Annotated in this window: 71 protein-coding genes (2 of these 71 cut by a window edge); 35 read left to right on the top strand and 36 right to left on the bottom strand. The window is 64.5% G+C overall.

Annotated elements, in window-relative coordinates; translation table 11 throughout:
- The 6 genes from GJ700_RS13030 to GJ700_RS13055 all read right to left on the bottom strand — a co-directional run.
- On the bottom strand, positions 1-820 hold the 5' portion of the coding sequence (locus GJ700_RS13030) for a CE1 family esterase (protein WP_229506971.1). It extends 44 nt beyond the left edge of the window; 820 of the gene's 864 nt are visible here — the first part of the coding sequence; it begins with the start codon at positions 818-820; its stop codon lies off the left edge, out of view.
- A gap of 136 nt (positions 821-956) precedes the next feature.
- Positions 957-1,538 (bottom strand): PEP-CTERM sorting domain-containing protein, encoded by a 582-nt coding sequence (locus GJ700_RS13035; protein ID WP_154374378.1) that lies wholly within the window; start codon positions 1,536-1,538, stop codon positions 957-959.
- A gap of 61 nt (positions 1,539-1,599) precedes the next feature.
- Positions 1,600-3,939 carry a sialidase family protein gene (locus GJ700_RS13040; protein WP_229506972.1) on the bottom strand — a complete coding sequence of 780 codons (2,340 nt, stop codon included), beginning with the start codon at positions 3,937-3,939 and terminating at the stop codon, positions 1,600-1,602.
- Between the two features lie 106 nt (positions 3,940-4,045).
- Entirely contained in the window at positions 4,046-6,427 is a 2,382-nt protein-coding gene (locus GJ700_RS13045; RefSeq protein WP_229506973.1) for a sialidase family protein, read from the bottom strand.
- A gap of 248 nt (positions 6,428-6,675) precedes the next feature.
- On the bottom strand, positions 6,676-9,009 hold the full coding sequence (locus tag GJ700_RS13050) for a WD40/YVTN/BNR-like repeat-containing protein (RefSeq protein WP_229506974.1): 2,334 nt from the start codon (positions 9,007-9,009) through the stop codon (positions 6,676-6,678).
- A gap of 444 nt (positions 9,010-9,453) precedes the next feature.
- Positions 9,454-11,817: a sialidase family protein gene (locus tag GJ700_RS13055; protein ID WP_229506975.1), complete on the bottom strand. Its 2,364-nt coding sequence runs from the start codon at positions 11,815-11,817 to the stop codon at positions 9,454-9,456.
- 629 nt (positions 11,818-12,446) lie between these two features.
- On the opposite strand from GJ700_RS13055, the gene GJ700_RS13060 reads away from it, so the two are divergent.
- Positions 12,447-14,366, top strand: a complete 1,920-nt coding sequence (locus GJ700_RS13060; RefSeq protein WP_154374380.1) for an NPCBM/NEW2 domain-containing protein — start codon at positions 12,447-12,449, stop codon at positions 14,364-14,366.
- A 63-nt stretch (positions 14,367-14,429) separates the two neighbouring features.
- On the opposite strand, the gene GJ700_RS13065 is transcribed toward GJ700_RS13060, so the two are convergent.
- The 4 genes from GJ700_RS13065 to GJ700_RS13080 form a co-directional block, all read right to left on the bottom strand.
- Entirely contained in the window at positions 14,430-15,230 is an 801-nt protein-coding gene (locus GJ700_RS13065) for a substrate-binding periplasmic protein (protein WP_195763886.1), read from the bottom strand.
- Between the two features lie 35 nt (positions 15,231-15,265).
- The gene (locus GJ700_RS13070; RefSeq protein WP_154374384.1) at positions 15,266-15,718 is read right to left on the bottom strand and encodes a cache domain-containing protein; all 453 of its coding nucleotides are present in this window, start codon (positions 15,716-15,718) and stop codon (positions 15,266-15,268) included.
- 95 nt (positions 15,719-15,813) lie between these two features.
- Positions 15,814-17,043 (bottom strand): glycoside hydrolase family 27 protein, encoded by a 1,230-nt coding sequence (locus GJ700_RS13075; RefSeq protein WP_154374386.1) that lies wholly within the window; start codon positions 17,041-17,043, stop codon positions 15,814-15,816.
- A 132-nt stretch (positions 17,044-17,175) separates the two neighbouring features.
- On the bottom strand, positions 17,176-18,408 hold the full coding sequence (locus GJ700_RS13080; protein ID WP_229506976.1) for an ABC transporter substrate-binding protein: 1,233 nt from the start codon (positions 18,406-18,408) through the stop codon (positions 17,176-17,178).
- A gap of 140 nt (positions 18,409-18,548) precedes the next feature.
- Between GJ700_RS13080 and GJ700_RS13085 the strand changes: the two genes are divergently transcribed.
- Together GJ700_RS13085 and GJ700_RS13090 are read left to right on the top strand one after the other, a co-directional pair.
- Positions 18,549-19,241, top strand: coding sequence for a response regulator transcription factor (locus GJ700_RS13085; RefSeq protein ID WP_154374390.1), 693 nt, complete (start codon positions 18,549-18,551; stop codon positions 19,239-19,241).
- Positions 19,225-20,706, top strand: a complete 1,482-nt coding sequence (locus GJ700_RS13090) for a sensor histidine kinase (RefSeq protein WP_154374392.1) — start codon at positions 19,225-19,227, stop codon at positions 20,704-20,706. Before GJ700_RS13085 ends, GJ700_RS13090 begins: the two co-directional genes overlap by 17 nt.
- A 25-nt stretch (positions 20,707-20,731) precedes the next feature.
- Here the strand turns inward: GJ700_RS13090 and GJ700_RS13095 are convergent, their stop codons facing one another.
- Complete coding sequence (locus tag GJ700_RS13095; protein WP_154374394.1) at positions 20,732-22,864, bottom strand: beta-galactosidase; 2,133 nt, start codon at positions 22,862-22,864, stop codon at positions 20,732-20,734.
- 373 nt (positions 22,865-23,237) lie between these two features.
- Here GJ700_RS13095 and GJ700_RS13100 point away from each other — a divergent pair, with 373 nt between their 5' ends.
- The 16 genes from GJ700_RS13100 (at position 23,238) to GJ700_RS13175 (ending at position 50,016) form a co-directional block, all read left to right on the top strand.
- Entirely contained in the window at positions 23,238-25,505 is a 2,268-nt protein-coding gene (locus GJ700_RS13100; RefSeq protein WP_154374396.1) for a glycoside hydrolase family 3 C-terminal domain-containing protein, read from the top strand.
- Between the two features lie 129 nt (positions 25,506-25,634).
- The gene (locus GJ700_RS13105) at positions 25,635-26,849 is read left to right on the top strand and encodes a helix-turn-helix domain-containing protein (RefSeq protein WP_154374398.1); all 1,215 of its coding nucleotides are present in this window, start codon (positions 25,635-25,637) and stop codon (positions 26,847-26,849) included.
- Positions 26,850-27,100: 251 nt separating this feature from the next.
- On the top strand, positions 27,101-30,133 hold the full coding sequence (locus GJ700_RS13110) for a TonB-dependent receptor (protein ID WP_154374400.1): 3,033 nt from the start codon (positions 27,101-27,103) through the stop codon (positions 30,131-30,133).
- Between the two features lie 526 nt (positions 30,134-30,659).
- A complete protein-coding gene (locus tag GJ700_RS13115) occupies positions 30,660-30,911 on the top strand; it encodes a hypothetical protein (protein WP_154374402.1) in 252 nt (83 codons plus the stop codon).
- A gap of 163 nt (positions 30,912-31,074) precedes the next feature.
- The gene (locus GJ700_RS13120; protein WP_154374404.1) at positions 31,075-32,271 is read left to right on the top strand and encodes a XylR family transcriptional regulator; all 1,197 of its coding nucleotides are present in this window, start codon (positions 31,075-31,077) and stop codon (positions 32,269-32,271) included.
- Positions 32,272-32,482: 211 nt separating this feature from the next.
- Positions 32,483-33,274, top strand: a complete 792-nt coding sequence (locus GJ700_RS13125) for an aldose epimerase family protein (RefSeq protein WP_229506977.1) — start codon at positions 32,483-32,485, stop codon at positions 33,272-33,274.
- Positions 33,275-33,366: 92 nt separating this feature from the next.
- Positions 33,367-34,863 (top strand): tryptophan halogenase family protein, encoded by a 1,497-nt coding sequence (locus GJ700_RS13130; protein WP_154374414.1) that lies wholly within the window; start codon positions 33,367-33,369, stop codon positions 34,861-34,863.
- A 9-nt stretch (positions 34,864-34,872) separates the two neighbouring features.
- The gene (locus GJ700_RS13135) at positions 34,873-36,528 is read left to right on the top strand and encodes an alpha-L-fucosidase (RefSeq protein WP_154374416.1); all 1,656 of its coding nucleotides are present in this window, start codon (positions 34,873-34,875) and stop codon (positions 36,526-36,528) included.
- A 225-nt stretch (positions 36,529-36,753) separates the two neighbouring features.
- Positions 36,754-37,767 carry a LacI family DNA-binding transcriptional regulator gene (locus GJ700_RS13140; protein ID WP_229506978.1) on the top strand — a complete coding sequence of 338 codons (1,014 nt, stop codon included), beginning with the start codon at positions 36,754-36,756 and terminating at the stop codon, positions 37,765-37,767.
- 132 nt (positions 37,768-37,899) lie between these two features.
- Positions 37,900-39,216 carry a GDSL-type esterase/lipase family protein gene (locus GJ700_RS13145; protein ID WP_154374418.1) on the top strand — a complete coding sequence of 439 codons (1,317 nt, stop codon included), beginning with the start codon at positions 37,900-37,902 and terminating at the stop codon, positions 39,214-39,216.
- A gap of 7 nt (positions 39,217-39,223) precedes the next feature.
- Entirely contained in the window at positions 39,224-39,985 is a 762-nt protein-coding gene (locus tag GJ700_RS13150; protein ID WP_195763887.1) for a GDSL-type esterase/lipase family protein, read from the top strand.
- Positions 39,986-40,041: 56 nt separating this feature from the next.
- Positions 40,042-42,291 (top strand): beta-glucosidase, encoded by a 2,250-nt coding sequence (locus GJ700_RS13155; protein WP_154374422.1) that lies wholly within the window; start codon positions 40,042-40,044, stop codon positions 42,289-42,291.
- Positions 42,292-42,603: 312 nt separating this feature from the next.
- The gene (locus GJ700_RS13160) at positions 42,604-45,102 is read left to right on the top strand and encodes a cellulose binding domain-containing protein (protein WP_195763888.1); all 2,499 of its coding nucleotides are present in this window, start codon (positions 42,604-42,606) and stop codon (positions 45,100-45,102) included.
- Positions 45,103-45,107: 5 nt separating this feature from the next.
- A complete protein-coding gene (locus tag GJ700_RS13165; protein ID WP_154374424.1) occupies positions 45,108-45,746 on the top strand; it encodes a PEP-CTERM sorting domain-containing protein in 639 nt (212 codons plus the stop codon).
- 36 nt (positions 45,747-45,782) lie between these two features.
- Positions 45,783-46,982 carry a XylR family transcriptional regulator gene (locus GJ700_RS13170; protein WP_154374426.1) on the top strand — a complete coding sequence of 400 codons (1,200 nt, stop codon included), beginning with the start codon at positions 45,783-45,785 and terminating at the stop codon, positions 46,980-46,982.
- A 31-nt stretch (positions 46,983-47,013) separates the two neighbouring features.
- Positions 47,014-50,016, top strand: coding sequence for a TonB-dependent receptor (locus GJ700_RS13175; RefSeq protein ID WP_154374429.1), 3,003 nt, complete (start codon positions 47,014-47,016; stop codon positions 50,014-50,016).
- An 89-nt stretch (positions 50,017-50,105) separates the two neighbouring features.
- On the opposite strand, the gene GJ700_RS13180 is transcribed toward GJ700_RS13175, so the two are convergent.
- Positions 50,106-51,299, bottom strand: coding sequence for a DUF418 domain-containing protein (locus tag GJ700_RS13180; RefSeq protein ID WP_154374431.1), 1,194 nt, complete (start codon positions 51,297-51,299; stop codon positions 50,106-50,108).
- A 95-nt stretch (positions 51,300-51,394) separates the two neighbouring features.
- Positions 51,395-53,071, bottom strand: coding sequence for a sodium:solute symporter family transporter (locus tag GJ700_RS13185; RefSeq protein WP_154374433.1), 1,677 nt, complete (start codon positions 53,069-53,071; stop codon positions 51,395-51,397).
- A gap of 227 nt (positions 53,072-53,298) precedes the next feature.
- On the opposite strand from GJ700_RS13185, the gene GJ700_RS13190 reads away from it, so the two are divergent.
- Positions 53,299-54,168 (top strand): aldose epimerase family protein, encoded by an 870-nt coding sequence (locus GJ700_RS13190; protein ID WP_229506979.1) that lies wholly within the window; start codon positions 53,299-53,301, stop codon positions 54,166-54,168.
- An 18-nt stretch (positions 54,169-54,186) separates the two neighbouring features.
- Here GJ700_RS13190 and GJ700_RS13195 read toward each other — a convergent pair whose 3' ends face one another.
- The 3 genes from GJ700_RS13195 to GJ700_RS13205 form a co-directional block, all read right to left on the bottom strand.
- On the bottom strand, positions 54,187-55,821 hold the full coding sequence (locus GJ700_RS13195; protein ID WP_154374435.1) for a family 43 glycosylhydrolase: 1,635 nt from the start codon (positions 55,819-55,821) through the stop codon (positions 54,187-54,189).
- A gap of 113 nt (positions 55,822-55,934) precedes the next feature.
- Positions 55,935-58,283: a glycoside hydrolase family 31 protein gene (locus tag GJ700_RS13200; RefSeq protein ID WP_154374437.1), complete on the bottom strand. Its 2,349-nt coding sequence runs from the start codon at positions 58,281-58,283 to the stop codon at positions 55,935-55,937.
- A 45-nt stretch (positions 58,284-58,328) separates the two neighbouring features.
- On the bottom strand, positions 58,329-59,228 hold the full coding sequence (locus tag GJ700_RS13205) for an alpha/beta hydrolase (RefSeq protein WP_154374439.1): 900 nt from the start codon (positions 59,226-59,228) through the stop codon (positions 58,329-58,331).
- Positions 59,229-59,420: 192 nt separating this feature from the next.
- On the opposite strand from GJ700_RS13205, the gene GJ700_RS13210 reads away from it, so the two are divergent.
- Positions 59,421-61,013, top strand: coding sequence for a GH39 family glycosyl hydrolase (locus GJ700_RS13210; RefSeq protein ID WP_371867937.1), 1,593 nt, complete (start codon positions 59,421-59,423; stop codon positions 61,011-61,013).
- On the opposite strand, the gene GJ700_RS13215 is transcribed toward GJ700_RS13210, so the two are convergent.
- On the bottom strand, positions 61,010-63,079 hold the full coding sequence (locus tag GJ700_RS13215; RefSeq protein WP_154374442.1) for a glycoside hydrolase family 2 protein: 2,070 nt from the start codon (positions 63,077-63,079) through the stop codon (positions 61,010-61,012). The two genes, GJ700_RS13210 and GJ700_RS13215, sit on opposite strands and share 4 nt — an antisense overlap.
- A gap of 198 nt (positions 63,080-63,277) precedes the next feature.
- Here GJ700_RS13215 and GJ700_RS13220 point away from each other — a divergent pair, with 198 nt between their 5' ends.
- Together GJ700_RS13220 and GJ700_RS13225 are read left to right on the top strand one after the other, a co-directional pair.
- A complete protein-coding gene (locus tag GJ700_RS13220) occupies positions 63,278-64,939 on the top strand; it encodes a DUF5597 domain-containing protein (RefSeq protein WP_154374444.1) in 1,662 nt (553 codons plus the stop codon).
- A gap of 25 nt (positions 64,940-64,964) precedes the next feature.
- Positions 64,965-67,841, top strand: coding sequence for a glycoside hydrolase family 31 protein (locus GJ700_RS13225; RefSeq protein ID WP_154374446.1), 2,877 nt, complete (start codon positions 64,965-64,967; stop codon positions 67,839-67,841).
- Between the two features lie 129 nt (positions 67,842-67,970).
- Here GJ700_RS13225 and GJ700_RS13230 read toward each other — a convergent pair whose 3' ends face one another.
- The 4 genes from GJ700_RS13230 to GJ700_RS13245 are packed head-to-tail and all read right to left on the bottom strand — an operon-like array spanning position 67,971 to position 73,372.
- Positions 67,971-69,695, bottom strand: coding sequence for a glycoside hydrolase family 9 protein (locus GJ700_RS13230; RefSeq protein WP_154374448.1), 1,725 nt, complete (start codon positions 69,693-69,695; stop codon positions 67,971-67,973).
- Positions 69,692-71,029, bottom strand: a complete 1,338-nt coding sequence (locus GJ700_RS13235; RefSeq protein ID WP_154374450.1) for an MFS transporter — start codon at positions 71,027-71,029, stop codon at positions 69,692-69,694. Before GJ700_RS13235 ends, GJ700_RS13230 begins: the two co-directional genes overlap by 4 nt.
- A gap of 25 nt (positions 71,030-71,054) precedes the next feature.
- A complete protein-coding gene (locus tag GJ700_RS13240; protein WP_154374452.1) occupies positions 71,055-72,050 on the bottom strand; it encodes a glucokinase in 996 nt (331 codons plus the stop codon).
- The gene (locus GJ700_RS13245; protein ID WP_154374454.1) at positions 72,047-73,372 is read right to left on the bottom strand and encodes a GH1 family beta-glucosidase; all 1,326 of its coding nucleotides are present in this window, start codon (positions 73,370-73,372) and stop codon (positions 72,047-72,049) included. Before GJ700_RS13245 ends, GJ700_RS13240 begins: the two co-directional genes overlap by 4 nt.
- Positions 73,373-73,568: 196 nt before the next feature.
- Here GJ700_RS13245 and GJ700_RS13250 point away from each other — a divergent pair, with 196 nt between their 5' ends.
- The 4 genes from GJ700_RS13250 to lnt all read left to right on the top strand — a co-directional run bounded on the left by GJ700_RS13250 (position 73,569) and on the right by lnt (position 78,950).
- The gene (locus GJ700_RS13250) at positions 73,569-74,582 is read left to right on the top strand and encodes a LacI family DNA-binding transcriptional regulator (RefSeq protein WP_154374455.1); all 1,014 of its coding nucleotides are present in this window, start codon (positions 73,569-73,571) and stop codon (positions 74,580-74,582) included.
- A 169-nt stretch (positions 74,583-74,751) separates the two neighbouring features.
- The gene (locus GJ700_RS13255) at positions 74,752-75,822 is read left to right on the top strand and encodes an SGNH/GDSL hydrolase family protein (RefSeq protein WP_154374456.1); all 1,071 of its coding nucleotides are present in this window, start codon (positions 74,752-74,754) and stop codon (positions 75,820-75,822) included.
- Positions 75,823-75,831: 9 nt separating this feature from the next.
- Positions 75,832-76,461 (top strand): hypothetical protein, encoded by a 630-nt coding sequence (locus GJ700_RS13260; RefSeq protein ID WP_154374457.1) that lies wholly within the window; start codon positions 75,832-75,834, stop codon positions 76,459-76,461.
- A gap of 5 nt (positions 76,462-76,466) precedes the next feature.
- Positions 76,467-78,950: an apolipoprotein N-acyltransferase gene (gene lnt, locus GJ700_RS13265; protein ID WP_154374459.1), complete on the top strand. Its 2,484-nt coding sequence runs from the start codon at positions 76,467-76,469 to the stop codon at positions 78,948-78,950.
- Here lnt and GJ700_RS13270 read toward each other — a convergent pair.
- The 5 genes from GJ700_RS13270 to GJ700_RS13290 all read right to left on the bottom strand — a co-directional run bounded on the left by GJ700_RS13270 (position 78,938) and on the right by GJ700_RS13290 (position 85,543).
- Complete coding sequence (locus GJ700_RS13270) at positions 78,938-79,822, bottom strand: hypothetical protein (protein WP_154374461.1); 885 nt, start codon at positions 79,820-79,822, stop codon at positions 78,938-78,940. The two genes, lnt and GJ700_RS13270, sit on opposite strands and share 13 nt — an antisense overlap.
- Complete coding sequence (locus GJ700_RS13275) at positions 79,819-80,655, bottom strand: SDR family oxidoreductase (RefSeq protein WP_154374463.1); 837 nt, start codon at positions 80,653-80,655, stop codon at positions 79,819-79,821. Before GJ700_RS13275 ends, GJ700_RS13270 begins: the two co-directional genes overlap by 4 nt.
- 92 nt (positions 80,656-80,747) lie before the next feature.
- Positions 80,748-81,620, bottom strand: coding sequence for an alpha/beta fold hydrolase (locus GJ700_RS13280; protein WP_154374464.1), 873 nt, complete (start codon positions 81,618-81,620; stop codon positions 80,748-80,750).
- A 17-nt stretch (positions 81,621-81,637) separates the two neighbouring features.
- Positions 81,638-83,836 carry a TonB-dependent receptor gene (locus GJ700_RS13285; protein WP_154374466.1) on the bottom strand — a complete coding sequence of 733 codons (2,199 nt, stop codon included), beginning with the start codon at positions 83,834-83,836 and terminating at the stop codon, positions 81,638-81,640.
- Positions 83,837-83,881: 45 nt separating this feature from the next.
- Positions 83,882-85,543 (bottom strand): 3-(methylthio)propionyl-CoA ligase, encoded by a 1,662-nt coding sequence (locus GJ700_RS13290; RefSeq protein ID WP_154374468.1) that lies wholly within the window; start codon positions 85,541-85,543, stop codon positions 83,882-83,884.
- Between the two features lie 193 nt (positions 85,544-85,736).
- Here GJ700_RS13290 and GJ700_RS13295 point away from each other — a divergent pair, with 193 nt between their 5' ends.
- A complete protein-coding gene (locus GJ700_RS13295) occupies positions 85,737-86,741 on the top strand; it encodes an AraC family transcriptional regulator (RefSeq protein ID WP_154374470.1) in 1,005 nt (334 codons plus the stop codon).
- Between the two features lie 120 nt (positions 86,742-86,861).
- Here GJ700_RS13295 and GJ700_RS13300 read toward each other — a convergent pair whose 3' ends face one another.
- The gene (locus tag GJ700_RS13300; RefSeq protein WP_154374472.1) at positions 86,862-88,463 is read right to left on the bottom strand and encodes a methyl-accepting chemotaxis protein; all 1,602 of its coding nucleotides are present in this window, start codon (positions 88,461-88,463) and stop codon (positions 86,862-86,864) included.
- Between the two features lie 473 nt (positions 88,464-88,936).
- Between GJ700_RS13300 and GJ700_RS13305 the strand changes: the two genes are divergently transcribed.
- Together GJ700_RS13305 and galB are read left to right on the top strand one after the other, a co-directional pair.
- On the top strand, positions 88,937-92,050 hold the full coding sequence (locus GJ700_RS13305) for a TonB-dependent receptor (RefSeq protein WP_154374474.1): 3,114 nt from the start codon (positions 88,937-88,939) through the stop codon (positions 92,048-92,050).
- A 67-nt stretch (positions 92,051-92,117) separates the two neighbouring features.
- The gene (gene galB / locus GJ700_RS13310; RefSeq protein ID WP_229506980.1) at positions 92,118-94,787 is read left to right on the top strand and encodes a beta-galactosidase GalB; all 2,670 of its coding nucleotides are present in this window, start codon (positions 92,118-92,120) and stop codon (positions 94,785-94,787) included.
- Positions 94,788-94,891: 104 nt separating this feature from the next.
- On the opposite strand, the gene GJ700_RS13315 is transcribed toward galB, so the two are convergent.
- Genes GJ700_RS13315 through GJ700_RS13325 form a run of 3 tightly spaced genes read right to left on the bottom strand, consistent with a single transcriptional unit; the run spans position 94,892 to position 99,369 of the window.
- Positions 94,892-95,785 (bottom strand): polysaccharide deacetylase family protein, encoded by an 894-nt coding sequence (locus tag GJ700_RS13315; protein WP_154374476.1) that lies wholly within the window; start codon positions 95,783-95,785, stop codon positions 94,892-94,894.
- Positions 95,782-97,779, bottom strand: coding sequence for a glycoside hydrolase family 43 protein (locus GJ700_RS13320; RefSeq protein ID WP_154374478.1), 1,998 nt, complete (start codon positions 97,777-97,779; stop codon positions 95,782-95,784). The genes GJ700_RS13315 and GJ700_RS13320 overlap by 4 nt, the downstream gene beginning before the upstream one ends.
- 3 nt (positions 97,780-97,782) lie before the next feature.
- On the bottom strand, positions 97,783-99,369 hold the full coding sequence (locus GJ700_RS13325; RefSeq protein WP_154374480.1) for a glycoside hydrolase family 43 protein: 1,587 nt from the start codon (positions 99,367-99,369) through the stop codon (positions 97,783-97,785).
- 186 nt (positions 99,370-99,555) lie between these two features.
- On the opposite strand from GJ700_RS13325, the gene GJ700_RS13330 reads away from it, so the two are divergent.
- Entirely contained in the window at positions 99,556-100,725 is a 1,170-nt protein-coding gene (locus tag GJ700_RS13330) for an endo-1,4-beta-xylanase (protein ID WP_229506981.1), read from the top strand.
- A gap of 157 nt (positions 100,726-100,882) precedes the next feature.
- Here GJ700_RS13330 and GJ700_RS13335 read toward each other — a convergent pair whose 3' ends face one another.
- Together GJ700_RS13335 and GJ700_RS13340 are read right to left on the bottom strand one after the other, a co-directional pair.
- Entirely contained in the window at positions 100,883-101,896 is a 1,014-nt protein-coding gene (locus GJ700_RS13335; RefSeq protein WP_154374482.1) for a glycoside hydrolase family 43 protein, read from the bottom strand.
- Positions 101,897-101,933: 37 nt separating this feature from the next.
- Positions 101,934-103,415 carry an MFS transporter gene (locus GJ700_RS13340; protein WP_154374484.1) on the bottom strand — a complete coding sequence of 494 codons (1,482 nt, stop codon included), beginning with the start codon at positions 103,413-103,415 and terminating at the stop codon, positions 101,934-101,936.
- A 153-nt stretch (positions 103,416-103,568) separates the two neighbouring features.
- Here GJ700_RS13340 and GJ700_RS13345 point away from each other — a divergent pair, with 153 nt between their 5' ends.
- Positions 103,569-104,654 carry a LacI family DNA-binding transcriptional regulator gene (locus GJ700_RS13345; RefSeq protein ID WP_154374486.1) on the top strand — a complete coding sequence of 362 codons (1,086 nt, stop codon included), beginning with the start codon at positions 103,569-103,571 and terminating at the stop codon, positions 104,652-104,654.
- Between the two features lies 1 nt (position 104,655).
- On the opposite strand, the gene GJ700_RS13350 is transcribed toward GJ700_RS13345, so the two are convergent.
- From GJ700_RS13350 to GJ700_RS13365, 4 genes are read right to left on the bottom strand one after another with little or no spacing between them, the layout of a single operon-like run.
- A complete protein-coding gene (locus GJ700_RS13350; protein WP_154374488.1) occupies positions 104,656-105,771 on the bottom strand; it encodes a LacI family DNA-binding transcriptional regulator in 1,116 nt (371 codons plus the stop codon).
- A gap of 53 nt (positions 105,772-105,824) precedes the next feature.
- Positions 105,825-108,053 (bottom strand): alpha-glucuronidase family glycosyl hydrolase, encoded by a 2,229-nt coding sequence (locus tag GJ700_RS13355; RefSeq protein ID WP_229506982.1) that lies wholly within the window; start codon positions 108,051-108,053, stop codon positions 105,825-105,827.
- A 26-nt stretch (positions 108,054-108,079) separates the two neighbouring features.
- Positions 108,080-110,971, bottom strand: a complete 2,892-nt coding sequence (locus GJ700_RS13360) for a glycosyl hydrolase 115 family protein (protein ID WP_154374490.1) — start codon at positions 110,969-110,971, stop codon at positions 108,080-108,082.
- The gene (locus tag GJ700_RS13365) at positions 110,968-112,233 is read right to left on the bottom strand and encodes an SGNH/GDSL hydrolase family protein (protein WP_154374492.1); all 1,266 of its coding nucleotides are present in this window, start codon (positions 112,231-112,233) and stop codon (positions 110,968-110,970) included. The genes GJ700_RS13360 and GJ700_RS13365 overlap by 4 nt, the downstream gene beginning before the upstream one ends.
- A gap of 95 nt (positions 112,234-112,328) precedes the next feature.
- Here GJ700_RS13365 and GJ700_RS13370 point away from each other — a divergent pair, with 95 nt between their 5' ends.
- The 3 genes in view from GJ700_RS13370 to xylB are tightly spaced (at most 29 nt apart) and all read left to right on the top strand, a layout consistent with a single transcriptional unit that may run on beyond the window.
- On the top strand, positions 112,329-113,726 hold the full coding sequence (locus GJ700_RS13370; protein ID WP_154374494.1) for an enolase C-terminal domain-like protein: 1,398 nt from the start codon (positions 112,329-112,331) through the stop codon (positions 113,724-113,726).
- A gap of 2 nt (positions 113,727-113,728) precedes the next feature.
- Positions 113,729-114,934, top strand: a complete 1,206-nt coding sequence (locus GJ700_RS13375; RefSeq protein ID WP_229506983.1) for a fumarylacetoacetate hydrolase family protein — start codon at positions 113,729-113,731, stop codon at positions 114,932-114,934.
- A gap of 29 nt (positions 114,935-114,963) precedes the next feature.
- Positions 114,964-115,343: the 5' end (the start) of a D-xylose 1-dehydrogenase gene (gene xylB / locus GJ700_RS13380; protein ID WP_154374650.1), read on the top strand. 406 nt of this gene lie beyond the right edge of the window; only the first 380 of its 786 coding nucleotides appear in the window; its start codon is at positions 114,964-114,966; its stop codon lies off the right edge, out of view.

Below are 115,343 nucleotides of genomic sequence, written 5' to 3' on the forward strand. Positions count from 1 at the left end.
AATTGGGGTACCAGTGGCCGCCAGTCTCCGTGCCGCACCAAATCACGGGCTTGCCGCCGTCGCAGCCTTGGTACTCCACGCAGCCGTTACTACCCACGGGCACTGTGGCGGTACTACAGCTATTGCGCTTGAGGAAAAGATCGCGCGCCTGCATCCCCGCTGAGTAAGGCACAGTGTTATCGTCTTTGGCGTGGATGAACAGGGCCGCCACCTTGTTGGAGGAATCGGCACAGCCGCTCCACAGTGAACCGGCCATAGGCACGATCGCCCGCACCACGTCGCCCATCTGGCATCCGATGGCGTTGGACATCATGCCGCCAAAACTGAAGCCGGTAGCGAAAACACGCCGGGTGTCGGTGCACGCGCCCTGCTGTACCTCACTGATCATGGCGCGCAGGAAGCGAATGTCGCGGTCGCCAGTGTTGGCCCAACCCGCATCCAGGCCCTGCGGGGCAACAAAGATGGCGTCGCCGCCGTACAAATTCTTCAGCCCGAAAAAGCCGCTCCAACCGTAGACATCGGCGGCGCTGCCATCACGCCAGTGCAGCCCGATGATCACAGGATAGGCCTTGTTGCGGTCATAGGCCGCAGGCATCTCGATCCAGTAGCTGCGCTGCGTACTGTCGCTGGTGAGCGTATGCAGGCCGGTGGCCAGTTTGGCGCCGCCGCCACAGCCTGCGGTGCCCGTTGCCGGCGCGGCGACGGCAGTGGAGGGGAGGGGGGGGGACGCTGGCGTTGCTGCGGAGGTGCTGGTGGCGCCTGTCCCCTCTCCGCAAGCAATGAGCGTGGTGAAAAGTAACGCGGCCCATACAAATCTCATATCTTCTCCTTATAATTGTGCAATCCGGCGAAAAAAAATGCATAAAAAAACGCCGGTTTTTGAAAGCCGGCGTTTGTCTGAGTCAGTTCCAGTTTTCAAAAGCTGACCCGGAAACTGGGAGCCATGCTGCCCGGACTTAACCGCGGCGGCGGCGCGTCAGCCCGGCGGCGCCGAGGCCTGCCAGCATCAGCGCCAGCGTGCCCGGCAGTGGAACGCTGCCCGTCGCCGCATCCACGTCGACGTTGTCGAGCTGGTTGAAGGCGCCCGAACTGATGCGCAGTTCCGTGATGCCGTTCAGTGCCGTGCTCCACAGGCCCGCGTCCTGGATGGAGCCCAGCAACGTGCCGTCGGCCGACACGGTACTCCAGTCCATGTAGTAGTCAAAACTGTTCAGGTTGAACGTGCCGCCGCCGACGCGGGTCAGCGTCACGTACGTGTCCGACCCGTTGTCGAGGCCATCGTGCCAGTTGAACGTCTGCGGTTCATAGGTGCCGGTGCCGATGTTTGCCGACTCGGCCGCCGCGTTGGGCGCGTTCAGGGTCAGCTGGAAGCCCGATTCCACATAGCTCAGGTTCGTGCCGTTATAGCTCATGCTGCCCGCCAGCGGGAAGCCGTCGCCGTACATCATCTCGGTCAGGCCGTCGAAGTTCAGGACGGTGGCGCTGGCGCTGCCTGCGGCCATCAGGGCGATGGCGGCGAGGATGGATTTAATTTTCATGGAAAACTCCAAAATAGTCGAAACTGCCGGCGCCACCGGGGAGGCGCCGGCATGGTCAAAATCAATAGCTGAAGATCACGCCACGGCCGTTGGCGGAAGCGAACACGCGTCCGGGCACGGACTGGTCGGCCGCCAGGTTGCCGATACCGCCATACTGGTGCTTGTCGTCGTTGATGCGGCGCCACGTCGCGGCGCCGTCATCGGAGCGGTAGACACCCCACTGGCCGTTGATGACGCCGACGATGTAGATGGACGCCGAGTACGTTGCGCCGGCCGGCGCCTTGCCCAGCGAGATCGACGTCGCGCTATACACTTCCGGGTACAGCCACGTCGGGTTCTTGCCCCAGATCGGCGCCGTCACGTTCAACTTGGTCCAGGTTGCGCCCGAGTCCGTCGAATGCAGGATGTTCTGCCCATCGACGACCCAGACATCGCCTTCCGCATTCGGGTTGACGGCGATCGACGTCGTGCCGAAGTCCGCCACCAGCGCGCCGGCGCTCTTGAACGAAGCGCTTTCCGTGAACGTATGGCCGCCGTCCGTCGAGTACCAGAAGTGCGACGTGTCCGACCACTGGTTCCACCAAGCGCCGCCCGAATTGAAGGCATACACTTTGTTCGGGTTCTTGCGGTCGGCCACGATGTGGTAGGCGCGGTTGATGCCCACCCCGGACAGTCCAGGCAGGTTGGTATAGGTCCAGGTGGCGCCGTTGTTGGTCGTGTAGGCCGGCACGGAGTTGCTCGGCGCCCACACCACATTGTTTGGCTTGGTCACGGCGACGCTGGCCCAGTCGCCCTCGTTCGTCGCGGCGTCCGGGTGTTCGCTGGCAAACCGCGTCCACGTCACGCCGGCGTCGTTGGAATAGACGCCGTGCACGCCGCCCTGGATATAGCCAGGGTTGCCGATAGCCGCGATGTAGGCGGAATTGGACCACGCCGTGTCGATGCCGACGCTGTTGGCGAAAACCCGGATTCCGCGCGTGGCGGATTTCAGCAATTCGGTCTGGACCACCGCGCCGATGTCGCCGGAACCGTTCAGCAGCGTGTAGGACGCGCCTTTCGGTGGCGTCATCAGCGACAGCGTGGCGGTTTCCTCGATGCCGGCGACGGAACCTTTCCAGGTTGGGCCGGCCGACGATGCGTTTTTGGTCTCGATGATGCCGCCGCCATGGACGTGCAGGATGTGGTCGCGGTTGAACGGGTCGATCTCGACGTCGTCGACCCAGCCCGAAGCGGTTTCGCCCGGCGTCATCGATTCGATTTCGCGCCAGGTCTTGCCGGCGTCGTCCGACAGCTGGACGATAGGCATGCCATTCCAGTTACCCCAGGAATTGGTCACGCCCAGTGCAATGCGGGTGGTCGGGCCGGAGCCGGAAACGGACAGGCCGCCCATGCCGAAGTTCACCCATTGTTCTGGATCGTAGCTCTTCAGCAGTGTCCAGTTGGTGCCGTCGAACTTGTACAGCCGGCTTGCGCCGCCTGCGCCTGGGCCCATGTCCTTGGTGAAGGCCACATAGATCATGCCATCCTTGGCGCGCACCATGTGCGGGATATGGAAGCCCGTCACCGGCGTCTCGATGCCGGTCCACGTCGCGCCGCCATCGGTTGATTTGTACAAGCTGTTGGACAGGCCGGCGGCGCTGCCATAGTCGGGCCCCACGGCCGCGTAAATGGTTTGCGTGGCCGTGCCGGCATTGGTGGTCGACGTGTCGAACAGGACACCTTCGATGCCGCCCGCGGTGCGGCCGGGCAGGGCGCCGATCTGGTCGCCCGGGTACTGGAACGACGACAGCGACGTTACCTGGTTCCAGGTCTGGCCATAATCCGCGCTTTTCCACAGGCCGGATGTGCGGGTGCCGTAGTACAGCACCGACGATTTATTAGGATCGACCATCAGGCGTTCGCCGATGGCGCGGCCCGGGTCGTTGGCGCCGGTACGGAACGGCAGTTCCACGTAGGTCCAGTTGTCGCCACGGTCGGTCGACGTATACAGGCGGCCGTTGCGGCCATCCCAGTCGTACAGGCCGGTGCTCATGTAGACGCGCTTGTCGTCATTCGGGTCCAGCGCCATGCTTTCGCTGCCCATATAGAAGCCATCGCGGTTGCTGAGGAAGTCCGTGATCGGCACCCAAGCCGAGGCAGCGGGATTCCAGCGGTAGGCGCCGCCGATGTCGGTGCGGGCATACAGCAGGTCCGGGGTGGTCGGGTGGTAAATCAGGCCGGCAACGTAGCCGCCGCCGCCGAATTTGACGTTCTGCCAGCGGGTGCCGATGGCGTCCGGGGCCGCGCCGCCTTGTTTGGCGGCATACGATGGCGACTGCGCGGACGGATCGCCGCTGCCGCCGCATGCCGCCAGCAAGGCGGCGGTGACCGCGGCCAGTGCAACTAAGTGCTTGTGCTTCATTATCGCTCCTCAAAATCATTTGAATTATGGTTGCCGGCATGCTGGCTCTCTGGCCACTTTGGTTCCCGCGATCCGACCGGCACGGCTGACGCGGGGTGTTCAGTGCTTAGTTGGTGTAGAGCATCCCCCGGCCGGTGCCGCTGAAGTAAATCCGGCCATAGATGTTCTGGTCCGCGGCCAGCGCGCCTATGCCGCCATACTGGTGGGCGTCGTCATTGAAGCGCGACCACGTGGCGCCGCCATCGTTGGAGCGGTACACGCCCCAGACATTGTTCATCACACCCACCACGTAGACGGCCGCCGAATACTTGGCGCCGTTCGCCGCCTTGCCCAGCGCAATCAGGCTGGCGCCCTGCGTGCCCGCGCCTGACGCGAAGTTGGTGAGCTTGGTCCAGGTCGCGCCCGAATCGAGCGAGTGGTACACGGCATTGCCGTCCGCCAGCCAGAGGTCGCCCTCGGCGTTCGGGTTGACCGCCATCGACGTGACCCAGGATGCGTTGGGGGCCAGGTTGGCCGATACCGAGCCGGCGCTCAAGGTGAAGGACTGGCCGCCATCGGTCGAGACGTAGACCTTGCCAGGCGTACCCCAGGTGGCGCCGCCCGAATCATAGGCGTAGACCTTGTTCGGGTTCTTGCGGTCGGCCGCCAGGCGGTAGCCACGGTTCCAGCCGTTGGCGACAGACGGCAGCGCCGGCAGGTTGGTCGTGCTCCAGCTTGCGCCATTGTTGGCGGTGTACGATGGCACGGCATTGGCCGGCGCCCACACTACCTTGTTGCGCGCGGTGACAGCGATGTCGCCGCCTTGGGTGGCGCCGGCCGGCAAGGTGGCGAATTTCGCCCACGTCTTGCCGCCGTCGCCCGACCAGAAACCAGTGTTGGTGTTGCTGGAATTGATGGTGCCGATGCCGGCGATGTACAGTGGATCGGCCCACGCCATGTCGGCGGCATAGGCATTGCTCCAGCCCGTGCCCGGATTCAAGGTCGGTGTGGCGCTCAAGTCCGTGTCGACCCACAGGCCGACGTCGCCCGAGCTGTTGAGCAGGATGTACGGCGCGCCAGGCGGCGGGGTGGTGATGGACAGCACGGCGGTTTCCTCGATGCCGGCGATATTTCCCTTCCAGGTCGGCGTGGCCGACGACGCGTTTTTCGTCTCGATGATGCCGCCGCCGTGCACGTGCAGGATGTGGTCGGGGTTGGACGGGTCGATCTCGACGTCGTCGACCCAGCCCGAAGCGGTTTCGCCCGGCGTGTCCGCCTCAATTTCGCGCCAGGTCTTGCCGGCGTCGTCCGACAGCTGGACGATCGGCAGCCCTTTGGAGCCCCAGGAGTTGCTCACGCCCAGCGCAATGCGGGTGGTCGCGCCGCTGCCGTAGACGGACAGGCCGCCCATGCCAAAGTTCACCCATTGCTGCGTATCGTAGCTCTTCAGCAGTGTCCAGTTCGTGCCGTCGAATTTGTAGAGACGGCCGGGGCCGCCGGCGCCCGGCCCGGAATCCTTGGTGAATGCGACGTAGAACATGCCGTCGGCGGCGCGCACCATGTGGGGAATGTGGTAGCCCGACACCGGCGTCGCGACGGCGGTCCACGTGGCGCCGCCGTCGGTGGATTTGTACATGCTCGCACTCAGGCCTGCCACCTTGGCATAGTCCGGCGCGATGGCGGTATAGATGGTCTGGGTGGCGGTGCCGGTCCCTTTGGTGCCGGTGTCATACACCACCAGTTCGACGCCCATGCCGCCGCCGGCGGCGCTGATCTGGTCGGACGTCATTTTGACCGGCGACAGCGACGTGACTTGTGACCACGTCAGGCCGGCATCCGCGCTCTTCCACAGGCCGGCCGTGCGCGAGCCGAAGAACAGCGTCGATGGCTTGTTGGGGTCGACCATCAGGCGTTCGCCTATGGCGCGGCCCGGATTATTGCCGCCCAGCGGGAAGGGCAGGTCGACGTGGGTCCAGGTGGTGCCGCGGTCTTTGGAGATGTACAGGCGACCGTTGCCCTCGAACGTGTACATGCCCGTGGCCATGTAGACCAGCTGGTCGTTGTTCGGATCGAGCGCGATGCTTTCGATGCCATGGAAACGGCTCTCGCTTGCGCCAAAGCCCAGGCCATCGGTGATGGGCGTCCATGTTGACGTGGCCTGGTTCCAGCGGTAGGCGCCGCCGATGTCGGTGCGGGCGTACAACAGGTTGGCGGTGCTCGGATGGTAAATCAGGCCCGTGACATAGCCGCCGCCGCCGAACTGCACACTTTTGAAAGTGGCCGGCCCGGATGCGGTGCCGCCGCTGTCAGGCGGCGTCGTTGGCGTGGTGGGCGTGGTGGTGCCGGTGTCGGGCGGGGTGGTCGGCGTGACGGGCGGCGTGACAGCGCTGCCCGGCTGGCTGGGAGCCGGTGCGGTAGGCGCTGAGCCGCCGCCGCCACCGCCGCAGCCCGCCAGCAGGGCGGTGAGCAGGGTAGGGATGGCGAGCGTGAGGCGGTGTTTCGGATTCAAGGTGTAGTTCTCCAGCAATAGGTGATGGGGTCGAGTTGTCCGGTACCGCATGCCGGGCGTGCCCACTGCCGGAACGATGTTCATACCGCGTGCACATTGATTAATGTGGCTTAACTCCATGCTGAATAATGCTTGCGGCCGCATTGCTCTGCAATTGCGAAAGTAAACAATGCGGCATATGAAATTGAATAAAAAAACGGAGGCGCGTGGCCTCCGTTACGCACGCCGCGGGACGGGCTGCAGCTTACTTAGTTGCTGTATTGCAGGCCACGGGCAGCACCATTGACGTAGATGCGGCCATAGGTGTTCCAGTCGCCCACCACCACGGTGTTGCCGCCGAACTGGTGCGCGTCATCGTTGAAGCGCGACCACGTTGCGCCGCCATCGTCGGAGCGGTAGATGCCCCATTGGCCGTTGACGGTGCCTTCCACGTAGACCGCGGCCGAGTATGACGAGCCGGCCAGTGCCTTGCCCAGGGTGACCTTGGAGGCGCCCTTCGTGCCGTTGGCGGTCGCGAAGACGGGGCTCTTGACCCAGGTCGCGCCGGAGTCCAGCGAGTGGTACACGGTATTGCCGTCGGTCACCCAGATGTCGCCCTCGGCGTTCGGGTTGACAAAGATCGAGGAATGGACCCAGTCTTCCCAGGCCATGTTCGCGTTCACCGAACCCTGGCTCAGCGTGAAGTTATGGCCGCCATCGGTCGAGACGTAGACCTTGCCTGGCAGCCAGCTCCAGTCCGCACCACCCGAATCGAAGGCATAGACCTTGTTCGGGTTCTTGCGGTCGGCGGCCAGGCGATAGGCGCGCGGCCAGCCCCCGCCGACGGCGGGCAGCCCCGGCAGGTTGGTCGAAGTCCAGCTCGCGCCATTGTTCGTGCTGTACGACGGCACCGAATCCGGCGGCGCCCAGATCACGTTGTTGCGCGATGGGGCCGCGATGCTCTGCACGTGGCTACCGTTTGCCGCGGCGCCGGCCGGCAGCGACGAGAATTGCGACCAGCTATTGCCGGAGTCGCCGGACCAGAAGCCCTTGACGGTGTGGTTGTTGGCATTGTCGACGCCGGAGACGGCGATATAGCTTGGATCGGACCACACCAGGTCGACCGCGTTGCCACTGCTCCACCCTGGCGTAGGGCTCTTGGTTGGGCGCGTCGCGAGGTCGGTGATGACCCACGGGCCGATGTCGCCCGCGGCGTTGATCAGCTTGTACTGCGCGCCGGCCGGGGGCGCGAGGGCGAACAGCGTGGCGGTTTCTTCCAGGTTGTTGACCTTGGGACTCCAGGTCGGCGTGGCCGAGGAGGCATTCGTGGTTTCGCAGATGCCGCCGCCGTGGACGTGCATGATGTGGTCACGGTTGGCCGGGTCGATCGTGACGCTTTCGATCCAGCCCTTGCAAGAGTCGGACGTATGCGGCATGTTGGCCTCGACTTCGCGCCATGTGGCGCCGGCATTGTCGGACATCTGGATTTGCTTGCTGCCGTCGAACCAGGCCGTCATGCCCACCGCGATGCGGGTGGTCGAGCCGGTGCCGTTAATCGACAGGCCACCAACGCCGAACAGACTGGAGTTCATCAGCTGGGTCCAGGTTCCACCATTGGCCCCGCCGCCGAATTTGTAGACATAGCCGGGACCGGCCTGGCCCTGGCCGCCGTTCTGATTGAACGCCATGTAGAAATAGCCGTCGCCGGCGCGCACCATGTGCGGGATGTGATAACCGGATACCGCGGACGGCACTGCCACCGGCGTCCACGTCGCGCCGCCATTGGTGGATTTGTACAGGGAGGAGGTCAGGCCCGCCGCCTGGACGTAGTCGGGGGAGACCGTGGCCCACAGGACCCAGGTCTGTTGTCCCGTCCCCCGGTTCGGGGTATCGAATAAGACTTGCACGGTACCGTATTTCTGGCCGCCGGTGGCAATCCGTGTGCTCGAGAAGCTGGTGACCTGGTTCCACGTATGGCCCGAGTCCGTGCTCTTCCACAAGCCATCCTTGCGGGTGGCATAGTACATGATCGACGGCAGTTGGGGGTCGATCGACAGGCGTTCGCCATAGGCCCGGCCGTCATCATTGCCACCCACCGCGAACGGCAGGTCATAGTAGGTCCAGTTGGTGCCGCGGTCGCTGGAGATATAGATGCGGCCATTGTGCACCTGGTCCGACGTTGCGGTATCGCCGGTGACCATGTAGACCAGCTGATCGTTGTTCGGGTCGAGCGCGATGCTTTCCACGCCGTGATATCGGCCTTCATTGGGGCCGAAGCCGATGCCGTCGGTGATCGGCGTCCAGGTCGAATTGGTGGCGTTCCAGCGGTAGGCACCACCGACGTCCGTGCGCGCGTACAGCAGGCTCGAATTGACCGGGTGGTAGATCGTGCCGGTGACATAGCCGCCTCCGCCCCACTTCACGGGGGTCCAGCTCGATGCCGCCGGGCCGGCGCCCTGCATGTGGCGTGGCGCGGCCGCGCTGGCGATCTCGCTGTCGGCGCCGCCGGCGCAGCCGGTGATCACGCCGGCCACGAGGGTCGCCAACAGGGCAGGGACGACTAGCTTGGCGTTGAATTTCTTGACGCGGTACTTCTGGGTCATGCTGTTCTCCTCCAGGATTGGATTCTTGGTTTGTTTTGCCGGCGCGGTACCACGGAAGCAGCGCTTGAGCCGGCGTTCAGCGCGCTTTATTGCAATCACACAGTTAAATTAATGCAGAGTTCACATTTGCTTAAGATACATTAACGTAATCTAAACATGAGTGATCCGCAATGTCAACGCGATTGCTCTGGCGCGGTTTGAGTAGTGTCAATAAGCGTGTGGCCGCATGGCGGCCGGGGGGGGCGAGGGAATGTGCGGAGTGCGCGCCTAGAGGGATGCGAAAAAAGGCGGGCCCAGCGGGATGCTGAGAGCGTGCCGGAATAGCACGCTAACCGTGTAGGAAGCGACTGGCGGCGGCGCCTCCGGAGAGCAGCTGGCGCTGCCGGGAGCGCAGTGCGAAGGGCGGCGCAGGAACCTGCGCCGCCTTGCCTGAAGGCTGGTTGCTTAGTTGGTGTAGATAATGCCGCGACCGGCGCCACTGAAGTAGATGCGGCCGTAGGTGCTCCAGTCCCCTGCGATCACGCCGATGCCGCCATACTGGTGCGCGTCATCGTTGAAGCGCGACCAGGTGGCGCCGCCGTCATCGGAACGCCACACGCCCCACACGCCGCTCCGCGTGCCCACCACGTACACCGCGGCCGAGTACGACGAGCCTGTCGCCGCCTTGCCCAGGGCGATCCTGGTCGCGCCTTGCAGCGCTCCCGTCGAACCATTGGCGGCGACCGTCGCGAAGCCGGACAGGTTGGTCCAGTTCGCGCCCCCATTGGTCGAGTGGTACACAGTGTTGCCGTCGGCCACCCACAGGTCGCCCGAGGCGTTGGGGTTGCCCACCATCGTCGTGAGCCCGAATTCATTTTTGGCGAAGTTCGCTGCCACCGAACCCTGGACCAGCGTGAACGAATGGCCGCTGTCGGTCGAGAGGTAGACCTTGCCCGTGGTGTTGTTCCACCACGCGCCGCCTCCGTCGAAGGCGTAGACCTTGTTCGGGCTCTGGCGGTCGACGACCAGGCGATAGGCGTTAGGCAGGCCGCCGTTCGGCGTGGGCAGGCCGCTGACCTGGGTCCAGCTGGCACCATTGTTGGTGGTGTAGGACGGGATCGAGTTGGCGGGCGCCCAGACGATGTTGTTGCGCGACGTCGTCACGATGCTGACCGAGTCGTTGAAATTGGTGGAGGCGCCGGCCGGGAGCGAGGCGAAGTTCGACCACGTGGCGCCGCTGTTGCCGGACCAGGAGCCGTAGGCGGTCACGGGCGCGTTGGAGGTGATGCCGACAGCGACGATGTAGGTCGGATCGGACCACAACACGTCGGCCGCGTCGCCATTGCCCCACGCGCTGTTGGGCGACCTGGTCGGCTTCGCCGCGAGGTCGGTCTGGACCCAGTTGCCGATATCGCCCGCGCTGTTGACGAGCTTGTACGACGCGCCGGCCGGCGGCGTGACGATCGCCAGGGTGGCGGTTTCCTCGAGGTTGTTGACCGGCTCATCCCAGCTCGGCGCGGCCGCCGACGCATTCCAGGTTTCCCAGACGCCGCCGCCGTGGACGTGCAGGATGTGATCCTTGTTGGTGGGATCGATCTCGACGTCGTCCACCCAGCCCCGGTACCCGCTGCTGCCCCAGTGCGTCATGCCGTCCGCGATTTCGCGCCAGGTGCCGGGGGCACCGGCGCTGTCGGACAGTTGGACCACCGGCTGGCCGGCGTTCCATGTGGTCACGGTCAGCGCGACGCGGGCCGTCGCGCCGCTGCCGTAGACGGACACGCCGCTGTAGCCGCCCTGCGTGGTGGTGGAGAGCTGGGTCCAGCTCTCGCCAAAGTTGATGCCGCCGAACTTGTAGAGGTAGCCGGGACCGCCGGCGCCCTCACCGGTGTTCTTGTTGAACACCACGTAGTAGTAGCCGTCGCTGGCGCGCACCACGTGCGGGACGTAGTAGCCGGACACGCTGGACGGCACCGTCACCGGCGTCCAGGTGGCGCCGCCGTTCTGGGACTTGTACATGGTCGAGGTCAGGCCGGCCTTCTGCACGTACTCCGGCGCGATGAAGGCATACATGTTCCATGTCGTCGCACCGCCGCCCGAGCCCGAATTGTCGAGCACGATCTGCTCGACGCCAATTGGAGCGGTACCCAGTCCCATGATCTCGCTGCCGGTCAGCACCTTGCTCGCCAACGAAGTCTGGGTCCAGGTCTGGCCTGAGTTCGTGCTCTTCCACAGGCCGGCTGTACGCGACGCGTAGAACATCGTCGACGGATTGGTCGGGTCGAGCTTCAGGCGTTCGCCGACGGCGCGGCCGCTCTCGTTGCCGCCCACCGGGAACGGCAGGTCGTAGTGCGTCCAGCTGGCGCCGCGGTCTTGCGACACATAGATGCGGCCGTTGATCAGGGCGGAGCCGTCCCAGTTGTGCGTAGTCAAGCCCGAGACCATGTAGACTTTATTGTCGTTGGTCGGATCCAGCGCCAGGCTTTCGACACCGTGGTAGGTGCCTTCGCCCGGGCCGAACCCGATGCCGTCGGTAATCGGCGTCCACGAGCCGCCGCCGTCCCAGCGGTAGACGCCGCCGACGTCGGTGCGGGCATACATCACGTTGTAGCTGGTCGGATGGTAAATCAGGCCGGTGACGTAGCCGCCGCCGCCCCACTTCACACTGGTATAACTGGCGGCCGCCGGGCCGGCCCCCTGGGAATGGCGCGGCGCCATGGTGCTGCCGATGGCGTCGTTGTCGGAACCACCGGCGCAGCCGGTGATCACGCCGGCCACAAGGGTCGCCAACAGGGCGGGGATGACGAATTTCGCGTTGTACTTCGCTTGCATACTGTTCTCCTCCAAACTGGATTTATATTTAATGACTGCGGTACTGCTTTACTTATTACAACAACGTAGTTATATTAACGAAAAGAAAGCGTTAATTAAGCTACATTAACATTATCCAGACATGAGTGCCGGGCAATGTCAATTCTGTCCGCATTGATGCGTGATACTCGGTTGCGGAAAATCAAACTCCGCGCTGAGGGGCAGAAGTAAAAAAAGGCCAGGAGAGCGGCGGGCAGGACCGGGACGGGGAGGCGGGCGGCGTAATTCGAATTCAAAACGAGGTTCTCCGGCAATGGGTTATGGACACGTTGTCCAGCCTGTAGCGAGGTTGATGTTCGAATGACTTTTAATGTCGCCACCAGGAAAAAGGTGAAGCGAGAGTTACGGGCACGAGGAACAGGCCCCTTGGGTAAAGTCCCGTCATGCCACATGATGCAAGTGGCCGCATTGCACGGCAATTGCGAAAGTAGCCAATGCGGCTCATGAAATTGATCAAACGCCAGGGTGGGCCGGGCAGCGTCGCGCGGGGCGCCGAATCAGCGCATTGACACGAGAAAAACACTCGGCTTACACTGTGTTAATGTTGAGTTAAGTTATCTGAATATACACCGCTGAAACTGGAGATTTTGATGCAGCAGAAACAAACCCCGCGCCGCTGGCCCCGCCTGGCACTGATTCCGCTTTGCCTGGCGGCGGCGCTGGCGCAGGCCGCGACCGACCCGCTGGCGCCGACCGCCCGCTGGAGCGCCTATACCGCCGGCCGCGCGACAACGCCGCCGATGGGGTGGAGTAGCTGGAACGCGTTCGGCACCGATATCGACGAGGCGAAGATCCTTGGCTCGGCACAGCGCATCGTCGACAGCGGCCTGGCCGCCAAGGGTTACCGCTACATCAATATCGATGACGGCTGGGCCACGCGCCGCGAAGAGAAGGATGGCCACCTGGTGATTCGCGCCGACCGCTTCCCGTCGTCCACGACGGGCGGTCGCAGCACGTTCCGCCCGTTCACCGACAAGGTGCACGCGATGGGCCTGAAGGCCGGCATCTATTCCGACCTCGGCCGCAATACCTGTGCCCAGGCTTTTTCCGGCGACAACACCGACTTGCCCAAGGGTAGTGTGCTGGAGCGCGAAATCGGCCTGTATGGCCATATCGACGATGATATCAAGCTGTTCTTTGCCGACTGGGGATTCGACTTCATCAAGGTGGACGGCTGCGGCCTGCGCGCCTATGGCGCCGACAGCGCGAAAGTGCGCTCCGGCGAATACCGCGCGCTGAAGCCGGTGCTGGACCTGGAATCGGTCAGCCGTTCCGACATCCCGGCCGTGCAGGCGGAATTTACGCAGATTAACGCGGCCCTGGCGCGCAACAATCCCGACGGCGATTACCTGCTGTCGCTGTGCGTGTGGGGCGCCGCCGACGTGCGCGCATGGGGCAAGAATTTCGGTAACCTGTCCCGCACCAGCGACGACATCACGCCCAACTGGGCACGCCTGCTGAGCAATTTCGACAGCGCGGCCAAGCGCGAGCTGTACGGCCATCCGGGCAGCTGGAACGATCCGGACATGTTGTACATCGGCAAGGGTGACTTCGACGCCGCCCACCTGGTGGAAGCCCGTTCGCATTTCTCGCTGTGGGCCATGCTGAATTCGCCGCTGATGCTGGGCGCCGACCTGCGCAGCACGCCTGCGGCGCTGATGGACATCGTCGGCAACGCCGACATCATTGCGCTCAACCAGGACCCGGCCGGCAACCAGGCCACGCTGGCCTACGACGCCGACGACCTGCAAATCCTGGTCAAGCAGCTGGCGTCGGGCCAGAAGGCGGTCGCCATCTTCAACCGGGGACTCGGGCCGATCGACGCCGACCTCAATGCGGCGCACCTGAAGCTGCGTAACGATGCGCCCATCACGCTGACGGACTTGTGGACCCGTGCCGATACCACGTTCACCAACGAGACCAGGATCCGCGTGGCGCCGCGCGAGACGCGGATCTTCCGCGTGCAGGGTACGCGCTTGCTGGCGCAGGGCGTGTATCTGTCGGAGCAGCCCGGCAGCGTCAACCCGGCCGTCGATGGCGTGACCAGTCCGCAGGCCGACCCCACGGTGTTCCGCTCATCGGCCGCCTGGTCCGGCACCAAGGGCGCGGGCGAGCGGCCGATGTATGCCGGCTGGGGTGGCGCGCGCGCCGACAGCACGCCGTACGGCCAGGTCTTGCAGGTGGCCGGCGCGCCGTTCCCGGCCGGCATCGGCATCCTGGCCAATTCGCGGCTGGAAGTGCGCAACCACGGCTATCGCCGCATCACGACCCAGGTTGGCGTCGACGATTCGGCGCGCGACCGCCAGCACGGTGTCACCTTCATGATTTATGGCGACGGCAAGTTGCTGGCGACGAGCAAGGCGTTGCGCTGGGGGCAACCGGCGCAAGCGTTGTCGGCTGATGTGGCCGGGGTCAAAGTGGTGGAGCTGGTCGCGCGCAGCACGGCAGTCAACAATGAACTGTTGCCGGTGACCTGGGGCGCCGCCGCGCTGTCTGGCAAGGCTGACTGATACACGCGGATGTGGCGGCCGGGGCTCCAGTAGCCTCGGCTGCTGCCGCTGCGCCAGCCCGCGTTACCGCGTATTTTCCGGCGAACTGTCCCACTGGCTCAGCAACCTGCCGATTTCGCCATTGGCATTGAGCCGGACGATCGCATAGCGTATTTTTTCGATCGTGGCCACCGGGAGATTTTTCGATACGACCATGTAGAAATTCTCGGTATGCATGACCGCTGGCAGCACGCGGACCTTGCCCTGCATGCCGGCTCTTGCAATTTCAGCCTGGATTCCGGGAGACCGATGGATGAAGAAACGTCCCCGGCCGGCCACCAGCTTGCCCAGATTGCTTTCCGCGTCGCGCCCGCCCGAATCAATCTTCAGGCCACCGACTTTTTCCAGTTGCCTGACGATGCCGAAGCCATGCGCCACCAGCACCGTGCCCTGGTCGCCAAGCTGACGCACGTCGTCCCAGTTATTGACCTGCACCGTGTCGTCAGCGCGCACGGCCAGAAAATAATTCATGGAATAGAGAGGCGGATCGATATAGGTGAACTTGGCCTCGCGCTCCCGCGTGCGTAGAAATCCGCAGGCGGCGTCGAGTTGGCCATGCGCTACACCGGCCTCGACGCGGACCAGCGGCTGCCACGTCTGGTCGCCGACAAAGACCAGGTCCGGGTCGATCCGCTCGATCGCGCGCATGATGTCGACGCACAGGCCGCCGATGGGCGTCTTCCGGTCAGGATGGAGCGAGGTGAATTTGGGCGTGGTGGCTTCCTGCGCGGCGGTGCGTATTTCCGCGGCGTGCAGCGGCGCGACGGCCAGCGAAGCCGCCAGCGAAGCCGCAAACGCGGCGCCGGCGAACCTCACGCGTTGCACGCGCAGGCATCTCCGAAATGAATCCCGGGGGACGTTCATTTACCCTTGTAGATGCCGGCTTCGAGTATCACATCGCCGCTGCGCACGTAATAGCTGGACTTCCTCTCAATTTCCTTGGTGGTCGGGTTGTTGTACCGGAAGTCCACCCATCCCTTGCCTTTCGTCTTGGCGCCTTCGATGATTTCTTTTCTAAAATATTTTCCATCGGCATCCGGCAACTCCAGCATGTTCTTGCCTATGAGCTTGGGGTTGATTGGATGGCCCAGCATGGGGCCATCGATCGAACGCACGACCAGGTAGCTGTCGCCCTTGATAAACTCCGGGTTCTTGGCGTTGATTTCCCTGATCAGGGCGTCTTTTCCGTTTTTCTGCATGTAGGCCAGGCCCTTGTCGACCAGCGCAATGGCATCCTCGGGTTTGTCAGCGGCCCATGCCAGGGTGACAAGGCCGGCGCACAGGACTGCTACCAGGGTTTTAAACAGTTTCATGATTGATTTCTCCAAAAAGCAGGCAAGGCAATACCATCATTCCGCATCTGTGTCCGAAAAGCAAGAGCGCCTGTGCGGACAGGCAACACGGCGTATTATTTCCTTGGCGAGAGCCTCAGCATCACGATATCGCGTCCCGCCACCGTCACGTTCAATGGCGTCGCGGTGGTTCCCGCCGCCTTGCCGCCCCACAGGTCGCGGATGTCGTAATCGGTCTTGTTGAAGTCGGCATTGCGCCCGCTGACATCGTCGCCGATGGCGTGCTTGCGCCAGTCGTGCGCGATCTTCTTCGGTTCGTCGGTGCGGTTAAGGATGGCAACGGCCCACTCGCCATTGACCAGCGGCTTGGCCCAGTATTCGACGCCGCGCTCCCGGATGAACGCGAAGCCCTGGATGCCCAGCCGGTCCTGGTCCACCGCGATGACGTCGCGGTTGGCCAGGATGTCCCTGGTATCCTGCCGCATCGATGGCACGTCGGCGCCGAAGATCAGCGGCGCGGCCAGCATGGCCCACATGCTGAAGTGCGCGCGGTTTTCACCGGCTGTCGGCAGCAGGCCGACTTCCAGCATGTCCGGGTCGTTCCACTGGCCCGGCTTGGCGTATTTGCGCAGCGCGGACTGCTTGTCGAGGATGTTCAGCACGCCCAGCGACGACCACGAGCCGTGTCCCTCTTCGCATTCCCAGCAATGCGTGATGTCGCCGGTGGTGCGCCACAGGTGGCCGACGTCGGCGGCCCATTCCCACGGCTTGTTGTCGCCCCATTCGCAGATCGACAGGATCATCGGACGCCCGGCCGCGCGGATCGCATCGCGCATGGTGGTGTAGGCTTCGACCGGATTGCGCTGGGCCTTGCCTTCGCCCGTGTGGCACCAGTCGTATTTCACGTAATCGATGCCCCAGCGCGCATATTGCTGCGCATCCTGGTATTCGTGCCCCTGGCTGCCGGGGCGCTTGCCGCAGGTGAGGGCGCCCGCGTCGGAATAAATGCCCACCTTCAGCCCCCTGGCGTGGATGTAATCGGCCAGCGCCTTGATGCCGGAAGGGAAGCGTACCGGATCGGCCTGGATGAAGCCGTTGGCGTCGCGTTCGCCGTGCCAGCAATCGTCCAGGTTGACGTAGACGTAGCCGGCGTCACGCAAGCCGTTTTTGACCATCGCATCGGCGGTTTCGCGGATCAGCTTTTCGCTGATGTCACAGCCGAACTTGTTCCAGCTGTTCCATCCCATCGGCGGCGTGTCGGCCAGGCCGGGAAATTTCTGCGCCCAAGCGGGCGACAACGCCAGCGTCAGGGCGGCCGTGGCGACGAAGCGGTGGTACTTGTTCATGTTTGTTTCTTTGACAGGTGATTGAGGCGCGCTGCGATGGGGGAAATGCAGTGCTAATATAAATTAACGTACATTAACAAAGTCTAGGTCCCATGGCGTGGCCATGTCAATGGAATTCAGCCGCAGCCGGCTTCAAGCGGGAGGAAGGCGGTTGTTCTGGCGCTGGCGGGCGGCGGCGGCCAGGCGCGCCATGGTGGATTGCGGGGTGATGCGGTCATCGCGCCAGAATGCGCTGATGGCTTCGCGCATGGCGTCTTCGATGGCGGGCGGCACCGACATGGAAATGGCTGGCACCAGGGTATTGGCGCGCGCCGCCGCCTGGAACGCCGTCCCCGAGAGCTTGGCGCAGCGGTCGAACCGGGCCAGGTTCATCCCCAGCCGGACCGGGATCGACCCTTTGTCGAGGTTGAATGCCTCCTGCACGGCCGGCGACAGCAGCGCGGAAGCGAAGTCGCGCTGCGCTTCCGCCTTGGCGGCGCTGTTAACCTTGAACAGGGCGAACGAGTCGACCACGAAGGCAAACGCCTTCATTGTGCCCGGCGCAGGGACGCAGGCAAACTCCAGCTCTGAACTGTCCTGCGCCGCCATGAATATCGGCTTGGCCCAATCCCCCATCAATTGCATGCCGGCTTCGCCCTTGGCCAGCTTTTGCGACGCCCATATCCAGTCGCGCGACGAGGCGGCGGGCGCGGTGTAGGCCTTGATGCGGCGGAACGTCTGCAAGACCCGTTCCATGACCGGACCGGCCAGGGCTTCAGTATCCAGCGCGACGAACGCCTTGCGGTAGAAGTCCGGGCCGCCGACGCCCAGCACAACGGTCTCGAACAGGAGGAAATCCTGCCACGGCTGGCCGCCGTGCGCCACCGCCGTGTAGCCCGCCCGTTTCATTGCCTCGGCGGCGGCGAAGAATTCATCCCAGGTGGTGGGGATGCGTGCGCCAGCCTGGTTCAGGATGCGCAGATTGACCCACAGCCAATTGAGGCGGTGCACGTTGACCGGCACCGCGACATAACGGCCCTGGAACTTCATGGCGTCGCTGACCGGCTTGGGAAGGACGTCGTCCCAATGCCCGGCGCGCGCCACGTCGTCCATGTTGGCCAGTGCGCCTTCCTGCGCCCACTGCTGGATCACCGGCCCTTTGATCTGGGCGGCGGAGGGCGGATTGCCCGACAGGACGCGGGAGCGCAGCAGCGAGATGGCCAGGCCGTTGCCGCCATCGGCCACCGCGAAGTCTTTCCACGTATGGCCCTGGCGCTGCAGCGTCGATTTCAGCAGCGCGGCCGCCCTGGCGTCGTAGCCGACTTCCCAATAGTGCAGCACTTCGATCTCGCCGCCGGGCGCCGGCGCGGCAAGGCATGCAGCCATCAGCGCGATTGCTGCGCGCCATCGGGCGCAATATCGGGTCGCATGTCGGGGGGAGAGGTTCATGTGAAAGCAGTCGAGGCGGAGCGCAAGCGTATCAACGCCAGATTGTAAGGCAGTCCCGTATCCGTTAATATAGCTAAATGCAACTTTTACTTGCCGAAGACGACGCGATTCTCGCCAACGGTTTGACTGCCCAGCTGAATGGCGCGGGGTTCACCGTGGAACGTGCTCCGAATGGACCGGTGGCAGAATTCCTGCTGGCCAGGCAGAATTTCGATATCGCCATCATCGACCTGGGCTTGCCCATGATAGACGGCTTGACCGTGCTGAAGACCTTGCGGGCGACCCGGCCCGACCTGCCGGTGGTGGTGCTGACCGCCCTCGACAAGCTCGACAGCCGCGTGGCGGGATTGAATGCCGGCGCGGACGATTACATGACCAAGCCGTTCGATTTCCCGGAACTGGAAGCGCGCCTGCGCGCGGTGCTGCGGCGCGCCAGGCCGGGGGCCATCCATCACGATGTGGTGGTGCAGGGCCTGCACTTTGACCGTGCCACGCGGCGCGCTGTCATCCATGGCGAACCGGTGGAACTCAGCCCGCGTGAAGCGACGCTGCTGGAACTGCTGCTGGCGCAGTCCGACAAGGTGGTGACCAAAGACCAGATTGCCGCCGCCTGGGCCGGCGACGGCGGCGAGGTGGGCGCCGGCAATACGGCCGAAGTCCACATCCACCGCCTGCGCCGCAAGCTGGAAGGTTCGGGGCTGGAAATCCGCACGGTGCGCGGCCTGGGATACCTGCTGACCGCCGAGCACGTCCATGGACGACCGGCCTGAACCGGGCATACTGCACCGCTTTGGCCCCCGCAACCGCTCGCTGCGGCGCCAGCTGCTGATCTGGGTCTTGCTGCCGCAACTGGTGTTGTGGGGCGCGGGTGGCGTCGCGACGTACCGCCTGGCGGTCAGCTACGTCAACCAGGCCGCGGACGCCACCTTGTCCCAGGCCAGCCGCGCGCTGGCGCGGCGCGTGAAACCGATCGGCAGCGGCCTGCTGATCGATTTTCCCCGCGCGGCGCAGGAAATCCTCGAGACCGATCCGAACGACCGCCTGTTCTACATGGTCAGCACACCGCCCGGCCAATTCGTCCTTGGCAACAATAATATTCCCATGCCACCCCGCGAAATGGCGCCGCGCCTGAACGATCCGTATTTCTACGACGGAGAGATCGCGTCCCCCGACGAAGCCGGGGAGGGCGGCCCCGGGTCCGTCGTCAAAGTGCGGATCGCGGCGTTGTACCTGACGTATGGCGAGCCGGAAGGAAAACAGCAATGGATGCTGGTCCAGGTCGCACGCGGCATGGCCCATCGCGAAGATCTCTTCAAAAACATCCTGGTCGACACGCTGCTGCCGTTGTCCGCGCTGATCCCCTTGATGACCATGATCGTCTGGGTGGGCACCGGCGCCGGGCTCAAGCCGCTGCTGCGCCTGCGCAAGGAAGTGGAGGGGCGTTCGCCGCTCGACCTCGCGCCGCTGCAAGTCGAGTCGGCGCCGCAGGAAGTCAGGTCGCTGGTGCGCGCCCTGAATGAACTGCTGGCCTCGGTGCGCCAGAACGTCAATGCGCAAAAACGGTTTATTGCGGACGCCGCCCACCAGTTGCGCACGCCGCTGGCGGGATTGAAGAGCCAGACCGCGCTGGCGATGGCCGCCACCGAGGATCCGGCGCTGCTGGCCAGGCTGAAACTGGTGGACCAGAGCGCCGCGCGGGGCGCCCACCTGATCAGCCAACTGCTGATGCTGGCGCGCGCCGATCCCGATGCCGCGGTGGCCAACGACATGGCGCCGTTGGATGTGGTGGCCTTCGTGCACGACATCGTCGCCGAATGCGTGCCGCGCGCGTTGCGGGCAGGGATCGACCTGGGCATGGGCGAAGAGGCCGAGGCGGCGGAGGACGGCGGCGCGCCGCTGCAAATCCGGGCGCACGCCCTGTTGCTGCGGGAAGCACTGACCAATGTGATCGACAACGCCATCAAGTACACCGGCAGCGGCGGCGAGATCACCGTCCGGGTATTGCCGGACGGCGGCGACGTGCTGATCATCGTCAGCGACAACGGTCCGGGCATCGCGGAGGCGGACCGCGGCCGGGTCTTCGAGCGGTTCGTACGGGCGACCGATCAAGGGGATGGATGCGGGCTGGGTCTGCCCATCGTACGGGATATCCTGGCGCAGCATGGCGGCACCGTGGCGCTGCGGGATGCGCAGCCCCACGGATTGCAGGTGGAGCTGCGCCTGCCCGGGCTGTGATGACGGTGCGCCGGACCGGTCGGCGTTACTTGCCATCCTCCTCGATGATGGCGACGTCCCATGGCCCCAGCGTGACCTTGTCCGCGTTGGCCACTTTTTTACCCGTCAACAGGTCGGCGCCAGGCTTGCGCGCATAGTTGAAGTCCACCGGTGCGCCGGAATAATTGAAGTAGTAATGCACCGGGCGCTTGTAGCTGTTGACGCCGCTGCGCGTGCGCACGGCGGGCGGCAAGTCCTGGTCCGGTCCCAGCAGGCCCAGTTCCTTCAGCGACCCCTGCAGCACGGCTTTTTGCAATTTGTCCGACAGGAACGTGCCTTCATACACCACTTTGCCGGCGCCATACTGGTTCGACGTGATGGCGGGCCAGCGGCCGAAGAAGTGGTGGTCGTAATAGGCCAGCGCTTTCGCCGTGTCGAGTTGCAGGAATTCGGCCCAGTGCTGCACCTTGTTGTCGCCGCCGGCCTGGAACGGATCGCCTTTCAGCGCCAGCGGCTGCGCCAGGTTGGAGAATTCCTGGTAGTGGAAGCCCAGCGCTTCGCGCAACGGTCCCGGCGCCATGGTCCAGCGCACCGCCGCGTTTTCATTGGTGAAGCCGCTCTTGAAGGACATCACCACGTGGCCGCCTTTGCGCACATAGTCGGTGATGCGTTTCAGCAGCGCGTCGTCGGCCACATACAGCGGCGGCACGATCAGCAATTTATACGACGAGAAATCCTGTTCGTCCGGGAAGACAAAGTCGGCGCCGACATTCATGTCGTACAGCTGGCGGTGCATCTGGCGCACCACCGAGCTGTAATCGGCTTTGGTGCCGCTGCCGCCCCATTGAGAATCCTTGGCGAACGGCATGTCGTTCAGCGCGTTCAGCGAATCGCGGCTCCACAGGATCGCGACGTCGTTGCGGATCTTCAGGTTGACCAGGCGCGGTCCGATTTTCTGCAGTTCCTTGCCGGTGCGGCTCATTTCCGCATAGGCGCGGTTGGGTTCCATGTCGTGCGACAGCACGCCTTTCCAGTAGGTTTCCTGGTTGGCGTGGATCGATGACCAGTGCCAGTATTCCACCATGTTCGAGCCGTTGGCCAGGTGGGTGTAGACATCCTGGCGGAACTGGCCGTCATATGGCGGAAACTGGAACGACGAACTCCAGTCGGTGCTTTGCGCATTGGTTTCCGTGACGAGGAAGTTCCCTTTTTTCAGCGAGCGGGTGAAGTCCGCCTGCAGGGCCTGGTCGCCGCCGTTGTAATACTCGCGCTGGCCCCAGTGGTAAATGTTCACGGCCGGCATGTCGAGGGCCTTGGAGACGGCTTCCTCGTTGACGTCGTTGTGCATCTGGCCGGCGAAGTCGTGCGTGACGAACTGGCGCGGCGATGCGCATTCGCGCACCAGTTTGGCTTGCCAGTGCAGGAAATCGGTGACGCGCATCTGGCCCCAGCGCGACCATTCGAGCTTATAGCCGGTGCTTTGCGCACTGTCCGGGCGCGGCAAATCCACCCAGCTGTGCAAGTCCTGGCCCCAGTAATTCAGGAACCAGGCCTTGCTGAGGGCTTCGGGCGTGCCGAATTTCTTTTCCAGGTGGTGCGTGAAGCGCACGAACACGTCGTCGTTGGCGGCGCCATAGGTACTGGTTTCATTATCGACTTGCCAGCCGATGACGTTGGGGTTGTCCTTGTAGCGGGCCACGATCTTGCGGATCAGCCGTTCGGCATAAAAGCGGTATGCGGCGGAATCCGTGTTCATGTTCTGGCGCATGCCATACATGTTTTGCGCGCCATTGAATTTACGGGCCAGGATTTCCGGGTTTTGCTTTGCCATCCAGGCCGGAACCGAATAGGTTGGCGTGCCCATGATGACCTTGATGCCAGCCTTGCCCATGGCGTCGATCACGCGGTCCATCCACGCATACTCGAAGCGGCCGTCTTCCGGTTCCCACAGGCTCCACGTGGATTCGCCCAGGCGCACCACGTTGAAGCCTGCCGCCTTCATCATCTGCACGTCTTTTTCCAGCCGTTCGTATGGCATGTATTCATGGTAATACGCGGCGCCATACAGGATGGTCGGGAATTCCGGCACGGCGGAGGCTTGGGATTGGGCGGCTGCCGGCGCGCAGGCAGCGGCGAACGCGCACGACAGCGCAAAGGAGAGCAGTGTCCGTTTCAGCATGGTGATCTTTCCGTTGAATGGGTGGCGTATTGTGCGGATGGGTTGTGGCGCGGTGCAAGCATCAAATTCACCAGTTGCGGCAACATTTTTTTTGCATGTGTGTGCCGGGGAACCCGTGCGCGGCGCCGCCGGACGCAGTCTGTGTAATTTCATGTCACCCGTTGGCGATTTTTGCAATTGCCGCGCAACGGCCGCTGCCCGGACAATAGATTCCATCAGGCCCGCCACGCGGATCATCCCGCAGGCAGCCGCACCGTGTTGTTTGTAGTTAGTAGTTGGTAGTTTGTAGTGTGTAGTCTCCAACTGCCTTGCCGGTAGTTTTTCGGGGCGGCTTCGGCCGCCTTTTTTTTTGATTGAGTGGAAGCAGAATCGGATGAAACTGAAGAAAAAGATCACCTTGTTGTCGGTTGCGGTGGCCCTGTGCTGCGGCGGCGCCCTGGCCGCGGAGACGGGCGCCATTGCCGAGCCTGCCAGCAAGCCCTGGATGGACGCGCGCAAGAATCCGGCCGAGCGCGCCGAGCTGGCGGTGCGCGCCATGACACTCGATGAAAAACTCAAGCTGGTGTATGGCTACCTGGGCGCCGACATGGAGTCGAAAAAGCACAAGCGCCCGGCGGAAGCCCATGTGCAATCGGCCGGTTTCGTCTACGGCGTGCCCCGCCTGGGCATTCCGCACTTGCGGGAAAGCGATGCCGGCATCGGCGTGGCCAGCCAGGCCGGCCCGGATGCCCGGCCCGCCACGGCGTTGCCCTCCGGCCTGAACACGGCCGCCACCTGGGATGTGCAGACCGCCTACGCGGGCGGCGCCATGATCGGCGCGGAAGCCCGCGGCTATGGCTTCAACGTGCTGCTGGCCGGCGGCGTTAACCTGATGCGCGAGCCGCGCAACGGGCGCAATTTCGAATATGGCGGCGAAGACCCGCTGCTGGCGGGTAAGATGGTCGGGGCGCAAATCCGCGGCATCCAGTCCAACCGCGTGATTTCCACGCTCAAGCATTACGCGCTGAATGACCAGGAAAGCGGGCGCACCACGTTGAACGTGAAAATCGACGACCAGTCGGCCCGCATGTCGGACTTGCTGGCGCTGCAGATCGCCAATGAAGAGGGCAAGCCCGGCTCGGTCATGTGTTCGTACAACCGCGTCAATGGCGCGTATGCATGTGAAAACAGTTACCTGCTGACGGAAGTGCTGAAACAGGACTGGGGTTTCAAAGGCTGGGTGATGTCGGACTGGGGCGCCTTGCACAGCACGATCCCGGCCGCCAACGCGGGCCTGGACCAGCAATCGGGCTTCCCGTTCGACCTGGCCGATTACTTCGCCGCGCCGCTGAAGGAAGCGGTCCTGAATGGCTGGGTACCGCAGGCGCGGCTGGACGACATGGCGCGCCGCATCGTGCACGCGATGTTCGAGCACGGCGTGGTGGACCAGCCGGTCGTGGCGGCGCCGGAAAAAATCGACTTCAAGGCCCATGCCGCGGTGTCGCTGAAGGATGCGCAGGAAGGCATGGTGCTGTTGAAAAACCAGGGCGACATCCTGCCGCTGAAGAAGGACGTCAAGCGCGTGGCGGTGATCGGCGGCTATGCCGACAAGGGCGTGCTGGCCGGCGGCGGGTCGTCGCTGGTGTACCCTGCCGGCGGCAATGCGGTGCCGGGCCTGGAACCGAAGTCGTGGCCCGGCCCGGTGATGGTGTACCCGTCGCCGCCGCTGAAAGCCATCCAGCAGCGGTTGCCCCATGCCGTGGTGACGTTCCACGATGGTTCGGATCCGGCCGCTGCCGCGAAACTCGCGCGCGAGGCCGACGTGGCGCTGGTGTTTGCCACCCAATGGACTGGCGAAGCGATGGATGTGCCGGATTTGTCGCTGCCGAACAAACAGGATGCGTTGATCGCGGCCGTGGCGTCGGCCAACAGCAAGACGGTCGTGGTGCTGGAAACCGGCGGCCCGGTGACGATGCCGTGGCTGGCGAAGGCGCCGGCGGTGCTGGAAGCGTGGTATCCGGGCACCAGTGGCGGCGAAGCCATAGCCAGCGTGCTGTTTGGCGAAGTCAACCCGTCCGGCCACCTGCCGGCCACGTACCCGGCGTCGGAAGCGCAATTGCCGCGACCGGTACTGGACGGTTACCCGCATGTGGAGGACAAGCGTTTCGATGTCGATTACCACGAAGGCGCGGCGGTTGGCTATAAATGGTTCGATTTGAAAGGGCACAAGCCGCTGTTCCCGTTCGGCCATGGCTTGTCGTACACCCAATTCGCGCTGGCGGATTTGAACGCCGGGGTCAAGGATGGCGTGCTGCGCGCCGCGTTCAGCGTGAAGAACACGGGCAAGGTGGCGGGCAAGGAAGTGGCGCAACTCTATGTCGCGCCGGTCAGCACCCGCTGGGAAGCGCCCAAGCGGCTGGTCGGCTTCCACAAGGCCGATGTGAAACCGGGCGCCGCCGCCAAGGTGGTGTTGTCGGTTGATCCGCGCCTGCTGGCCATGTACGACTCGGCCACCAAAACGTGGAAAGTCGCCGGCGGCGATTACAAGGTGATCCTGGCGGCCGACGCCGGCGGCAGCGAGGCGGCCAGCCAGGTCGTGCATCTCGAGGCGGCCGAGTATGACGTCAACGGCAAGCCGCTGCGCGCCGCACCGCGCCAGTGACCCTGCCGGCCGGGTTGTGGCAAAAACACGCCACTTCCCGGCCCTGGTCCCCGGTGTCGTGCTGAACTGTTATGATCGCCACACCCATCGAGAAGTGTGGGGTGAGACAGTTCAAAACACGGTACCGTAATGCAAGAGTTTTATAAGAAGGCGCTGATTGCGCTGCTTTGCCTGGTGGTCGCCAATGCGCTGCTGGCCTGGTTCTTTATTCATCAGAGTTTTCCGACGCTGACGCTGCTGCCAGCGGAAAAAGACGGCGTCCGCTGGCATTACGATACCTATACCGACGTCGCGACCGGCGGGGCGTCGACCATTCGCCTGCACGACGCTTCGCGCGAACGGCTGCGCTACCATTTCCGCCTGAGCGATAAGTCCGAATTTCCGTTTGTCTCCGCCCAACTGGAAATGGAGAGTGCCAAGGGGAAGCAGGGCGTCGTCGATTGGTCGAAATACCACACCATTACCTTTGTTGCCAAATGCGCTCCCGCCGGTTCGATGACGTTTGTTGTCAACACCTTCGACGACCAGGTCACCAAACCCGGCTATTACGCAACGTACCGCTCGCCCGGCACTTATTTTTCCTGCAATGAGCAGGGCGTCCCGGTCTCGCTGGACCTGGCCCGGCTCTACATCCCCGACTGGTGGTTTTACCAGATGAAGCTGGACCTGTCGCACCAGGGCTATAAGCTGGACAAGGTGGCGAGACTGGTGTTCGGCACCAGTCCCACCAATCCGCGCAATGTCGATTCTTATTTTGAAGTCGGTGAAGTGACGCTGCACGGCCGCGATTACCGTTATATTTCCGCGCTGGTGATCATCATCTTGTCCAGCTGGGCCGCTTTCGGCGCGTGGTTTTTCCTGGCCCATACGCGCGCGCTGATGGCCAGCCTGGATTCGAAAATGAAGAAGGACTTGCCATTGGTGGCATACCGCCAGCTGACGCTGGAGCCCTACAAGGACAAGGAAAAAGCCAACGTATTGCGGTATATCGCGACGAATTACACCAATACCGAGCTGGACCTGGAATGCGTGGTCAATGAGACCGGCGCCAACCGGAACAAGGTCAATGACGTCCTGAAAACCGAGCTCGGCATGACGTTCACCAGCTATCTCAACAAGCTGCGGCTGACGGAAGCCGCCCGGCTGCTGTCCGAGAAGAACAGTGCAGCCGTGGCGGAAATTGCGTATTCAGTCGGTTATGGGAACGTGTCGTACTTTAACAAGCTGTTCAAGGAAGAATACGGCTGCACGCCGAAAGCCTTCCGCTCGCTCGCCAGCCAGCAAGAGCAACATGCCGGCTCCCTCCCGTCCGAAGCGCCCGCCGTTCCTGCCGATACGGCCTGAATCCCCCGGCGCATGACCGGATTCCCTCGCGTTGGTGGTGCAAATACCACAGCATGCCGGCTGCGCTCCACCGCTGGTCAGGCAGACTGCCGTGTGGCGTTAAGGAAGTGTTCATTTTCGTGTTCATAGTTGGTGATTTTCGCAATTGCCGGGGCTGAGGGGTTACAACCAGAATGCAATCGTTGCAGAGCGCTTTGCAGGCCGGCGACACCCTACAAAAACAGCCGTACACGAAAGTTGAGGAGATCAAATTGCAAGAATTAAAGAAAACAGCGATTGCCGCAGGCGTGGCGCAAGCCGTGCTGCTGGCCAGCGGCGCCCTGTTCGGGCACGCGGCGTTTGCCGCGGACAATGCCAAGCCTGAAACCAATACCGTTGTCGTGGTGGGCCAGCGCGCCGCGCTGGCGTCGGCCCAGAAGATCAAGCAGGATGCCGATGAAATCGTGGACTCGGTGGTGGCCGACGACATCGGCAAATTGCCGGACAAGTCGGTGACGGAAGTATTGCAACGGATCGCCGGCGTGACCATCGACCGCACGCTGAACCGCGCCGACCCGCAGCAGGGCGTGGGCGACGGCATCAACCACTTTGCCGCCGAGGGTACCGGCGTGTCGATCCGCGGCCTGAGCCTGGTGCGTTCGGAACTCAATGGCCGCGACGCGTTCTCCGCCAACGGCGGCCGTTCGCTGAGCTTTGAAGATGTGCCGCCGGAACTGATGGCAGGCATCGACGTCTACAAGAACCCGTCGGCCGAACAAATCGAGGGCGGCATTGGCGGCCTGGTCAATCTGCGCACGGCGCTGCCGTTCGACCACAAGGGCCGCAAGGTGGCGTTTTCCGTGGAAGCCGCCCGTTCGGTCTTGCGTGGCAAGAATTCGCCCGCGTTCTCCGGCCTGGTGTCGGACCGCTGGGATACGCCGATGGGCCAGTTCGGCGCGCTGCTGGACGTGGCGCACTCGCGCCTGAACACCCGCAGCGACGGCATGCAGGTGAGCCCGTATATCCCGCTCACCAATGCGGTCAAGGGCGATACCAGCGGCAAGCAGTATTGGGTGCCGCCGGGCGGCGGCTGGACCTCGAACAATTTCGAGCGCGACCGCGACGGCCTGTATGGCGCGCTGCAGTGGAAAAAAGATTCGCTGTCGTCCGCGCTGACTTACTTCCGCTCGAAATACAAGATGCATTCGACGGAAAACGCGCTGTTCAGCACCACCAATCCGCTCAGCATCGTGCTCGACCCGGGCGCCACGTTTGACGACAAGGGCGCGCTGCTGATGGGCACCATGCGTGCGCCGAAGGAGCCGGGCATCGGCGTCGGCACCGATTCGCGCGCCGTGGGCCGCGATGCCGACACCCGCGACCTGGCGTGGAACCTGCAATGGCGCGCCAACAGCCAGTGGGTGTTCAAGACCGATGTGCAGCGCACCACAGCCACCACGTCCGGCTGGGACAACACCATCGGCCTGGATGGCTACGCGCCGAAGGAGTCGATGAATCTGGCGACGTCGCCGGCCACCCTGGTGTTCGACGCGCAAGATCGTGCCTTCCTGGGCGATGCGAACAATTACTACTGGAGTTTTGCCCAGGAACACCGCGACCATGCGGTGGCTTCGCAGAACGCGGCGCGCATCGATGCCAAATACACGTTCGAAAATCCGGTGCTGAACGACTTGCGTTTTGGCGTGCGCTTCACGGACCGCAAGGCGGAAACCCGTTCGACGCACGACAGCGAATGGTCGCAAATCACGCAAAGCTGGGCGGTGGGCGACTCGTGGCAGCCGCTGAATTCCTTCGCCTACCTGAAGGACCCGCGCTTCGCCGGCAACAACATGGTGCATGCGTTTAATAATTTCTTTGGCGGCAAAGTTGCCACCCCGCCAAGTGTCGTGGTGCCGGATCCATCCATGGTGGTCGGTACGCCGCCGGAAGCGTTCGCCAAGCTGCATGGTTACACCCAGCTGGTCTGCAAGGCCCCGTGCCCGGACTGGATCAAGTGGAGCCCGGCGCCATACGGCGACGACAAGGGCCTGAACGTGCAGAACGAGCGCACCAAGGCGGCTTACGCCCAACTGCGCTTCGGCTTTGAAGACTTGCCGTATCCGGTCGATGGCAATGTCGGCTTGCGCGTGGTGCGCACCGACATGTCGGCCACCGGGTATACGTTGTTCAGCCCGCCGAATGCGCAGGTGCCGGGCGTGCCGCTCATCGCGGCGCAGTCGGACAAGCAATCATTCGACAACAGCTATACGAATTACCTGCCGAGCCTGAACTTGCGCATGAAGGCAGGCAGCGAACTGCAATTCCGCGCCGCGTTTGCGAAAGGGATGACGCGTCCGGAGTTCTACCAGATGCAGGCGTACACCACGCTGAGCCAGAATGTGCACACGCACCAGGACACGGTCACCAAAACAACCGTGCTGGATTCGGTCGATTACAGCGGCAATGCGCGCGGCAATCCGATGCTGCGGCCAACCCAGTCGAGCAACATCGACTTGAGCGCCGAGTGGTACTTCGGCCGCACCAGCTCGCTGACCATGGCCGTGTTCAACAAGCGTTTGAAGGACATCATTATTGGCCGCACCACGGCCTATACGCTCAATGACAATGCCGGCCAACCGCACGACTTCCTGATCACCGCGCCCGTCAATGGTGCGAAAGGCCGCGCAACCGGTGTGGAAATCGGCTACCAGCAATACTTCGACAGGCTGCCAGGCTGGCTGTCCGGCTTTGGCGTGTCGGGCAACTACACCTACATCGACAGCCGCCTGAACCTTGGCAAGCCGGTCGGCGGCGTCTGGTGTACGCCGAAGGACACCAACGAAGCCAACATGGCGCGCGACCTGGCCGGCTGCGACACCGATGGCCACTTGCTGGGCGGGGTGCCGATGACGGGGTTGTCGAAGAATGCAATGAACTTCGCGCTGCTGTACGACCAGGGGCCATGGTCGGCGCGCGTGGCCTACGGCTGGCGTTCGAAGTACCTGCAGGCGGTCAATGGCTGGGGTACGGCCGGCAACAACGGTGTCGACCTGAACCCGGCCAGCCCGAACAAGGGTGGCGCATATACGGTGAACTATGCGTTACCGACCTGGGGTGGCGCCTACGGCCAGGTGGACATGGGCATGCATTACAAGGTGGATGAAAACTTCACGGTGGCTTTCGAAGCGCAAAACCTGAACAATGCCCTGTACAAGCAATATATGCAGCAGCAGATCGGCCTGAAAGAGCGAGGCTCGTTCTACACCGGCCGCCGCTATACGCTGCAGGCGCGCTACAGTTTCTAAGCGCAGCTGATATATTAAATGCCTGCGCCGGTTCTGATACCGGCGCCATTCAAAGCCATGTCTCCGACATGGCTTTTTTTTTTTTTTTTTTGAGCCGGTTTTATCGGGGATAATTACTGAAACCTTATTAAGCAAGGAATAGAAAAAGGAATAAGTAAAGGCATTGCATCATATCGCTGCCAATTAAATGAATATGAAATTGGACCAGGAAGAGGGCGGCGCAACAGGCGCCCGCTACCAACTGGACTGCCCGCCGCGCCCTGCGGCGCCCGACCGCCCTCCGGCCGGGACTTCGAACCCGGCTGAAACGGGTGCGTAGCCACTTGCACTACCTGCAGAACTAATCGCAATTTTTGCACATTGGTAGAAATTCCCCTATGGGCGTTACCGGTTCCCGCGCCTGCGCAACTAAGCTGGCGCCGTGGGTTAGCTTCCGCTACCCACATCCGGCCCACGCTATCCAAGGCCCATGTCCGGACCGGATATTGCCCGAAATAATAAAAAAGATAGTTAAACGGAGGAGACGTTGAAAATAAAACCATGCACCGCATTAATGTCGGCTGCGCTGTTATTGGCGCCGGTTGCGCACGCGGAAAAATATCAATGGGATACCGTCGCCATCGGCGGTGGTGGTGATGCCACCGGTGTTATTCCAGGCAAGTCCGAACGTAATGTCGTCTATCAGCGCATTGGAGCCGGCGGAGAATACCGGTGGGATGCGCCAAATAAACGCTGCCGCCACGGTTTATTTAATGGGCATCCATATCACGGCCTATGACAGCGGCAACCAGCCGAGGACTTTCCGATAGCAGCGTCAACGGCGGGGCAGAGCGCCACACAGAAGGCGCCTCCCCGCTGCGTAACAAAAAAATATACAGCACGGAGACCATGACTATGAAGCACGACCATACCGCCGCTTACGCACAGCTGGTGAGGTTTGTATGAATACCACCAAGGCCCATCGCATTGCGTTGCTGTTTAACGCCAACAAGAGTTTTGACCGTGAAGTCATCGCCGGCATCGGCGCCTACCTGGGCAGCACCCGCTCGGCCTGGGATTTGTTCCTGGAAGAGGATTTCCGCCTGCGCCTGTCCGGCATCGAGCACTGGCAGGGCGATGGCATCATTGCCGATTTTGACGACCCGGCGGTGGCCGAGGCGCTGTCGCGCTGCAAGGCGCCGGTGGTGGCCGTGGGCGGCTCGTACGCCGACGAAGCGCAGTACCCGCAGGGCGTGCCGTACGTGGCGACCGACAACTACAAGCTGATCAAGCTGGCGCGCGATCATTTGATCGATGTCGGCCTGCACCGCTTTGCCATGTTCAGCCTGCCGCAGGCGCAGGAAAACCGCTGGGCGCAGGAGCGGGAAAACGCCTTTCTCAGCCTGATGCAGGAAGACCAGATGGAAGCGGAGATTTTCCGCGGCTGTGAAACCTGCGCCTCGTCGTGGGACGAATCCGTGCAGGGCCAGATCGACTGGCTGCGCAGCCTGCCGAAGCCCATCGGCATCATTGCCGTCACCGATGCGCGGGCCCGCCAGCTGCTGCAGGCGTGCACCATCGCCGGCGTCGAAGTGCCGGAGCAGGTGGCCATCATCGGCATCGACAACGATCCCATGGTGCGCCTGCTGACCCGCATCCCGCTCAGTTCCGTGATCCAGGGCGCACAGGAAATGGGGCGCACGGCCGCCCATTTGCTGGACCAGATGCTGCACGGCGTGCGCCTGTCCAACACCCGCATCCAGGTGCCGCCGTCCGGCATCAACGTGTTCGCCTCCAGCCAGCACCAGCCGGTCCGGCATCCGCACGTGATGCGGGCGCGGCACTTCATCCGCCAGTACGCATGCCAGGGCATCAAGACCCACCAGGTGGCGGAATATGTGGGCGTGTCGCGTTCATCGCTGGAAGCATACTTCCGCCAGGAACTGGGATGCAGCGTGCACGACGTGATCCTGCGCTTCAAGCTCGATGCCGCCAGGGCCGCGCTGGAAAGCGGCGAGCGCAGTATTGCCGACGTGGCGCTGGGTTGCGGCTTTACGTCGACCCAGTACATGCACCTGGTATTCAAGCGCGAACTGGGTTGCACCCCGCGGGCCTATCGCGACCGCGCGCTGGGCGCGGAACAACCGCTCTGCGCCTAGCCTCTGCGCAGGGCATGGCCGGAGCGATTCGCAAGAATTGTTCCGGCGGCTGGTGATTTTCGTACTTGAAACGCCATGGCGCGGGTCGCAGAATGACGTGGTGCTCATCCTGCTCGCGCAAGCCCGGCCTTTAATAATGACAAATCTATTTCCCTCCGCCCCGGCGGCGTCGGACCAATACCGCTTGTTCACGCTCAGGAATGCCTGCGACATGACGGTCACCATCAGCGAACGGGGCGCCACGCTGCGTTCATGGCGCGCGCCCGACCGTTATGGCCGCATGGCCGACGTGGTCCATGCCGGCGCGGATGGGGCATCGGTGGTGGCGCCGCCCGCGCTGTGGCAGGGCCGGCATGCCGGCGGCGGCGTCGCGCTGCAACTGAAGGTGCCTGGCGGCGCGGCGGACTTGCGGGCCAGTTACCGGCTCGACGACGATGGCTGCCTGACGATCGCCTACGACGTGCAGGCGCGCCTGCCGACGCTGGTCGAGCTGCAAACCCATCCGAGTTTCAACCTCAATGGCGGCATTGCCGGCATCGGCGATCACATGCTGCAAATCGACGCCGACTATTACGTGGAGGTCGATGCCGGCGGCAACCCGATCGGCGTGGCGGCGGTGGGGGGCACGCCGTTTGATTTCCGGCAGCCGGCGCCGATCGGCGCACGGCTGCGCTGGCCCGATGGCCAGATCAGCCAGGCCGGCGGGTTCGACCACTGCTTTTATGTCGGCAACCATTTTTCCGGCGGGCAGGGGCCTTTGCGTGAAGTGGCGCGGGTATTCGACCCGGGTTCGGGGCGCCGCCTGCAAATGTGCACCACCGAGGCGGCGCTGCAATTTTGCGCCGCCGGCAGTACGGGCGCGGGCCCGTGGCGCCACGACGGCTTTTGCCTGGAGGCGAATGCCCGTCCTGAACTGGTCAATGCCGCCTGGCCTCGCCTGGTGCTGCATCCGGGGCAGGCCTACCGCCAGACCACCGCGTACCGCCTGTCGCTGCAGGCTTGATCTTTTTCATTCGCGGTATTGGCGGTTTTGACTATTGCCGCGCTCCTTCCCCACTCGCAAAATGCAATGCGATAGCTGGCAAGGAGGCAGGCATGAGCAAGGCATACAAACGGATGGTGGTGGTGGGCGGCGGCGCGGCCGGCTGGATGACGGCCACCGCGCTGGCGACGGCGTTTCCCGGCAGTTCGGTGGAACTGGTGGAGTCGGAGGAAATCGGCATCATCGGCGTGGGCGAAGCGACGTTTCCATCGATACGCAATTTGCACAAGCTGCTGGACATCGACGAAGCGGACTTCCTGCGCGCCACCAATGGCACCTATAAACTGGGCATCGAGTTTTGCAACTGGCGCGCGCACGGCGAGCGCTATTTCCACACCTTTGGCGATTTCGGCGCGCTGAGTGGCCCGCTGGCGGTCTGGGGCCAGCACCGCCGCGTGGCCGATCCCGCGCTGGGCCCGCTGGGTGACCAGTGCCTGCCCAGCATGATGGCCAGCCAGGGACGCTTCCAGCTGCCGTCGGACCAGGCCAACGCCTTCAATTACGCTTACCACTTCGACGCGGTGCTGTATGCGGGATTCCTGCGCACGCTGGCGCTGAAGCGCGGCGCGCGCCGCACCGAAGGGCGCATCGTCGACGTGGCGCGGCGCGCCGATGGCGGCGTCGCCCGGCTGAAGCTGGCCGATGGCCGCACCATCGACGGCGACCTGTTCATCGATTGCTCTGGTTTTGCGTCGCTGCTGCTGGGACGTACGCTGGAAGAACCGTTCGTGGATTTCAGCCACTGGCTGCCGGTGGACCGCGCGTGGGCCTGTCCGGCCGAGCGCACCGGTACGGCGCTGGCGCCGTACACCCGCGCCACCGCGCTGGAAGCCGGCTGGGCCTGGCGCATCCCGCTCAGCAACCGCACCGGCCATGGCCACGTGTTTGCCAGCCGTTATATCGATGAAGAGCGCGCACGCGACCAATTGCTGGCACAGATGGACGGCGAACCGCTGGCCGAGCCGCGCCTGCTGCGCTTCACCACCGGCCACCGCGAGCGCTTCTGGGTACACAACGTGGTGGCGCTGGGCTTGTCGTCGGGCTTCCTGGAGCCGCTGGAATCGACCAGTATTTTTCTGGTGCAAAGCGGCCTGGGGCGGCTGATCGAATTGCTGCAACCCGGCCCCGCGCCAACGGCGCAGATGGTATCGGCCTATAACACCAGCATGGCGCGCCAGTTTGCCCGCATCCGCGACTTCATCCTGCTGCACTATTGCCTGACCGCGCGCCGCGACAGCAAGCTGTGGCGCGCGATGTCCACCATGGAATTGCCGGAAACCCTGGCGTTCAAGATCCACGCCTGGCGCCAGGCGGGCGTACTGCACCAGTACGACGAGGAAGGCTTCGACGCCACCAGCTGGCTGGCGATCCATGCCGGCATGGACCATTGGCCGGACCGGGCCGACCCGTCGCTGCGCGACATGCCGCCCGACACCGCATTGCGGGGCTTGCACCTGCGCCGCGACCAGATCGCCTCGACGGTGGCCGCCATGCCCACCCATGACGATTTCCTGCGCGGCGTGCTGGCGCGGCGCGGCTTGAATAATTAAAGGATACCTATGCAACGGAGACAGTTACTGAAACACATGGGGGCCGCGATTCCCGCGGCCGCGCTGGCCAGGGCCGGGCGCGCCGCCGACCTGCTGACGCCGGCCGGTGGCGCGTCGATTGCGCCCGGCCCGTTCACGCCCGACTGGGAATCGCTGGAAAAGTACCAGACGCCGGACTGGTTCCGCAACGCCAAATTCGGCATCTGGGCGCACTGGGGACCGCAATGCGAACCGGAATTCGGCGACTGGTACGGCCACTTCATGTACCGGGAAGAGAGCGATACCTACCGCTACCACGTGCAGAAGTACGGCCACCCGTCCAAGGTCGGCTTCAAGGACATCATCCCCCGCTGGAAGGCGGAGCAGTGGGACCCGGACAGCCTGCTGGCGCTGTACAAGCAGGCCGGCGCGCGCTACTTCATGGCCCTGGCCAACCACCATGACAACTTCGACCTGTACAACAGCCGCTTCCAGCCCGAATGGAATTCCATGCGGCTTGGTCCGCGCAGGGACTTGATCGGCGGCTGGAGCCGCGCCGCCCGCGCCCACGGCCTGCGTTTCGGCGTGAGCGTGCATGCGGCGCACGCGTGGAGCTGGTACGAGATGGCGCAGGGCGCCGACAAGAGCGGCCCCTATGCGGGCATTCCCTACGACGGCAACCTGGCCACGGCGGACGGCAAGGGCGCCTGGTGGGAAGGGCTCGATGTGCAAGCGCTGTATGCGCAGCGCCACGCGGTCAGCAAGGGCGATGCCGAAGGCGGCGTGGTCAACGAGCACTGGCACTGGCGCGGTGGCGCGTCCATTCCCGACCAGGCTTACTGCGACAAGTTCTTTGCCCGCACCCGCGACCTGATCGATTCTTACGATCCGGATATCGTGTACTACGACGATACCGTGCTGCCGCTCTGGCCGTTCAGCGACGCCGGCCTGCGCCTGGCGGCGCACCAGTACAACCGCAGCATCGCCACCCGCGGCAAGCTGGACGCGGTCGTCACCGGCAAGATCCTGAATCCGCAGCAGCGCCGCAGCCTCGTGCTGGACATCGAACGGGGGCAAAGCAACCAGATTGAGCCGCTGCCATGGCAAACCTGCACCTGCATCGGCAACTGGCATTACGACCGCAGGATCTACGACAACAATGGCTACAAGAGTGCGCAAACCGTGGTGCACACGCTGATCGACGTGGTCAGCAAGAACGGCAACCTGCTGCTGAGCGTGCCGGTGCGCGGCAACGGCAGCATCGATGAAAAGGAGCGCGCGATCGTCGAGGAAATCGGGCGCTGGATGGCGCGCAACAGCGAAGGCATCTACGATACCCGCCCATGGGCGGTATTCGGCGAAGGGCCCGTCATGGAGGAAGCACCGGCCGTGTCGGGCGCCGGCTTCAATGAAGGCAAGACCAAGCCGTTTAGCGCGGCCGACATCCGGTTCACCACCAAGGGCGAGGCGGTCTACGCATTCGTCATGGGCTGGCCCGGCAACGGCAAGGTGACGATCGCGTCGATGCGCAGCGGCGGCCCGCACCTCCCCAGGCGCGTCTCGCGCGTCGAGCTGCTCGGCTCGGGCCGCAAGCTGGACTTCCGCCAGACCGCGCAGGGCCTGGTGGTAAATTTGCCGGCCGAGAAACCCGCGCTGCACTTTGCCAACGCGCTGAAAATTACCTGACATCGGCACGGTTGGCGTGGGCGACGCGACATGCCCAAGCCCGGCAATCCGCTGACCGGCCAGATGCCCGGGCGCCGGCAGTCCCTCGACCCTCTCAGGTCTGACTGATTTCATGTTCCGCATTGCACGTTTTCGCAATTGTGCAATGCGGGCAGGAAAACCACAATCCATATGACCCGCGGCGCTCCGCCGTGGCGTACGTTGACGCAATGTGGATAGTGGAATATGGACAGACGAACGGAAGTAACCGGTGCGGCGACCATGCGCAAGGTGGCGAGCCTGGCCGGCGTGTCGGTGGCGACCGTCTCGCGCTTCCTGAATGGCACCGCGCGTGTTTCCGACGCCAAGCGCACGACGCTGGAAAACGTCATCGGCCGGCTGAATTTCAAACCCAACATGCTGGCGCAGGGCCTCAAGATGGGCAGTTCGCGCACCATCGGCGTGCTGACGCCGCCGCTCGGCAGCGACTACCGCAACGACATGCTGAACGGTATCGACCAGGCCATGAGCGCGGCCGGCTATGCGCCGCTGATCGTGTCGGGCCACCGGCATGCGGACGATGAAGTCGAGCGCATCGAACTGCTGATTGCGCGCCGTGTTGACGGCTTGGTGATTTTGACGGACAAGTTGCCCGACCAGCAGATCCTGGGTTTTTCCGCACGGGTGCCGATTGTCGCGTTTGGGCGGGAATTAAACGGCGCCAATGCGTTTGGCTTTGGTCTCGACAACTACCAGGCCGCCTGCGAGTTGGCCGAATACCTGATTTGCCTGGGGCACCGTTCCATCGCCTTTATTGCCGGCCCCGGCCAGGCCGATGCCGCCGCGCGCCTGGCCGGCTATCTTGACACGCTGGCGCGGCATGGCATCGACGCCGATCCCGGCCTGATCGTGCCGGGCGACTGGACCGAAGCAGGCGGCGTGCTGGCGGTGAGCCGGTTGCTCGAATCGGGCCGGCGCTTCAGCGCCATTTTCGCCGCCAATGACCTGGCTGCCTACGGCGCACGGCTGGCGCTGTACCGCCGCAGCATCCGCGTGCCGGAAGACATTTCCATCGTCGGCTTCGACGATCTGCACAGCTCGATGTATGCGACACCGCCACTGACCACGGTGCATCAGCCGCTGTGCGAAGCGGGGCGGCGGATCGGCGAAGCGCTGCTGATGCTGATCGATGGCAAGCCGTGCCGCATCGACATTCCCCCGATGCACTTGGTGGTGCGCGAGTCGGTGCGGCGCATATGAGCATGCGCACCTGTTCAATTTTCTTCCCAACTTGGTCATTTTTACGATTGCCCTGCCCGGGTGCTGCCAGCACAATGGCACTGTCGCGGCGCTACACCAGCGTCATCCGGTGCAACCGATCCAGGGTTTTCCATGTCTCCACGCTTGAAATTTTTCGCCACCTTACTGCTGGCCGCTTGCGCGGGCGCCGCGCAGGCTGCCGATAAAGGCGATATCGTTCTGTACGGCGGCAAGACGCTGCCGCCTTGGCACGTGACGGTGTCGGGATTCGAAGGCCCCGGCCAAGTCCTGAAAGGGAAGGCGCTGACGTTGCCGAAGCCCGCCAACTCGCAGGTTCCGGACGGCAGGGTAGGGGCCAGTATTGGAAAAACCGCCGGCCGGCCCGGTGCGCTCACCTTGCAATGGAAAGATGCGTGGTATGCCAGCCTGGGTTTCGACGGTGGCGCGCCATTGGACTTGCGCTCCTACACGGCGGGCGGCACGCTGGAATTCGACGTCAATGTGGCCGACCTGGCCAATGGCGGCATGTACTTCACGATGCGCTGCGGGCCGGATTGCAACCGCAAGGTAGCCTACGTGCTGCCGGGCCGTGCGCTGCAAGGGAAGGGCTGGCGGCACCTGTCGTTCGCGCTGTCCTGCTTCGCCCGCGCCGAAGACGACTTCAGCAAGGTGCCGGCGCCGTTCGTGCTGGAAGCCAATGGCAGCGGCGACGTGGCGCTGGCCAATATCAAGTTCGTCAAACGGGGCAAGCCCAATGAGGCATGCCCGGATTACCGCACCGAATCCGTGACGCCGGCGCCGCTGGGGCACGCGTGGGCGCTGGGCAGGTGGGAAGCGCGCCACGAGAAAAAACTCGCGGAAAACCGCCAGCTGATAGCGGCCGGCAAACAGCCGCAGCTGGTGTTTATCGGCGACTCCATTACCGAAGGCTGGGAAAACGCGGGCTTGCCGGTGTGGCAGCGCCATTACGCGCCATACAACGCGGTGGCGCTGGGCTTTGGCGGCGACCACACGGAAAACGTGCTGTGGCGCCTGCGCCATGGCGAAGTCGACGGCCTCGCGCCGAAGGCCGTGGTGCTGATGATCGGCACCAACAACAGTGGCGACCGCCAGGACGAACCCCAGGCCACGGCGGCCGGAGTCAAGGCCATCATCGATGAATTGCGGGCGCGCCTGCCGCAGGCGAAAATCCTGCTGCTGGCGGTCTTCCCGCGCGAGGAACAGCCGTCGGCTTTCCTGCGCCGACTCAATACACGCGTGAACGGGCTGATCGCCGGCTATGCGGATGGCAAGCATGTGTTCTTCGCCGACATCAACGCCGCCTTGCTGAACCCGGACGGCACATTGTCGCGCGACGTGATGCCGGACTTGCTGCACCCCGCCACCAGGGGCTATGAAATCTGGGCCGACAGTATCGCGCCCACACTGCAAAAACTGTTATCGGAGTAACACCTATATGAAGCAAACGATCCGCAGGCTGGCGCGTCCAGCCATGTGGCTGGCCGCGGCATGGGCTGTCGCCGCCACGCCCTGCGCATGGGCCGATGAAGCGCCCGCCGCGGCGCCGTGCGCGACGACGGCCGCGGCGCGCAGCGTCGATTACCCGTGGATGTCGATCGGGCGCTGGCAACAGTTTTATCTCGACCACGCCGCGCGCGCCGCGCAAGGCAATATCGACGTGATGTTTGTCGGCGACTCGATCACGGAAATGTGGCCGAAACCCGTATGGGACGCGACTTTCGGGCGTTTCAAACCCGCCAACTTCGGCATCGGCGGCGACCATACCGGCAACCTGCTGTGGCGCCTGCAAACCCCCGCGATCGCCGCGCTCACACCCAAACTGGTGGTGCTGCTGATCGGCGTGAACAACCTCAACCTGTGCGGCGAGTCGCCGGAGCAGGTGTTCGGCGGCATCCGCGCGGTGGTGGGCAAACTGCGCCAGCAGTATCCGGCCGCGCGCATCCTGCTCAATGCCGTGTTGCCGGCCGGCGAGCTGCCGGATTCCGCCGTGCGCCGGCGCGTCACGGCGCTCAACGCGATGGTCGCCACGCTGGGCGACAACCAGGCTGTGTTTTTCCATGACTATGGCGCGCGCTTCGTCGGCGCCGACGGCCGGCTGTCGGCCCAGTTGCAACCGGACTTCCTGCACCTGTCGGAGCAGGGCTACAGGCTCTGGGCCGAGGGGCTGGGTCCCGATATCGCCCGCTTGCTGAAATAGATTGCGTACCATCGTTAACGCAGCCAGGTAACTGGCTTAACCGAAAACCAGAGAATATGAAGCAAATTGCAAAAAAAATCAGCCTGTCGTCCATCGCCGTTGCCGTGGCCATCTGCTGCGGACATGCGCTGGCCGCCGAATCCGGTACCGGCCAGCCGTGGATGAATGCGCGCCTGGGGGCGGGGGAGCGCGCCAGCCTGGCGCTCCAGGCCATGACCCTGGATGAAAAGCTGAAGCTGGTTTTCGGTTACATGGGCGCCGACGTCGAACATAAGAAATTCACCCGCCTGCCGGAGGCCCACAAGCAATCGGCCGGACTCATTTACGGTGTGCCGCGCCTGGGCATCCCCAACCTGTGGCAGGCCGACGCCGGCCTGGGCGTGGCCAGCCAGGCCGGCCCGGACGTGCGGACCGGCACGGCGCTGCCATCCGGCATGAACACGGCGGCCACCTGGGACCTGCAAACCGCCTATGCGGGCGGCGCCATGATCGGCGCCGAGGCGCGCGGCTACGGCTTCAATGTGTTGCTGGCCGGCGGCGTCAACCTGATGCGCGAGCCGCGCAACGGCCGCAATTTCGAGTATGGCGGCGAAGATCCGCTGCTGGCCGGCAAGATCGTGGGCGCGCAAATCCGCGGCATCCAGTCGAACCGCGTGATTTCCACGTTGAAGCATTTCGCTTTCAACGACCAGGAAACCGGCCGCACCACGCTCAACGTGAAGATCGACGACCGCGCGGCGCGCATGTCGGACTTGCTGGCCTTGCAGATCGCGAACGAAGAGGGCAAGCCCGGGGCGGTCATGTGTTCGTATAACCGCGTCAATGGCGCGTACGCCTGTGAAAACAATTACCTGCTCAACGAAGTATTGAAACAGGACTGGCGCTTCAACGGCTGGGTGATGTCGGACTGGGGCGCGACCCACAGCACGATCCCGGCCGCCAACGCGGGCCTGGACCAGCAATCGGGCTTCCCGTTCGACCATGCCGACTATTTTGCCGCGCCGCTGAAGGAAGCGGTATTGAACGGCTGGGTGCCGCCGGCCCGCCTTGACGACATGGCGCGTCGCGTGCTGTATGCGATGTTTGAACACGGCGTGGTGGACCAGCCCGTGGCGCCGGCGCCGGAAAAAATCGACTTCAAGGCCAACGCGGCGGTGTCGATGAAGGATGCGCAGGAAGGCATGGTGCTGTTGAAAAACCATGGCGACATCCTGCCGCTGAAGAAGGACGCCAGGCGCGTGGTGGTGATCGGTGGCTACGCCGACAAGGGCGTGCTGGCCGGCGGCGGATCGTCGCTGGTGTATCCGGCCGGCGGCAATGCGGTGCCGGGACTGGAGCCGAAGGTCTGGCCTGGTCCGGTGATGGTGTACCCGTCGCCGCCGCTGAAAGCCATCCAGCAGCGCTTGCCGAAGGCGACCGTGGTGTACCACGACGGCGCCGACAAGGCGGCCGCCGCCAAACTCGCGCGCGAGGCCGACGTGGTACTGGTGTTCGCCACCCAGTGGACGGCGGAAGCCATGGACGTGCCGACCCTGGCGCTGCCAAATAAACAGGACGAATTGATTGCCGCGGTGGCGGCCGCCAACGGCAAGACCGTGGTGGTGCTGGAAACCGGCGGCCCGGTGACCATGCCATGGCTGCCGAAAGTGCCGGCGGTGCTGGAAGCGTGGTACCCGGGCACCAGCGGCGGCGAAGCGATCGCCAGCGTGCTGTTTGGCGAAGTGAACCCGTCCGGCCACTTGCCGGCCACGTTCCCCGCCTCCGAGTCGCAATTGCCGCGTCCCGCGCTGGACGGCTACCCGGAAGTGGCGGACCGGCGCTTCGACGTCGATTACCACGAGGGCGCGGCGGTCGGCTATAAATGGTTCGATTTGAAAGGGCACAAGCCGCTGTTCCCGTTCGGCCATGGCTTGTCATACACGCAATTCAAGCTGGAAGACTTGAAGGCCGGCGTCAGGGACGGCGTGCTCCACGCCAGTTTCACCGTCAGGAACACCGGCAAGGTGGCGGGCAAGGAAGTGGCGCAAGTCTATGTCGCGCCGCTCAATACGCGCTGGGAAGCACCGAAGCGCCTTGCCGGCTTCCAGAAGGTCGATGTGAAGCCGGGCGCCAGCGCCACGGCCGCCGTGACGGTCGATCCGCGCCTGCTGGCCGATTACGACGCCGCCAGCAAGACGTGGAAAGTCGCGCCGGGCGATTACCGGGTGATCCTGGCGGCCGACGCGGGCGGCAGCCAGGCGGCCAGCACGGTGGTGCACCTGGAAGCAGCCACGTATGACGTGAACGGCAAGCCGCTGTCGCGCTAACACCGGCCGCGAATGGGCGGGGGCGCCAGCGGGCGCCCCTTGTGTGCCGTTGCGGCATTTTTTTTGCACCAATATGAAACCGATTTCATGAAAAAGTGTGGCGCAATAACTACGAAATCAATGTCTTTTCATGCAACATGCCTTTGTCTATAAGGCTTTATGCGGATGTGGCCACGAAAGGCCAACAAAAAAGCTGTTGAGCGCTTGTACACGATTCATGAAACCGATATCATGAATTCACAAACAAAAGCCACCAAGGCGCACCTGACAATCAAGGTTGTCAAGGATGACAAGAATTATAAGGAGGAGACGATGAGTATGAAACCGATGTGCATGGCGTTGGCCGCAGTGCTGGGTCTGGCGGGCGCGGCCGGATCGGCCCGGGCGGAAACCTACCAGTGGGACGCGGTGGCGATGGGCGGCGGCGGCTTTGTGTCCGGCGTGGTGCCCAGCAAATCCGAGCGTGGTGTGGTGTATGCGCGCACGGACGTTGGCGGCGCCTACCGCTGGGACCAGAATCGCGCGCGCTGGCTCGCGCTGACGGACTGGCTGCCGGAGGGCCGCGACGGCTTGATGGGCGTGGAATCGCTGGCGGTCGATCCCAACAATGCCGCCAATGTCTACCTGATGACCGGCACCAGCTATTTTAATAGCGGCAAGAGCGCCATCCTGCGCTCCAGCGACTACGGCCGCAGTTTCAACATCGTCGACATCACGTCGCAATTCAAGGTGCACGGCAACGGCATGGGCCGCCAGAATGGCGAAAAGCTGCAAGTCGACCCGGGCGACAGCAATGTGCTGTACGCGGGCACCCGCCGCGACGGTTTGTTCAAGAGCACGGACGCGGGCGCAACCTGGAACCGCGTGGCCGCGTTCCCCGTGACGTCCACCCCGAACGACAATGGCGTCAGCTTCGTGCTGCTGGACCCTGCCAGTGTCGATGGCGGCCCGGCCCAGCGCATCTTCGTCGGTGTGTCGCGGCTCGATTCCGCCGGCGCCAACCTGTATTTCAGCTATGACGGCGGCGAGACTTTCGAGCCGGTCGAAGGCGGTCCCGCCGGCCTGATGCCGCAGCGCGCCGCATTGTCGCCCGAAGGCAAGCTTTACATTACCTACGCCAACGGCGCAGGTCCCCATCCCACCGCACTGGAAGCCATGAACCGTGGCCAGGTGTGGGAATACGACGCGGTCGGCGGCAACTGGACCAACATCACGCCGGCCGGCATGAACGGGCCGTTTGGCGGCATCAGCATCGACCCGGCCGATCCGCTGCACCTGGTGGCGTCCACCACCAATGTCTGGTACCCGCAAGGCAATTCCTATGGCGATCAGATTTATACGTCGCGCAATGCCGGCCGCAGCTGGACCAACGTGGTGGCGCGCGGTTTCGCGGTGGACCCGAAAGGCGCCGGCTGGATCAATGGTGAATCGATCCACTGGGCCGGTGCGGTGGAATTCGATCCGTTCGACACGAAATCGGCGTGGGTCATTTCCGGCAACGGCCTGTTCCGCACCGCCAATCTCGATGCGCAGACCACCACGTGGGGCTTCGACGTGGCCGGCATCGAGGAAACCGTGCCGTTTGCGGCCGTCAGCCTGCCCAACGGCCCGCTGGTGTCAGTGATCGGCGATTTCGATGGCTTCTCGCAGTCCGATCCGGCGCACTACGGCGTACGCCATAGCCCGCACATGGGCACCACCACCGGCCTGGCCGCCAGCGCCGATGGCCGCGTCCTGGCGCGGGTCGGCAATGCGCTCCAGTATTCCACCAACAGCGGCGCCAGCTGGACCACGGCCGCCGCCGTCAACGGTAACTTCGGCAAGGTAGCGCTATCGGCCGACGGCCAGGTCTTGCTGCACACGCCGTCAGGCTCGAGCGCGACGTACCGCTCCGTCAACTATGGCGCGAGCTGGAGCACGGTGGCGGGCCTGGGCGTGGCCGATGCGCAACCGGTGGCGGACGCCGTCAATCCGTTGCGCTTTTATGTCTATGACAACGTGAATGGCCGCATGCTGGTCAGCAACGATGGCGGCGCGTCGTTCAGTGCGCAGGGTGCGCTGGCGGCGGGCGGCTCGAAACTCGTGGCCGCCACGCCGGGCGTGGAGGGCGACGTCTGGGCCTGCCTGTCGGGCGGCGGCCTGGTGCATACGACCGACGCCGGTGTCACGTTCGGCAAGATCGGCAACGTCGCCACGTGCAGCGCGATCGGCCTCGGCAAAGCCGCGCCTGGGACGACCTATCCGACACTGTACATATGGGGCACGGTGGGTGGCGTGCGCGGCGTGCTGCGCTCCACCGACAAGGGCGCCAGCTGGGTGCGCGTCAACGATGACGCCCACCAGTTCGGCGGTCCGGGCAACGCCCAGTTCATTACGGGCGACATGAACACGTACGGCACCGTCTACATGAGTTCGGTGGGGCGGGGCATGGTGTATGGCGCCACCGCGGGCGATGGCGGCGACGTGATCGTGGCCGCGGTCGACTCCAGCGTCATCACCACGCCGCCGGCGCCCGTCAACAAGTGCGAATACGTGATCACCGCGTCCTGGCCGGGGGGCCACATTGCGGATCTGCGCATCACCAACAACCGCACCTCCGTCATCCAGGGCTGGACCGTCAGCTGGACGTACAGCGACAACTCGACCGTGACGGGGTGGTGGAATGCCGGCGTGACGGGCGCGTCGCCGACCTTTACCGCCACCGCCACCGAGAGCTGGAATACCAACATCTGGCCCGGCAACACGGTGTCGTTCGGCATGGTTGTCAGCGGCGAATCCATCCCCGCCATTTCCGGCGACGTTTGCAAGTGAACATCATGAAAAAATTCCTTTCTGGTTTTATCGCCGGCACGGCTTTGCTGCTGGCTTCCACGGCCCAGGCCGGCGTGGTGACGTTCGACGATTTGAGCGCGGGCGGCAAGCTGGCCAGCATCTCGAAAAACAATCCGTATGCCGGCTTCACGTGGAGTTCCAGCTGGTACCTGGGCGACACGTCGGTGGCGGGCTACGACAATGGCGCACATTCCGGCGTGGACTTCGTGTCGAACGGGTTTGGCGTCAACAACCTGGGCATCAGCAGCGCCAACCCGTTCAATTTCACCGGCGCCTGGTTTGCCACGCCCAACACCAACGGGTCCAAGGCCAGCTGGATCAACATCACGGCCTATGACAGCGCCAACCAGCTGATCGGCAGCACCGGCAATGTCGCCATCGGTTCGACGTTCTCGTTCATCGCGGCCAACTTCAGCAACGCGGCGCGCCTGAACATTGCGCGCGACAAGGGCTGGTTCGTGATGGACGACTTGTCGTTCAACCGCGGCGAGACCCAGGGCACGGTGCCTGAACCGGGCGGCATCGCGCTGCTGGGACTGGGCGCGGCGCTGCTGGGCGGGATGCGGCGCCTGCGTGGCCGGCGCATCACGCCGCCGAAGGCCGCTGCGCACGGTTTTTTTTGATGTTGTTTTGAAATCGTTTTCATAATGGATTGAAAAATGAAAACCACACACCGGATCGCCCTGTTATTCAACGCAAACAAGTCGTTCGACCGCGAAGTCATTGCCGGCATCGCGGCTTACCTGGGCAGCACCCGTTCCGCCTGGGACTTGTTCCTGGAAGAGGATTTCCGCCTGCGCCTGGCCGGCATCGAGAGCTGGCAGGGCGACGGCATCATTGCCGACTTCGACGATCCCGCCGTCGCGGCGGCGCTGTCGCGCTGCAAGGTGCCCGTGGTGGCGGTGGGCGGTTCCTATGCCGATGAAGCGGCCTATCCGCGCGGCGTGCCCTATGTGGCGACCGACAACTACAAGCTGATCAAGCTGGCGCGCGATCATTTGATCGATGTCGACCTGCACCGCTTTGCGATGTTCAGCCTGCCCAAGGCCAGGGAGAACCGCTGGGCGCAAGAGCGTGAAAACGCGTTTTGCAGCCTGATGCGGGATGACCAGATGGACGCCGAAATTTTCCGCGGCTGTGAAACCAGCGCCTCATCGTGGGACGAGGCGGTGCAGGGCCAGATTGCCTGGCTGCGCAGCCTGCCGAAACCGGTCGGCATCATTGCCGTCACCGATGCGCGCGCCCGCCAGTTGCTGCAGGCTTGCATCATCGCCGGCATCGAAGTGCCCGAGCAGGTGGCCATCATCGGCATCGACAACGATCCGCTGGTGCGCATGCTGACCCGCATTCCGCTCAGCTCCGTGATCCAGGGCGCGCAGGAAATGGGGCGCACGGCGGCCCACTTGCTGGACCAGATGCTGCACGGCGTGCGCTTGCGCGACACCCGCATCCAGGTGCCGCCATCGGGCATCAACGTCTGCGCGTCCAGCCAGCACCAGCCGGTCCGGCATCCGCACGTGATGCGGGCCCGCCACTTCATCCGCCAGTACGCTTGCCAGGGCATCAAGACCCACCAGGTGGCCGAATACGTGGGCGTATCGCGCTCGTCGCTGGAAACCTATTTCCGCCAGGAGCTCGGTTGCAGCGTGCACGACGTGATCCTGCGCTTCAAGCTCGACGCCGCCAGGGCAGGGCTGGAAAGCGGGGAGCGCAGCATTGCCGACGTGGCGCTCGATTGCGGCTTTACTTCGACCCAGTACATGCACCTGGTGTTCAAGCGTGAACTGGGTTATTCACCCCGGGCTTACCGGGACCGCGCATTCGGCGTGGAGGCGGCATCGCCCGCCGCCATGGCTTAACACATAACAAGAATTTTTAGAGGAGAGTCAAATGTACCAGTTTAAGAAAACCGCGATCGCCATCGGTGTGGCGCAGATCGTCATGATGGCCAGCGGGTCGGCAATGGCGCAAAGTGCGCCGGCCGACGCTTCCGTGGTGGTGGTGACCGGCCAGCGCGCGGCGCTGAACTCGGCCCAGAAGATCAAGCAGACGTCGGATGAAATCGTCGACTCCATCGTGGCCGACGACATCGGCAAATTGCCGGACCGCTCCGTGACCGAAGTGCTGCAGCGCGTGGTGGGCGTGGCGATCGACCGTACCATGGCCAAGGGCGACCCGGAACACTATTCGGTGGAAGGGTCCGGCGTCACCATCCGCGGCCTGAGCTACGTGCGCTCGGAACTCAATGGCCGCGACTCGTTCTCCGCCAACGGCGGCCGCTCGCTGAACTTCGAAGATGTGCCGCCTGAACTGATGGCCGGCGTCGACGTCTACAAGAATCCGTCGGCGGAACAGATCGAAGGCGCAATCGGTGGCCTGGTCAACCTGCGCACCGCGCTGCCGTTCGATTACAAGGGATTCAAGGCGGCGATTTCGCTGAACGAAACCTATTCCACGCTGAAAAAAGGCAAGCTGTCGCCATCGGTGTCGGGCCTGATTTCCAACCGCTGGAAAACCGACCTCGGTGAATTCGGCGCCCTGATCGACCTGGCCCGTTCGCAAAGCCAGGTGCGCACCGACGCGTTCCAGGTCGAGCCCTACTACCCGCGTACCGATATCGTGTCCGGCAAGACCGTGTGGATCCCGAAAGGCGCGCAGTGGCGCACCCTGATGTTCGACCGTACCCGCGAGGGCGCGTATGGCGCGCTGCAGTGGAAAAAGGATGACCTGAAGAGCTCGCTGACCTACTTCAAGTCGCGCTACAAGATGCAATGGGACGAAAATGCGATCTTCGCGCAGTCCGCCCCGTACAACATCAGCGTCAGCCCGGACGCGACCTATGACAAGAATGGCGCTTTGCTGACCGGCACCCTCAGCGATCCGAAGGATGGCGGCATCAACTTCGGCGGCGACACCCGCACCGCGAACCGCAAGTCCGACACCACGGATATCGCGTGGAACGTGCAATGGCGCGCATCGCCGGCATGGACCTTGTCGTCGGACTTGCAGCATATCCGCGCCACCACGCGCAGCCTCGACTCGACCGTCGCCACCGGCATCCAGATGCCGAAGGAGCGGGTCGACCTGACCGGCGGCGTGCCGAAGCTCACGTTCGACGATGGCGACCGCGCCTACCTGGCCAATCCCGCCAATTACTACTGGGCGTTCACCATGGAGCACATGGACGCCAGCAAAGCCACCGAGAAGGCGTGGAAGGGCGACGCCAAGTATGACTTCGACCACCCCGTGCTGCGCGACATCCGCTTCGGCGTGCGCCTGACCGAGCGCGATTCGCTGACGCAGAATTCGAATCCGGGCTACAACTGGTCACCGATCACGCAGACCTGGCAACTGGGTTGGGACATCAATAAACTGGCGTCGCTGGGCGACCCGCGCTTCAGCGGCAACACCACGCCATACGCGTTCCCGAATTTCTTCAACGGCAAAGTGTCGGTGCCGACGCTGATCTTCCCGGCGCTGTCGACCGCCACCGGCTACCCGGACAGCTACGCCGCGCTGCATAAATACCACGACATCCTGTGCGCGGAAGCCCACGGCGGCTCGACTTCCAGCTGCGGCCCGTGGACCCCGGCCACCTTCGGCACCGATCCTTCCGGCACCAACGACCAGTCGGAAAAAACCAAGGCGTTCTATACACAGCTGCGCTTCGGCTTTGACCACTTGCCGTATCCGGTCGACGGCAATGTCGGCGTGCGTTGGGTGAAGACCGACATGACCGCGCATGGCTACACGGTGTTCAAGAACAATGCGCCGGTGATCCCAGCCGGCTACACCGTGACCGGCCCGGCCATTCCGAACATCGCGTCGTTCTCCGCCAAGCAGGACTTTGAAAACAGCTACGACAATATCCTGCCAAGCCTGAACCTGCGCCTGAAGGCCAGCGATACGCTGCAGTTCCGCGCGGCGTTCGGTTCCGCGCTGTCGCGCCCCGACTTCACGCAATTGCAGGCGTATGCCAGCCTGAGCCAGGGCGCCAGCACCACCAACAATCCCGCCACCAAGACCCTGACGGTCAACAGCGTGACCCGCGACGGCACCGCGTCGGGTAACCCGCGCCTGCTGCCAACCACGGCCAAGCAATTCGACGTGACGGCGGAATGGTATTTTGCACCGGCAGGTTCGGTCACCGTTGCCGTGTTCGACAAGCGCCTGAAAGACATCATCGTCAACCAGCTGTCGAACTACCAGATTCCCGACGTGGCCGGCACGATGCAAAACTTCACCGTCACCTCGCCGGTCAATGGCGCCAAGGGTACGGCGCGCGGCTTCGAGATCGCTTACCAGCAGTATTTCGACAAGTTGCCCGGCCTGCTCTCGGGACTGGGCATGCAGGCGAACTTCACCTTCGTCGACAGCAAGCAAAAGCTGTACAACCCGGTATTCAGCCAATACTGCTCGAGCACCGGCGGCGCGGTCAACCTGAACCTGAACATGAATGGCTGCGACACGGATGGCCGCACGTTCGGCGACCTGCCGCTGCAAGGCATGTCGCGCCGTTCGTTCAACCTCGCGCTGATGTATGACCAGGGCCCGATTTCCAGCCGCCTGGCCTACAGCTGGCGTTCGAAGAGCCTGCAAAGTGTGAATGCCAACGGCACCAACGGTTCGGACGGCACCAATACCGACCCGAGCAGCTCGGACTTCGGCAAGACCAACGTGGTGTGGGGTCTGCCGACCTGGGCGGATGACTATGGCCAGCTGGATGCGTCGGTGTTCTACAAGATCAGCGACAACCTGTCCTTCGGCCTGGAAGCGCAAAACATCACCAACGCCAAGTACAAGCAGTTGATGGACCAGCACATCGGCACCAAGGGCCGCGCCTGGTTCGTGTCCGGCCCGCGTTACACGGCGCAGCTGCGTTACAACTTCTGATCCGGTAAGCATCTCCTGAAAGCGAGCGCGAAAACCCCCGCAGCTGCAAGGCTGCGGGGGTTTTTTATCGCCGAACCATCAGCTGTACACTAGTTCGCCGGGACGGTGGCTGGATTGGCCGGGCGGTAGCCCCACCAGGTGGCGCGATGCCACAGCGTTTCCAGCGGCCCTTGCTGGTGACGGCGCAGCCACCACGCGCTGAAGCCACCCTGCAGCACCGCCAGCGTCAGGCCGATCGCCAGGCACATGGTGGAGCCGGTGACCTTGTACAAGGCGAAGCCGAAGCCGTGGTAGAGGGTCGATCCGATCAGCGACTGCATGACATAGCTGGTCAGGCTCATGCGGCCGAGCGGGGCGAACAGGCGTAACAAGCGTTGCGCCGCACGGAGCTGGAACAACAGCACGAACAGCGACACCAGCACCAGCATGAAAGCCAGATTGGACCAGGTGCCGAGGCAGGTTTCCAACGGACGGCGCAGGGCCTGCCCTGGAACCAGGCTGGCGAGATTGGAATGGACCAGATGGAGCGGCACGAAGCACAGCGCGGCCGCTGCCAGCGTGCGCTGCCAAAAGCGCAGCGCCGCCCCGGTCGGGGCGAACAGGGCCCGGCGGCCGGCCAGCATGCCCAGCATGAACAACGACATGATCTGGAAAATCCGGCCAGCTTCCCACGACCAGTACAGGGTGCCGATCTTGCCATTGGTGACATTGCCGAACCATGCGGCCAGCACCGAATCGCCTGTCAGATAGGATTGGGCGCGGCCAAAGTATGCCCATGAGTCGGGATCGGCCAGCCTGGCGTCGGGATTGCCGAGGGCGGCGAGCGCATTGATGCACTCCACGGGCTGCAGCATCAGCACTGCCGCAATGACGAACACGGCCTTGTCGGACAGGCGCGCGACCGGGATCAATACCAGCCCGAGCACCGCATAGATCGACAGGATATCGCCGTCGTAGAACAGGCTGTTGACCGTGCCAAACAGCAGCAGCAACACCAGGCGCCAGGCGAAGCGCGGGCGAAAGTCTTCACCGCGCTGGGCGCGATTGTTGAACTGAATGAAGAAGGTCACACCGAACAACATCGCGAAGATGGCGTAAGATTTTCCGCTGAACAGGAAGAACATCCCATCCCAGATGACCCGATCGAGCGCCGCCATCCAGGCCGGCAGGGCAGGCGTGAAATAGAGATTGAAGTGTTCGAGGTTATGCAGCAGCATGATCGATACGATCGCGAAGCCGCGCAAGCAGTCGACGACATCCAGGCGTTGGGATGATGGGGGCATGGGAAGGCCGGTCAGGGGACGATGTGGGGGAAAACGGGAGCTGAATGCAGCGGCGGCCGGTCAACTGCACCGGCCGCCGTGAGAGGGGAGGGGAATTACCAGCCGATGCCGTAAATCGTTGCCAGCGTCACGCCGATGATGGCCGAGCCGAAGGCAAAGGCGCCATCGACGCGGAACAGCGACGTGTCGACGTGCAGCGCCTTGGTGTTGCCGGCGCGCTTGGCTTCCGCCAGTTTGCTCATCAACACCATGCCGCCCACCACGAAGAAGAACACGATGAACATGCGGTCCAGGAACGGGATTTCAAACACGCCGGATTCCGTGGCCTTGGCAAAACCGATCGGGGCCAGGAACGACAGGTCCATCATTTGCGGCAGGAACTTCAGCACGATGGAGCCCACCAGGCCGCCGATGGTGGCGAACATGGCGGCGCCGGACGTGGTTTTCTTCCAGAAGAAGCCCATCAGGAACATGGCCAGGATGCCGGGCGAGACGAAGCCGGTATATTCCTGGATGTACTGGAAGCCGCCTTTCTTGTCGATGCCCAGCATTGGCGCGATCAGCACGGCCAGCGCCATCGAGACCACCACGCTGACGCGGCCGATCCACACCATGCGCTGCTCGTCGGCCGCCTTGTTGAACGATTTCTTGTAAATGTCCAGCGTGAAGATGGTGGCGATACTGTTGGCCTTGCCAGCCAGCGAGGCCACCACGGCGGCCGTCAGCGCGGCGAAGGCGATGCCTTTCAGGCCCGATGGCAGCAGGTTCAGCAGGACCGGGTAAGCGCGGTCCGGATTGATTTCGCCGCCGTGCTGCATGGCGCCGCCCAGCGCGCCGGATTTATCCAGCGCATAGGCGGCAATGCCTGGCAACACCACGATGACGGGCATCAGCAATTTCAGGAATGCGGCGAACAGCAAGCCTTTGCGGGCGGTCGGCAGGTCGGCGCCCAGCGCGCGCTGCGTGATGTACTGGTTGCAGCCCCAGTAATTCAGGTTGACGATCCACATGCCGCCGATCAGCACCGACAGGCCTGGCAAGTCCATGTAATTCGGATTGTCGCGCGCCAGCACCATGTCGAAGTGGTCGTGTGCGCGGTTCAGCAATTCCGGCAGGCCGGCCAGTGCGCCGTGCTTGCCGGCCAGGCCGGCCACCATGTCCAGCGCCAGCCACGTCGTCACCAGGCCGCCGATCACCAGGCAGGTCACCTGGATCACGTCGGTGTAGCCGATGACTTTCATGCCGCCCAGGGTGATGATGGCGGCGAACACGGCCAGGAACAGCATGCACGGCAGCAGCGCGATGCCCGACAGGCTGGAAATCGCCAGCGCGCCCAGGTACAGGATCGACGTCAGGTTCACCACCACGTACAGGCCCAGCCAGAACAAGGCCATCGTCGTGGCCACGGCCTTGCCGTAACGCTGCTCGAGGAATTGCGGCATCGTGTAGATGTGGTTCTTCAGGTAGACCGGCATGAAGAAGACGGCCACGATCACCAGGGTGGCGGCGGCCATCAGTTCATAGACGGCGATCGCCATGCCGATCTTGTAGCCGGAGCCGCTCATGCCGATGAATTGCTCGGCCGAGATGTTGGAGGCGATCAGCGAAGCGCCAATGGCCCACCAGGTCAGCGACCCTTCGGCCAGGAAGTAGTCGTGCGAGGCCGAACCGGATCCGGCCTGCTTGCGCCGGTAAACCCAGATGCCATAACTGGCCACCACGACGAAGTAAAACAGGAAGACGACGAGGTCTAATGTGGAGAAGGTGCTCATGCAATGCTCACGGTGAATAAATGGTCTCTCGGTGCGCGGTTGTGCCGCGTGGCGCACCCTATTGTTGAAATGCAGGCCATTATTGCCCATTACCGCCGGTGGTTTACGGGTTTGCGCGGCGGTTCGGAAGAAACGTTCGGGGGTTTGGTGAATTTCGTAATAGCTGTCCGCCGTGGGAGTTGCAAAATGGCATAGTGCCTTTTCCGCACAGCCAGTTTCGAATTCTAATGATGACAAATCGCTATCCCGGCGCCACGGCAGAGTCGGGCGAAGACCGTGTATTCACCCTCACCAACGCCGGCGGCATGGCGGTGACGATCAGTGGGCGCAGCGCCGCGCTGCGCTCATGGCGCGCGCCCGACCGCTATGGCCGCATGGCCGACATTTTGCTGGCCGCCCCCGACGGCCCCGCCGGGCCTGAGGCGGCGGGCTGGGAAGCCAGCCGTGCCGACGGCGGCGTGTCGCTGCTGCGGACGGCGCCCGGCGGCGCCCATGTGCAAGTCAATTTCCGCCTCGACGACGACGGCAGCCTGGTGATCAACCACAATGCCATGGCGATGGCGCCGGCCAGGCTCGATGCGGAAGCGCATCCGTGTTTCAACCTGAACGGCGGCGCCGCCGACGTGGGCGACCATATGCTGCAGATCGATGCCGATTACTACGTGGAAGTCGGTGCGGGCGGCGAGCCGGTCGGCGTTGCGGCCGTGGGCGGGACGCCGTTCGACTTCCGCCAGCCGGCCGCCATCGGCCCGCGCCTGGGCTGGCCCGACACGCAGATCCGCCTGGTGGGCGGATTCGATCACTGTTATTTCGTCCGCAGCCATATGGCCGGCGGCCAGGGCGCCTTGCGGGAAGTGGCCCGGGTGGTCGATCCCGGTTCCGGGCGCCGCCTGCAGGTCTACACCACCGAAGCCGCCTTGCAGCTGTGCACCGGTAAACCGGCAGCAGGCGTGCAGGGCAGGGGCTTCTGGCTGGACGCCAACGCCCGTCCCGAATTGATGAGCGCGGCATGGCCGGAAGTGATCCTGCACCCGGGGCAGGTGTACCGGCAAACCACGGTTTACCGGCTGTCGCTGCAAAACCAGGTCGGCGCCTGAGCGGCGCCAGCAGGTTCTTCAGGCGGGCGGCAACCCCCGGTAGATGAATTGCCGGGCCCGCACTTCGCCCTTGCCGGCGCTGTAGATGCCCACCTTCAGGCTCAGGAAGCCGCCAAACACATTGTGGTGGAAGCCGGACATTTCCATCTGCCACGGATGCCGGATCCACTGCCTGCCATCGAAGGAATAGTGGAACGTCACGATATTGGCGCGGTTGGTGATTTTCACGTGCACGGTCCCGGCCTGCACCTTGGTGCGCATCCAGCTTTGCTCTTCACTGGCGTGGTACGTATGCATTTGCCCGGCGCTGAAGCCGATACCGCAATAGCCGCGCTGGTTGTAATACAGCAGCAGGCCGCCTTGCGCATCGCCCGCGATGTCCAGTACCACCGAAGCCTCGTAATCGCGGTCGCCCACGATGCAGGTCAGCGGCGAACAGTCGGCCGGCGACGCACCCTTGCCCTGGATCACCAGGCTGTTGCCGTCATAGCGCGCGCGCCGCATTTCATCCGGGCCCGGATCGAAGAAGCTCCACTGGACGCCGAACCTGTTGCGGGAAAAATCGTCGGACAGCGGCTGGCCGGCAGGACTGGCGCGTCCGCCTTTCGGTTTCGGCAAAGGCTTCGACAGCGTGCCGCCTTTGGCGTGGAACCAGCCGTCGCTGGTCCATTCGATGGGTTCGAGCAGCGTCTGGCGGCCCAGCGTGCGGAAGCCGTTCTCGTAGGCGTGGTACACCATCCACCAGTCGCCACCCGGACCCTCGATCACGGTGGCGTGGCCACGCGACCACCATGGTTCGTCTATGCTCTGGGTGCGGACGATCGGGTTGTGCGGGCAGTTTTCCCATGGGCCGTGGATGGAGCGCGAACGCGCCACGGTGACCATGTGGCTGGTTGGCGGGCCGGACGTGCCGCCCACCGCCGACACCAGGTAAAACCACGGGCCGCGCCGGAACAGCTTGGGGCCTTCAGGCGCGAACATTTCCACCACCCAGTGCTCCGGATAGCGCCACGGCTCGTACACCTGTTCCAGTGGTCCGGCCGTCGACAGGCCGTCGTCCGACAGCGCAATGCGGCGCACGCCGTTGAAGAACAGGTAGCGCTTGCCGTCTTCGCCCACCGCGTGGCCGGGATCGATGCAGCCGGCGATTTTCAGGTCGATCGGATCGCTCCACGGCCCGCGGATATTGTCGGCATGGATCACGAAGATCCCGCCCTCATTATTCGGGTTGGCAGGAATGTAGATGTAATAGCGGCCGTTGTGCTTGACCAGGTCCATGGCCCAGACCGACCCCAGCGGCTTGGTCAGCGCGGCGCACACGGGTGTCCAGTTGACCAGGTCGCGCGAATGCCAGATGACGACGCCCGGATACGAGAAGAACGACGAAAACGTCATGTAGTAATCGTCGCCATCCTTCAGGATGGTCGGGTCCGGATGGTCGCCGGAAATGATGGGGTTGATGAAGGTGCCGTTGCCGAGATCGGCCTTGCGCTGGCCTTCGATGCCATAGGCGGGCCTGGGCAACGCTGCCGGTGTGCAGCCGGATGCGGCGCCGGCGGCAAACGGGGCGGCGGCACTGGCGCCGGCGCCGGCCAGGGCCAGTTTCAGCAAGCCGCGCCGGCCGGAGGGAGAAGACTTGGGAGTGTCGGACATGTTGAGTTGGTACGTACAGTGTCTCCGTAGGGCAGCAACGCAATGCTGGCATGGCGGCTTTGCCTCCGGCAAAACCGCCCTACGGGTTGGATGATTTCGTCAATGAATGACGCTTATTTGCCGGCGATTTTCGTGATGCCCGGCGCCTTGCGCGACAAGTCGTTGTCGCCGCTGACGGTCAGGCGTCCCGTGCTGTCGTTCCACTGCAGCCGCACTTGCGCGCCCTTGTCTTTCTGGTAGTCATACGACACGCCGTCATCGTCATACAGCGCAAACGCGCCATCCTTGCCCGGATAAACCCGGATCTCGGCAATCGCCTGCTTGGTCGCCGTCGACTGGATATCCGCGCCGATCGGCACGATGGCGCCGGCCTTGACGAACACCGGGATCTGTTCGATCGGCGCCGCCACCTTGACCCAGCGTCCGCCCGCCAGTTTTTCATTGGTCCAGAAGTTGTACCAGTCGCTGCCGGCCGGCAGGTAGACGTCCTTGACCGTCTGTCCCTGTTCGGTCACGGGCGCGACCAGGAAGGCCGGGCCGAACATGTATTGCGTGCCGAGGTTGGCGACATTCGGATCGTGCGGGAAATCCATCCACAGCGGCCGCATGAACGGCGCGCCGCTGTCCCACGTGGCCTTGGCCTGGCTGTAGATATACGGAATCAGCTGGTAGCGCAGGCGGTCGTACTGGGCCAGGATCGGCTCCGCCTGTTTGCCGAATTCCCAGATCTCCGTATGCTTGCGGTCGCCGTGCACGCGCAAGGTCGGCAGGAACGTGCCGTACTGGAACCAGCGCGTGAACAGTTCTGGATAATCGTGGTTCTGGCCCACGGTCGCTTCGCCGCCGGCAGGATCGAGCAACGGCTTCTTCGTTGCTTTCGTGCTCTGCGGCAGCCATTGCCAGCCGCCGATGTCGTTGCCCCAATAAGCGATGCCGGAAGCCGTCATGTTCAGGCCGGTGGGAATCTGCCGCGCCAGCGCTTCCCACGACGGGTTGATGTCGGACGACCAGAACAGGGCGCCGCTGCGCTGCGAACCCAGGTAGGCGGCGCGCGACAGGATCATGGCGCGCTTGTTCGGCTTCCACGCGCGCATGCCGTCGGCAAAGCCTTCCACGTGCAGCAGCGGGAACAGGTTGCGGTAGCGGTCGCCGGAACCGATCGAATAGAAGAAGCCGTCCGGCACCAGGTCCGGCTCGGTCTCGTCGAGCCACGGGTAATCGAAGCCGTGCGACAGGATGTTGTCGCGCGCCCGCTCGAAGTACCACTTGCGCGCGGCCGGGTTGGTCGCGTCGATCAGCGCGCCGGTGCGGTCGGAGCGGAATGGCAAGCCATCGACGGTCTTGCCATCCTTATCCTTGAGGAAGTAACCCTTCGCATCCAGTTCGTTGAAATAGCGGCCCGACGTTTCATAGCGCGGCCAGATGGAAATGATCGATTGCATGCCCATGTCGTGCAATTGCTTGTTCATGCCGGACGGGTCCGGGAACTGGGCCGGATCGATATCCATCTGTCCCATGCGGGTCCAGTAGAACCAGTCGACCACCATGATATCCAGCGGGTATTTCTTTTCGCGGTAAGTCTTGGCCACGCGCAGCACTTCCTGCTGGCTTTCATAGCGGGCCTTGGACTGGATCAGGCCGAAGGCGGCCTTGGGCGGGATTGGCGTCTTGCCGGTCACGCGCGCATAGCCGGAGTAAATCTCTTCCGGCGTGTTACCGGTAATGACGAAGAAGCTGACACGTTCGCCGACGTTGGACTGGAACGCGGTGCGTCCGTTGACGCCGGCAATGAAACGCGTGGCGGAAGGGTTGTCCCAGACGATGCCATAGCCCTTGGACGACACCATGAACGGCACGCACACGGATTCGCCAGCCGGCGCGTCGTACCAGTGCTTGCAGTCGATCACGCGGCCGCGCAAATCCAGCGCCCCCATCGATTCCTGGTTCTGGCCCATGCCATAGTAATGCTCGTCCGCCGGCGCGCTGAACGAGGCGCTGGCCTGGTAGGTTTTTTCCGTATTGACGGTTTGCGGCGCCAGGTCCCAGCCGTTCATTTCCAGCACGGTCTCGCCTTGGGCGTTTTTCACTTGCAGCGCGACTGGCGCCAATTGCGGCGCGAAGTATTTTTCGGCCATGCTCGGCACGTGCGGCGCCGGGGCCGGGTTGACGTGCAGGCTGAGGGCGGGGGAAGTGAAGGTGTCGCCATCCTTGCCGCTGGTGTGGCGGAATGCGGTGTGGTCGGCGTTGGCGGGCAGGATGCCGTAGCCCGGGCCTTTCAGCGCCTCGGCCTTGTCGGCGGCGATCGTCACGTGGACGACGTTCGGTCCATAGGCTTCCACCGTGACCCATGCGCCATCGCGGTCAAGCGTGGTGATCGGCGCGGCCGCGGCCTGGAATGCGGCGCCCAGGGCGATCATGGAAATCGAAGCGGCCAATGCCTTGCGCCGGAAATGCACTTTCATCTGTTATTGCTCCTGCTGTTGGGGTGTGGGTGTGGTTGCCGTGCGTTACTGGAGGATCAGCTTGCGGTCGCGCAGCCATTCCTCGGCGCGCCCGGTCCAGTTCGACGCGGAACCGTTGCCGCGGCGCATAGCCATGCCATGGCCGCCGTGTTCGTAAATCATCATTTCCGCCGGCACGTGGGCGCGGGTCAGGGCCTGGTAATACAGGATGCTGTTTTCCGGCGGGACCAGGCCATCGTCTTGCGAGTGGATCAGCAAGGTGGGCGGCGTGGCGGCGGTGACCTGTTTTTCCACCGACATCAGTTCGGCCAGTTCCGGCGCCGGCGACTTGCCCAGCAGCGCGTCGCGCGAACCGAAGTGGCTGGCGGGCGACGTCATGGAAATCACCGGATACATCAGGATCGCGAAGTCCGGGCGGGCGCTGACGGCGTCGAGCGCGTCGCCGCGTTTGCCGGCAGGGTGGTTGAACAACGTGGAGGCGCTGGCCGCCAGGTGGCCGCCGGCCGAGCTGCCCATGACGCCGATCCGGTCCGGCGCCACGCCATATTTGTCGGCCTGCGAACGCACCAGGCGGATGGCGCGCAGCACATCCTGCAGCGGCGCCGGGTGGCCATAGTCGGACAAGCGGTATTTCAGGACGAAGGCGGTGACGCCGAGGCCGGACAGCCACTGCGCATATTGGTGGCCTTCGCGCGTGTAGGACAGGAAGGAATAGCCGCCGCCCGGGCAAATGATGACGGCGGATTTCGATGCGCGGTCGGGTGCGGCGGGATAGACGGCCAGGGTGGGCTGGCTGACGTTGCTGATCCGTTCGCCATCGACGCGCTCCGGGCCGGGTTGCTGGCGCGCGTTCGGCACGCCGTCGGGCCACAGTGCCACAATGGTGCCTTGCGCCAGCGCGCCTCCCGTGGCCAGCAACAGCAGTGCCAGTATCCATGAACGCATGGTGTCGTCTCCTTTATATGTTTATGCGTATGATTTCACACTGGCATCTTACCGGCTCGCCCTGGCGCCGCCATTACGAAAATCACCGACCCCCTGAACAATTTACCGTAAGTGTTTCCCCTGCGGCTCCGGGGGGAAATCGATGGTGATAGCATCCGCCTCATTCAACCATGACATAGAGGAGTTCTTACGGTGAATCACGTGCAACGTATCGGCCTTGCGGCGCTCGGCGCCGCCTGTTTATTGACTACGGCGGCCCAGGCGGTCGGCAACGGCAAGGCGCCGGCGCCGGCGCGCCAGATCGCCCTGGACGCGGCGCAAGCGGCCAAGCCGCTCGACCGCTTTTACGACCTGTCGGTGGGTTCCGACTATCCCGGCACCCTGATCCGCGACGACAGCATGGCGCAGCTGAAAACGCTGGTCGATGAAACGGGCTTCCGCTACATCCGCTTCCACGCGATCTTCCACGACGTGCTGAACACGGTGCGCATCGAGAACGGCAAGACGGTCTATAACTGGACCAAAATCGATGAACTGTACGACAAACTGCTGGCGCGCCGCATCAAGCCGTTCGTCGAACTGGGCTTCACGCCGAAGGCGTTGGCCACGTCGAACAACCAGATCTTCTACTGGGCCGGCAACACGTCGCATCCGAAACTGGATGGCTGGCATGACTTGATCGACGCCTTCGTGCGCCATATCCAGCAGCGCTATGGCAAGGAAGAGGTGCGGAGCTGGTTCTTCGAAGTGTGGAACGAACCGAACCTGGACGGTTTCTGGGAAAAGGCCGACCAGAAAGCGTACTTCGAACTGTATGACGTGACGGCCAGGGCCATCAAGGCCATCGACCCGCAACTGCGCGTGGGAGGGCCGTCGACGGCTGGCGCGGCATGGGTGCCTGAATTCCTCGATCACGTGTCGAAAAGCGGCGCCGCGGTCGATTTCGTGACCACGCACACGTATGGCGTGGATCACGGTTTCCTCGACGAGAAAGGTGTGGAAGACACCAAGCTGTCGCCGTCGCCCGATGCGATCATTGGCGACGTGCGCCGCGTGCGTGAACAGATCTCCGCCTCGAAGTTCCCGGGCCTGCCGCTGTACTTCACGGAATGGAGCACCAGCTACAACCCGCGCGACGTGGTGCACGATTCGTACATCGGCGCGGCCTACATCCTCAGCAAGCTGCAGGGCACCAAGGGCCTGGTGCAGGGCATGAGCTACTGGACCTACACCGACCTGTTCGAGGAGCCTGGCCCGCCAACCAAGCCGTTCGAAGGCGGCTTCGGGCTGATGAACCCGCAGGGCATCCGCAAGGGCCCGTATTTTGCGTATAAATACCTGCACGCGCTGAGCGGCAAGGAAATCCCGGTCAAGGATGGCCAGGTGATGGCGGCCGCCGATGGCGCCGCGCTGCGCGCCGTGGTATGGGATTTCCAGCTGCCGCAGCAGCCGGTCAGCAACCGTTCCTTCTTCACCCGCGTGCTGCCTGCCACGCCGTCGGCGCCGGCGGCCATCCAGTTCCGCAATGCGAAGGCCGGCAAATACCGCCTGCAAGTGCGCCGTACCGGCTTCAAGGCCAATGACGCGCACACGGCCTACATTGAAATGGGCGCGCCCAAGGAATTGACGCCGGCGCAGCTGACCCAGCTGACCGCGCTGACCAAGGACGCGCCGGAAACCGACCGCGTGGTCACGGTCGGCAAGGGTGGATCGTATGACGTCACCGTACCGATGCGCAGCAATGACGTCGTGCTGGTGACCCTGGAGCCGGTGGCGAATCGTTAATCCGGTTTCCGTTCCGGCGCCGCCGGCTGGTAATGCCAGTCGGCGGCATCGGTGGCGACGCCCGCGCTGACCTCGATGCGGTTCGTTCCCGGGGACAGCAGAACGTTCCAGGTGGCGATGCGGCCGGCCACCGCCTGCGTGCCCTGTTCGACGCCATTGACGCGCAGGCTGACGCGGGACTGGTTGCTGTACACCTTGACTTGCACCTCGGCGTCCTTGCGCCGCGTATGGCGGCGCGACGTCAGGTAGACCATCGGTTTCGACGTCCAGTTGGCCTGGTACCAGTAAAACGCATCTTTTCTTACGGCGCGGTCATAGCTGACCAGCCCCTTGTCATTGAAGCCCCGCGTATCGCCTTCGTTGCGGAAGGCGGACGGGAAGTCGAATCCCACCCAGACAAACGATGACCACAGCCACGGCCGCGCTTCCAGCTGGCGCCACGCGGCTTCGTGGTACAGGGCCTGGTATTGTTCGGGGTGCCAGTTGCCGCCGGGCTGCGGACGCTGCGGCGGATCCTGCTGGTGTTGCGCGCTGCCGCCGGCGCCGTATTCGCTGACTGATTCCGGCGTGTCCGGGCGCAACGCGTGGTTTTTGTCCAGGAACGGGCCGAGGTCGGCGAATTCACCGTCATACCAGCCGTAATACACGTTCGAGCCCACCGCGTCCGTATGCGACGCCTGCGGGCCGTCGATCGCGGCGCAGCAGTTGGCGTACGCGGTCGGGCGGCCGGGATCCTCTTCCTGCGCGACCCGCTGTAGCGCCGACAGCACGCTGGCGCTGTCGGCATCGACTTTGTAGATTTCATTGCCGAGACCCCAGACCATGACGGACGGATGATGGCTGTTTTGCCGGATCAGTTCGCGCAGTTGCTGCGTGCTGTTGGCCAGGAATGCCGGGGTGCCGCTGATTTCCGCCGTCAGCGGCGCTTCCGTCCAGACCAGCCAGCCAAGGCGGTCGGCCAGGTCATACGCATGTTGCGGATGCTGGTAGTGCGCAAAGCGCAGGCCGGTGACGCCCAGGTCGGACAGGATACGGTAATCGGCATCGATGTCGGCGCTGGAGACGGCGGGGCCTTTGCCGGGCAGGAAGGTCTGGTGCACGTTGACGCCATGGACCGGATAAGGCGCGCCGTTCAGAAGCAAGCCCCGCGCGGGATCGAGACGGACGTCGCGCAGGCCGGTCTGGAACGCCAACTGGTCCAGCTGGCCGGCGGTCTTGCGGGCGAACTTCGCGCCGGGCGCCGGTTCCGCCTCGCCATGCAGTTCCGCTTCGCTGGTGTACAGGTAAGGGTCGCGCGCGCCGTGCCACAGGTGCGGCGACGCCAGCACGCTGTCCAGCGCGACGGCCGTGACGGTGCGCGGCGGCAGCGTCACGGCCTTGCGCGCGGTGGCGACCACCTTGCCGCCGGCATCGCGCAGCCGGAGCGTGACGGTGGCGCGCACCGCGCGGGCACGGTCGTTGGCCACGCGGGCGGTCCACGCCAGCACGGCCCGCTCGGCCGACACGCCGCCGGCACGGAAATACACGCCGGGGCCGCCGTAATCGAGCATGTCGAAGTGCACATCGCCGGTCGTCACCAGCCGCACCGGCCGGTACAGGCCTCCCGCCATCGTGTAATCGCCGCCGAGCGGCGCCACGTCGCTGTTGCGGGCATTGTCGACTTTCACTTCGATGTCGTTGCGCCCCGCCTTCAGCCATGGCGTGACGTCGAAGCGGAAGCGCGCGAAACCGCCGGCATGGCGGCCGGCGTCATGGCCATTGACGCGGACTTCCGTGACCAGCATGGCGCCGTCGAATTCAAGGTAATGGCGCCGGCCCTTGCCGGCGTGGTCCAGGTGCAGCGTGCGGCGGTACAGGGCCGCGCCCCGGTAATATTGGGCACTGGTGCTGTCGGCGGCATTGAAGCTGTGGGGCAGGGAGACGCTTTGCCAATCCTGCCGGCCCGCCAGCTGGAAATCCCAGCCGGTGTCGAGAGGGAGGATGGTGCGCGCGGGTGCGCTCCAGGCAGCCGGCGCCAGCAGGAACGCTGGCAATATCCACGTGGCGATACGGGTTGGTGTAGGCATGTCTGCATTTTTCGTTGGTGTATCGCGGGATTGTGCATGGGGCGGCTGCGCGCGGCAATCGTCAAAATCACCAATTTGCCCACAAGATCAGTTGGCTGATTTTTTAGCCGGCTTACGAATTTTCACAATTGCCCCATGTTTTTTATGCGGGCAAAATGGGTTGGTGAAACTACGACAATTCCGGACCTGGGAAACTCAATGAAGAAATCCAACGGCGGCCTGCTGGCTGCCTTGTGCGCGCTGGCGCTCTCCACCGCGCACCCCGGCGCCATGGCCGACGCGCCGATGCCGCACCTGGTACAAAACGATGGACGCTACGCGCTGATGGTCGACGGCAAGCCGTTCACCGTGCTGGGCGTGCAGGCGCACAATTCCAGCAACTATCCGGCCGCGCTGGCGGACGTGTGGGCCGCCGTGAAGGATGCCCATGCCAACACGCTGGAAATCCCGGTGGCGTGGGAACAGATCGAACCGGCCGAGGGCAAGTTCGATTTCAGCTACGTCGACACGCTGGTGGCGCAGGCGCGCCAGAACAAGGTGCGGCTGGTGCTGCTGTGGTTCGGTACCTGGAAGAACACCAGCCCGCAATACACGCCGGAATGGGTCAAGTTCGACAACCAGCGCTTCCCGCGCATGGTGAACAAGGATGGCAAGGACAGTTATTGCCTGTCGCCGCTGGGCGAGCAGACGCTGAAGGCCGACACCAAGGCGTTCACCGCGCTGATGGCGCACGTGAAGAAGATCGACGCCGCGCACCGCACCGTGATCATGGTGCAGGTGGAAAATGAAGTCGGCACCTACGGCACGGTGCGCGATTTCAGCCCCCGGGGCGAGGCGGCAATCCGCCAACCGGTGCCACCGGCGGTCCTGGCGCGCAAGAAGTCGCCCGTGCCCGGCGCCGCCAGCGGCAACTGGTCCGACGTCTACGGCCCGTATGCTGACGAATATTTCCACGCGTATGCGATCGCCAGCTACATTGAAACCATCGCCAAGGCGGGACGCGCGGTGTACGACTTGCCGATGTACGTCAACAATGCGCTGCGCGACCCGCAGGAACCGATGGCGCCGTGGAAAGGCAATTTCGCCAGCGGCGGCCCGACCTATGACGTGATCGACATCTACAAGGCGGCCGCGCCGCACATCGACATTGCCGCGCCCGACATTTACTCGCCGGAGTCGAACAAGGTGACGGCGCACCTCGACCGCTTCCAGCGCCGCGACAATGCGTTGCTCGTGCCGGAGATGGGCAATGCCGAAGGCTACGCCCGCTATACCTACCAGATCCTGGGGCGCGGCGCGATCGGCGTGGCGCCGTTTGGCGTCGATTATTTTGACTACAGTAACTACCCGCTGGGCTCCAAGCGCACCGACAAGGCCATGGCCGCGCCATTCGGCAAGATTTACGAAGCGTTCCGTCCAATGGCGCAACTGTGGGCCCAATGGGCGCTGGAAGGCCGCACCTATGGCGTGGCGGAGAGCGATGAGCGCACGCCGCAAACCGTGGCGCTGAAAAACTGGACCGTCACGGCATCGTTCCGCGAGTGGCAGTTCGGCAATCCGGGCGAAGCGGCCAGCAAGAAGGATTTCCTGCACAATTCCGACATCCCGAATGGCGGCGCGGCGCTGGCGCAGACCGGCGACAACGAATTCATCGTGATTGGCCAGCAGATCCGCCTCAGCTTCGCCGGCGCCGGCGTCAATGCCGGCAAGCCCTCCATGTATGCGCGCGTCGAGCAGGGACATTTCGATGCGGCGGGCAAATGGGTCATGGAACGCAACTGGAATGGCGACCAGGTTGACTACGGCCTGAACCTGCCGGCTCGTCCCACCGTGCTGAAAGTACGGCTGGGCACCTATTAATGCGCGACACAACAAGGAAACAGCAATGCAAATGAAACCGATGACAGCGGCGGTATGGCTGGCGCTGGCCGCATCCGGCCACGCGTTTGCCGGCAGCTTTGAACAGACGGCAAGCGGCGTGACCGTCAAGCCCGACCAGGGCCCGGCCCGCGAAATCCGCCTGGAAGTCATGAGCGACAACATCATCCATGTGGTCAAGACCGACCAGGCGGGCAAGCAGTTGACGCCATCGCTGATGACAGTGGCCGCGCCATGCACCAGCTGCCAGTTCACGGTGGCCGCCGCCGGCGGCAAGACAGTGACGCTGAAGGCGGGCAAGATTTCCGCCACCGTGGCATTGGCCAGCGGGGCCGTGCAATTTGCCGATGCGGCCGGCAAGGTCTTCCTGCGCCAGGCGGCGGAAACCATGACGCCGATGACGATCGGCGGCAAGCCGTTCAATGCCGTGACGGAAGGCTTCAATCACGGCACCAGGGATGCGTACTACGGGCTGGGCCAGCACCAGAACGGGCAAATGAACCTGAATGGCGAAGACGTGCTGCTGGCGCAGCACAACATGGACGTGGCCGTGCCGTTCGTGGTGTCGGACAAGAACTATGGCCTGCTGTGGGATAACAATTCGATTTCGCGCTTCGGCAATCCGAAACCGTATGGCCCGATGGTCCGTGACCTGGCGCTGGTGGACGACGAGGGCAAGCCGGGCGGCCTGACGGCCCGCTATTACGTTGGCGGCAAGCTGGTATTCACGCGCCATGAAAAGGACATCGCGTACCAGTTCCTGAAAGACGTGGCCGAGAACTGGCCAAAGGAAGTGGGCAACCTGAAGGAATTGAAAGACGTGAAGGTGGTGTGGGACGCGACGCTGTCGTCCGACAAGCCCGGCGTGCACAAGATGCAGCTGTATGCGTCCGATTACGCGACCCTGACCATCGACGGCAAGCAGGTGCTGGACGTGTGGCGCCAGGACTGGAATCCGTGGTATCACAATTTTGAAGTGAACTTCAGCAAGGGCAAGCCGGTCAAGCTGCACCTGGAATGGAAGCCGGGCGGCGGCATGGTGGCCATCACCCACAGCGATCCGTTGCCGGCCCCCGAGCGCCATTCGCTGACGATGTCGTCCGAGATCGCGGAAGCCATCAATTACCACGTGATCAGCGGCACCAGCATCGACAACGTGATTGCCGGCTATCGCCACCTGACCGGCCAGGCGCCGATGATGCCGAAATGGACCTATGGCTTCTGGCAATCGCGCCAGCGCTATGAAACCCAGGAACAATTGCTGGACGTGGTGCGCGAATACCGCAAGCAGGGCTGGCCGCTGGACGCCATCGTGCAGGACTGGTTCTACTGGCCCGAAAATGGCTGGGGCACGCACGACTTCGACAAGGTGCGCTTCCCGAACCCCAAGGCCATGGTCGACGAAGTCCACAAGAACAACGCCCGCGTGATGCTGTCGATCTGGGGCAAGTTCTACGCCGACACGGACAACTACAAGGAATTCGCGGCCAAGGGCCACATGTGGACCAAGAACGTGGAAAACGGCGCGCTGGACTGGGTCGGCCCGGGCTACAAGAACAGCCATTACGACCCGTACACGCAGGAAGCGCGCGACATTTACTATCGCCAGCTGAAAACCAAGCTGGTGGACCTGGGCTTTGACGCGTGGTGGATGGATAACAGCGAAGCCGACGTGCTGTCCAACAGCCGCCTGGAAGACTTCAAGAAGCTGATCGGCCCGACCGTGTATGGCGCCGGTGAAATCACGTTCAACCCGTACAGCTTGATGCACACCAAGGCCATGATCGACGGCTTGCGCCGCGACCAGCCGGACCAGCGCCAGTTCATCCTGTCGCGTTCGGGCTTTGCCGGCATCCAGCGCAATTCGGTGGCGGTATGGAGTGGCGACACGGTGGCGCGCTGGAACAACCTGTACGACCAGATTTCCGCCGGCGTCAGCTTCTCGATGTCGGGCATTCCGAACTGGACGCACGATATCGGCGGCTATGCGCAGGAAACCCGCTACCAGAGCGGCGACATCGGTTCGGCCCAGGAAAACCGCAGCACGGGCCCGCAGGAAATGAAGCCGGAGGATTTGAAGGAATGGCAGGAATTGAATTTGCGCTGGTTCCAGTTCGGCGCCTTCAGCCCGCTGTTCCGTTCGCACGGCGAAGTGGTCAAGCGCGAAATCCACGTCATCGCGCCGGAAGGCTCGGAAATGCGCGACTCGATGGTCTGGTACGACAAGCTGCGCTACCGCCTGATGCCTTACATCTACGCCACGGCGTCGGACACGCACCACAATTCCGGCACCATCATGCGCGGCCTGGTGATGGATTTCCCGCAAGACGGCAAGGTCAAGGATATCCGCGACCAATACCTGTTCGGCCACAACCTGATGGTGGCGCCGGTCTACACCTATGGCGCGCGCGAACGCAAGGTGTACATGCCGAAGGGGGCGTCGTGGTATGACTTCGATACGGGCGCGGTTTATAAAGGCGGCGCGACCGTCACGGTGAAGGCGCCGTATGGCCGCATTCCGGTGCTGGTGAAGGCCGGCGCGATTGTACCGATGGGCCCTGTGACGCAATACGTCGATGAAAAACCCGATGCGCCGCTGACCCTCACTGTCTACACGGGCGCCGACGGCAAGTTCAGCCTGTATGAAGACGACGGCGTGACCAACGCCTACACCCGCGGCGAATTCTCCCGCATCCCGTTGAGCTACGACGACAAGACCGGCGTGGTGACCATCGGCGAGCGCGCCGGCGGTTACAAGGGCATGGTGGACAAGCGCGAATTCCGTATCCGCTTCATCAAGCCTGGCGTGTCGACGTCGGGCGGCTTTGATGCGGTGGACAAGGTGGTTCGCTATGAGGGCAAGGCGGTGACGGTACGTCAATAACGGTACGTTTATAAGCGTAGGGCGGTTTCGCGTCAGCGAAGCCGCCATGCATGCGTCGCCGGTATGGCACGCGCTGGCGGCGACGCTGGCATGGCGGCTTCCGCTAAAGCGGAAACCGCCCTACGGGTTTTATTGCAGTGAATTCAGCGCGGCCGACACGTACACCAGCGGCGCGTTCCAGTTGATGGCCACTTCATTGCTGGCGTAGCTGCACACGTGGTCCAGGTACGACAGCGCGGGCAGGGCGGATGGGTAGGATTTGCAGTTCTTGATGTCTTCCTGACCGGGATTCGGGCCACCGACCAGCCAGCCCGGCACCGGGGCGGAAATGCCGTCCGCTTCCGACGGACGGTGGTGCGGGTGCATGGCCGGGTGCGCACCGAAGCCGGTGACGAACGAGTAGCCGGTGGCGTTGCGGCCCAGGACATAGTCCAGCGCCGATTGCGCCGCCTGCAGGTAGCCAGGCTGCTGGTTGCGGCCAATCCGGTAGGCATGCAACAGCACCATGGCCTGGTTCAGCAGCACGGCATTGCTACCCCAGACGAAGTCGGTCTTTTTCAGTGGCACGCGGTACGGCGATTGCGACCAGGTGTCGCGCAACTGGTCGGCCAGCGACGTGATGCGCCGCGTGATCAGGGCTTTGTCGGCGGCCGGCGTCAGGCGCGGCAAGTGGTGGGCGAGCGAAATCCACGCCAGTCCGCCCACGTTGCCCCATGACGGCACGCCGGCCGGCAACCGGCCGGGGCGCATGGCCTGGTAATAACTGTCCTTGCCGGTCGTGATGTACAGCTCGGCGGCGGCCCATGCGAATTCGTCGGCCAGTTTGCTGTCCGAATAATCGCCGGTAACGATGTCGGCGGGTTGCCGGTAAATCTGGTCGGGATGCGCCTGGGCCCAGCCCCATGCGGCTTCGGCGGCTTGCCGCATACGGGCCGACAGGCCGGGGCGCTGTCGTTCGAATGGCGCCATCACACGGCTGGCGACCGCCATCACGGCGGCAAAGTCCAGTGCCGCGGCCGTGCTTTTTTGCACCACATAGCGCGTCGCATGCGGCTGGTCCGGCATCACCATGCCGTCGAAATCCTTGTCGGTCAGCTTGTGGTAAACGCCGCCATCGCCCGGGTCCTGCATGGCCAGCATCCAGTCCAGGTTCCACAGGGCTTCATTGACAATGTCCGGCATGCCGTTGCCGGATTCCGGCAGGTTGCTGTCCTGCGCCTTGAAGTATTGGGGAAAGTGTTCCCACGCCGCCAGCAGTGTGTATGTGCTGATGCCGGAATTGACGATGTATTTGTTGTAATCGCCCGCGTCATACCAGCCCTTGGGCGCGGAAATCACCGTGCCTTCGGGCCGTCCGGCCGATGCGGCGGACGCGTGCACCAGCACTTCGGTGTCCGGATGCCCCGCCGCGCGCGCATAGATGCCCGCGTGTTGCGGCAACAGTGCCGTGCTGGCGCGGTTGTAGTAATAGGCTTTCAACGCGCCGATGTTCAGTGCGCGGTAGACGTTGCCCTGGATGTCGAAAGGTGCGGAATCGGGCAGGCCGGCGACGCGCAGCCGGTACCGGCCGGGCGTCTTGAGCGCCGTGAAATCCGCGATGCGCACGGTTTCACCGGAGACATCCCACGGTTTTGGCTCGCCCAGCTTTTCGCGGAGCACGGGCTTGCCTGTATGGGCGTCGACCACGATGAAAGCGGCGGCTTTGCCTGCGGGGACCACGGCCAGTTTTTGCGCGGCGGGCGGGAAGCCGACCTGGTTGATTTTAATGGCGGCGCTGTCCGCCATGGCCTGGGTACACGCCGCGCCCAGTAGTGCTGCCAGGGGTAGCAGGCGTCGCTTTGTACAAGGTTTCATGCGGCGTGTTCCACCGAGGCGGCGGCGCCGGCCTCGTCCTTGCCTTCGGCGTGGTGGAACGGAGCGAACCAGCAAGCCAGGAACGATGGAATCGTGGCCACCATGACGAACACGAAGTAATTGATGTACCCCATGGCTTCCTGCAGGTAGCCGCTCAGCGTGCCGGTCACCATCGCGCACAGTCCCATCAGGCCGGTGCCGAATGCGTAATGCGTGGTGGTGTATTTGCCCGGCGCCAGCTGCTGCATCAGGTAAATCATGAAGCCCACGGAACCGAAACCGAAGAAGAACTTTTCAATCACCACGCCGGCGCCGATGGCGAACAGGCTGTCGGGCAGGTAAATGCTCATGGCCAGGAATGTGGCATTGGGGATGTTTACGGCGCAGCACAGCAGGAACAGCGTGGACTTCAGGCCGCGTTTGGCGACAAAGAAGCCGCCCAGCAGGGAACCCAGCAGCACGGCCGCCAGGCCATAGGTGCCGTAGATAATGCCCAGCAATTCGTTCGACAGGCCCAGGCCGCCCTTGGCGTGGGCATCGACCATGAAGAACGGGCCGATCTTTTCCAGGAATCCGATGCTGAGGCGGAACAGGAAGGCGAAAGCCACCATGCGCCACACGTCGCGCTTCTGGAAAAAAGTCACGAACGAATCGGCCAGGATGTGCCAGGCGCCGGCCACGCTGGTCGGCGTGTTGGCGGCGCGCGCGCCGTCGGGCATGAAGTGCGCATGCCACACCGCCATCAGCACGGTCAGCCCGGCGACGATGAAGAACACGATGCGCCACGCATCCATCCATTCCGGACCGAACACTTTGGCGTCGTGATGGAACCAGTCGGTGTGCAGGCGGCCGGTCAGGTAAACCAGGAAGCCGGAAGCGACGATCGGGCCGATATTCCACGACAGGCTCTGGATACCGCAATACAGCGACTGGCTGCGGGAGTCGAGCGACGTCACGTAGACACCGTCGCAGGCAATGTCCTGGGTCGCGCCGATGAAGGACATCAGCCACAGCAACGGCATCAGCACCACGACGAAGTCCGGCAGCGCCATGGCCATGGCCGCGCCGGCGAATCCCAGTGCGATCAGCGCCTGCGCGCACAGCACGAAGAATTTCTTGGTGCGGTACATCTCGACGAAGGGCGCGAACAGCGGCTTGATGGTGTAGGCCAGGATCAGCATGCTGGAATAGCTGGCCGCGGTGCCGTTGTCCATGCCCAGGTTCTTGAACATGATGGCGGTCACGCTGGTGAGCATGATGTAGCCCAGCGCCATGGTGAAGTACCCGGTCGGGACCCACAGCAGCGGTGAGGTGGTTGAACGGGTGGATGCCATCGGTGTCTCCGTGATGTATTTATTGTCAGGCGAGGGCCGCTGCGGACTGGCCGGCCAGGTGTTCGTCCAGCAGCGCGGCGGCGCCGCCGAGCGCGGGGTAGGGCGCGGTAATGACCAGCGTCGGTATTTTCGCATTGTAGGCGGAGAAGCGGCCCTTGTGCTCGAATCGCTGGCGGAACGCCGATTTCGCGAAGAAGTCGCCCAGGCGCGGCACCACGCCGCCGCCGATATAAATGCCGCCTTGCGCGCACAGCGTGACGGCAACGTTGGCGGCGACCGTGCCCAGCATGGCGCAGAAGCAGTCCAGCGTTTCGCGGCACAGCGGATCGGTATCGGCCAGCGCGCGCGATACGATGGTGGCGGTATCGAGCGACGGTGCGGCGGCATGGCGCCAGTCGGCCAGCGCAGCGTGGATCAGCGGAATGCCGGGCCCGGATACCAGGCGTTCGGCGGACACGTGGTCGTAATCCTGCCAGCAGTATTTCAACACCGCCATTTCGCGCGCGTCGGATGGCGAAAAGGCAACGTGGCCTCCTTCGCTTTGCAGCGTATGCCAACGGCCATCGTGCCGGCTGACGCCGGCCACGCCCAGCCCGGTGCCGGCGCCGACCACGCCGATCATGGCGCCGGCTTGCGCCTGGCCGCCGCCGATGGCCTGCAGGCCGTCCGGCCCCAGTTCGGGCACGGCGCGCGCCAGTGCGGCGAAGTCATTGACGACCAGCAGGGTTTCCAGGCCCAGCGCGTCGCGCGTGGCCGAGATGGAAAATTCCCAGTCGTGGTTGGTCATGCGTACGCGGTCGTCGCCCACCGGATTGGCAATCGCAATCGCCGCATGGCGCACGGTCGCGCCGCACTGGCGCAAATAACTGCGGATGGCGTCGCTGAAGCGCAGGTAGTCGGCGCAGGCCAGCGTGGCAATGCGGTCCAGCTGGCCGGGCGCGGTCTCCAGCGCGAAGCGGGCATTGGTGCCGCCGATATCGGCCACCAGCCGGGGGCCATCGTGATACCGGGCGCCGTTCATTTCCGGCCCCGCATGCGGGTGATGAATTCGCGGTACCACAGTGCGCTGTCCTTCAGCGTGCGCTGCTGGGTTGCATAGTCGACGTGCACAATGCCGAAGCGCTTGGCGTAGCCGGAATTCCATTCGAAGTTGTCCATCAGGCTCCACAGGAAGTAGCCACGCACGTCGACGCCCTGCGCCATGGCGGCCGACAGCGCTTCCAGGTGGTCGCGCACGTAGCTGATGCGGGCGTGGTCGTGCACCGCATGGCCATCCAGCGTATCCGGGTTGGCCATGCCGTTTTCCGTGATGTAGACCGGCGGCAAATCATATTCGGCGTTCAGCGCCAGCAGCAGTTCGGTCAAGCCTTCCGGGTAGATTTCCCAACCCATGTCGGTGAAACCGCGTCCGCCCTTCGGTGGCGGGGGCGATGGGTCGGCGCTGGTGACCGCGCGGGTGTAATAATTCACGCCGAGGAAGTCCATTTTCTGCGCAATGATGTCGAAGTCGCCAGGCTGCACTTTCGGGCCACTGGCGCCGTGCGCGCGCAGCGCCAGTTCCGGATAGCGGCCTTTGAACAGCGGGTCCATATACCATTGCACGGATTTCGCATATTCCAGCTCGGCCAGCACCTTGTCCTGTGCGCTGTCGCTGGCCGGATGGGCCGGCCACTGGTTCAGCACGATCCCGAGCCCGGCTGCCGGATTCACCGCGCGCATGGCGCTCATCGCCAGGCCATGCGACAGCAGCAAATGGTGCGACACTTGCACCGCGGTGGCCGCGTCGGCCACGCCGGGCGCGAATTGCGCATTGCCGAAACCGAGATTGGCGGTGCACCACGGTTCGTTATGGGTCGCAATGGTGGCGACGCGGCCGCCGAAGCGGCGCGCCACTTCGGCCGCATAGTCGGCGAAACGGTAAGCCGTATCGCGCGCGGTCCAGCCGCCCGTGTCTTGCAGCGCCTGCGGCAAATCCCAGTGGTACAGCGTCAGGTGCGGCGACACGCCCTTGGCGTGCAGGGCGTCGAGCAGCCGGTCGTAAAAATCAAAGCCCTTCTGGTTCCATGCCCCTTTGCCGTCCGGCTGCACGCGCGCCCAGGCCATCGAGAAGCGGTAGGCGTCGACGTTGAGGGAAGCAATCAGGTCGACATCTTCCCGGTAGCGGTGATAGTGGTCGCAGGCGACGTCGCCGTTGGTGCCGTCGATAATGCGGCCCGGGGTGTGGCTGAAGGTGTCCCAGATCGACGGCCCTTTGCCGTCTTCGGCCCACGCGCCTTCAATCTGGAATGCGCTGGTGGCGACGCCCCAGGTGAAGCCTGGGGGAAATTGCAGGTTTTGGTCCATTGCTGCTCTTGTTCTTGGCGGATGAAGGGTTTGAAATCGATTTCATGATAGCGACGCTTTTTTGGCGATGTCAAACAAAACTTCGGAATTGCGTAATTTCGTTCTGGACGTTGGCTGTTTTCGTATGTTTGCGCGCCGGCCCAGGCCCGGGCGGGGGCTGATCGGAAAGAAACCGGTTTCATGCTATACTGCACCGATGAAAAAAGCAGACAGCAATTCCGGTTCGACGACAGTCTATGAAGTGGCGCGCGTGGCCGGGGTGTCGGTGGCGACCGTGTCGCGCTACCTGAATGGTACGGCCAGGGTGTCGGACGACAAGCGCAAGGTGATCGAAAGCGTCATCGACAAGCTCAATTACAAGCCCAACATGCTGGCGCAAAGCCTGAAGATGGGCAGTTCGCGCACCATCGGCGTGCTGACCCAGTCGCTGGTCAGCGATTATTTCAACGAAGCGATGAGCGGCATCGACCAGACCATGAAGGCGGCCGGGTACGCGCCGCTGATCGTGTCGGGACACTGGCACGCCAGCGACGAGGCCGAGCGCATCGAATTGCTGATCGCGCGCCGGGTCGACGGCCTGGTGATCCTGACCGGCAAGCTCACCGACGAACAGATCCTCAGTTTTTCCGAGCGGGTGCCGATCATCGCGTTTGGCCGCGAACTGAGCGCAAAGAATGCGTTCGGCTTTTGCCTGGACAATTACAAGGCCGCGTGCGAAGCGGTCGAGTACCTGGTGATGCAGGGCCACCGGGCGATTGCCTTTATTGCAGGGCCCGACCAGGCCGACGCCAGGGCCCGCCTGGCCGGCTACCGCGATACGCTGGAGCGGCACGGCATCGACGTCAACCCCAGCCTGATCGTGCCGGGCGATTTCCAGGAATTGGGCGGGGTGCTGGCGGTGAACCAGTTGCTGGAATCGGGCCAGCGTTTTTCCGCGATTTTTGCCGCCAACGACCTGACGGCGTATGGCGCGCGGCTGGCGCTGTACCGCCGCAACATCCGCGTGCCGGAAGATATTTCCATCATCGGCTTCGATGACTTGCACAGTTCGATGTACACCACGCCGCCGCTGACCACCGTGCGCCAGCCGCTGCTGGAAGTGGGGCAGCGCATCGGCGAAGCCATGCTGAAGCTGATCGGCGGGCAAAAAGTCCGCTTCGAAGTGCCGCCGCTGTCGCTGGTGGTGCGGGAGTCGGTGCGGCGGATTTAAGGCGTCGCGGCGCCGCCCTTGTTGGCCCCCCACGACACCGCTGTTGTCCCTCCGAGCCATTCCACTGTCCCCACGAGCCAGTGGCGTGCTTGTGAAATGTTAAATCTTTCCGTGTAGTTACTATGAGTCGCCGGCATGGAATCTTTTAACAATCACACGGAGACACCCTATGCGTATCAAGCAGTTGCTACCCGCGCTTGCCTTGTTGACCGTTGGCGTACAAGCACACGCCAGCACCCTGAACCAGAATGTATCGTGGACCATCGACCGTCCGGGCACCACCACCAATTACCGCGTGGTGGCCTACGGCGACTCCATCTATGCCGGCTACAACGGCTCGACCACGAGCGCCGCCAAATATTCGGCGCCGACGGTGGAGGCGGAATACCTGTCCGCGTTGTGGAATGCCGATATTGAAAGCGTGCGCCGCACCAAGTCCGGCGCGATCGCGTCGGATGTCTACAACAACAAGATCGTGGCCGAGCGCTCGTATATGCAGGCCAGCAATACCCGTGTCGTGACATTTGAAATGTGCGGCAACGATGGCCTGCAAGCCCGTACCGCGTACAAAGCGCAGACCGGCACCTGCGACGACAGCGTGCTGATCGCGGCGGAAAACAATTGCAAGACGTACGTGGCGGCCGCGATGGATTACATCAACGCCAATGCCTATGCTGGCGTCAAGCTCAAGGTCATCTCCAACCTGCACTATCCGGGCTATGCGGCCGACAACGTGCAAAGCACGTGCAAGCAGGCCAGCACCGGACAGACCGTCAACATGCAGGAGAAATTCCTGCCGTCGCTGGTGCGCATCAACCACATGATGTGCGACATGGCGCGCCAGAAGGGCTTCAAGTGCGCGGACAACTTCGCCCAGTACATGGGCGCGGACTATGACAGCAACGGCGACGGCATCGTCGACGCGGACGCGCTGCGCTACGTCGACGGTGAAAGCCAGGCCAGCTACCTGACCCGCATCACGTCGACGCTGCGTTCGACACTGCGCGACGCCAACACGAAATTCGTGTCGTCCAGCAGCAGCTACGACTACATCCAGTCCGACGACACGCACCCGACCTACAACGGCAGCACGGTGACGGCCGGCCTGTTCGGCGGCTCCACCGGCACCGGCGCGGCGCGCTATACGTCGTTCACGTCGGGTAAGAACCCGATCTGGAACCAGTATGGCCACGAGCGCATGGGCTGGGCCGTATCGACCTACAACGTGCCAACGCCGTAACGCCCAGGCATGGACCACCGCTGGCGTCCCGGCTTCGGCTACCTGGCCCTGGCGCTGCTGCTGGCCGTTGGCGCCATCGCGGTGCTGGCGTTCCTGTGGCTGACGTCCGGACCGGATGCGGAGGCGCCGCCGTCGTCGCGACTGGCGCCGGCCGTCTCTGCAACCGCTCCGGCGCCGGCGGCGCAAGCGGCGGCGCAAGCGGCGGCGCATCCGCCGCCGCGTCCTCCGCAACAGGGGATGCCGGCCCGCGACGGCGAAGATCCGACGCCGGACTTGCGCAGCTACGTGGCGCGGGGCGAAAAGCCGACCATGGCCGAGGTGATCTCCCGCCTGCATGAGCGGGGCATCCATACCGGCCTTGGCGCGTTCAATCCGCCCGGCACCAGTCCGCCGCTGGTGGGACTGGCGGTGCCGGACGATTTCCCGCTGCCGAAAGGCTATGTGCGCCACCACCAGGCCACCGATGACGGCCAGCGCATCGAAGCCATCCTCATGTATGCGCCCGATTACCAGCCCGTCGATGCGGCGGGACGGCCCATCGACGTGCCGAAAGACCGTGTCGTGCCGCCCGAACAGGCGCCGCCGGGATTGGCGGTCCGGCGCATCACCATTCCACCACCGACAGAATCTGTCCGCTGATCACCATGAAGCAAATCAGTCTTTCCACGACGGGCGCGGTTGCCTGCGTCGCTGCCAGCGCCGCGCTGTCCGCGCTGTATGTCAACGGCGGCGCCGGCTGGCCGCTGGGCTTTGTTTTTCTCGTACCCTGGCTGTGCGCACTGGATGCGCGCCGCACCTGGGCCGGTACGCTGGCATGCGCATACGCCATGTCGCTGGCTTACACTGCCGCCGTGTTTCCGTGGCTCGGCATGGCGCTGGGGCGCTATACCGGCATCGGCGGCGTGGCCGGACTAGCCATCCTGCTGCTGGCCGCGCCGCTGTTCCAGCCGCAATTCCTTGCCTTCGCGCTGGTGCGCAGGGTTGGCGTGCGTCGCTACGGGCCGCTGCTGGGCGCGCTGGCCGCCGCTGCGGCCTGGGTCGCCACGGAGCGCTTCGCGCCACGGCTGCTGGGCGACACCATTGGCTATGGCCTGTATCCGTCGCCGCTGCTGCGCCAGGCCGCCGACGTGGGCGGTGGTGCGGGCCTGACCTTGCTGCTGTTGCTGTGCAACGAAGGCATGGCGGCCGCGTATGCGCGGCGCAAGGAGGGCCGGCGCGCGCTGGCTGCGCCGTTAGCTTGCGCGGCGCTGGCGCCGCTGCTGCTCGCGCTGTATGGCTGGACCGCGCTGCAAGGCGAACCGGTGGCGGCGGGCAAGCCGCTGCGCATGGGATTAATCCAGGCCAACATGGCCGACTATGAAAGCCAGCGCCGGGAAAAGGGCGCCTACGGCGTGGTGCGCGACGTGCTGGACCGCCATTTCGCCATGAGCTATGACGCCATCGAACGGCAGCGCGCGGAAGCCGTGCTGTGGTCGGAAACCGCGTATCCCACCACGTTCGGCCACCCGAAGAGCGAAGCGGGGGCGGAATTCGACCGTGAAATCCTCGCCAACGTGAACGCGGCCCGCGTGCCGTTCGTATTCGGCACCTATGACCGGGACGGCGCCGGCGAATACAATGCCGCCGCGCTGGTGCAGCCGGAAACGGGCTTGCTGGGCTTTTACCGCAAGACCCGGCTGTTTCCGCTGACGGAATACGTGCCGTCGTGGCTGGACGGCCCGGTGGTGCGCCGCCTGATGCCCTGGGCCGGCAACTGGCAGCCAGGCAACGGCGCCCGCGTGTTGCCGCTGCGCCTGGCCGACGGCCGCGAAGTGCCCGTGCTGCCGCTGATCTGCCGCGACGATACGGACCCGGGACTGGCGCTGGACGGCGCCCGCCTGGGCGCGCAAGTGATCCTCACCATGTCCAACGATTCGTGGTTCAGCATGGACCCGCAAGGGGCGAAGCTGCACCAGGCGGTGGCGGCGTTCCGCAGCATCGAGACGCGGTTGCCGCAATTCCGCGTCACCACCAATGGCTACAGCGCCGCCATCGATGCGGCCGGCACGGTACTGGCGGGCACGCCGATGGGCGAACCGGCGCTGGTGATCGCCGACATGCCGGTGCGCCAGCCCAAGCCCACGTTGATGGTGCGTTGGGGCGACTGGGTCGGACTGGCCGGCGGCGGCTTCCTGCTGTTGCTGGCCATGTTGGCCATCCTGCCGGCGCCGCGTACGCAGGCGCAATCGCACGCAAAAGCCCAGGCCGGATCAGTGGATGATTCGGTGCCCGCCGCCATGGCATTCCCGGCCACGGCCGCGATACTGCCGCCGGCCGCCCGCGCGGTGTCGGGCTTGCTGCGCGCCGTTGCGCGTGCAGGCTTGCTGGCCATGTGCGTGGCGCTGTTGCTGGACGAATCGTTGCGCACGCACACGCTGGCGCAGATCCGCCTGTTCGCCGTGCTGTTCCTCGTGCCGGAAGCCATCGCCTGGTGCCTGCTGCGTGCGTTTGCCGCGCAAGTCTCGGTCGGTAATGGCCGGCTGCTGGTGGAGCGGGGGACGCTGCGGATGGAAATGGCGCTGGGCGAAATCGTCGCGGTCCAGCCATGGCGCCTGCCGGCGCCAGGCCCGGGTTTGACCCTGAAGCTGGCGCCGGGCCGCCAATGGCGTTACGGGCTGGCGCTGTCCAATCCCGCCGGTTTCGCCGCGGCGCTGGCGGCCGCCGGCGGCCCGGCAGTGGTGGACGGGCGGCGCAGGGTGATGGATGTCTATGCGCAGGCACGCTCGGCATTGCGGCGCTGGGCGCTGGACAGTCCGCTGGCGAAATTCGTCGCGCTGCCGCTGGTGCTGGCGGTGCCGGCCTTCCACCTGCACCAGCACATCGCATTCGGCAGCGCGCTGGGCGAGTACTACACGTTCGGCCTGAAAGCGTACGCCAGCGCGTTTGCGCTGTGGTGGGCCGCGTGGACGATCGGCGTGGTGCTGTGCGCGGCGCTGTTGCGCACCGGGATCGAAGCGGTGACGTTGATGGCGGCGTTGCTGCGGCCCGGCCAGGCGGCCGGCATCCGCAGCGGCATGGAGCGGGCCGGCCACGCGGCGCTGTACCTGGGGTTGCCGGCCTGGCTGTTGTTGAATATCTACCGGGCCTGACTCTCCACCGCGCCGTACGGCGCGCCCGCCATCAGCCACTCCGGCCAGTGGAAATGCACGGCGCAAGGGGCGGGGCCCAGGCGCCGGGGCGTTGTGGCGGTGGTGCACACGGTACGCGCGGGGCGGACAGTGGCGCGGCAGTGGCGCGCCAGCAAGCCCTCCATGCCGCAGCACGCCCGTTCCGCCAGTGCGTCGCCATCGGCGCCTTGGCGGTCGCGGCGGATGTCGTGCAGCAGCGCCGCCAGCGCGTTCAGCAATACCAGGCAATCGCTGTCCGCCGCCAGTTCGCCGCGCGCCTGCGCGCCCCGCAATTCGCCCAGCAATGCGCTGCGCCAGCGCGACCGGCCCAGTTCCAGCGCCGCCACCACCTTGTCGGGCAGGCGGTGGTAGACCGTGGCGGCGGGATCGGCATACGGCGAGAAGGCGCCATCGGCGGCTATCCAGCGCGCCGCGCCTTCGAACATGCGGCGCAGCCGGGGCATGCCGGGCGGATCTTCGTGGGCGCGCCACACCACGGCCGCGTGGTATTCGCGCTCATACCAGTCCGCCGCCTGCAATTGCGCGGCTGCCACGCTGCGCACCTGCAAATACGTGGCGGTACGGCTGGCGTGCATTTCGTCGGCCAGCCGTGCAATCGTGATGGACGACAGGCCGCTGCGCCGGGCGATGGCCAGCGCCGCCATCGCCTGCGCGTCGGTGGCGCCGGACTCCGGCTTCGCCCGCTGCGCGGCGCCGTCAAATAAATGGCGCAAGTCGGCGGGGGCGGGTGGCGGCGATTGCACGCCGCGCCGTTGTTGCAGCCAGGCGCGTACAGCCTCCTTGCCGCCGGGCGCTGGCGTTGACGCCGGTGTTGGCGTGCCGGCGTCCATCATGCCTCCCGCACCTGCAGCGATTCGGTCAGCATCGCGCCGAATTCCAGGCTGCCGACGGCGGTCTGGCCGCCATCCATCGGCAGCACGGCGCCATTGATGTAATCGGCCGCGCCGCTGGCCAGGAACAGCGCCAGCGCCGCCACTTCGTCGCGGTTGCCGGCGCGGCCCGACGGGATGCTGCGCAACAGCCTGGTCCAGCTGCGTTCGCCGTCCGGCGCCAGGCGGCGCATGCCTTCCGTATCGGCCACCGGTCCCGGCGCAATGCCGACGCAACGGATGCCAAGCGGCCCCCATTCGATGGCCAGCGTGCGGATCAGCATGTCGATGCCCGCCTTGGCGGCGCAGACGTGGCTTTGCGTGGCCGTGGGCAGGCGCGACTGGATGGCGGAAATCGCCATCACCAGCGCGCCGGGTTTGGGCAGGTATTCGAACGCCGCGTGCGCCGTATTGAAGGTGCCGATCAAGTCGATGTCGATGACGGTGCGGAATCCCTTGGCCGTCATGCCGGCGGCCGGGGCGACGAAATTGCCCGCCGCGCCGGCAATCACGATGTCGATCGGTCCGAACGCGGCGTGGGTTTGCTGGCACGCCTGTGCGATCTGCTCGTGGTCGCGCACGTCGGCCGACAGGCCCATGGCGCGGCCGCCGTCTTCGCGGATCGCCGCGGCCGCCCGTTCCGCCTTGTCGTAGTCGCGGCCGACAATGGCGACCGCCGCGCCGGCGGCGGCAAACACTTCGGCGATGCGCTGGTTGATGCCGCTGCCGCCGCCGGTAATCAGTGCGGTCTTGCCGGCCAACAGGCCCGGGGCAAAGATGTCGAGAATCGATTTCATGGATGTTCCATTCGATGTGAAAGCGCAGGGTGCACGCTGCCCGGCGCCGCATGGCGCCAGGGCAAACCCCTGCGTGGAAGATTACGAGCGCTTCAACCCGTGACGCGGTCGAGCCACGCCACCAGGTTGGCGATGACTTCGGCGCGGTTGGTTTCGTTCAGCACTTCATGGCGCGCGCCGCCGTAGACGTGGGTCGACACGTCGGCCATGCCGGCCGCGCGCAGCCGCCGCACCAGCGGGTCGAACCAGTCCAGCATGCCGTTGACGGGATCGTGGTCGCCCGTGAACAGGTACAGCGGCAACTCTTTCGGCAGGCGGGCCAGCTGTTCCGGCAGCGCCGTGCTGTTGCCGGTGTCGAAGATGGATAACAGCGACGGCAACGTCAGCGCGAAGCCGCACAGCGGGTCGGCCACGTAGGCGGCCGGCACGGCTGGATCGCGGCTGAGCCAGTCGACGCCGGTGGCGGGGTTGGCCACCGTGGCGTTCGCGCTTTCCACGGTCCAGCCGGAAATGCGGGGATCGAGCATTTCCAGCGCCGTCGTGCCGGACAGGGCGCAGCCGTCGAGCAGCGATCCATGCTCGGGCAGGTAAATTTGCGCCGCCATCGACCCCATGCTGTGCGCCAGCATCAGCACGGGCAGGCCGGGATGGTTATCGCGCACATGGCGCGTGACGACCGCCATGTCGTCCACCAGTCCCTGGAAGCCGCGCGGGCCGAAGTCGCCCAGGCTGCCGTCGTCCAGCGCGGCCGGGCCATGGCCCCGGTGCTCGCTGGCGTACACGGTGTAGCCGGCGGCATTGAGCGCGTGCGCCACGTGGGCATAGCGGGCAGAATGCTCGGCCATGCCGTGGACGATTTGCACCGCGCCCCGTACGCCGGCGTTGCCGGTGCCGTTGGCCGGCCAGTGCAGGCAATGGATGAGATGGCCGTCGGCGGCGGGCAGCGTGAAGCGGCGTGGTTCCATGTTGCTCTCCCGGTGAGTTAATAACGCACGGTGATGTCGATGCCGTAGCGGCGCGGATACGGAATCGTCGTGAAGCGGGTCTGCGACGTCGGATCGAGCACCAGCCCGGCCGGATTGCGGTTGTCGGTCAGGTTCTTGCCATAGACAGCGTACTCCACCTTCTTCGATGGCGACAACAATCCGATGCGGGCCGACACGTCGCGGCTTGGCGCCACGCGCGAACGCGGTTCGTTGGTGGCCAGGAAGTACTGGTCGCCGATCCACGTGGCGTCGCCGTGCAGGCTGAGCGTGTAACCTTCCACCGGCACGCTGTAGTCGGCGCCGATATTGAAGGTGTGGCGGGGCGCTTCGATCATCTGCTTGCCGGACAGGTCGGCGCCGTTCAGCAGCAAGCGTTTATAGGTGCCGTTCAGCAGGCCGAGGTTGGCGGACAGGCGCAAGTCGCGCGTCGCTTGCAGCACGGCTTCCAGTTCCGCACCCGTGATGCGCGACTGGCCGGCGTTGACCAGTTGCTGGGTGCCGATCCCCACCACGTTGAGGAATTGCTGGCTCTTGAAGTTGTAGCGGAACGCCGTCAGGTTCAGCGTCAGGCGGCGGTCCAGCATTTGCGACTTGACGCCGCCTTCGAACGCGTTCAGGTATTCCGGCCGCGCCACGTTCAAGTCCGACGCATTGGTCAGCGCGCCGCCGTTAAAGGCGCTGCTGCGGTAGCCGCGCGCATAGTGGCCATACACCATCACGTCGCGCGACAGCTTGGCATTCATGCCCAGGCGTCCGGTCGGCTTGCGGTCGTCGTAGCCCAGTTCCGGCTGCACGGGAATCACGGGCGTCACGCGAAAATCCCGCAACCGGCCCTTGTCGCTGGTATAGCGTACGCCGCCATACATCGATACCGTGTCGCTGAAATCATAGGTGCCGTCGATGTACAGCGCATACGAGCGGCGCTGCTGGTGGTATTGCTGGTTCAGGATCGGCAGCACGGGCGGGCCGCCGAAGATCGTGTACGTGGTGCCGATATCGACGTCGTCGCGCTGGTGATAGGCGCCCGCGATGAATTGCAGCGGGCCGTCGAATGCCGTGGTAAAGCGCAAGTCCTGGCTGAATTCGTGCGTGTTGGTGCGGAAATCGATGTGCAGCAGCGGATCGATGGTGCCGTCCGCGTCGACCAGGTTGACGAAGCGCCCGTTGAGGAACGACGTGATGGACGTGATGGTGCCCAGTTCCGTGCGTTTGTTGAGCGTCAGGTAGCCGCCGCTGCCGCGCACGGTGATGTCGCCGGAGCGATCGGTGGCCACTTCATCGTCGGCCAGCCGCTTGCCCGTGTACGGGTTGATGCGCGGGTCCTTGCCGTTGGCGTTCAGGCCATTGGCGGCCAGGCCCGTGTTGGTGGCGCCGATCGCATACGGATTGTTGTTGACGGCCCACAGGCGCAAGGTGCCGGTCAGGCCGTCTTCATCCTTGTAACCCAGGGTCAGGCGTGCGGCCTTGCGGTCGATGTTCGACAGGTCGTGCCCGGCCGGATTGACGTTGTGGATATAGCCGTCCGAATGCGCGCCGGTAAAGGCAAAGCGGGCCGTCAACCGGTTGTCGACCAGCGGCATTTCCACCATGCCTTTCGCTTCGCGGTAGCCGTTGCTGCCCACGCCCAGGGTCAGTTCCCCCTGCTGGCGGAACGTGGGGCGCTTCGAGATGAAGTTCACGGCGCCGGCCGTGGTGTTCTTGCCGAACAAGGTGCCTTGCGGCCCCCGCAGCACTTCGACCCGTTCGACGTCGAAGATCTGCGCGCCGCCCAGGTATTGGGCGCCGACATACACTTCGTCAAAAAAGGCGCCGGTCGGCGAAATCGCGTTCAGGTTGAATTCGGACGTGGAAATGCCGCGCATGGAAAACTTCGGCTGCGATTCGTCGCCCAGGTTCGACACGCGCAGGTTGGGCACCAGGCGGGCGATTTCCGTGCCGGTGTCGATCTTTGATTTCGACAAGGTTTGCGCATTCATGACGCTGACGGACAGCGGCACGTCCTGCAGCACCTGTTCGCGCTTGAGCGCCGTGACCACCACGCGGTTGATGTCGGGCGCCGCGTCGGCCTCCGCGGCTTTGGCGGTTGCAGGGGAGGCCGGCGCCGCGGCTTGCGGTTCGCCTTGTTCCTGTGCGTGGGCCGGCAAGGTCATGCCCAGCAGCGCCACTGCGCCGATGATCCCGTTGGTGTAGTTCATTGTTGTCTCCTTGGTTGTTATGGGTAATGCGTGCTGCGGTTGGTATCAGTGGCGCACCGGCGTGGCGGCCAGCAAGTGATCGCGGAACTGGTGGCGCAATTGCAGTTTCAAGACTTTGCCGGTGGGGCCGAGCGGCAATTGCGGCACCACCAGCACGTCGTCCGGCACCCACCAGCGCGGCACCTTGTGCTCGAACAGCGCCAGCAGCGCGTCCCTGTCGATCGTGTGTCCCGGCCTGGCCACGACCACCAGCAACGGCCGCTCGTCCCATTTCGGGTGCGGCACGCCGATGCAGGCGGCCAGCGCCACGGCGGGTGAGGTCATGGCGATGTTTTCCAGGTCGATGGAGCCGATCCATTCGCCGCCCGACTTGATGACGTCCTTGCTGCGGTCCGTGATCGTGAGGTAGCCGTCCGGCGCCAGCCGCGCCATGTCGCCTGTCATGAACCAGCCATCCGTGCCGGCGCTGCCTGGCGGCTGGCCGAAGTAAGCATCGACCACCCACTGGCCCCGCACCATCAGGTGTCCCTGCGCCTTGCTGTCCCACGGCATCTCGGCGCCATCATCGTCGACGATCTTCAGGTCGATGCCGAACAGCGGGCGGCCCTGCGTGCGCAGCACGGCGGTTTGCTGTTCCCGCGTCATGCCCTGGTGGTGCGCCTGCAACGTGCAGACCGTGGCCAGCGGCGACAGTTCCGTCATGCCGAACGCATGGATCACTTGCAGGCCCAGTTGCGACAAGCCATCCATCAGGTGCGGCGGGCACGTCGAGCCGCCGATGACGACACGGGCGAAGGTGGAAAATGCGAGACCGTGTTCGCGCACGTGGTTCAGCAAACCCAGCCAGATGGTGGGCACGCCGGCGGCGAAGGTGACGCCTTCCTGTTCGCACAGGCCGTACAGGGCAGGGCCGTCCAGCGCGGGGCCGGGCAGCACCAGCTTGGCGCCCACCATCGGCGCCGCGTACGGCAAGCCCCACGCATTCACGTGGAACATCGGCACCACGGCCAGGATGCTGTCGCGGGCCGACAGGTTGAACGCATCCGGCGCGACGGAGGCCCACGCATGCAGCATCGTGGAGCGGTGCGAATACAGCACGCCCTTGGGATTGCCGGTGGTGCCGGACGTGTAGCACAGGCCGGCCGCGGCATCCTCGTCGAACACGGGCCAGTTGTATTCGTCGCCGTGCGGCGCCAGCCATTCCTCGTAGCTGGCCAGGTGGGGAATGCCATCGAGGTCGCCGCCGGCGCAGTGGTGGTCGAGCACGATGAAAGCCTGTACCTGCGGGCATTGCGGGACGATGGAACGCACCAGCGGCGCCATCGACCGCTCGAAGAACACGACCTTGTCGGCGGCGTCGTTGACGATGAACGCCAGCTGTTCCGCGTGCAGGCGGGGATTCATCGTGTGGCACACGGCGCCGATGCCGGTGATGCCGTAGTACAGTTCCAGGTGACGGTAGCCGTTCCACGCCAGCGTGCCGACCCTGTCGCCCATGCGCACGCCCAGCGCGCCCAGCGCGTTGGCCAGTTGGCGGCTGCGGCGGTGGCAATCGCGGTACGTGTAGCGGTGCCACATGCGGTCGTCGCCAAACGACACGATTTCGCGCTGGCCGAAATAGCGGTCGGCGTGGCGCAACAAGGAAGAGATCAGCAGCGGGCGCTGCATCATCTGGCCGGGAACGGGGCTGTGTCCTGCTGGGGGCATTGTTGTCTCCTGGCGGCGGTGCAGCAAGGTTTGCTTTCGTGCCGCGCTGTTTCGGTTTAGTATTTATTTAGGGCACAAGCCGCTGCCCCATGGATTGCACTGTAGGGCCAGCGGATGTCCCCGGTCTTGCCCCGGCAAGCCAACAATTTGTCCGTGCGGGACATTGAGAGAATTTTGGAGAGAGCGGAACACGATGGAACAACCGACGACGGCCGGCTCATGGCTGCAAGGTATCTGGAACATGTTGTCGTCCATCGGACTGGACCCGCAGCCGATCTTCCGGCAAGCCGGCATCGACCCGGACGCCTTCCGCGATCCCCACGAGCGGTTCCAGAGCGACCAGTTGAGCCGGCTGTGGAATGTCATCACCGACGTCTCCGGCGACGAGGCGATTTCGCTGGCGGCCAGCGACCAGCCCCGGCCCGCCACGCTGGACTTGCTCGGCTATACGATGATGACGGCGCCGACCATGGAAGCGGCGCTGCTGCGCTTTATCCGCTACATTCGCGTGATCAGCGACGCCACGGCTTTTTCGCTGGAACCCGACGCGTCGGGCGGGCAGTGGCTGCGCCTGACGGTGGCCGGCGGCGAATTGCCGGTGCCGCGCCAGCGCTGCGAATTCATCCTGATCACGATCCTGAACATTTGCCGCTGGATCGCCAGCAAGCCGATTGCGCCCCTGGCGATCGAATTCGTCCACCCGGAGCCGGGCAGCACGCGCGCGCATGCCCGCGCGTTCGGCGGTCCGCTGCGTTTCGGCGCGGAGCGCAACGGCCTGTGGTTCAGCGCGGAAGACCTGGCGGCGCCGTTACCCGCGTCGAACCCGCAACTGGCGGAATTGCATGAGCGCTTCGCGGTGGAATTCATCGACCGCCTGGACAAGGCGCGGCTGACACCCAGGGTGCGCGGCCTGATCGTGCGCATGCTGCCGGACGGCGATCCGCCCCGCGCGGCCGTGGCCGATGCGCTGTGCATGAGCGAACGCACGTTGCAGCGCAGGCTGCAGGACGAGGGCGTGTCATACCAGGAACTGGTGGACGGCACGCGCAAGGCGCTGGCGTCGGATTACCTGGTCAAGGGGGAAATGGCGCTGGGGCAGGTGGCGTTCATGCTGGGCTTTGGCGACCAGAGCGCTTTTACGCGCGCGTGCCAGCGGTGGTTCAACAAGTCGCCGAAGCAGGTAAGGCAGGGCGTGTAACAGGTAGGGCGGTTTTGCGCAGCAAAGCCGCCATGCATGCGTTGCGGCGGTGGTTGGTGAAGGCGGCAGCGCACGCACGGCGGCAAGCCTGCGGCTTACCGCCCTACGGTGCACGAGTCCCTAGCGCAGGCGCGCGTGTTGGTGCGCGCTTTGCCCGGAGCCTTCCAGCCGGAACACCCCGACCGCCTCCATCAGCGCCGCGGCCTGTTGCTGCATGCTTTGCGCGGCCGCGGCGGCTTCTTCGACCAGCGCCGCGTTCTGCTGCGTCACCGCGTCCATTTGCGCAATGGCCTGGTTGACTTGCGCGATGCCCGCGCTTTGCTCATCGCTGGCGTTGCTGATTTCACCGACGATTTCCGTCACGCGGCCCACGCTGGCCACCACGTCTTCCATCGTGGTGCCCGCCTGTTCCACCAGCTTGTTGCCGGTTTCCACGGTCGATACCGACGTCGTGATCAATTCCTTGATTTCCTTGGCGGCGCCGGCGCTGCGCTGGGCCAGCGACCGCACCTCGCTGGCCACCACCGCAAAGCCGCGCCCCTGTTCGCCGGCGCGCGCCGCTTCCACCGCCGCGTTCAGCGCCAGGATATTGGTCTGGAATGCAATGCCGTCGATGACGCCGATGATGTCGACGATCTTGCGCGACGAGTCGTTAATCGACGCCATCGTATCGACCACCTGCGACACCACGGCGCCACCCTTGCGCGCCACGTCCGACGCGGACGCCGCCAGCAAATTGGCCTGGCGTGCATTTTCCGCGTTTTGCCTGACGGTGCCGGTCAACTGTTCCATCGACGCGGCAGTCTGTTGCAGCGAGCTGGCCTGGTTTTCCGTACGGGCCGACAGGTCGGCGTTGCCGGCGGCGATTTCCGCCGACGCGGTGGCGATGGTGTCCGTCGCGTGGCGCACGGCGCCGACGATGCGCGCCAGGTCGTCGCGCATGCCTTTCAGGCCATTGAGCATGCTGCCGCGGTCATGGCTTTTCACGTCGATGGCGACGCACAGGTTGCCTTCCGCGATATGGCGCGCGATGCCGGCCGCGTATTCCGGTTCGCCGCCCAGCTGTTTCAGCAGGCTGCGGGTGATGGCCACGCCGATGGCCAGCAGCAGGCCGCCCAGCGCCAGCGCCGCCAGCGCAAAGTCGATGGTGCGGCTGCGCACCGCGTCTTCCACCGTGTCGACATAGACGCCGGAACCGATCAGCCAGCCCCACGGCGCAAAGCCCTTCACGTACGACACTTTCGGCACCGGCTTGTCGCTGCCCGGCTTGGGCCACAGGTATTCCACGTGGCCGGCGCCATTGGATTTGATGATGTTGACGAATTCCACGAACAGCTTCTTGCCGGTTGGGTCCTTGTTTTCCGATAGATCCTTGCCGTCCAGCTCAGGTTTGATCGGATGCATCACCATGCGCGGCTGCATGTCGTTGATCCAGAAGTATTCGTTGCCCCCGTAGCGCAGCGCCTTGATGGTTTCCAGCGCGCGTTTCTTGGCGTCGGCTTCCGGCATGGCGCCGGACGCGGCTTGCTGCTGGAAGTGCACCAGCACGCCATGAGCCGCCTCCACCGTCTGTTTCACATTGCTCTTTCGCTCTTCCAGGATCAGCGCGCGTTCCGACACGAGGAACACGACAGTCAGCACGACGATACCCACGATGGCGCTGATATTCAGCGCCGCCAGCCGTTTTGCAATGCTCAGCGATTGCCACCATGACGAGTTCATTCCGCATCTCCAAGTCTGTTTTCCACGGCGCCCTGGCTGCTGCGCTCTGGAATCGAGAATCGCATGAGGACTTGATCCAGGTCAAGAAAGCCATCCATGCGTGGGGGCCATGGCCTGCAGTGATTTGCCACATTGTGGCTTTTTGTGCGCAGCTGTGGTTGATAGCGCAAGACATTGCAACAAAAATAACGCGGCAATTCCCCCGCTAGCACAACTTTTCCAATTTTGTTAGCGCAAACTTTTCGTGTGATGCATTCCTGTCACGCACCATTATTTTTGGTTGACCATCCGTTGGTAAACCAACTATATTCAAATGGTAGCGCTAAACATTTAAAATGTTACGGAAAACATCCGCATCCGGGGCGGAAACTTTTCACAACAAATGTATGGCGGTATCACATTTTGTTAGCGTAACATCCGGGTAACAACATGACTGGCCCGCAAAGGGCCGCATAAAAACAGGAGACAAAACAATGAATAACGCATCGATGGGCGGGCGCCAAGTCTTCGTCCTCACCACGATCGCCGGCCTGATTGCCAGCGCCTTTGCGCAGCCGGCGCTGGCCCAGGACCAGAGCAAGGACCCGGCCGTCACGCCGTCGGTCACCGTCAGCGGTTTCCGCAGTTCGCTGGCGCTGTCGGCCAATGAAAAGCGCGACAACGTGGGCCTGACCGACACCGTGTTTTCCGAAGATATCGGCAAATTCCCCGACCCGAACATCGCCGATGCGCTGGCCCGTGTGCCGGGCGTCCAGGTGACGCGGGGCGCCATCGACGGCGAGGGCTTGAACATTTCCATCCGCGGCATGGGGGCGGCGTTTACCCGCGTGCTGTTGAACGGCGCGCCGATGGCGTCGGCGTCGGCCGGCAGCTGGGGCGGCAACATCAGCGCCAACCGCGAAGTCGACATGGACTTCCTGCCGTCGGAACTGTTCCGCAGCGCCAGCGTGTACAAGAGCCAGCAGGCCAGCCTGATCGAAGGCGGCGTGGCCGGCACCGTCAACATGCGCAGCGTGCGCCCGTTCGACAAGAGCGGCTTCCGCTCCGCCTTCACCTTGTCCGGCAATTACCGCGACCGCGACGGCCAGTTCGGCAATACGGGTTCGGGCCTGGTCAGCAACACTTGGCAGACGCCGTGGGGCAAAGTGGGCTTGCTGGGCGGCGTCGCCTGGGGCAACACCAAGTTCTATACCGACGCGTTCCAGACCGTCGACATGCGCAACTTCCAGCTGAAGGGTTTCCAGACCAATGCCAGCGACAAGGCCAACGCCACCGGCGGCGGTTCGCAATCGACGCCGGACACGGTGCCGTCCGGCCTGCCGCTGAACCTGTTGCCGGACTATGCGCGCAATGTGCTGGTGCCGGGCAAGCAGATCGACCGCGCCATGCTGCTGGCGCTGAACCCGGGCGCCACCATCGAACAGATCGACAATGGCTTGATGGGCCGCCTGGGCCGCCACATCGTCTACAGCGGCGAGCGCCAGCGCAAGGGCGAAGTGCTGAGCTTCCAGTGGCAGCCGAACGACCAGTGGGACATCTATGTCGACACGCTGTTCGCGCAAAAAGGCACGAAGATGACGCAGCAGGGCATGAACGTGGGCACGCGCGCCAATACGCCGATCCCGATCGGCATGGAATTCGACAAGACCGATTGCAGCACCGGCTGCACCGTCACCAAGGCCACGCTGGCCAATACCTTCTGGGCGCTGGAATACCGTCCGATGAAGGAAAACACGCACTTCCGCAGCCTGAACCCGGGCTTCGAATGGCGCCCGAACGACAAGTGGACCATCGACGGCCACGTCAACTACACGTCCAGCTCCTTCTACCGCGACATGCCGACGGTGCTGTTCGCGACCAGGTCAGCGCCGTCCGTCATCACGTACAACAACACGGTGCCGGGCCAGACGCCAGTCTATTCCGGCAACCTGGATCCGAACGACCCGGCCAACTTCGGCTGGTACCAGGCGGGGCAGGGCTTGTCGGGGTTGCGCATGGATTTGTATGAGCGCACCAACACCACCAAGGGCACCCGCCTGAACCTGAAATGGGGCGACGATGACTTCAACCTGAAGTTCGGCGGTTCATATGACGACATCGAGCGCCGCTACCGCAGCTATGGCGTGGCCGACGCGTGGATGAACGCCGCTTGCGGCAATAACGTCAGCGCCCGCCTGTTCGCGCCGAACACGCAGTTGCGCAGCCCCGGTTGCGACGGCCGCAGCACGCCGGGCGCCATCGCGGACGCGGCGACCGCCTACCCGGGCTATGGCACGGGGGCCACGGCGGGCGGCGCGCCGCTGACGTACCTGGGATCGAAGGTCACCAATGCCGACATCACCAAGTACGCCATCCCGTCGAACCAGGGCTTCATCACGGTGGACTGGCCGCGCTTCGCGCAGGATACCGATTACCAGTACTTCCGCGACAATATCTACCTGGGCTTCAACAGCGGCAGTGGCGGCTATATCCGTGAAAAAGTGGGCGGCCTGTACCTGGAAGCCAATGGCAAGACGCCGGTGCTGGGCCGCACGCTGCGCTATAACGCGGGTGTACGCTATGCACAGACGGAGCAGACCATCGGCGACCTGACGGCGGCCGCCGATCCGCGCAACGCGTCGCTGTCGAACGGCGGCCTGTATCCGAACATCGCGCGGTGGGCCTATGAAACCGTCAAGTACCACAACGTGCTGCCATCGGCATCGTTCGCCTACAGCGTGACGCCGGAAGTGATCCTGCGTGCGTCCGGCTCGAAATCCATGACCCGCGCCAACCCGGCCGACCTGCGCCAGACCCGCCTGTCGATCGGCGACCAGGGCGCGCGCCAGGGCAATGTGACCAACCCGAACCTGAAGCCATTCGAAGCCAACAACCTGGACCTGGGCGCCGAGTACTACTTCACCCGCGAAGCGTACGTGGCGGTCAGTGGCTTTGCCAAGGACATCACCAGCCGCCCCGGCACCCGCACGCAAACGTTGTCGCTGGCGCAGCTGGACCAGATCTATGGCACGGTGGGCCTGACGGATGCGCAAAACCAGTCCGTGCTGGCCAGCGGCGGCCGCGACAAGCACCTGGTGGAAGTGACGGAGCCGTACAACATCGACACCAAGCTGAAAGTGCGCGGCCTGGAATTCACGTGGCAACAGCCGCTGGACATGCTGCCGGTCAAGGGCTTCGGCTTCACGGGCAACCTGACGTACGCCAAGCAAAAGGACGAAGCGAAAAACGCGCCGCCGGTGGCGGGCGTGCCGCCGCGCACCAACAACCTGACCGTCTACTATGAACGCAACGGTTACAGCTTCCGCGTCTCGCGCCAGTACACGTCGACGATGGTGACCAACACCAGCACGGGCCTGAACGTGCCGGGCGGCGCCTATGCGTATTCGACGCCGCGTACGCAGATCGACCTGTCGGGCAGCATCAACCTGAAGCGCGCGTTCGGCTTCGCGTACAACGCCGACCTGTCGATCAGCGCATGGAACCTGAACAATGCGATCAGCAAGACGTATACGCAGTTTGAAAATGCGATCTTCGACGAGAACCGTCCGGGCCGCAGTTATACGGTGTCGCTGCGCTCGACGTTCTGAATCTGTAGGGCGGTTTCCGCGACGCGGAAGCCGCCATGCGGATTGGAGGCCAACTTTGGAGATTTGCTTGAACTCGATTTTGTCTTTCCGCGTCGTTCCTGCCATGCTGTTGCTAATGGCCGCAGCGACAGCAGCGGGACGCGAACGCCTGTCCTTCAACGATGGCTGGCGCTTCCACATGGGCGATCCGGATGGCACGACGCCCCAATTGCAATATGATGTGCGCCCGCCGATCCGCCAGAGCGCCGATGGCAAGGTTGCCGATGCCCGTCCCGATGAGGCGGAGCGGGTGCAGGCGGGCGCGCAGCCGGTGCTGAAGCCGTGGATCCTGCCCAGCGGGAATGCCTTCGTGCGCGATCCCGCCAAACGCGCCGTGCGCCCCGCGCAGGAACCGCAAGTCGATGTGCCTTACGTGAAGGCGGGATTTGACGACACGGCATGGCAAGCCGTCAGCTTGCCGCATGACTGGGCGATCGCCGGCCCGTTCCTGGCGAGCGGTCCGTATGGCGGCATGGGGCGGCTGAAGACGTGGGGACCGGTCTGGTACCGCAAGCAGTTTGCCCTGTCGGCGGCGGATAACGGCAAGTCCGTCTTCCTCGACATCGATGGCGCCATGTCGCATGCGATGGTGTGGCTGAACGGCCGCCTGGTGGGCGGCCGGCCGTATGGCTATAACTCGTTCCGCCTGGACCTGACGCCTTACCTGGACAAGCATGGCCGGAACCAGCTGGCGATCCGCCTCGACAATCCGGCCGAATCGGCGCGCTGGTATCCGGGGGCTGGCCTGTACCGCAACGTGTGGCTGACCAAAACAGCGCCGGTGCACGTGGGGCAGTGGGGCACGGTGGTGCGCACGCCGCTCGTAACGCCCGCCTCGGCCACCGTTGAACTGGCGGTAACGGTGGATAACGATGGCGCGCAGGAGGCCGACGTCGACGTCACGACGCAGGTGCAGGCGCTCGATGCGGCAGGCCAGCCGTCCGGCCCCGTGCTGGCCGGCACCGCACCGCAGCGTATCCGCGTCGCCGCCCGCGCCAGCCAGGCGGTGCAGGCGGCCGTGCAAATTGCCCATCCCCGCCTGTGGGGGCCGCCGCCGGCGCAACAGCCGCACCGCTACGTGGCGACGACCATCGTGCGGCGCGACGGCCGCGTGCTGGACCGCTATGAAACGCCGTTCGGCATCCGCACCCTGCGCTTCGATGCGACGCAGGGCTTGTTCGTCAACGGCGAGCGGGTGCGCATCCAGGGCGTCAACAACCACCACGACCTCGGTGCGCTGGGCGCGGCATTCAATATGCGGGCGGCGGAACGCCAGCTCGACATGCTGCGCGAGATGGGCGTCAACGCGATCCGCATGAGCCACAACCCGCCCGCGCCGGAATTGCTGGAGCTGACGGACCGCATGGGTTTCCTCGTCATCGATGAAGTGTTCGATTCGTGGGAGCGCAAGAAAACGCCGCACGATTTCCATTTACTGTTCCCTGACTGGCATGAGCAGGATTTGCGCGCCATGCTGCGGCGCGACCGCAACCACCCGTCCATCATGCTGTGGAGTGTGGGCAATGAAGTGGGCGAGCAATATACGGGCGAGGCGGGCGCCGCGCTGGGCAACCGGCTGGCCGCCATTGCACGGGAAGAAGATACGACGCGCCCGCTGACCAATGCCATGAACTATGCGAAAGCCGAGATGCCGCTGCCCGGCACGGTGGACGTGATCGGGCTGAATTACCAGGGCGCGGGCATCCGCAGCCTGCCGGGCCAGTTCCCCGCGTTCCACCAGCGCTATCCGGACAAGATGATCATCTCGACGGAAAGCGCATCAGCGCTCAGCAGCCGGGGCGAGTACCAGTTCCCCGTGCCCGGCACCATCAGCGGCCCGGTGCGGCCCGGCGTCGGCGGCGATCCCAAGACGAAGCAGGTGAGTTCCTATGAACTGTTCGCGGCAGATTTCGGCAGTTCGCCGGACCGCTCATGGTCGGCCGACGACCAGAACCCGTACGTGGCGGGCGAATTCGTGTGGACGGGTTTCGATTACCTGGGCGAGCCGACGCCGTATTACGACGCGCGCAGCTCGTATTCCGGCATCATCGACCTGGCTGGATTCAAGAAAGACCGCTTTTACCTGTACCAGTCGCGCTGGCGTCCCGACTTGCCGATGGCGCACATCCTGCCGCACTGGACGTGGCCGGAGCGCGTGGGTGAAACCACGCCGGTGCACGTGTTCACGTCCGGCGACGAGGCGGAATTGTTCGTCAATGGCCAGTCGCAGGGCAGGCGCAAGATGGCGCCGTATGAATACCGGCTGCGCTGGGATTATGTGGCGTACCAGCCGGGCGAAGTGGCCGTGGTGGCCTACAAGGATGGCAAGGAGTGGGCGCGCGACGTGGTGCGCACCGCGCAGGCGCCGGCGGCCCTGCACGCGCAGGCCGACCGCACGCGGATTGCCGCCGATGGCAAGGACCTGGCGTTCATCACGGTGCGGATTGCCGATGCGGCGGGCATCACGTCGCCGCGCGCCGCCCATGCCATCCGCTTCACGGTGAGCGGGGCAGGGGAACTGGTGGCGACCGACAATGGCGACGCCACCAGCTTCACGCCATTCCCATCCAGTGAGCGGGCCGCATTCAACGGACTGTGCCTGGCGATCGTGCGGGCAAAGCCGGGCCAAAAAGGGCCAATTATGGTGCGCGCGGAGGCTGACGGCCTGCAGGCCGCGTTGGTTACAATCAACCCGTAACCCAAAACCCGTAGGGCGGTAAGCCGTAGGCTTGCCGCCATGCCGGCGTCAACGTGTAGCAAGCATGGCGGCTTTGTAAAAGCCGCCCTTCAAAATCGCGAACGTTACCGGCAAAGTGCCTGCACATCCAGCGCCGGCACGTTCCCCGCCACATCCTCCAGCTTCACCCCGGCCTTGGCCGCCGCCCGCTCCATCACCGTCCCGCCGCCCGGATCGCCATAGGCGGCATCCGCTTGCGCGGCAGCCAGCGTCACATACCGCGCCCCGGCCGCTTCCAGCCGGGTCAACACCGCATCCATGGTGGCGGCGTTCCACGCGCCGATATGCGTCAGGAACACTTGCGGCACCACGCGCCCATACAATTGCCGGGAATGCGCTTTCATGCGCGCAATCCCGCGGTCCACTTCCGCCATGAATTGCGTGCGCATGGCCGCCACGGCAGCCGTATCGCCGGCAGCCATGCAGCGCGCATAGGGCGCGTTGTAATTCCATTCCGAGAACCCTACGCTGACGTCGGCCAGCCGGTAACCGCGCTGCCGCAGGAACCGCAGCGACCCTTCGTGCTGCGCGGCATCGTTGCCGCCGCCCAGTTCCGGGTAGCGGAAATAGTGCCAGTCGGCGTCCGCCATACGCGCAGCCACGGCTGCTTCGCCCAGCACCACGTCGCTTTGCCACGCTTCCAGGCTGGGCGCGCGGTTCAGGTTCAGGTGGCGGTAGCCGTGGTTGGCCAGCGGGTAGCCGGCATGGCGCCACAGGTCCAGCACGGCGGCGCTGTCCGGTTCGCGCGCCAGCTGGCCCGCGTTGACGAAGCCATAGGCCTCCGGTACGCCGTGCGCTTTCAGGATACGCAGGTGTTCGCGCGCCAGCGCGACGCGGGTCACTCCGGGCGGCAGCTCGCCATGCACGGGCAAGTCGTCGACCGTGATGGCGATATCGAATGGATCGGCGTACACCGGGCCGCACAACAGCGCGCAGGCGATGGTCATGGCAAATTTCAACGGGATTCTCCTTTTACAGTACGCCAGTGCAGCCGCGCTTCGCGGCCAGGGCCGGCCCCGGGCGAGTCGGCACGCACGCCTTCCTGCGCCAGGCGCAGGTAGCGGTTGGTCGCCAGCGACATCAGCAGCAGGTCGCCATCGAGCGTCGTCATCCACTGGAACGACTCGGCCGGCCCGGGTATCCCCGCGGGGGCATAGCGGGTCGCACCATCGGCCTGAACGCTCAGCAGCTTCGCGCCATGGCGCAGCGCCACGCGGCCGAGTGGAAGGGGCTCGACAGTGAACGGCAATGGCGCGGCGGCCGCAGGCTGGCCCGCGACGTCGCCCAGGCCCTGGCCATTATCGAAGGCGAGCGTAATGGTGTCGCCAGCGGGGATAGAGGCGTTGGCCCGGGCCTCAGCCACGCGCACCTCGTCGATATCCAGGTGGCTGCCAACGGCTTGCGCGGTCTGCGCCATGGTGAACAGCGCATAGCGGACGCCCTGGAACGTCGTCAACTGCCACGCCATGCGGGCGGGGGCGCCGATGGCGCGGTAGTTCCTGCCATCGGCCGCATAGCTGAACTGCGCGCGCTCGTTCAGGAAATCCGCTTCGGCTTTCAGCCAGATGCGCGGTCCGGCGATGGTTTCCACCTGCCGGTGGCCGGACGACTGGTCGACGGCGTTTAATTGGTAGCCGCCGGTAGTGCGTTCGAGGCCAAGATAAGCGTAGGGTACGCCGAGCAGCGCAATGCCGCCGATGGCGCCCGGCTTCAGGCCGCTACCGTCGACCAGCGCGCTGAATGCCGAGGCGGGGCCGGGCGCGTGTTGGGCCAGCGTATGTTTCGCCTGCAGCAGGCTGGTGGCGCGCGCCGCATGCAACCGCAAATGGCCGGGACGCGCGGCCAGGCTCCAGCCACTGTTGTCGGGATAGTGGTTCCATTGCCAGGCCGGCTGCAATGCGGGGCCGCTGAAATCGTCGTCGCGCTGGAATGGCGCGCGCGGCGCCTGGCCCGCGATGGGCTTGACCCACGTGCGCGGCGTGCGCCCCAGGTTGCCGGGCAGGCCAAACCATGGCCAGCCATCCTGCCACGTGACGGGCGACAGGTGCGTCATGCGGCCCACGCTGTTGGCGTCGCCCATCGTGAAACCCCACCACTGGCCATCGGGCGTATCGACGACGCCGCCCTGGTGCAGGTTGTTGGCGCCGGTGCTGCGGCCCGGACCCGCTTCCACGCGCAGGAATGGCGGCATGCCCCGTACCCGGTTGCCCTCGGCAAGCCCGAAATCCTCGTCGGCGCTGATGGCGGGGTTCACTTCGTAAGGTCCTTCGATACGGTCGGCGCGGGCCGCCGGCATGCGCATGCGGCCATCCCAGCGCGCACTGGTGATCACATACTTGCCACCGATCTTGTACAGGTGGGAGCCTTCGCCCATGCCGGCCTTGTCGCCGATGATGACGCGCTCGGTGCCGGGCACGATATCGGTCAGGCCGGCATTCAGTTCTGCCAGCATGATTTTTTCGTAGCCCCAGATCGCGTACACCTTGCCATCGTCATCGAACAGCACGGACAGGTCGTGCAGCGAGCGTTTCATTTCGTGATGGCGCCACGGGCCGCGTGGATCGGTGGCGGTATAGACTTGCGTGCCGCGTCCATTCACGTTGGCGAATACGTGGAACGTGCCGTTGTGGTGGCGCAGCGAAGGCGCCCAGATGCCGCGCCCGTAGATATTGGCGTCGCCTTCGAGCCGGTATTCGGGCCCGAAGTCCAGTCCCGCCGAGGCATAGCTGAGGAATTCCCAGTTCACGAGGTCGCGCGAATGCAGGATGGGTAAGCCCGGCATCATGTGCATGGTCGACCCGGTCAGGTAAAAGTCGCCGCCGACCCGGATCAGGTCCGGGTCGGGAAAGTCTTCCCAGAACAGGGGATTGGTGTAGGTGCCGTTGCCATTGTCCGCCGCCAGCGGCCCGGCGCAAGCGCACGCCAGCAGCCAGGGTATGAGCGCTTTGCGCATGGTTCAATCCTTGCCCTGGTAGGTGAACCACGCGACATCGGCCGGGGGCATGGGTTCTGCCGCCGGATTGGTCGCATACAGGCCGAGGAATACGCCGGTAAAGCCACCGGCCTTCTCCGAACTGAGGGGCGCGGTTGGCAATGTGCCCAGCGCGTGGGTCTTGCCTTGCACCGTGTAGCTGAACGCATAGGATGCCGGCTTGCCATCGATGGCAAGCGTCACGTCGCCATCCGGCACCGGCCGCGATTGCACTTGCGTGGCGCGCCCCTTGATCACCGACAGCAGCTTGACGTGGCGCTTGCCGCGTTCGCGCGCCACCACCAGCTGGTAATGGTTACTTTCATCCTGCCGCACCACGAGGCCGGCCAGTTGGCCATCGGCGCGCGGCTTGAAATCCAGCGCGGCGGCGGCATGCATGGCGAGGTCGCGCTGGCGTATGCCGACAAAGGCGGGCGTGGTCAGTGTCACCAGCGTGTCGGCGCTGCCTTTCAGGCGCAGGTAGCCGGGGCGTTCCGTCAGCGAATACAGTGCATCGGCCGGCGCGCGCAGCCCATACCATTCCGGACCCAGGGTTTTGCCGTCGAATTGCTCGGTTGCGGGCCGGGATGGCCATGGCTGCGACGGCGGCAAGCCGGCCGACGACATGCTGATCTGGATCGGTTTGCCGCCATTGATGACGGGCCAGCCGTCATCGCTCCACGTCACCGGCGCCAGCACGGTTTCTCGGCCGATATGGTGGGTGCGCTCGTTGGGGCGGATCGCCAGCATTGTGATCCACCAGTTGCCGTCCGGTGTCTGCACCAGGTCGCCGTGGCCGATCGCCTGCAATGGCAAATCAGGATGGTTGCGGTGCGTGACGATCGGGTTGGCGGGATTCGCTTCGAACGGTCCCCACGGCGAGCGGGAACGGGCCACGGTGATGCTGTGGTTGTACGACGTGCCGCCTTCGGAAATCATCAGGTAATACCAGCCGTTATGTTTATAAAGGTGCGGCCCCTCCGGCCATACGCCACCGGTGCCGGACCAGATCAGGCGCGGCGCTTCCTTTGGCATCAGGGTTTGCGGATCGAGTTCGGCCTGGTAGGCGCCGCCATGTTCGCCGCCGCCGTGACGGGTATAGTAAATTTTGCCGTCGTCGTCGAACAGCAGCGACGGGTCCATGCCGCCGCCATCGTTCAGCCACGTGACTTCCGACCACGGGCCGGCGGGATCGGTGGCGGTGGCGATGAAGTTGCCGCCGTTGCTGATATTGGTCGTCACCAGGTAAAACTTGCCGCCGTGGCAGCGCAACGTGGGCGCAAAAATGCCCCGTGAATTGCCCTGGTTTTGCAGCGGCAACTGCGAAGGACGTGTCAGCGCATTGCCGACCTGGCGCCAATGCACCAGGTCCTTGCTGTGGAAGATGGGGACGCCGGGAAAGTAGGCGAACGTGCTGGCCGCCAGGTAATAGTCGCCGCCCATGCGGCAGACGCTGGGATCGGAACTGAAGCCGGTGATGACGGGGTTGGTGTAATCGGCGGGTTGGCTGCTGGCGGCGTCGCTGCACGCCAGCATCAGCGCCAGCGCGGCGGTGGGAAGGTAACGGGTCAAGTCGGTCTCCGGTTTTATTTATGATTGCGCAAACATTGCTTGTTAAGTTTATTCGCGAAAGAAGTGGAATACAATTGTTTTTACTAGGTGCGGCAATAATGGTAGCGCTTGACAAAATGCGTTGACATCATTGCGGGCGCAGCCCTACACTCGGGCATTCGAAAACCAACAATGGAGACACGACTGATGACGACACGCCGACAATCGATGGCGCAACTGGCCGCGCTGGGCCACGCGCTGCTGGCGCCCGGGGCATGGGCGGCAGGGCAGGGGCCGGGCGCGGCAGCTTCAGGCGATGGCGAAGCCTTGAAATCGCTGGCCGCGCGCAAGGGACTGCGCTTTGGCAACGCCATCGGCATCCTGAACGACCATGCCGGCGCCACGCATTTCCGCAATCCCGCCTACCGCGCGCTGATGGCGCGCGAGTGCGGCGTGCTGGTGGCGGAAAATGAAAGCAAGTGGCAGGCCCTGCAACCGAAGCCGGGACCGCACGATTTCCGCCAGGCCGACGAACTGTTTGGCTGGGCCAAACAACAGGGCATGCAAATCCGCGGCCATTGCCTCGTGTGGCAGGATCCGCGCTGGCTGCCGGAGTGGGTCAGCCGCCGCACGTATGACGCGAAGGATGCGGAGCGCGAACTGCGCGGGCACATCGCGGCCGTGTGCGGGCACTTTGGCAAGGATGTGTACAGCTACGACGTGGTCAACGAGGCGGTGAACCCCGCCAATGGCGAATTGATCGCCAATGCGCTCAACAAAAAAATGGGCGCGCTGGAGCAGATCGACGTGGCGTTCCGCCTGGCGCACGAACATGCGCCCCACGCGCAACTGGTCTACAACGATTACATGGGGCCGGGCAAGGACAGTGCGAAGCACCGCGCCGGCGTATTGAAGTTATTGGCCGGCCTGAAGGCGCGCGGCACGCCGGTCAACGCGCTGGGCCTGCAAAGCCATATCGGCGCCTGGGGCGGCGCGGGCGACAGCGAGGCGCGCAACCGTGGCCTGCGCGATTGGCGCGCGTTTCTCGATGAAGTCAACGGCATGGGGCTGGATTTGCTGATCACGGAATTCGACGTCAGCGACAAGGAATTGCTGGCCGACGTGGCGCAGCGCGACGCGGCTGCGGCGGGCATCGCGCGCGATTTCCTGGAACTGACGCTGAGCTACCCCCGTTGCCGCGATTTCCTGCTGTGGGGCATGAGCGACGACGTCAGCTGGCTGCAAACGTGGAAGGACGCCAGGCGCCGCGATGGACTGCCATCGCGTCCCGCGCCGTACGATGCGCAATTGCAGCCCAAACCGATGCGTGCGGCGATTGCCGACGTGCTGAAATCGATGCCCATGCGGGCCGCATAATTCCCGGCCGCCCGCGGCTCAAATTCCGTAGGGCGGCTTGGCTTCATCAAGCCGCCATGCATGCGCCGCCAGGGACGCCGGATTGCAAGCAAAAAAAACGGGCCCCGTTGCAACGGGCCCGCCAAAGGAACGGCCGGTTCAGCCGAAGCGCAACGCTTCAGCCAGGATAAGGATCGATCGGCAAAATCGCGCCATCGGCATCGTAGTGCAATTCCGCCATCTTCACGGAGCGCAGGTGCGTCACGCCCTGAGACAGGCTGCTGTCGTGATAGAACAGGTACCAGCGGCCGTCGAATTCGCAAATCGAATGGTGCGTGGTCCAGCCGATCACGGGGCTCAGGATGCGGCCCTGGTACGTGTAGGGGCCGTGGATGTCGTCCGCTGTCGCATAGCAGATGCAATGCGTGTCACCCGTCGAATAGGACAGGTAATACTTGCCGCCGTACTTGTGCAGCCACGGGCCTTCGAAGTAGCGCCGCGCATGGTCGCCCGCCGGCAGCGGCCGGCCTTGCTGGTCGACGATCACCAGTTCGCGCGGCGCTTCGGCAAACTGTTTCATGTCGTCCGACAGACGGGCGATGCGCGGCCCCAGCGCCGGTTCGTGGTCCAGCGGTTCCTCGTGCGCCGCGTCATAGGCATTGTCGCGGTACTTTTGCAGCTGCCCGCCCCAGATGCCGCCAAACGCCATGTAATGCACACCATCGTCGGCCAGCACGCACGGGTCGATCGAATAGCTGCCGGCGATGGGTTGCGCTTCCGGTACGAACGGGCCGGTGGGCGAGTCGCCGACCGCGACGCCGATCTGGAACAGGCCGTCGGCCCGCTTGGCGGGGAAGTACAGGTAATACTTGCCGTCCTTGCACGCCGCATCGGGCGCCCACATCTGGCGCGCGGCCCACGGCACGTCGCGCACGTGCAGCGCCACGCCATGGTCGGTGGCCGGCGCGCCCGGGTGGTCCAGCGACAGCACGTGGTAATCCTCCATGGCGAAATGGTCGCCATTGTCATTGAACGCGATGCCCGCTTCAATGTCGTGCGATGGATAGATGTAAATGCGGCCATCGAACACGTGGGCCGACGGGTCGGCCGTGTACAGATGGGTAACGAGCGGTGGCGCAATTTCGCGCGCGGCCAGCGCCGCGGCTTGCTCGCCTTGCAATTGGTGAGGCATGGCAGTCCAGTCTTGAGTCAACAGTAGGGAATCCGGGTCAGGCGGCTTTCAATGTGCGGCGCGCGGCAAGGTCGCGTTCGATCTGCACTTCCATGCTTTTCCTGATTTCATAGAAGGCCAGGCAAACGACCGACAGCAGGAATGGCGCCGAGGCGTACAGGCTGACGGCCACGCGGATGCCATCGACGGTGGCGGGCGCCTGCTGCGCCGCCTGCGCGTCATAGCCATAGTGCGACAACAGGCCGGCCACCAGCGCGCTGCCGATACTCAGGCCCGCCTTCAGGCCGAAGATAATGGCGGAGAACAGCAGCGCCGTGGCGCGGCGGTGGTTTTTCCACTCCGAGTAATCGGCCACGTCGGCAATCATCGCCCACAGCAGGGGAATCGTGATGCCGTAAAAGAAGCCGTGCGCCACCTGCGACGCAAACACCAGGCCGATGGCATGTGGCGGATACACGCAGAACGCCAGCATGAACAGCGTAGCCACCAGCAGCGCGCCGCCAAACGTATTGCGCTTGCCGAAGCGGTCCGCCAGCGGCTTGGAAAAGCCGATGCCGACGATCATGAACAGGATGCCGCCCGCGTTGAACAGGCTGAAGCCGGACGTGGCGGCATCTTCCGGCCACTGGAATTTGGCCAGGCCCATGCCGGTCAAGGCGTGGTTGACGCCATCGATGAAGGCATTGAAGCCGATGTCGCGCAGGAACGCAGCCAGCGCGGCTTCGTGCAAATAATTCTTGAAGTAATAGATGTACATGCCGCCCTTCAGCGCCAGGGTCACGAAGATCAGGATGGTCAGCACCAGCATGATGATCCACGGGCGGTTGCCGGCCAGGTCGGCCACGTCCTGCCTGACGGTGGAGCGCTGCGACGGCGCCGGTACGATGCGCTCGCGGGTGGTAAAGAAGGTGGCCAGGAAGCACAGAGTGCCCGCGCCGGCAAACACCATCATGGTGCGCTGGAAGCCCAGCATCTTGTCGCCGTCGCCGAGGATCAGCACCAGCGGCAGCAACAGGACCTGGATAATGAATTGCGCCACCATCACGGCCACGAAGCGGTAGGCGGACAGGCTGTTGCGCTCGGCCATGCTGCCCGTCAGCACGCCGCTGAGCGCCGCATAGGGCAGGTTGTTGGCGGAATAGACCAGCATCAGCATCACATAGGTGATGGCCGCATAGGCCGCCTTGCCGCCTGGCGCCAGGTCGGGCGTGCTGAAGGCGAGGATAGCGATCGCGCCAAAGGGTACGGCGGTCCACAGGATCCACGGGCGGAATTTGCCCCAGCGCGTGCTGGTGCGGTCGGCGATCAAGCCCATCAGGGGATTGAAGCAGGCGCCGGTCAGGCCGCCCAGGAAAATAATGGTGGCCGCGGTATTGGGCGGCAGCTTGTACACGTCCGTGTAAAAGAACGCGATGAAGGTCAGCAGTGTCTGGAAGATCAAGTTGGCGGCCAGGTCGCCGAGGCTGTAGCCGATCTTTTCAAGGGTGGGCACGGCGTCGCCCGGTTGCGTCGGTGTCATGGGGTGTCTCGTCGTAATTATTGTGCTGGTGATAGCGTATCACAATATTCAACCATAAAATGTAAAGCGCTAACATTTCTGATTGTGGCGGATTTGCCTGTAGCCGTCAACCGCTTCCTCGGAGGAGCGGAGCCCCTGTGCTACACTTCAAAAATGTCCACCGCAACCAAGAAAACCAAAGCCGGCGCTACCCGGCGCGCGCCCAGCATGTCCGACGTGGCCAAAATGGCCGGCGTGTCGGAAATGACGGTGTCGCGCGTGATGAACCACTCCGACAAAGTCCACGAAGACACGCGCAGGAAAGTCGCGGAAGCCATGGCGGCGCTGAATTACGCGCCGAACCAGATGGCGCGCGGCCTGGCCGGCGCCCGCGCCGTGCGGGCCGGCTTCATGTACAGCTATCCGACCGGTCCTTATCTGACGGAATTCCTGCGCGGCCTGCTGGCCGCGGCGACACTGAACAACATCCAGCTGGTGGTGGAAAAGTGCGAGCTGGGACAATCCGCGGTGGCGCCCACCGAGCGCCTGCTGTCCCAGCAGCTCGACGGCGTGATCCTGCCGCCGCCGCTGTGCGACATTCCCGTCATCAGCGATGCCGTGGTGGCTGCCGGTATTCCGCTGGTGGCGGTGGCGTGCGGCCCGATCGACAGCCGCATCAACGCCATCATGATCGACGACCGCCAGGCCGCGTACGAAATGACGCGCCACCTGCTGCGGCTGGGACACCGCCGCATCGGTTTCATCACGGGCAATCCCGGCCAGTCGGTGACCCGGCCACGCCTGGACGGCTACCGCGCGGCGCTGCAGGAGTTTGGCGGCGACCTGTCGCCGGAACTGGTGGCGCCGGGGATGTTCCATTACCGTTCCGGGCTGGAAGCGGCGGAAACCCTGCTGGCGCTGGCCGAACGTCCCAGCGCGATCTTTGCCAGCAATGACGACATGGCGGCCGGCGTGGTCGCCGTCGCGCACAAGGCGGGACTGGACGTGCCGGGCGATTTGACCGTCGTCGGCTTCGACGATACGGCGCTGGCCACCACCATCTGGCCCGAGCTGACGACCGTGCACCAGCCGATTGCCGACATGGCGGAGATGGCGGTGCGCTGCCTGGTCGAGCAGGTGAAAGGGATCCGGCAGCACAAGGCGGCGCCGGTGGAGCAGCAACTGGTGGACTTTACGTTGATCCGGCGGCAGTCGGATGCGGCGCCCCGGGTGCGGCCACGGACCCGGGTTGTGGCCTGAATTACGGTTTGGACTTGCCGGCGATGCGGCTCGGCGGGCGAATGCGGGGAGCGGCGTCGGACTGGCGGCGCACAAGCGTGAAGTCCATCACCATTTGCGCGGGTTCCGCATCTTCGCCTTCGCGCTTGGCGCGGATCTGTTGCACGACGAAGCGCACTGCCGCTTCCGCCATGTCGGCAATCGGCTGGCGCACCGTGGTCAGTTCCGGCCAGATCGTGGTCGCCAGCGGCGTATCGTCGAAACCGGCCACCGTCAGGTCGCCCGGCACGTCCAGTCCCATGCGGTGCGCCACGGCCACCACGGCCGCCGCCATGTCGTCATTGCTGGCGAAAATCGCCGTTGGCCGCGTCGACAGGGCCAGCAGCGATTCGGCCGCATCCAGTCCGGAACGGTAGGTAAATAAACCCTGCACGATCAATTCCGGCGCATCGGCCAGCTTGTGCGCGGCCATGGCGGCCTTGAAGCCGGCCAGGCGGCGCGCGCTGACGCTCTGGTTCGGATTGCCGGCGACGAAACCGATGCGCTGGTGGCCCAGCGCCACCAGGTGGCTGGCCATGCTGTAGGCCGCCTGGTAGTCGTCGATGCTGACGCCGCCCACGCGCGGATCGGGCGTGCCGCAAGCCACGGTGACGGCCGGCGTGCCCGCTTCGGTGATCAGGTCGATCAGTTTCTGGTCGTCGCACAGCGGCGGCGGCACGATGATGCCGTCGATGCCGTTGGCGATCAGGCGGCGCGCCTGGTCGCGCGCGTCGTCTTCGCATTTTTCCACCACCAGCTGCACATTGTTGGAGCTGGCCTGGTTCAGCAAGCCGACCAGGAATTCACTGATATAGCCCGCGCTCGGATTGCTGTACAAGAAGCCCACGCGCATCGCGTGCGAACCGGCCAGGCGGCGCGCCACCTGGTTCGGCGTGTAATTCAGCTCGGCGACGGCCGCCATGACTTTCACGCGGGTCTTTTCACGGACCTTGGCGTCGCCGTTCATCACGCGCGATACCGTCATCGGCGACACGCCGGCCAGTTCCGCCACGTCGGACATGGTCGGGGCATGGGGTTTTTGCCCGGCAACGGGCGCCGGCGCTTGCGTTGAAGGGGTTTTCGCTATTGTTTTTGTCATTGGTGTTGGCTAATGTTTGCGCTATTTATAAGGCCAGACTTTACCACAAGGGACTAGCCGTTGCCGGGTGCATAGGGGAAGCGCAGCTTGCGGTAATGGTCGAGGTCATGCGCCGGCGGCGCCACGCCGGCCGGCAGCGGCAAGCCGGAAACCGACTGGAAGTACGCGATGCAGGCGTCGCGCCACAATTGCGCATTGGCCGCCTGGCGTTGCAGGCGCGCCGCGGTTTCCGCATGGCGGCGCGCATCGATGGCCGGCGCCAGCGCGGCCCACTGCGCCTGCATGTCCCGCGCCTGGCGCACGCCCCGGTCGTAATGGCTGATGAGTTCCTGCCACAGCGTGCGGCCGGACGCCATCCGGTAGTCCCACGGCAAATGGTGGAACCACAGCAGCACCTGTTCCGGCGTGGTGCGCGGGTCGGCCAGTTGCGCCGCCAACGCAGGTGCATACTGGGCGATGGCATTGCTGCCGGTGGCGGTGCGGTCGAAACCGATGCCGTCCCGCGCGGTGCGGTGGTAGTACACGGGATTCCAGTCCGGGCGCTCCAGGTTGTCGACCCAGGGCGCGGGGCCGTGGTGGTGGCCGGTGCCCATCATGTGGTGCAAACCGAGCGGCGTCATGTAGTTGACCACGGCTTCGCGCGACACCATCATCATGCCGGTGACGGCGCCGCGCACGGCGGTATCGCGGCTGAAGGTTTGCGCGGCCCACTCGTCGGCAATGGCGCGCGCGTCGCCGCGCGGATTCCACGCCAGGCGGCCGAACGCGTACCAGTTGGCCTGGTCGAAATGCGAGCCGCTCCAGTTGCGGTCGCTGCCGATATTGGCCACGCCGGCCATGCCGGTCAGCTTGCCGGGCGCCTGTTGCAGCACATCGGCGACGCTGAGGGGAGGGCTGCCGTGGTGCGTATTGGCCGCCAGCGTTTCCTGGAACAGGGGGCCGAGATAGGCCATGTCGGTGGAAAAGCCCAGGTACTCCTTGGTGATCTGGAATTCCATCATCAGCGGCGTGCGTGGCATGGCGCCAAACAGTGGATGGAACGGTTCGCGCGGCTGGAAGTCGATCGCGCCGTTCTTTACCTGCACCAGCACGTTGGGTGCGAAGCGGCCGTCGAACGGCTTGAATTCGTCGTATGCCTGTTTGGCCCGGTCGTCGGTTTTCGTGCCGCCCGGCGCATAGACGAACGCGCGCCACATCACGGCGCCGTTGTGCGGGGCGAGCGCGGCGGCCAGCATGTTGGCGCCGTCCACGTGCGTGCGGTGATAATCCTGCGGTCCCGGCTGGCCCTCGGAATTGGCTTTGACGAGGAAGCCGCCGAAGTCGGGGATGGCGCGGTAAATCTCGTCGGCCTCGCGCTGCCACCAGGCGCGCACCTGCGGGTCGAGCGGATCGGCGGTGGCGGTTTCCTTCAATTCCAGCGGCGTGGAAAAGCGCACGGAGAGATAGACGCGAATTCCGTACGGACGGAACACGCCGGCCAGTGCCGCCGCCTTGGCGATGAAAGCGGGCGACAGCATTTCCGCCTTGGCATTGACATTGTTGAGCACCGTGCCGTTGATGCCGAGCGACGCGTTGGCGCGGGCGTAATCCAGGTAACGCGCGTCGACAATGTCGGGCAGCGCCCACCAGTCCCAGATCGACTGGCCCGCATAGCCCCGTTCCACCGTGCGGTCCGGGTTGTCCCAGTGGTTCAGCACGCGCAACTTCAGCGCCGGTGCACTGGCCGATTCCAGCGGGGCGCCGCTGGCGGCGGCGCGCAACCATGCAAAGCTGCCGTACAGCAGGCCGATGTCGCTGTTGGCGGCGATCAGGAACACATTCTTCCCCTGCAGGCGCGTACGGCGCAGCACATAGCCTTCCGTTCCCGCATCGGCCAGCGCAAGGCTGCTGCGGACCGTGTCCGGCAAGTCGGCCGCGCGCGCCAGCACCAGCGCGCCATCCGCCACAGTGTTGCCGGTGGCGGGCGCCTTGCCCAGCATGCCGGCCAGGCCGCGCTGTAACTCGGCCATGGCCGCATCGGTGGTGGGCGAGGCGGGCGCCAGCCGCACCACCGTGCGCGCCTGCGCCTGCAATTGCGCGCGCGCGGCGCCTGGCAGCGGCGCGTAGCGCAGCCACAGGGCGTAGCCATCTTCGTCGGCCGCTTGCGCCGCGGCCTGTGCCGGCGCCATGAGCGGCGTTGCGGCCAGTAGCAGCATGACGGCCAGCACCGGCAGCAGCGCCAGGCGCGCCCGTGTCATATGACGGAATACATCGCGCAAAGTACGGCGTAAAATTTCGGGCATGGAAGCTCCGGATTGGTTCAATATCATCATGGCGCGCGCGGGCTTTCCTGCGGGCCGAGGTAAGTATCGCGCAGGCCGCCCGTGTCGACCACCAGCGATTGCAGCACGATGCCGGGATCGAGTGCCCAGAAGTGCAGCGTGTGCACGCCGGGTTGGGCGATCGTATGGCGCGACTGGTGCAGGGCCGCGCCTTCGGCAACCCAGCGCTCCCAGTCCTTTTCCGTCTTGCCGGCGTGGAGATTGACGATTTGCGGCGGTTCGTCGTCGAACGACACGGCATAGCGCAATCCCGCGCCGGGCTGGAAATTCAGGGTGGGCGCCAGCGTGGCGCGGACCGTGACCGGGCCCGCGCTGTTCAATGCCATGCGGTATTCCAGGCGCATATCGGCAGGTTGCTGCGGTGCGGCCGGCAGCACACCCGGCGTGGTGGCCATGCCGGACAACGTGCGGCCATGGCCGGGAATGCGCTGCCAGCTGCGGCCGGCAGGCGCACGGGCGCCGGTATAGTGTTCCGCTTCGATGGCCACCATGCCGTCGGCTTCCAGGAAGGTGCCGGACGGCACGCCGGCGATGGTGGTGCCGGCGCGGCGTAGCGGCACGGTGACGTCCACCTGCGCGCCATCGGCATCGCGCACCGTCAAGGTGGCGGCGGCCGCATCGGCGGGCGCCTGGTCCCACAGCACGTTCACCAGTACGCGCTGTTCCCTGTCGACGGTGCCTTGCGGGTGGTCGAGCGTGATCCATGGCGCGCTGGCCGTCACGGTATAGCGCAGCGGCGCGGCACCCCGGTTGAAGACTTCGATGTAGCGGGGCTTGCGCGAGACCGCGTCCAGCGCGGGCAGGGCGGCAAGTTTGCCGTCGGCCGGCCAGGCGGCGGCGCTGCCTTCGACCGCCACGCCCAGCGCCGCCTGTGGCGGCAACGCCAGCTCGCGCACGGCGGGCATCACGTTTTCCGGCGGCTGGTTCCAGTACGTGTAACCGATATGGGTCTGGTCCATCATGTGGTTCCACTTGCCGCCGCTGGTGTCGAGGTTGTAGCGGCGCGACAGCGCGGCATCCTCGGCAAACAGGGCCCGCACGCGGGCCGCCATGTCGTTGGCCGCGCTGCGGCCCTGGCGTGCATACAGCGCGTTCAGGCCGGCGCTGACGTACATGGCGTTGACCACGGCTCCCGCCTTGACCGGGTGCAGCACCAGCTGGAAGTAGGCGTCGCGCTGCGCGGCGGGCAGTTTTGCGTATAGGGCTTCGGCGCGCGCGGCCAGCGCTTCATAATCGCGCGCGATGCGGCGCGCCTCGTCGTCGTGCACCAGGCTGTACGTCGTCGGCGACAGCATTTCCGGCTTGCGGCGGCTGTTGTATTGCGTATAGGTGGCGACGATGGCGGCAATGTCCGCCGCATGTTCCGTGCCGAATTCGCGCGCGGCCCACTCGCGCAAATAGCCATCCATGCGTTCCACCGTCATGGCTTGCGGATTCCACGCCTGCGTCAGGAAGAATTCAATCGGCACTTCCATTGGTTTCAGGTCGCCGACATTGACCACCCACATGCGGCGCGCATCGTATTCCCACGCCAGGTTCATCTGTTCCCAGATTTTCGGGATCGGCGTCACGTTGATCCATTTATACGAGCGTGGGCCGCCCACGTAATCGAAGTGGTAATAGACGCCGGCGCCGCCGCTGCGGGCGCGTTCGGCCGCGGTCGGCAGGCGGCGGATATTGCCCCAGTTATCGTCGCACCACAGCAGCATCACGTCGTCCGGCACGCGCATGCCCAGTTCATAGTATTGCTGCACTTCCTTGTACAGCGCCCACAGTTGCGGCACCTGCTCGACTTTCGGGTTGATTTCGCTGGCGATCAGCTTGCGCTGGTCCGCCACGATGCGCTCCAGCAGGCTGGTATTGGCGTCGGCCGACATCGGCTCGTCGCCGTCGCCGCGCATGCCGATGGTGATGACCTTGTCGTAGTCGCGCGTCTGGCGCAGGCCGCCGCGCCAGAATTCGCGCAGTGTCTCGCTGTTGCGCGTGTAATCCCACGGGCCGCTGCCCTGGCGCTTCCATTCCTGCTGGGCGCGCATCATGGGTTCGTGGTGCGACGTGCCCATGACGATGCCGTAGCGGTGCGCCAGTTCGCCGTTGCGCTTGTCATCGTCAAAGAAGGCCGAACCCCACATGGCGGGCCACAGGTAATTGCCCCGCAGCCGCAGGATCAGTTCGAAGACTTTTTCGTAGAACGCGTGGTTGTAGCCGCCGAAGCGCTCCTTGGCCCAGTTGGTCAGCGCGGGCTGTTCATCGTTGAGGAAAATGCCCCGGTATTGCACGGCGGGCGCGTCGCTGACGGTATCGGGTGCATGGGCGAACACGCTGTCATGGCGTGGCGTCGGTACGTCTGCCCACCAGTACCACGGCGAGACGCCGATTTGTTCCGACAGCGTATAGATGCCGTAGATCGTGCCGCGCCGGTCGCTGCCGGCAATCACCAGCGCGCGCTCGACTCCTGGCAGCGGGTTGGCCACGGTGCGCAGTTGAAAAGCTTCCCACTTGCCGCGCAACGCTTTGGCGTCGATGACACCCTTGGCCGCCAGCTGGTCGATCAGCGCGCTTTTTCCCAGCGTGCCGATAATCACGATGTCCTTGCCGCGGATTTGCCGGTCCAGACGCAGCGCCGGCGTCAACGTGGTGACGCGGCGGATATCGGCCTGCAGGTCGGCCGCCGCACGCAGCACGCCGGGATCGTCCGACGGATCGGCAAACAGCACGGCTGCCTTGCCGTGTTCCGCCAGCGCCACCGCTTGCGGGGCGGGGCGCGTGAACGACGCCACGGCCGGCTGGCCGATGGCCCAGGCGGGTAACGCGGGCAATGCGGCGGCCAGCAGCGCCAGAGCGGCAAACAGGCGCGGCAACTTCATGAAGGCGGTCATGGACGGACCTTGCAAGGCTGGTTCAGCACGGACAGGGGCACGGCGTCAGCCAGCGCGCGGTAGCCGGCGGCCGATGGGTGCAGGCCGTCGCCGGAATCGTAGGCTTTATCCATGTAGGCCGGCCGCGCCGGATCGCGCAGCGCGGCGTCGAAATCCACCACGTGGTCGAAAACGCCGCTGTTGCGGATCCAGTCATTCAGCGCCACGCGGTCTTCTTCATTTTCCTTTTCAGGATGGTAATAGCCGCTGCCGGAATAGGGCGTGACCGTGGCGCCCAGTAGGCAGACGCCATGCGCGTGGGCCTGGTCGGCCAGTTGGCGGTAGGCCGACTGCATGTCGGCCAGCAGGCGCTGGCGGTCGGCCGGCGTGTCGGAACCGTTGCGGTGCTGGCCGCCCATGTCGTTGACGCCGATGAATACCAGTGCGTGGGTGACGCCGGCGCGTCCGGTCACGTCGCGCAGGAAGCGCGCGGACAGGTTCGGGCCCAGGCCGTCGCGCAGCAGGCGCCCGCCGCCGATGCCCGCGTTGACCACGCCCACCGGCAGGTTTGCCGCGCGCAGGCGGCCGGCCAGGACGTCGGTCCAGCGCGTATTGCTGTCGTTGACGACGCCGTAACCATCCGTGATGGAGTCGCCGATGGCCACAAAGGCGCGGGTAGCGGCGCCGGCCAGCACTTCCACGTCGCTGATGACGTACCAGCGCGGTACCGCCTGTGCCTCAGGCCAGGCGGCATCGGTTACGCGGTTGCCGGGCAACAGGTAGCTGCTGGTACGGGCGCCCGGGTGGCCGGTCTGGCGCGCCGGTTCGCCCTTGAAATGCAGGGAAATGGCGACGTCGACGCCGGCGGCAACGGGCAAATCGACGGGATCGCTGTAAAACTCGGCGCCGGCCGGGATCAGCACCTGGCCGCGGCCATTGAATTTCAGCGCGCGCAAGGTAGCGCCGTCCACGTCGGCCTTGCCCAGCCTGGGCGCCAGCGCCACGCTGGCCGCTTCTACCTGCAGCGGGGCCGTGCCGAAGACATTCGACAGGCGTATCCGCACCCGCTGGCCGCCCAGCGACAGCCGCACCACCTGGCGCAGGCTGCTGTCGCGCCAGTGCTGCGCCGGCAGCACGTTGTCGCCCTCGGCCACCAGTTGCGCCGTGCCCCAGGCGGCAACCCAGTGCTGCGGTTCCGCGGCCGCCGCCATGGTAGCGCCCAGCAGGCAGAGCGATGCCAGCGTGCTTTTTATAATAAACGTTATTGTTTTAATAGTTTTCATCAGGTCGTCTCCGCTTGCCTTGGTATGGGTTGACTTGCGCAACCAAATCCTTCAAACTCGAAAAATGTTAGCGCTATTTATTTTAGGGTATGAAAATGGTTGACGCAACAAATTCAAATGTTACTAACACTCCGGTGATCACCCGGATGCGCGTGATCCCGGTGGCGGGACGCGACAGCATGCTGTTGAATCTGTGTGGCGCCCATGCCCCGTTTTTTACCCGTAACCTGGTGTTGCTGGAAGATAGCGCGGGCCGGACCGGCATGGGGGAAGTGCCGGGCGGCGCCGGTATTTTGCGGGCGCTGGAAAATGTGGTCGCGCTGGTCGAGGGCACGCAAGTGGGGCGTTACAACCGCACGTTGCAAAGTTTGCGTACCAGCATCGCTAACAAAAATGTGAGCGGTCAACAATACCAGGTGACGTCGGCCGCGGAAGCCGCCGTGCTGAAGCAGCCGCACGAAATCAACCTGCGGCTGGAAAACGTGGTGACGGCGGTGGAAGCGGCCTTGCTGGATTTGCTGGGCCAGCACCTGGGCGTGCCGGTGTGCGAATTGCTGGGCACGGGCCAGCAGCGCGACCAGGTGCCGATGCTGGCTTACCTGTTCTACGTGGGCGACCGTAACAAGACGGACCTGGATTACCTGCCGGGCAAGGGCGCGTCCGATGACTGGTACCACCTGCGCTGCGAGGAAGCGCTGACGCCGGACGCGATAGCCGACCATGCGGCGGCGTGCGTGGCGCGCTACGGTTTCAAGGATTTTAAGCTGAAGGGCGGCGTGATGCGGGGCGAAGACGAGATGGCGGCGGTGGCGGCCATCAAGGCGCGCTTCCCCGACGCGCGCGTCACCCTGGACCCGAACGGCGCCTGGTCGCTGCGCGAAGCGGTGGACCTGTGCCGTGGCAAGAACCAGTTGCTGGCCTACGCGGAAGACCCGTGCGGCCCGGAAGACGGGTACTCGGGCCGCGAAATCATGGCCGAATTCCGCCGCGCCACTGGTATCGCTACCGCGACCAATATGGTGGCCACCGACTGGCGCCAGATGGCGCATTCGCACTTGCTGGGCGCGGTCGATATCCCGCTGGCCGACCCGCATTTCTGGACCATGCAAGGCTCCGTGCGCCTGGCGCAACTGTGCGCCGACTGGGGCCTGACGTGGGGATCACATTCGAACAACCACTTCGACGTATCGCTGGCCATGTTCACCCACGCGGCAGCGGCGGCGCCAGGCCAGATCACGGCCATCGATACCCACTGGATCTGGCAGGAAGGGCAGGAACGCCTGACCGTCGAGCCGCCGCGCATTATCAAAGGCTGCGTGGCCGTGCCGGACGCGCCGGGCCTGGGCATTGCGCCCGATATGGAACGCATCGAAGCGGCCCATGCGCTGTACAAACAAGTCGCCACCACGGCGCGCGATGACGCGATGGCCATGCGCTACCTGGTGCCCGGCTGGACTTATAACCCGAAAAAACCGAGTTTTGCAAAGGATTGAACATGACGATGGAATCGAAAGCGGCAGCTGATTTGACGGCTTATTTGACAGATCATCTGCCGGCCGACCTGGAACGCGCATTGCTGGTGGGCCGCGTGTGGCGCGACAATGTGGGACCGTGCGTGGTGGTGGTGCGCGCAGGCCAGGCGTTTGACATCACGGCGCAGTGCGCCACCGTGTCGGACTTGCTGGAACGCGACGACTTGCTGGACTTCGTCCGCAGTGCACCGGGCGAAGCGCTGGGGCCCGCCTCCGCGCTGGTCGATGCCGCCGTTGGCCGGAAAGAGGGCGTGCCGCGCCTGCTGGCGCCGTGCGACTTGCAGGCCATTAAAGCCTGCGGCGTGACGTTTGCCGTCAGCCTGCTGGAACGCGTGATCGAAGAACAGGCGGGCGGCGACGCGGCCCGCGCCGACGCGCTGCGCGCCAGCCTGCTGCAAGACATCGGCAGCGACTTGTCGGCCATCAAACCGGGCTCGCCGGAAGCGGAAGCGCTGAAAAAGCAATTCCAGGCACGGGGCGCGTGGTCGCAATACATGGAAGTGGGTATCGGCCCGTATGCGGAAGTGTTTTCCAAGTCGCAGCCGATGTCGGCGGTGGGCCTGGGGGCGGACGTGGGCCTGCACCCGGAATCCCACTGGAACAATCCGGAACCGGAAATCGTGCTGGCCGTGACCAGCCGCGCGCAGGCGGTGGGCGCCACGCTGGGCAACGACGTCAACCTGCGCGACATCGAAGGCCGCAGCGCGCTGTTGCTGGGCAAGGCCAAGGACAACAACGGTTCCTGCTCGCTGGGTCCGTTCATCCGCCTGTTTGACGAACATTACACCATCGACACCGTGCGCCAGGCCGAAGTGCGCCTGCGCATCGAAGGCGTGGAAGACGATTTCGTGCTCGACGGCGAATCGCGCATGCGTGAAATCAGCCGCGACCCGCTGGACCTGGTGGCGCAGACTTGCGGTCCGCACCACCAGTACCCGGACGGCTTCATGCTGTTCCTCGGCACCATGTTCTCGCCGATCAAGGACCGTGGCGCGAAGGGCGCCGGCTTCACCCATAAACTGGGCGACAAGGTCAGCATCAGCAGCGGTGCACTGGGCACGCTGGTCAACCATGTCCAGCGCAGCAATACCATCGCGCCGTGGACCTTTGGCGTGCGCGCCCTGTATGCCAACCTGGCGCAGCGCGGCCTGCTGAAAGGCGCACAATGAATCCGGCCGTGAATCACAAGCGCCAGCCGATGGCGTACGCGACCTATCCCAGCCTGGCCGGCCAGCGCGTCCTGATCACGGGCGGCGGCACGGGTATTGGCGCCACCTTGGTCGAGGCCTTCGTGCGCCAGGGCGCGCAGGTGGCGTTCGTTGATATCGCGGTGGAAGCGTCGCGCGCATTGGAAGCGTCGCTGGCGGCGCGGGTTGGCCAGGATGGCATTCAACATGCGCCGCGCTTTTATCCGTGCGACTTGACGGACCTGGATGCGCTGGCGGCCACGATGGCGCGGATCGAACAGGACATCGGCACGGTGCAGGTGCTGCTGAACAACGCGGCCAACGACAAGCGCCACACGGTGGAAGAAGTGTCGCCGCAATACTGGGATGACAGCCTGGCCGTCAACCTGCG

Source organism: Pseudoduganella rivuli, from assembly GCF_009674485.1.
GTDB lineage: Bacteria > Pseudomonadota > Gammaproteobacteria > Burkholderiales > Burkholderiaceae_D > Rugamonas > Rugamonas rivuli_B.

What these genes read in the sequence shown, in the direction of transcription:
- GJ700_RS13270 (WP_154374461.1), bottom strand. Translation starts at nt 79,822, where the DNA reads ATGATGGACGCCGGCACGCCAACACCGGCGTCAACGCCAGCGCCCGGC.
- GJ700_RS13295 (WP_154374470.1), top strand. Translation starts at nt 85,737, where the DNA reads ATGGAACAACCGACGACGGCCGGCTCATGGCTGCAAGGTATCTGGAAC.
- GJ700_RS13360 (WP_154374490.1), bottom strand. Translation starts at nt 110,971, where the DNA reads ATGACCGCCTTCATGAAGTTGCCGCGCCTGTTTGCCGCTCTGGCGCTG.
- GJ700_RS13250 (WP_154374455.1), top strand. Translation starts at nt 73,569, where the DNA reads ATGAAAAAAGCAGACAGCAATTCCGGTTCGACGACAGTCTATGAAGTG.
- GJ700_RS13165 (WP_154374424.1), top strand. Translation starts at nt 45,108, where the DNA reads ATGAAAAAATTCCTTTCTGGTTTTATCGCCGGCACGGCTTTGCTGCTG.
- GJ700_RS13280 (WP_154374464.1), bottom strand. Translation starts at nt 81,620, where the DNA reads ATGGAACCACGCCGCTTCACGCTGCCCGCCGCCGACGGCCATCTCATC.
- GJ700_RS13190 (WP_229506979.1), top strand. Translation starts at nt 53,299, where the DNA reads ATGATGACAAATCGCTATCCCGGCGCCACGGCAGAGTCGGGCGAAGAC.
- GJ700_RS13135 (WP_154374416.1), top strand. Translation starts at nt 34,873, where the DNA reads ATGCAACGGAGACAGTTACTGAAACACATGGGGGCCGCGATTCCCGCG.
- GJ700_RS13375 (WP_229506983.1), top strand. Translation starts at nt 113,729, where the DNA reads ATGACGATGGAATCGAAAGCGGCAGCTGATTTGACGGCTTATTTGACA.
- GJ700_RS13215 (WP_154374442.1), bottom strand. Translation starts at nt 63,079, where the DNA reads ATGCCTACACCAACCCGTATCGCCACGTGGATATTGCCAGCGTTCCTG.
- GJ700_RS13120 (WP_154374404.1), top strand. Translation starts at nt 31,075, where the DNA reads ATGAATACCACCAAGGCCCATCGCATTGCGTTGCTGTTTAACGCCAAC.
- GJ700_RS13125 (WP_229506977.1), top strand. Translation starts at nt 32,483, where the DNA reads ATGACGGTCACCATCAGCGAACGGGGCGCCACGCTGCGTTCATGGCGC.
- GJ700_RS13290 (WP_154374468.1), bottom strand. Translation starts at nt 85,543, where the DNA reads ATGCCCCCAGCAGGACACAGCCCCGTTCCCGGCCAGATGATGCAGCGC.
- GJ700_RS13055 (WP_229506975.1), bottom strand. Translation starts at nt 11,817, where the DNA reads ATGCAAGCGAAGTACAACGCGAAATTCGTCATCCCCGCCCTGTTGGCG.
- GJ700_RS13080 (WP_229506976.1), bottom strand. Translation starts at nt 18,408, where the DNA reads ATGGCTGCATGCCTTGCCGCGCCGGCGCCCGGCGGCGAGATCGAAGTG.
- GJ700_RS13275 (WP_154374463.1), bottom strand. Translation starts at nt 80,655, where the DNA reads ATGAAATCGATTCTCGACATCTTTGCCCCGGGCCTGTTGGCCGGCAAG.
- GJ700_RS13350 (WP_154374488.1), bottom strand. Translation starts at nt 105,771, where the DNA reads ATGACAAAAACAATAGCGAAAACCCCTTCAACGCAAGCGCCGGCGCCC.
- GJ700_RS13195 (WP_154374435.1), bottom strand. Translation starts at nt 55,821, where the DNA reads ATGTCCGACACTCCCAAGTCTTCTCCCTCCGGCCGGCGCGGCTTGCTG.
- GJ700_RS13235 (WP_154374450.1), bottom strand. Translation starts at nt 71,029, where the DNA reads ATGGCATCCACCCGTTCAACCACCTCACCGCTGCTGTGGGTCCCGACC.
- GJ700_RS13340 (WP_154374484.1), bottom strand. Translation starts at nt 103,415, where the DNA reads ATGACACCGACGCAACCGGGCGACGCCGTGCCCACCCTTGAAAAGATC.
- GJ700_RS13075 (WP_154374386.1), bottom strand. Translation starts at nt 17,043, where the DNA reads ATGAACAAGTACCACCGCTTCGTCGCCACGGCCGCCCTGACGCTGGCG.
- GJ700_RS13240 (WP_154374452.1), bottom strand. Translation starts at nt 72,050, where the DNA reads ATGAACGGCGCCCGGTATCACGATGGCCCCCGGCTGGTGGCCGATATC.
- GJ700_RS13090 (WP_154374392.1), top strand. Translation starts at nt 19,225, where the DNA reads ATGGACGACCGGCCTGAACCGGGCATACTGCACCGCTTTGGCCCCCGC.
- GJ700_RS13260 (WP_154374457.1), top strand. Translation starts at nt 75,832, where the DNA reads ATGGACCACCGCTGGCGTCCCGGCTTCGGCTACCTGGCCCTGGCGCTG.
- GJ700_RS13105 (WP_154374398.1), top strand. Translation starts at nt 25,635, where the DNA reads ATGCAAGAGTTTTATAAGAAGGCGCTGATTGCGCTGCTTTGCCTGGTG.
- GJ700_RS13200 (WP_154374437.1), bottom strand. Translation starts at nt 58,283, where the DNA reads ATGAAAGTGCATTTCCGGCGCAAGGCATTGGCCGCTTCGATTTCCATG.
- GJ700_RS13285 (WP_154374466.1), bottom strand. Translation starts at nt 83,836, where the DNA reads ATGAACTACACCAACGGGATCATCGGCGCAGTGGCGCTGCTGGGCATG.
- GJ700_RS13100 (WP_154374396.1), top strand. Translation starts at nt 23,238, where the DNA reads ATGAAACTGAAGAAAAAGATCACCTTGTTGTCGGTTGCGGTGGCCCTG.
- GJ700_RS13230 (WP_154374448.1), bottom strand. Translation starts at nt 69,695, where the DNA reads ATGAAACCTTGTACAAAGCGACGCCTGCTACCCCTGGCAGCACTACTG.
- GJ700_RS13300 (WP_154374472.1), bottom strand. Translation starts at nt 88,463, where the DNA reads ATGAACTCGTCATGGTGGCAATCGCTGAGCATTGCAAAACGGCTGGCG.
- GJ700_RS13185 (WP_154374433.1), bottom strand. Translation starts at nt 53,071, where the DNA reads ATGAGCACCTTCTCCACATTAGACCTCGTCGTCTTCCTGTTTTACTTC.
- GJ700_RS13070 (WP_154374384.1), bottom strand. Translation starts at nt 15,718, where the DNA reads ATGAAACTGTTTAAAACCCTGGTAGCAGTCCTGTGCGCCGGCCTTGTC.
- GJ700_RS13320 (WP_154374478.1), bottom strand. Translation starts at nt 97,779, where the DNA reads ATGCGCAAAGCGCTCATACCCTGGCTGCTGGCGTGCGCTTGCGCCGGG.
- GJ700_RS13180 (WP_154374431.1), bottom strand. Translation starts at nt 51,299, where the DNA reads ATGCCCCCATCATCCCAACGCCTGGATGTCGTCGACTGCTTGCGCGGC.
- GJ700_RS13160 (WP_195763888.1), top strand. Translation starts at nt 42,604, where the DNA reads ATGAGTATGAAACCGATGTGCATGGCGTTGGCCGCAGTGCTGGGTCTG.
- GJ700_RS13040 (WP_229506972.1), bottom strand. Translation starts at nt 3,939, where the DNA reads ATGAAGCACAAGCACTTAGTTGCACTGGCCGCGGTCACCGCCGCCTTG.
- GJ700_RS13365 (WP_154374492.1), bottom strand. Translation starts at nt 112,233, where the DNA reads ATGAAAACTATTAAAACAATAACGTTTATTATAAAAAGCACGCTGGCA.
- GJ700_RS13175 (WP_154374429.1), top strand. Translation starts at nt 47,014, where the DNA reads ATGTACCAGTTTAAGAAAACCGCGATCGCCATCGGTGTGGCGCAGATC.
- GJ700_RS13145 (WP_154374418.1), top strand. Translation starts at nt 37,900, where the DNA reads ATGTCTCCACGCTTGAAATTTTTCGCCACCTTACTGCTGGCCGCTTGC.
- GJ700_RS13255 (WP_154374456.1), top strand. Translation starts at nt 74,752, where the DNA reads ATGCGTATCAAGCAGTTGCTACCCGCGCTTGCCTTGTTGACCGTTGGC.
- GJ700_RS13225 (WP_154374446.1), top strand. Translation starts at nt 64,965, where the DNA reads ATGCAAATGAAACCGATGACAGCGGCGGTATGGCTGGCGCTGGCCGCA.
- GJ700_RS13140 (WP_229506978.1), top strand. Translation starts at nt 36,754, where the DNA reads ATGGACAGACGAACGGAAGTAACCGGTGCGGCGACCATGCGCAAGGTG.
- GJ700_RS13220 (WP_154374444.1), top strand. Translation starts at nt 63,278, where the DNA reads ATGAAGAAATCCAACGGCGGCCTGCTGGCTGCCTTGTGCGCGCTGGCG.
- GJ700_RS13370 (WP_154374494.1), top strand. Translation starts at nt 112,329, where the DNA reads ATGGTTGACGCAACAAATTCAAATGTTACTAACACTCCGGTGATCACC.
- GJ700_RS13170 (WP_154374426.1), top strand. Translation starts at nt 45,783, where the DNA reads ATGAAAACCACACACCGGATCGCCCTGTTATTCAACGCAAACAAGTCG.
- GJ700_RS13305 (WP_154374474.1), top strand. Translation starts at nt 88,937, where the DNA reads ATGAATAACGCATCGATGGGCGGGCGCCAAGTCTTCGTCCTCACCACG.
- GJ700_RS13095 (WP_154374394.1), bottom strand. Translation starts at nt 22,864, where the DNA reads ATGCTGAAACGGACACTGCTCTCCTTTGCGCTGTCGTGCGCGTTCGCC.
- GJ700_RS13050 (WP_229506974.1), bottom strand. Translation starts at nt 9,009, where the DNA reads ATGACCCAGAAGTACCGCGTCAAGAAATTCAACGCCAAGCTAGTCGTC.
- GJ700_RS13130 (WP_154374414.1), top strand. Translation starts at nt 33,367, where the DNA reads ATGAGCAAGGCATACAAACGGATGGTGGTGGTGGGCGGCGGCGCGGCC.
- GJ700_RS13345 (WP_154374486.1), top strand. Translation starts at nt 103,569, where the DNA reads ATGTCCACCGCAACCAAGAAAACCAAAGCCGGCGCTACCCGGCGCGCG.
- GJ700_RS13355 (WP_229506982.1), bottom strand. Translation starts at nt 108,053, where the DNA reads ATGCCCGAAATTTTACGCCGTACTTTGCGCGATGTATTCCGTCATATG.
- GJ700_RS13245 (WP_154374454.1), bottom strand. Translation starts at nt 73,372, where the DNA reads ATGGACCAAAACCTGCAATTTCCCCCAGGCTTCACCTGGGGCGTCGCC.
- GJ700_RS13085 (WP_154374390.1), top strand. Translation starts at nt 18,549, where the DNA reads ATGCAACTTTTACTTGCCGAAGACGACGCGATTCTCGCCAACGGTTTG.
- GJ700_RS13060 (WP_154374380.1), top strand. Translation starts at nt 12,447, where the DNA reads ATGCAGCAGAAACAAACCCCGCGCCGCTGGCCCCGCCTGGCACTGATT.
- GJ700_RS13330 (WP_229506981.1), top strand. Translation starts at nt 99,556, where the DNA reads ATGACGACACGCCGACAATCGATGGCGCAACTGGCCGCGCTGGGCCAC.
- GJ700_RS13155 (WP_154374422.1), top strand. Translation starts at nt 40,042, where the DNA reads ATGAAGCAAATTGCAAAAAAAATCAGCCTGTCGTCCATCGCCGTTGCC.
- GJ700_RS13035 (WP_154374378.1), bottom strand. Translation starts at nt 1,538, where the DNA reads ATGAAAATTAAATCCATCCTCGCCGCCATCGCCCTGATGGCCGCAGGC.
- GJ700_RS13205 (WP_154374439.1), bottom strand. Translation starts at nt 59,228, where the DNA reads ATGCGTTCATGGATACTGGCACTGCTGTTGCTGGCCACGGGAGGCGCG.
- lnt (WP_154374459.1), top strand. Translation starts at nt 76,467, where the DNA reads ATGAAGCAAATCAGTCTTTCCACGACGGGCGCGGTTGCCTGCGTCGCT.
- GJ700_RS13335 (WP_154374482.1), bottom strand. Translation starts at nt 101,896, where the DNA reads ATGCCTCACCAATTGCAAGGCGAGCAAGCCGCGGCGCTGGCCGCGCGC.
- GJ700_RS13150 (WP_195763887.1), top strand. Translation starts at nt 39,224, where the DNA reads ATGAAGCAAACGATCCGCAGGCTGGCGCGTCCAGCCATGTGGCTGGCC.